This is a genomic window from Acinetobacter sp. GXMZU3951 (assembly GCF_054457875.1).
Genome location: NZ_JBTLFO010000002.1, coordinates 230687 through 346029, shown reverse-complemented (window position 1 = coordinate 346029; position 115343 = coordinate 230687). Strand labels below are relative to the sequence as shown.

General features: G+C 41.7%; 110 protein-coding genes and 1 pseudogene (2 of these 111 running past the window's edge). 56 read left to right on the top strand and 55 right to left on the bottom strand.

Going from position 1 to position 115343, the window contains the following annotated elements; genetic code table 11:
* The 4 genes from ACX17N_RS04750 to ACX17N_RS04735 all read left to right on the top strand — a co-directional run.
* A protein-coding gene (locus ACX17N_RS04750) for an alginate export family protein (RefSeq protein WP_458891412.1) crosses the window boundary here: on the top strand, positions 1 to 160 show its 3' end. Its footprint begins 1055 nt before the window's first position; 160 of the gene's 1215 nt are visible here — the last part of the coding sequence; the start codon falls outside the window, past its left edge; its stop codon occupies positions 158 to 160.
* Positions 161 to 298: 138 nt separating this feature from the next.
* The gene (locus ACX17N_RS04745; RefSeq protein WP_458891411.1) at positions 299 to 1510 is read left to right on the top strand and encodes an MFS transporter; all 1212 of its coding nucleotides are present in this window, start codon (positions 299 to 301) and stop codon (positions 1508 to 1510) included.
* Positions 1503 to 1640, top strand: a complete 138-nt coding sequence (locus tag ACX17N_RS04740) for a hypothetical protein (protein ID WP_458891410.1) — start codon at positions 1503 to 1505, stop codon at positions 1638 to 1640. Before ACX17N_RS04745 ends, ACX17N_RS04740 begins: the two co-directional genes overlap by 8 nt.
* Before the next feature lie 106 nt (positions 1641 to 1746).
* Entirely contained in the window at positions 1747 to 2706 is a 960-nt protein-coding gene (locus ACX17N_RS04735) for a TauD/TfdA dioxygenase family protein (RefSeq protein WP_458891408.1), read from the top strand.
* A 67-nt stretch (positions 2707 to 2773) separates the two neighbouring features.
* Here ACX17N_RS04735 and sthA read toward each other — a convergent pair whose 3' ends face one another.
* Positions 2774 to 4189: a Si-specific NAD(P)(+) transhydrogenase gene (sthA, locus tag ACX17N_RS04730; protein WP_458891407.1), complete on the bottom strand. Its 1416-nt coding sequence runs from the start codon at positions 4187 to 4189 to the stop codon at positions 2774 to 2776.
* 196 nt (positions 4190 to 4385) lie between these two features.
* On the opposite strand from sthA, the gene lipA reads away from it, so the two are divergent.
* A complete protein-coding gene (gene lipA, locus ACX17N_RS04725) occupies positions 4386 to 5399 on the top strand; it encodes a lipoyl synthase (RefSeq protein WP_458891406.1) in 1014 nt (337 codons plus the stop codon).
* An 80-nt stretch (positions 5400 to 5479) separates the two neighbouring features.
* On the opposite strand, the gene ACX17N_RS04720 is transcribed toward lipA, so the two are convergent.
* Positions 5480 to 5737 carry a hypothetical protein gene (locus ACX17N_RS04720; RefSeq protein ID WP_458891405.1) on the bottom strand — a complete coding sequence of 86 codons (258 nt, stop codon included), beginning with the start codon at positions 5735 to 5737 and terminating at the stop codon, positions 5480 to 5482.
* A 361-nt stretch (positions 5738 to 6098) separates the two neighbouring features.
* On the opposite strand from ACX17N_RS04720, the gene ACX17N_RS04715 reads away from it, so the two are divergent.
* Positions 6099 to 7331, top strand: a complete 1233-nt coding sequence (locus tag ACX17N_RS04715; protein WP_458891404.1) for an acetamidase/formamidase family protein — start codon at positions 6099 to 6101, stop codon at positions 7329 to 7331.
* An 870-nt stretch (positions 7332 to 8201) separates the two neighbouring features.
* Here ACX17N_RS04715 and ACX17N_RS04710 read toward each other — a convergent pair.
* Both ACX17N_RS04710 and ACX17N_RS04705 read right to left on the bottom strand, forming a co-directional pair.
* Complete coding sequence (locus ACX17N_RS04710; protein WP_458891403.1) at positions 8202 to 8987, bottom strand: 3-hydroxybutyrate dehydrogenase; 786 nt, start codon at positions 8985 to 8987, stop codon at positions 8202 to 8204.
* Positions 8988 to 9044: 57 nt separating this feature from the next.
* Complete coding sequence (locus ACX17N_RS04705; RefSeq protein WP_458891402.1) at positions 9045 to 10478, bottom strand: GntP family permease; 1434 nt, start codon at positions 10476 to 10478, stop codon at positions 9045 to 9047.
* A 499-nt stretch (positions 10479 to 10977) separates the two neighbouring features.
* On the opposite strand from ACX17N_RS04705, the gene ACX17N_RS04700 reads away from it, so the two are divergent.
* The 5 genes from ACX17N_RS04700 (at position 10978) to ACX17N_RS04680 (ending at position 15170) form a co-directional block, all read left to right on the top strand.
* Positions 10978 to 11871: a LysR family transcriptional regulator gene (locus tag ACX17N_RS04700; RefSeq protein ID WP_458891401.1), complete on the top strand. Its 894-nt coding sequence runs from the start codon at positions 10978 to 10980 to the stop codon at positions 11869 to 11871.
* A 201-nt stretch (positions 11872 to 12072) separates the two neighbouring features.
* The gene (locus tag ACX17N_RS04695) at positions 12073 to 12774 is read left to right on the top strand and encodes a CoA transferase subunit A (protein WP_458891400.1); all 702 of its coding nucleotides are present in this window, start codon (positions 12073 to 12075) and stop codon (positions 12772 to 12774) included.
* Between the two features lie 2 nt (positions 12775 to 12776).
* Positions 12777 to 13433, top strand: a complete 657-nt coding sequence (locus ACX17N_RS04690; RefSeq protein ID WP_458891399.1) for a CoA transferase subunit B — start codon at positions 12777 to 12779, stop codon at positions 13431 to 13433.
* A gap of 83 nt (positions 13434 to 13516) precedes the next feature.
* Entirely contained in the window at positions 13517 to 14698 is a 1182-nt protein-coding gene (locus ACX17N_RS04685; RefSeq protein WP_458891398.1) for a thiolase family protein, read from the top strand.
* Positions 14699 to 14783: 85 nt separating this feature from the next.
* Positions 14784 to 15170: a carboxymuconolactone decarboxylase family protein gene (locus ACX17N_RS04680; protein ID WP_458891397.1), complete on the top strand. Its 387-nt coding sequence runs from the start codon at positions 14784 to 14786 to the stop codon at positions 15168 to 15170.
* A gap of 52 nt (positions 15171 to 15222) precedes the next feature.
* Here the strand turns inward: ACX17N_RS04680 and ACX17N_RS04675 are convergent, their stop codons facing one another.
* Positions 15223 to 15348, bottom strand: coding sequence for a KGW motif small protein (locus ACX17N_RS04675; protein WP_458891396.1), 126 nt, complete (start codon positions 15346 to 15348; stop codon positions 15223 to 15225).
* Between the two features lie 202 nt (positions 15349 to 15550).
* Here ACX17N_RS04675 and ACX17N_RS04670 point away from each other — a divergent pair, with 202 nt between their 5' ends.
* On the top strand, positions 15551 to 16432 hold the full coding sequence (locus tag ACX17N_RS04670; RefSeq protein WP_458891395.1) for an alpha/beta hydrolase: 882 nt from the start codon (positions 15551 to 15553) through the stop codon (positions 16430 to 16432).
* A gap of 56 nt (positions 16433 to 16488) precedes the next feature.
* Here the strand turns inward: ACX17N_RS04670 and purL are convergent, their stop codons facing one another.
* On the bottom strand, positions 16489 to 20322 hold the full coding sequence (gene purL, locus ACX17N_RS04665) for a phosphoribosylformylglycinamidine synthase (protein WP_458891394.1): 3834 nt from the start codon (positions 20320 to 20322) through the stop codon (positions 16489 to 16491).
* Positions 20323 to 20736: 414 nt separating this feature from the next.
* Between purL and ACX17N_RS04660 the strand changes: the two genes are divergently transcribed.
* From ACX17N_RS04660 to ACX17N_RS04645, 4 genes are all read left to right on the top strand, one after another.
* Positions 20737 to 22074 carry a deoxyguanosinetriphosphate triphosphohydrolase gene (locus ACX17N_RS04660; RefSeq protein ID WP_458891393.1) on the top strand — a complete coding sequence of 446 codons (1338 nt, stop codon included), beginning with the start codon at positions 20737 to 20739 and terminating at the stop codon, positions 22072 to 22074.
* A 109-nt stretch (positions 22075 to 22183) separates the two neighbouring features.
* Positions 22184 to 22786, top strand: a complete 603-nt coding sequence (ruvA, locus tag ACX17N_RS04655) for a Holliday junction branch migration protein RuvA (protein WP_458891392.1) — start codon at positions 22184 to 22186, stop codon at positions 22784 to 22786.
* Between the two features lie 213 nt (positions 22787 to 22999).
* Positions 23000 to 24007 (top strand): Holliday junction branch migration DNA helicase RuvB, encoded by a 1008-nt coding sequence (ruvB, locus tag ACX17N_RS04650; protein WP_458891391.1) that lies wholly within the window; start codon positions 23000 to 23002, stop codon positions 24005 to 24007.
* Positions 24008 to 24215: 208 nt separating this feature from the next.
* Entirely contained in the window at positions 24216 to 25571 is a 1356-nt protein-coding gene (locus ACX17N_RS04645; RefSeq protein ID WP_458891390.1) for an amidohydrolase, read from the top strand.
* A gap of 107 nt (positions 25572 to 25678) precedes the next feature.
* On the opposite strand, the gene ACX17N_RS04640 is transcribed toward ACX17N_RS04645, so the two are convergent.
* A complete protein-coding gene (locus tag ACX17N_RS04640; protein ID WP_458891389.1) occupies positions 25679 to 26251 on the bottom strand; it encodes a hypothetical protein in 573 nt (190 codons plus the stop codon).
* Between the two features lie 228 nt (positions 26252 to 26479).
* Here ACX17N_RS04640 and ybgC point away from each other — a divergent pair, with 228 nt between their 5' ends.
* The 6 genes from ybgC to pal all read left to right on the top strand — a co-directional run bounded on the left by ybgC (position 26480) and on the right by pal (position 31298).
* Positions 26480 to 26887: a tol-pal system-associated acyl-CoA thioesterase gene (ybgC, locus tag ACX17N_RS04635; RefSeq protein WP_458891388.1), complete on the top strand. Its 408-nt coding sequence runs from the start codon at positions 26480 to 26482 to the stop codon at positions 26885 to 26887.
* 23 nt (positions 26888 to 26910) lie between these two features.
* Positions 26911 to 27609, top strand: a complete 699-nt coding sequence (gene tolQ, locus ACX17N_RS04630) for a protein TolQ (RefSeq protein WP_458891387.1) — start codon at positions 26911 to 26913, stop codon at positions 27607 to 27609.
* Positions 27609 to 28061, top strand: coding sequence for a protein TolR (gene tolR, locus ACX17N_RS04625; protein ID WP_458891386.1), 453 nt, complete (start codon positions 27609 to 27611; stop codon positions 28059 to 28061). Before tolQ ends, tolR begins: the two co-directional genes overlap by 1 nt.
* A 3-nt stretch (positions 28062 to 28064) precedes the next feature.
* Positions 28065 to 29249, top strand: a complete 1185-nt coding sequence (gene tolA / locus ACX17N_RS04620; protein WP_458891385.1) for a cell envelope integrity protein TolA — start codon at positions 28065 to 28067, stop codon at positions 29247 to 29249.
* Positions 29250 to 29409: 160 nt separating this feature from the next.
* Entirely contained in the window at positions 29410 to 30693 is a 1284-nt protein-coding gene (gene tolB, locus ACX17N_RS04615; protein ID WP_458891614.1) for a Tol-Pal system beta propeller repeat protein TolB, read from the top strand.
* 32 nt (positions 30694 to 30725) lie between these two features.
* A complete protein-coding gene (pal, locus tag ACX17N_RS04610; protein WP_458891384.1) occupies positions 30726 to 31298 on the top strand; it encodes a peptidoglycan-associated lipoprotein Pal in 573 nt (190 codons plus the stop codon).
* A gap of 60 nt (positions 31299 to 31358) precedes the next feature.
* On the opposite strand, the gene ACX17N_RS04605 is transcribed toward pal, so the two are convergent.
* Positions 31359 to 31556: an NF038105 family protein gene (locus tag ACX17N_RS04605; protein WP_458891383.1), complete on the bottom strand. Its 198-nt coding sequence runs from the start codon at positions 31554 to 31556 to the stop codon at positions 31359 to 31361.
* 181 nt (positions 31557 to 31737) lie between these two features.
* Between ACX17N_RS04605 and ACX17N_RS04600 the strand changes: the two genes are divergently transcribed.
* From ACX17N_RS04600 to ACX17N_RS04580, 5 genes are all read left to right on the top strand, one after another.
* On the top strand, positions 31738 to 32712 hold the full coding sequence (locus ACX17N_RS04600; RefSeq protein ID WP_458891382.1) for a class 1 fructose-bisphosphatase: 975 nt from the start codon (positions 31738 to 31740) through the stop codon (positions 32710 to 32712).
* Positions 32713 to 32763: 51 nt separating this feature from the next.
* The gene (locus tag ACX17N_RS04595; protein ID WP_458891381.1) at positions 32764 to 33540 is read left to right on the top strand and encodes a TrmH family RNA methyltransferase; all 777 of its coding nucleotides are present in this window, start codon (positions 32764 to 32766) and stop codon (positions 33538 to 33540) included.
* Between the two features lie 159 nt (positions 33541 to 33699).
* Complete coding sequence (locus ACX17N_RS04590) at positions 33700 to 34314, top strand: RNA polymerase sigma factor (RefSeq protein WP_458891613.1); 615 nt, start codon at positions 33700 to 33702, stop codon at positions 34312 to 34314.
* The gene (locus tag ACX17N_RS04585; RefSeq protein ID WP_458891380.1) at positions 34311 to 34631 is read left to right on the top strand and encodes a hypothetical protein; all 321 of its coding nucleotides are present in this window, start codon (positions 34311 to 34313) and stop codon (positions 34629 to 34631) included. The genes ACX17N_RS04590 and ACX17N_RS04585 overlap by 4 nt, the downstream gene beginning before the upstream one ends.
* The gene (locus ACX17N_RS04580; RefSeq protein WP_458891379.1) at positions 34621 to 35025 is read left to right on the top strand and encodes a DUF3106 domain-containing protein; all 405 of its coding nucleotides are present in this window, start codon (positions 34621 to 34623) and stop codon (positions 35023 to 35025) included. Before ACX17N_RS04585 ends, ACX17N_RS04580 begins: the two co-directional genes overlap by 11 nt.
* 113 nt (positions 35026 to 35138) lie before the next feature.
* On the opposite strand, the gene ACX17N_RS04575 is transcribed toward ACX17N_RS04580, so the two are convergent.
* The 4 genes from ACX17N_RS04575 to cxpE form a co-directional block, all read right to left on the bottom strand.
* Complete coding sequence (locus ACX17N_RS04575; protein WP_458891378.1) at positions 35139 to 37550, bottom strand: CSLREA domain-containing protein; 2412 nt, start codon at positions 37548 to 37550, stop codon at positions 35139 to 35141.
* A 15-nt stretch (positions 37551 to 37565) separates the two neighbouring features.
* Entirely contained in the window at positions 37566 to 39386 is a 1821-nt protein-coding gene (gene rbtA / locus ACX17N_RS04570) for a rhombotarget A (RefSeq protein WP_458891377.1), read from the bottom strand.
* A gap of 354 nt (positions 39387 to 39740) precedes the next feature.
* Positions 39741 to 40445 (bottom strand): DnaA regulatory inactivator Hda, encoded by a 705-nt coding sequence (hda, locus tag ACX17N_RS04565; protein WP_458891376.1) that lies wholly within the window; start codon positions 40443 to 40445, stop codon positions 39741 to 39743.
* A gap of 24 nt (positions 40446 to 40469) precedes the next feature.
* Positions 40470 to 41678 (bottom strand): chloramphenicol efflux transporter CxpE, encoded by a 1209-nt coding sequence (gene cxpE / locus ACX17N_RS04560; RefSeq protein WP_458891375.1) that lies wholly within the window; start codon positions 41676 to 41678, stop codon positions 40470 to 40472.
* 134 nt (positions 41679 to 41812) lie between these two features.
* Between cxpE and purM the strand changes: the two genes are divergently transcribed.
* Positions 41813 to 42883, top strand: a complete 1071-nt coding sequence (purM, locus tag ACX17N_RS04555) for a phosphoribosylformylglycinamidine cyclo-ligase (protein ID WP_458891374.1) — start codon at positions 41813 to 41815, stop codon at positions 42881 to 42883.
* Entirely contained in the window at positions 42880 to 43512 is a 633-nt protein-coding gene (purN, locus tag ACX17N_RS04550) for a phosphoribosylglycinamide formyltransferase (protein ID WP_458891612.1), read from the top strand. The genes purM and purN overlap by 4 nt, the downstream gene beginning before the upstream one ends.
* Before the next feature lie 55 nt (positions 43513 to 43567).
* Here purN and ACX17N_RS04545 read toward each other — a convergent pair whose 3' ends face one another.
* Both ACX17N_RS04545 and sppA read right to left on the bottom strand, forming a co-directional pair.
* Positions 43568 to 44368, bottom strand: coding sequence for an alpha/beta fold hydrolase (locus ACX17N_RS04545; protein ID WP_458891611.1), 801 nt, complete (start codon positions 44366 to 44368; stop codon positions 43568 to 43570).
* Positions 44359 to 45384 carry a signal peptide peptidase SppA gene (sppA, locus tag ACX17N_RS04540; protein WP_458891373.1) on the bottom strand — a complete coding sequence of 342 codons (1026 nt, stop codon included), beginning with the start codon at positions 45382 to 45384 and terminating at the stop codon, positions 44359 to 44361. The genes ACX17N_RS04545 and sppA overlap by 10 nt, the downstream gene beginning before the upstream one ends.
* Before the next feature lie 130 nt (positions 45385 to 45514).
* On the opposite strand from sppA, the gene ACX17N_RS04535 reads away from it, so the two are divergent.
* Positions 45515 to 46462 (top strand): lysophospholipid acyltransferase family protein, encoded by a 948-nt coding sequence (locus ACX17N_RS04535; protein ID WP_458891372.1) that lies wholly within the window; start codon positions 45515 to 45517, stop codon positions 46460 to 46462.
* Here ACX17N_RS04535 and ACX17N_RS04530 read toward each other — a convergent pair.
* The 3 genes from ACX17N_RS04530 to ACX17N_RS04520 all read right to left on the bottom strand — a co-directional run bounded on the left by ACX17N_RS04530 (position 46431) and on the right by ACX17N_RS04520 (position 50857).
* On the bottom strand, positions 46431 to 48857 hold the full coding sequence (locus tag ACX17N_RS04530) for a DNA internalization-related competence protein ComEC/Rec2 (RefSeq protein WP_458891371.1): 2427 nt from the start codon (positions 48855 to 48857) through the stop codon (positions 46431 to 46433). The two genes, ACX17N_RS04535 and ACX17N_RS04530, sit on opposite strands and share 32 nt — an antisense overlap.
* An 88-nt stretch (positions 48858 to 48945) precedes the next feature.
* Positions 48946 to 49629, bottom strand: a complete 684-nt coding sequence (gene lolD, locus ACX17N_RS04525) for a lipoprotein-releasing ABC transporter ATP-binding protein LolD (protein ID WP_458891370.1) — start codon at positions 49627 to 49629, stop codon at positions 48946 to 48948.
* Positions 49622 to 50857 (bottom strand): lipoprotein-releasing ABC transporter permease subunit, encoded by a 1236-nt coding sequence (locus ACX17N_RS04520; protein WP_458891369.1) that lies wholly within the window; start codon positions 50855 to 50857, stop codon positions 49622 to 49624. Before ACX17N_RS04520 ends, lolD begins: the two co-directional genes overlap by 8 nt.
* 25 nt (positions 50858 to 50882) lie before the next feature.
* Here ACX17N_RS04520 and ACX17N_RS04515 point away from each other — a divergent pair, with 25 nt between their 5' ends.
* Positions 50883 to 51452 carry a PilZ domain-containing protein gene (locus ACX17N_RS04515; protein WP_458891368.1) on the top strand — a complete coding sequence of 190 codons (570 nt, stop codon included), beginning with the start codon at positions 50883 to 50885 and terminating at the stop codon, positions 51450 to 51452.
* Here ACX17N_RS04515 and ACX17N_RS04510 read toward each other — a convergent pair.
* Together ACX17N_RS04510 and ACX17N_RS04505 are read right to left on the bottom strand one after the other, a co-directional pair.
* Positions 51449 to 52375, bottom strand: a complete 927-nt coding sequence (locus ACX17N_RS04510; RefSeq protein ID WP_458891367.1) for a DMT family transporter — start codon at positions 52373 to 52375, stop codon at positions 51449 to 51451. The genes ACX17N_RS04515 and ACX17N_RS04510 overlap by 4 nt on opposite strands.
* Before the next feature lie 12 nt (positions 52376 to 52387).
* The gene (locus tag ACX17N_RS04505) at positions 52388 to 52873 is read right to left on the bottom strand and encodes a YaiI/YqxD family protein (RefSeq protein ID WP_458891366.1); all 486 of its coding nucleotides are present in this window, start codon (positions 52871 to 52873) and stop codon (positions 52388 to 52390) included.
* A gap of 270 nt (positions 52874 to 53143) precedes the next feature.
* Between ACX17N_RS04505 and ACX17N_RS04500 the strand changes: the two genes are divergently transcribed.
* Positions 53144 to 54073 carry a hypothetical protein gene (locus ACX17N_RS04500; protein ID WP_458891365.1) on the top strand — a complete coding sequence of 310 codons (930 nt, stop codon included), beginning with the start codon at positions 53144 to 53146 and terminating at the stop codon, positions 54071 to 54073.
* 415 nt (positions 54074 to 54488) lie between these two features.
* Entirely contained in the window at positions 54489 to 54629 is a 141-nt protein-coding gene (locus ACX17N_RS04495; RefSeq protein WP_458891364.1) for a hypothetical protein, read from the top strand.
* Between the two features lie 58 nt (positions 54630 to 54687).
* Here the strand turns inward: ACX17N_RS04495 and serC are convergent, their stop codons facing one another.
* Both serC and ACX17N_RS04485 read right to left on the bottom strand, forming a co-directional pair.
* Positions 54688 to 55767, bottom strand: a complete 1080-nt coding sequence (serC, locus tag ACX17N_RS04490) for a 3-phosphoserine/phosphohydroxythreonine transaminase (RefSeq protein WP_458891363.1) — start codon at positions 55765 to 55767, stop codon at positions 54688 to 54690.
* A 120-nt stretch (positions 55768 to 55887) separates the two neighbouring features.
* Complete coding sequence (locus tag ACX17N_RS04485) at positions 55888 to 56562, bottom strand: hypothetical protein (protein ID WP_458891362.1); 675 nt, start codon at positions 56560 to 56562, stop codon at positions 55888 to 55890.
* A gap of 212 nt (positions 56563 to 56774) precedes the next feature.
* On the opposite strand from ACX17N_RS04485, the gene ACX17N_RS04480 reads away from it, so the two are divergent.
* The 4 genes from ACX17N_RS04480 to ACX17N_RS04465 all read left to right on the top strand — a co-directional run bounded on the left by ACX17N_RS04480 (position 56775) and on the right by ACX17N_RS04465 (position 61656).
* Positions 56775 to 58235 carry a TolC family protein gene (locus ACX17N_RS04480; RefSeq protein WP_458891610.1) on the top strand — a complete coding sequence of 487 codons (1461 nt, stop codon included), beginning with the start codon at positions 56775 to 56777 and terminating at the stop codon, positions 58233 to 58235.
* Positions 58236 to 58361: 126 nt separating this feature from the next.
* Positions 58362 to 59423, top strand: a complete 1062-nt coding sequence (locus ACX17N_RS04475; protein ID WP_458891609.1) for an HlyD family secretion protein — start codon at positions 58362 to 58364, stop codon at positions 59421 to 59423.
* Positions 59423 to 60553: an ABC transporter permease gene (locus ACX17N_RS04470; protein WP_458891361.1), complete on the top strand. Its 1131-nt coding sequence runs from the start codon at positions 59423 to 59425 to the stop codon at positions 60551 to 60553. Before ACX17N_RS04475 ends, ACX17N_RS04470 begins: the two co-directional genes overlap by 1 nt.
* Positions 60550 to 61656 carry an ABC transporter permease gene (locus tag ACX17N_RS04465; protein ID WP_458891360.1) on the top strand — a complete coding sequence of 369 codons (1107 nt, stop codon included), beginning with the start codon at positions 60550 to 60552 and terminating at the stop codon, positions 61654 to 61656. Before ACX17N_RS04470 ends, ACX17N_RS04465 begins: the two co-directional genes overlap by 4 nt.
* Before the next feature lie 79 nt (positions 61657 to 61735).
* Here ACX17N_RS04465 and ACX17N_RS04460 read toward each other — a convergent pair whose 3' ends face one another.
* From ACX17N_RS04460 to ACX17N_RS04440, 5 genes are all read right to left on the bottom strand, one after another.
* Positions 61736 to 62173, bottom strand: coding sequence for a DUF3887 domain-containing protein (locus ACX17N_RS04460; protein WP_458891359.1), 438 nt, complete (start codon positions 62171 to 62173; stop codon positions 61736 to 61738).
* 198 nt (positions 62174 to 62371) lie between these two features.
* Complete coding sequence (gene gyrA / locus ACX17N_RS04455; protein WP_458891358.1) at positions 62372 to 65347, bottom strand: DNA gyrase subunit A; 2976 nt, start codon at positions 65345 to 65347, stop codon at positions 62372 to 62374.
* Between the two features lie 453 nt (positions 65348 to 65800).
* Positions 65801 to 66736 (bottom strand): FAD-binding protein, encoded by a 936-nt coding sequence (locus ACX17N_RS04450; RefSeq protein ID WP_458891357.1) that lies wholly within the window; start codon positions 66734 to 66736, stop codon positions 65801 to 65803.
* Between the two features lie 17 nt (positions 66737 to 66753).
* A complete protein-coding gene (locus ACX17N_RS04445; RefSeq protein ID WP_458891356.1) occupies positions 66754 to 67506 on the bottom strand; it encodes an electron transfer flavoprotein subunit beta/FixA family protein in 753 nt (250 codons plus the stop codon).
* A 494-nt stretch (positions 67507 to 68000) separates the two neighbouring features.
* Entirely contained in the window at positions 68001 to 68606 is a 606-nt protein-coding gene (locus ACX17N_RS04440) for a LysE family translocator (protein ID WP_458891355.1), read from the bottom strand.
* 116 nt (positions 68607 to 68722) lie between these two features.
* On the opposite strand from ACX17N_RS04440, the gene ACX17N_RS04435 reads away from it, so the two are divergent.
* Both ACX17N_RS04435 and ACX17N_RS04430 read left to right on the top strand, forming a co-directional pair.
* Entirely contained in the window at positions 68723 to 69217 is a 495-nt protein-coding gene (locus ACX17N_RS04435; RefSeq protein ID WP_458891354.1) for an Lrp/AsnC family transcriptional regulator, read from the top strand.
* A 14-nt stretch (positions 69218 to 69231) separates the two neighbouring features.
* Positions 69232 to 69770 (top strand): annotated as a pseudogene (locus ACX17N_RS04430) (GNAT family N-acetyltransferase).
* Here ACX17N_RS04430 and ACX17N_RS04425 read toward each other — a convergent pair.
* From ACX17N_RS04425 to ACX17N_RS04390, 8 genes are all read right to left on the bottom strand, one after another.
* The gene (locus tag ACX17N_RS04425) at positions 69750 to 70118 is read right to left on the bottom strand and encodes a hypothetical protein (RefSeq protein ID WP_458891353.1); all 369 of its coding nucleotides are present in this window, start codon (positions 70116 to 70118) and stop codon (positions 69750 to 69752) included. The pseudogene ACX17N_RS04430 and the gene ACX17N_RS04425 sit on opposite strands and share 21 nt — an antisense overlap.
* Before the next feature lie 207 nt (positions 70119 to 70325).
* Positions 70326 to 71252, bottom strand: coding sequence for a site-specific tyrosine recombinase/integron integrase (gene xerA / locus ACX17N_RS04420; protein ID WP_458891352.1), 927 nt, complete (start codon positions 71250 to 71252; stop codon positions 70326 to 70328).
* 19 nt (positions 71253 to 71271) lie between these two features.
* Complete coding sequence (locus ACX17N_RS04415; protein ID WP_458891608.1) at positions 71272 to 71877, bottom strand: alpha/beta fold hydrolase; 606 nt, start codon at positions 71875 to 71877, stop codon at positions 71272 to 71274.
* A gap of 105 nt (positions 71878 to 71982) precedes the next feature.
* Entirely contained in the window at positions 71983 to 72828 is an 846-nt protein-coding gene (gene dapF, locus ACX17N_RS04410) for a diaminopimelate epimerase (protein ID WP_458891351.1), read from the bottom strand.
* Between the two features lie 11 nt (positions 72829 to 72839).
* Positions 72840 to 74084 (bottom strand): diaminopimelate decarboxylase, encoded by a 1245-nt coding sequence (gene lysA / locus ACX17N_RS04405; RefSeq protein WP_458891350.1) that lies wholly within the window; start codon positions 74082 to 74084, stop codon positions 72840 to 72842.
* A 23-nt stretch (positions 74085 to 74107) separates the two neighbouring features.
* Positions 74108 to 74332, bottom strand: coding sequence for an LPS translocon maturation chaperone LptM (gene lptM, locus ACX17N_RS04400; RefSeq protein ID WP_458891349.1), 225 nt, complete (start codon positions 74330 to 74332; stop codon positions 74108 to 74110).
* A 133-nt stretch (positions 74333 to 74465) separates the two neighbouring features.
* Entirely contained in the window at positions 74466 to 75869 is a 1404-nt protein-coding gene (locus ACX17N_RS04395; RefSeq protein WP_458891348.1) for an amino acid permease, read from the bottom strand.
* 307 nt (positions 75870 to 76176) lie between these two features.
* Complete coding sequence (locus tag ACX17N_RS04390; protein ID WP_458891347.1) at positions 76177 to 77676, bottom strand: alanine/glycine:cation symporter family protein; 1500 nt, start codon at positions 77674 to 77676, stop codon at positions 76177 to 76179.
* 352 nt (positions 77677 to 78028) lie between these two features.
* Between ACX17N_RS04390 and radA the strand changes: the two genes are divergently transcribed.
* From radA to tehB, 3 genes are all read left to right on the top strand, one after another.
* Positions 78029 to 79411, top strand: coding sequence for a DNA repair protein RadA (radA, locus tag ACX17N_RS04385; protein ID WP_458891346.1), 1383 nt, complete (start codon positions 78029 to 78031; stop codon positions 79409 to 79411).
* Positions 79412 to 79534: 123 nt separating this feature from the next.
* On the top strand, positions 79535 to 80509 hold the full coding sequence (locus ACX17N_RS04380; protein ID WP_458891345.1) for a Tim44 domain-containing protein: 975 nt from the start codon (positions 79535 to 79537) through the stop codon (positions 80507 to 80509).
* A 133-nt stretch (positions 80510 to 80642) separates the two neighbouring features.
* Positions 80643 to 81509 (top strand): SAM-dependent methyltransferase TehB, encoded by an 867-nt coding sequence (gene tehB, locus ACX17N_RS04375; protein ID WP_458891344.1) that lies wholly within the window; start codon positions 80643 to 80645, stop codon positions 81507 to 81509.
* A 60-nt stretch (positions 81510 to 81569) separates the two neighbouring features.
* Here tehB and cysN read toward each other — a convergent pair whose 3' ends face one another.
* The 8 genes from cysN to glnA form a co-directional block, all read right to left on the bottom strand.
* Complete coding sequence (cysN, locus tag ACX17N_RS04370; protein ID WP_458891343.1) at positions 81570 to 83180, bottom strand: sulfate adenylyltransferase subunit CysN; 1611 nt, start codon at positions 83178 to 83180, stop codon at positions 81570 to 81572.
* 45 nt (positions 83181 to 83225) lie between these two features.
* Entirely contained in the window at positions 83226 to 84134 is a 909-nt protein-coding gene (cysD, locus tag ACX17N_RS04365) for a sulfate adenylyltransferase subunit CysD (protein ID WP_026441297.1), read from the bottom strand.
* Between the two features lie 220 nt (positions 84135 to 84354).
* Positions 84355 to 84567: a hypothetical protein gene (locus tag ACX17N_RS04360; RefSeq protein WP_458891342.1), complete on the bottom strand. Its 213-nt coding sequence runs from the start codon at positions 84565 to 84567 to the stop codon at positions 84355 to 84357.
* Between the two features lie 103 nt (positions 84568 to 84670).
* The gene (locus tag ACX17N_RS04355; RefSeq protein WP_458891341.1) at positions 84671 to 86119 is read right to left on the bottom strand and encodes an alpha/beta hydrolase family protein; all 1449 of its coding nucleotides are present in this window, start codon (positions 86117 to 86119) and stop codon (positions 84671 to 84673) included.
* A 108-nt stretch (positions 86120 to 86227) separates the two neighbouring features.
* Positions 86228 to 87109 (bottom strand): 4-hydroxybenzoate octaprenyltransferase, encoded by an 882-nt coding sequence (gene ubiA, locus ACX17N_RS04350; protein ID WP_458891340.1) that lies wholly within the window; start codon positions 87107 to 87109, stop codon positions 86228 to 86230.
* Between the two features lie 18 nt (positions 87110 to 87127).
* A complete protein-coding gene (locus ACX17N_RS04345) occupies positions 87128 to 87595 on the bottom strand; it encodes a chorismate--pyruvate lyase family protein (RefSeq protein ID WP_458891339.1) in 468 nt (155 codons plus the stop codon).
* A gap of 68 nt (positions 87596 to 87663) precedes the next feature.
* Entirely contained in the window at positions 87664 to 87939 is a 276-nt protein-coding gene (locus ACX17N_RS04340) for a hypothetical protein (RefSeq protein ID WP_458891607.1), read from the bottom strand.
* Positions 87940 to 88029: 90 nt separating this feature from the next.
* A complete protein-coding gene (gene glnA / locus ACX17N_RS04335) occupies positions 88030 to 89445 on the bottom strand; it encodes a type I glutamate--ammonia ligase (protein WP_458891338.1) in 1416 nt (471 codons plus the stop codon).
* A gap of 818 nt (positions 89446 to 90263) precedes the next feature.
* Between glnA and ACX17N_RS04330 the strand changes: the two genes are divergently transcribed.
* Entirely contained in the window at positions 90264 to 91055 is a 792-nt protein-coding gene (locus ACX17N_RS04330; RefSeq protein ID WP_458891337.1) for a transporter, read from the top strand.
* 54 nt (positions 91056 to 91109) lie between these two features.
* Here the strand turns inward: ACX17N_RS04330 and yddG are convergent, their stop codons facing one another.
* Complete coding sequence (yddG, locus tag ACX17N_RS04325) at positions 91110 to 91997, bottom strand: aromatic amino acid DMT transporter YddG (RefSeq protein ID WP_458891336.1); 888 nt, start codon at positions 91995 to 91997, stop codon at positions 91110 to 91112.
* 246 nt (positions 91998 to 92243) lie between these two features.
* Here yddG and ACX17N_RS04320 point away from each other — a divergent pair, with 246 nt between their 5' ends.
* From ACX17N_RS04320 to ACX17N_RS04310, 3 genes are all read left to right on the top strand, one after another.
* The gene (locus ACX17N_RS04320; protein WP_458891335.1) at positions 92244 to 92828 is read left to right on the top strand and encodes an NAD(P)H-dependent oxidoreductase; all 585 of its coding nucleotides are present in this window, start codon (positions 92244 to 92246) and stop codon (positions 92826 to 92828) included.
* 11 nt (positions 92829 to 92839) lie between these two features.
* Positions 92840 to 93163 (top strand): putative quinol monooxygenase, encoded by a 324-nt coding sequence (locus ACX17N_RS04315; protein WP_458891334.1) that lies wholly within the window; start codon positions 92840 to 92842, stop codon positions 93161 to 93163.
* 273 nt (positions 93164 to 93436) lie between these two features.
* Entirely contained in the window at positions 93437 to 93991 is a 555-nt protein-coding gene (locus tag ACX17N_RS04310; protein ID WP_458891333.1) for a hypothetical protein, read from the top strand.
* Here ACX17N_RS04310 and ACX17N_RS04305 read toward each other — a convergent pair.
* A complete protein-coding gene (locus tag ACX17N_RS04305; RefSeq protein WP_458891332.1) occupies positions 93923 to 95407 on the bottom strand; it encodes an amidohydrolase in 1485 nt (494 codons plus the stop codon). The two genes, ACX17N_RS04310 and ACX17N_RS04305, sit on opposite strands and share 69 nt — an antisense overlap.
* 755 nt (positions 95408 to 96162) lie before the next feature.
* On the opposite strand from ACX17N_RS04305, the gene ACX17N_RS04300 reads away from it, so the two are divergent.
* The 5 genes from ACX17N_RS04300 (at position 96163) to folE (ending at position 100359) form a co-directional block, all read left to right on the top strand.
* Entirely contained in the window at positions 96163 to 96747 is a 585-nt protein-coding gene (locus ACX17N_RS04300; RefSeq protein ID WP_100241397.1) for an anthranilate synthase component II, read from the top strand.
* Entirely contained in the window at positions 96748 to 97794 is a 1047-nt protein-coding gene (trpD, locus tag ACX17N_RS04295) for an anthranilate phosphoribosyltransferase (protein WP_458891331.1), read from the top strand. It abuts the gene before it with no gap.
* A gap of 14 nt (positions 97795 to 97808) precedes the next feature.
* Entirely contained in the window at positions 97809 to 98615 is an 807-nt protein-coding gene (trpC, locus tag ACX17N_RS04290) for an indole-3-glycerol phosphate synthase TrpC (protein ID WP_458891329.1), read from the top strand.
* A gap of 415 nt (positions 98616 to 99030) precedes the next feature.
* A complete protein-coding gene (locus ACX17N_RS04285) occupies positions 99031 to 99717 on the top strand; it encodes a Smr/MutS family protein (protein ID WP_458891328.1) in 687 nt (228 codons plus the stop codon).
* A 93-nt stretch (positions 99718 to 99810) separates the two neighbouring features.
* Positions 99811 to 100359: a GTP cyclohydrolase I FolE gene (gene folE, locus ACX17N_RS04280; protein WP_171069590.1), complete on the top strand. Its 549-nt coding sequence runs from the start codon at positions 99811 to 99813 to the stop codon at positions 100357 to 100359.
* 57 nt (positions 100360 to 100416) lie between these two features.
* Here the strand turns inward: folE and arsH are convergent, their stop codons facing one another.
* The 3 genes from arsH to ACX17N_RS04265 all read right to left on the bottom strand — a co-directional run bounded on the left by arsH (position 100417) and on the right by ACX17N_RS04265 (position 102700).
* Complete coding sequence (arsH, locus tag ACX17N_RS04275) at positions 100417 to 101121, bottom strand: arsenical resistance protein ArsH (protein ID WP_458891327.1); 705 nt, start codon at positions 101119 to 101121, stop codon at positions 100417 to 100419.
* A complete protein-coding gene (gene arsB, locus ACX17N_RS04270) occupies positions 101118 to 102167 on the bottom strand; it encodes an ACR3 family arsenite efflux transporter (RefSeq protein WP_458891325.1) in 1050 nt (349 codons plus the stop codon). The genes arsH and arsB overlap by 4 nt, the downstream gene beginning before the upstream one ends.
* Positions 102168 to 102376: 209 nt before the next feature.
* A complete protein-coding gene (locus tag ACX17N_RS04265) occupies positions 102377 to 102700 on the bottom strand; it encodes an ArsR/SmtB family transcription factor (protein WP_458891324.1) in 324 nt (107 codons plus the stop codon).
* 88 nt (positions 102701 to 102788) lie between these two features.
* On the opposite strand from ACX17N_RS04265, the gene arsC reads away from it, so the two are divergent.
* Positions 102789 to 103211, top strand: a complete 423-nt coding sequence (gene arsC, locus ACX17N_RS04260) for an arsenate reductase (glutaredoxin) (RefSeq protein ID WP_458891323.1) — start codon at positions 102789 to 102791, stop codon at positions 103209 to 103211.
* A gap of 49 nt (positions 103212 to 103260) precedes the next feature.
* On the opposite strand, the gene ACX17N_RS04255 is transcribed toward arsC, so the two are convergent.
* The 4 genes from ACX17N_RS04255 to hemE form a co-directional block, all read right to left on the bottom strand.
* Positions 103261 to 105144 carry an Lnb N-terminal periplasmic domain-containing protein gene (locus ACX17N_RS04255; protein WP_458891322.1) on the bottom strand — a complete coding sequence of 628 codons (1884 nt, stop codon included), beginning with the start codon at positions 105142 to 105144 and terminating at the stop codon, positions 103261 to 103263.
* 62 nt (positions 105145 to 105206) lie between these two features.
* Entirely contained in the window at positions 105207 to 105647 is a 441-nt protein-coding gene (locus tag ACX17N_RS04250; RefSeq protein WP_458891321.1) for a DUF3015 family protein, read from the bottom strand.
* 164 nt (positions 105648 to 105811) lie between these two features.
* A complete protein-coding gene (locus tag ACX17N_RS04245) occupies positions 105812 to 106612 on the bottom strand; it encodes a DUF817 family protein (RefSeq protein ID WP_458891320.1) in 801 nt (266 codons plus the stop codon).
* Positions 106613 to 106632: 20 nt separating this feature from the next.
* Complete coding sequence (hemE, locus tag ACX17N_RS04240; RefSeq protein WP_458891319.1) at positions 106633 to 107703, bottom strand: uroporphyrinogen decarboxylase; 1071 nt, start codon at positions 107701 to 107703, stop codon at positions 106633 to 106635.
* 204 nt (positions 107704 to 107907) lie between these two features.
* Between hemE and ACX17N_RS04235 the strand changes: the two genes are divergently transcribed.
* The 3 genes from ACX17N_RS04235 (at position 107908) to ACX17N_RS04225 (ending at position 110712) form a co-directional block, all read left to right on the top strand.
* Complete coding sequence (locus tag ACX17N_RS04235) at positions 107908 to 109161, top strand: L,D-transpeptidase family protein (protein ID WP_458891318.1); 1254 nt, start codon at positions 107908 to 107910, stop codon at positions 109159 to 109161.
* A gap of 174 nt (positions 109162 to 109335) precedes the next feature.
* A complete protein-coding gene (locus ACX17N_RS04230) occupies positions 109336 to 110025 on the top strand; it encodes a pirin family protein (RefSeq protein WP_458891317.1) in 690 nt (229 codons plus the stop codon).
* Positions 110026 to 110382: 357 nt separating this feature from the next.
* Entirely contained in the window at positions 110383 to 110712 is a 330-nt protein-coding gene (locus ACX17N_RS04225) for a hypothetical protein (protein ID WP_458891316.1), read from the top strand.
* A gap of 39 nt (positions 110713 to 110751) precedes the next feature.
* On the opposite strand, the gene ACX17N_RS04220 is transcribed toward ACX17N_RS04225, so the two are convergent.
* The 3 genes from ACX17N_RS04220 to ACX17N_RS04210 form a co-directional block, all read right to left on the bottom strand.
* Complete coding sequence (locus tag ACX17N_RS04220) at positions 110752 to 112200, bottom strand: capsule assembly Wzi family protein (protein ID WP_458891315.1); 1449 nt, start codon at positions 112198 to 112200, stop codon at positions 110752 to 110754.
* 140 nt (positions 112201 to 112340) lie between these two features.
* On the bottom strand, positions 112341 to 113867 hold the full coding sequence (lysS, locus tag ACX17N_RS04215) for a lysine--tRNA ligase (RefSeq protein ID WP_458891314.1): 1527 nt from the start codon (positions 113865 to 113867) through the stop codon (positions 112341 to 112343).
* A 128-nt stretch (positions 113868 to 113995) separates the two neighbouring features.
* Positions 113996 to 114436, bottom strand: coding sequence for an SRPBCC family protein (locus ACX17N_RS04210; RefSeq protein ID WP_458891313.1), 441 nt, complete (start codon positions 114434 to 114436; stop codon positions 113996 to 113998).
* 300 nt (positions 114437 to 114736) lie between these two features.
* Between ACX17N_RS04210 and ACX17N_RS04205 the strand changes: the two genes are divergently transcribed.
* Positions 114737 to 115249, top strand: a complete 513-nt coding sequence (locus ACX17N_RS04205; protein WP_458891606.1) for a YqiA/YcfP family alpha/beta fold hydrolase — start codon at positions 114737 to 114739, stop codon at positions 115247 to 115249.
* 55 nt (positions 115250 to 115304) lie between these two features.
* Here the strand turns inward: ACX17N_RS04205 and ACX17N_RS04200 are convergent, their stop codons facing one another.
* A protein-coding gene (locus ACX17N_RS04200; RefSeq protein WP_458891312.1) for an adenine phosphoribosyltransferase crosses the window boundary here: on the bottom strand, positions 115305 to 115343 show its end. Its footprint extends 501 nt past the window's final position; 39 of the gene's 540 nt are visible here — the last part of the coding sequence; its start codon lies beyond the right edge, outside the window — the gene reads right to left on this strand; the stop codon is at positions 115305 to 115307.

Below are 115343 nucleotides of genomic sequence, written 5' to 3'. Positions count from 1 at the left end.
TGAACACAGTCTGGATTATGGGAAAGAATATGCGGTGTCATTTTCACATCCCTTACCGCTAAAAGGCTTAGCGGCACTGGCCAAATTCTCGAGCTATCAGGCTGAAGATTACGGAGTGAATACCGATAAATTCTGGTTGCAACTGGATTATAAATACTAAAGATTCTCTCGGTTAGGGAATGCAGCTCCCTAACCCCTCAATTATTTTACTTTTCAAATATTTTATTCTCATATCGAATTTACACGATCTATTGCGTACAATATCGAGTTGCCCCTATTCTTGTCGTGAAAATCTACCATGTCTGAAAGTCAATTTTCCAAACCATTGATTTATATGCTAATTGGAAGTGCTGCTATTTTGGCGCTATCGCTGGGTGTCAGGCATGCTTTTGGCTTGTATTTGGTCCCGATGAGTCATGAATTTGGCTGGGGACATAATGTATTTAGTTTAGCGATTGCCCTGCAAAACCTGATTTGGGGTGCCGTACAACCTGTCACAGGCGCGATTGCTGACAAATATGGCAGTAAAATTGTGGTGACGGTGGGGGGCGTGCTCTATGCCATCGGGCTGTTGTTGATGTCGATCAGTTCAACAGGCTGGATGCTGAATCTCAGTGTGGGGCTATTTTTAGGTTTGGCTTTATCCGCCACCTCTTTTCCGGTGTTACTTTCTGCGGTTGGACGTGCTGCACCACCAGAAAAACGTAGCCTTGCCATGGGGATTGCCAGTGCCACAGGCTCATTTGGTCAATTTATTATGCTGCCTTCGACTTTGTTATTGCTGCAAAGTATAGGTTGGTCCGCAGCCTTAATCGTCAGTGCGATCTTAATTGCCTTGATTGTACCGCTGGCATGGATGCTGAAAGCACCGATGTATGTGGCTCCAAATACAGCGACCACGGCTACTCCTGCACTAACGTTTAAACAAATTCTCAATATTGCCAAAGCCCACAAACCCTTTTGGTTCTTGGCTTTAGGTTTCTTGGTCTGTGGCTTTCAGGTGGTGTTTATTGGCATCCACCTGCCAGGATATTTGATTGATCACGGTTTTGATGCCTCGACAGGTACAGTATTCCTCGCCTTGGTAGGTTTGTTCAATATCTTTGGTACTTACGGTGCAGGTTGGTTAGGTGGTCGCTACTCCAAACCCAAACTGCTCATGGGCTTATATGCGTTGCGTGGAATCGCTATGATAGCCTTTTTAGTCTTGCCCTTAAGCACTTGGACCGTGTATAGCTTTGGCGTGATTATGGGACTATTATGGTTATCTACTGTACCGCTCACCAATGGTATTGTCGCCAATATGTTTGGTATTCGTTACCTATCTATGCTAAGCGGTATTGTATTTTTCACCCATCAGGTTGGTTCATTTTTTGGTGGCTGGCTCGGTGGTGTCAGCCATGATCTGACCGGAAATTATCAGGCAGTCTGGATGATCTCGATTGCACTCAGTGTATTGGGTGTCGTAGTGCATTTCTTTGTGACAGAAAAGGCGGTAGTGCATGAATAATTCATCTCTGTTTTGGCTTAAAACCTCAATTGCGCTGGTTGTACTGGGTTTATTGAGTGCTGCCATTTTATTATGGATTCAGACGCCGCAATTATTTGAATATTTTAATCAGGCATTCTGTCCGCATTAATCATTAAAGAAATAGTCTCTATTTTCATAAACTCAGCATTTATTGTTAGTTCAAAAAATGCTGGGGTTTTCTTAATTTAGAACAACAAGAAATTTAGAGAAAAATAATGAGCAGCCTGACCCAACTCTCTCAAGCCATTCATGATGCCCCGCAATGGCATGTACCAGATGCTTTTCAACACCCTGATGAAATTCAAATCACGCCTTTAGATCAACAGGCATTAGGTGCTGTGGTCACAGGTTTAGATGCACGTAAAGCGCAGTCAGGTGAAACCATTTTTCGACTGAAACAAGCATTGGCAGAACATTTAGTTCTGATTTTTAAACAGCAAAGTTTGGATGACTTACAGTTTCTCGCTTTTGCCAGTTATTTCGGATCGATTTTCCGTCCTAGTGCTGACAATCCTGTACTGGCGAGCCAAACAGACACAGGAATACCTCCAGATGTCGTGCCTGTTTCTAATGCAGTTGGTCAAGGTGACTACACGGGGCACGGTGAACTTAGCCCGCATGCCGATCATCAATGGACACCTCTACCATCTTTCGGTTCTTTACTTTATGCGATTGAACTGCCAAACACTGGCGGCCAAACCAGCTGGTATAACACCATTAAGGCCTATGATGCCTTAGCCCCTGATCTACAAGCCCATCTGGAGAAACTCCAATTAATAACCTATAACCCTTTTGTAAGAGCCAATAGCAATAAAGGATCAGACAACTATGCCAACAATAGCCCTTACTATCGCTTTAAGGATCAACCTATTTTAGGGCATGCCTATTCACACCCTTTGGTGCGAACACACCCCGAAACAGGACGCAAAGCATTGTGGTTAAATACACGTTCCGAAGTTGAACTGGTCAATTATGATGATATAGCAGGCAGTGAACTGATTGCACAACTGCGCCAACATATACTTAAGCCTGAGTTTCGCTATGATCACGCTTGGGAAACGGGCGACATCTTGTTTTGGGATAATCAAGTGACCTTGCATTCCAGAACGCCATTTCCTGCTGAGCAACGTCGCTTATTAAAACGGATTAGTCTGGCAGGATCGCGACCTTTTTAATCTCAAATATCTTCATAAAAAAAGCCCATCGCAATGGATGGGCTTTTCAGAGAGATGCTTACATATCTTAGAATAAACGGTTCATACCATTTAAGGTTGCAACGCGATACGCTTCTGCCATGGTCGGATAGTTAAATGTCGTTTCCACAAAATACTTGATGGTATTTTTAGGACTGTTCATCACCGCTTGACCAATGTGAATAATTTCCGCTGCGTTGTTACCAAAGCAATGCACACCTAAAATTTCCAAAGTGTCACGGTGGAACAGAATCTTTAATTCACCTACCGTATCCCCTGTAATTTGTGCACGTGCCAAATGACGGAAAGAGGCTTGACCCACTTCGTACGGGATCTTTTCTTCGGTTAGCTGCTGTTCGTTCTTACCAATTGAAGAAATTTCTGGAATGGTGTAAATCCCTGTTGGAATATCCACCACAGGTTGAATACCCTCTTCACCACTCATGTTTGCACCCGCGCAACGACCTTGGTCATAAGCCGCAGAAGCCAATGAAGGCCAACCAATCACATCACCCGCAGCGTAAATGTTTTCCACTTCGGTTTGGTATTGATCATTGACCATGATTTGGCCACGACTGTTTGGCGTAATGCCGACATTTTCCAGTCCAAGACCATCGGTATTACCTGAACGGCCGTTACACCACAAAATCGCATCAGCTTTAATTTTCTTGCCACTGAGCAAGTGCAATACAACATGGTCATCAAAAGTTTCGAGATGATCGATTTGTTCATTGTGGCGAATCAATACCCCCTGCTCGCGCAAGTGATAAGACAAGGCATCGGAAATTTCATCATCTAAATAGCTAAGCAATTTCATTTGGGTGTTGATGAGATCAACTTTATGATCCAGACCAATGAAGATCGATGCATATTCACAGCCAATTACACCCGCGCCATAAATGATGATTTTCTGAATCGAGAAATCCAAATCTAGAATCTTGTCTGAATCAAATACACGTGGGTGATTAAAATCAAGCATGGCAGGACGGTATGGACGACTACCTGTCGCAATCACCAATTGCTTGAACATGATGGTTTCTTTCACCCCTTCAGAGGTAAAAACCAAAACGGTATTTTGATCTTGGATATAAGCACGACCATGAAAAATATCAATTTTGTTACGGTCATAAAAACGTGAGTGGGTATCTACCTGCTGTTGAATCACCTTGTGGGCATTACGCAGCACTTGTTTCATGGTGAAATGTTTCCAATCCCCCACTTTTTGAAACATTGGATCACGTTGATAACGAATAATGCTTGAAACTGTTTGACGTAAAGCTTTACTTGGAATGGTTCCAACGTGGGTACAGTTCCCCCCCAATTGCTCACGCATATCAATAATTGCAACACGCTTGCCCGATTTAGCAAGTTTCATTGCCGCGCCTTCACCAGCAGGGCCCGAACCGAGAACAACCGCATCGTATTTTACGAAAGTTCCACTAACGACCTCTTTCTTACGTGGCATTCAACGCTCCTTTATCTATAAATCTGTGTCTATTTTCGCTCTATTATGACTGAAAATAGCTGACTTTGCTGTATTTCATAGTCATATATTGAGTGATAACGACATTTAGAAAATGAATAGTGTTTTCGCCCTATCAATGTGCAATTCCGTTATAATGTACCCATATCTCTCCGTCTAAACAGTGGAAAAGTTGAATATGTCTGAAAGCCGTAAACCTGAACAGGGTGTTAAACTTCGTGGTGCAGAAAAAGTTTCACGTATTCCTGTCAAAGTTGTACCTACGGTTGAAGTGCCTCGCAAGCCAGACTGGATTCGTGTCAAGATGACAGCGCCAGAGGAAGTTCAACGCATTAAGACAACTTTACGTGCGCAAAAATTACATACCGTATGTGAAGAAGCTGCCTGCCCAAATTTACCTGAATGTTTTGGTGGTGGTACTGCTACTTTTATGATTATGGGTGACATCTGTACACGTCGTTGCCCGTTCTGTGATGTAGCACATGGTCGTCCAAATGCGTTAGATCCTGATGAACCGCGCCATATGGCAGAGACGATTGCCAATTTAGGTTTGAAATATGCCGTAATTACCTCAGTAGACCGTGATGATCTATTGGATGGTGGTGCACAACACTTTGTAGATTGTATTAAAGAAGCACGTAGCTTAAGTCCAAAAACACTTTTGGAAATTTTGGTTCCTGACTTCCGTGGTCGTATGGATATTGCTTTACGCATTATGACCGAATGTCCACCCGATGTGTTTAACCACAACATTGAAACTGTGCCGCGTTTGTATAAAGCGATGCGTCCAGGTTCGGACTACCAGCACTCTTTAAATCTGCTCAAAATGTTTAAAGAATACTGCCCTGATGTGCCAACCAAATGTGGTTTGATGGTCGGTATTGGTGAAACTGAAGAAGAAGTCATTGCATTATTAGATGACCTTCGTGCTCATGATGTTGATTATGTAACCATTGGTCAATATTTACAGCCTTCTAAAGAACATGCGCCAATTGACCGTTTCGTGAGCCCAGAAGAGTTTGAACGCTATGCAGAACATGGTCGTAAACTTGGCTTTAGAAATATCTGGTCTGCGCCAATGGTACGTTCGAGTTATTTTGCTGATCGTCAATATTATGGCGAGCCAGTGCCTGCTGTACGTCGCAAAGCAGATCCAGCGAAAAAAATTGCAGTTCAAACCATTGAAGCTTAATTAGTTTTTTGATTTGCAAGACCCTTTAAATGTAAATATTTAAAGGGTTTTTTTCGTTTTTAAAAATAAATTGATGTGCTTTAAATCCAATACACATTAAAACTGTAAAAGAATTCATTCACTTCAAAGCGAACCTGATAGCCCAAATGGGTCAGCTCTGCTGAAAGCTCTCGAATTTCGACGAGCGGTAAGTGTTTGGGAAGTACCGCAAACACGGCAGTGTTGCCTTGTTGGGCACTTTCTTCAATGAGTTTGGCTAAACGTGCTTTATATAAATTAATATCAAGTTTAGCAGTGGCTGATAGTATTTTTGCCTGCTCGGCAGTAAGAAAACTCATCTCTGTTCTCGTTATATTGATGAAGTATGCTTTTCCATCTTAGCAAACAGAATAGAGATAAAGTTGAAAAATTGTACGTATTTTATCTTTAAATTTCTAACATGATCTATTTTCAAAAACTGGGATGATTAGGTAATTTTGTAAAAATATGACCCATTCAAAAGTTGCTCTAAAACTAAGCATATTTTACCTATGAGTAAATAACCATCTAATAAATTGCATCATCATAAGTCAAATTAACTAATTTAATTTTCACATAATTTATTAGAAGTATTGAATTACTAAAGAAAGTAAAACTGGCATAAGGATTGCTATATATCGAATACATAGATTGGAGATAGATTAAGTAAAGGTTAAACTTATGTTGAAAATTAAACTTATTTCATTGGCTGTATTAACGACATTGAGCTCAGCATTCACCTATGCCGATGATTTCAAAATTCTTAAACAAATATCTGAAAAACCAACCTTACTTAAAGAGGGCGCATATAAAGGCAACTACTATGTACCATCCACGCTAAATACGATTACTTGGGGCTATTTACCCAATCGAGAGGCAAAACCAGTTTTGACCGTAAATTCTGGAAGTATTGTCACATTCGATACAGTCTCACATGAAGGTTTGCTTGAAGATCAAGGCCGTGATGCAGACAAATATTTCCAATCCAAAGGGGTAAAGTCTGAATATATTCTAGATGAAGCCAAAAAAATTACCCAATCCAAACTAGCCCATGACTTCCATAAAGATGGTCCGCATATTGTCACAGGGCCAGTCGCTATTGCTGGTGCTGAGCCTGGGGATATTTTAAAAGTCGAAGTGATTAAGGTCGAACCACGAGTACCCTATGGTGTAATTTCGAATCGACACGGAAAAGGAGCATTGGTCGGAGAATTCCCAAAGACATCTCAACAAGATAATCCATCTGCTGAACATCCTGAACGTTTTGGCAATGTTTCCATTTTCACCCCAATTGAAAAAAATGCTCAAGGTGAATATGAAGGCGTATTAAAAACCGCATCAGGTAAAGCGATTCGTTTCCCGCTTTACCCTTTTATGGGCATTATGGGGGTAGCTGCAAATACTTCTGAACCTGTTCACTCTGTACCACCTGCCTTGTACGGTGGAAATATTGATATTAATGAGCTTGGTGCGGGTGCAACTGCCTATTATCCAGTACAAGTCAAAGGTGCACTTTTTTACACGGGTGATAGCCATTTTTCGCAAGGTGATGGTGAAGTCGCACTTACGGCATTGGAAGCATCAGCACGTGCAACCCTAAAATTTACGTTGTTAAAAGCAGGTAAGGACAAGATCCCAGGTCAAGAAATTAAACAACCTTTAGCAGAAAATGCAGAGTTTTGGATTACTCCTGGTTTAGATGCCGATCTAGATGAGGCAATGAAAAAATCTACTCGTGAAGCAATCCGTTTTTTACATCAGGAATACGGTATTGATGAAGCGACAGCATATGCGTACTTAAGTGCCGCAACAGATTTTGAAGTTTCACAAGTAGTTGATCGTACCAAAGGAATTCATGCCAAAATCCGCAAAGCCGATTTTAAAGAGTTTGAGCCAACAAATCCTAAAAAATAACTAATCATCAAACTGAAAAAGAAGGTGATTACACAATCACCTTCTTTTAATAAATAGTTTCAATATAATAAATAGAGGTGATTCTCACACCAATCACACCAGTATAAATTCACCATTGTTTACATCTCATCACCACATTTATACGTCAAGTAATTGATTAGAAAATCCGTGAAGTCATAGACTATTTATATAAGTTACAGGATAACAATAATGATAGGATTCAAACCATTCACGTACTTAACACGATGAGGATACCCAGATAATTTAAGCCAGTAACAACTTTAGATCTCACGTGAACCAGTACGAATTGATCTGTTTCGAGAAGCTCTATTGCACCTGAAACTTAAGGTCTTTTAAATACTCGACTCAAGTCTGATCTGAATATATCCGCTTAAAGTGTCATTCCAGTACTGTAAGTTTACTCATAAGAAGGATATATCGGAGGTTGATATGAATTTTCTGATAAATTTATTGGTCGCAAAACCTCTTTCCATTTTCGGGATTGCCTGCGTATTTTTTATCGCCTATTTAATCGTACGTAATTTTAGCCATCGGCGTAGTGCTAAATATTTAGGGCTTACAGCAATTTTATGGCTACTTTATGCATGCTGGGAATTTTGGGTCCAATTCAAAACACCAGATGCAAATATCCGAGTCGACTTATTCATCATTTGGCCAGTAATTTTTTGCCTTTCGCTATCTTCAATTATCTTGCTGTTTTTTAAGGCTGAAAAATAACTGGGGATTTAATCTTTCCCAAAAAAGAACCAGTCGTTACCGACTGGTCAAGGAAAACAATACGATTTCATCATAAGAAATATGCAATTTCTCAATGGCTGGATAAAATCGTATTTGATTGAAAATCAATATTTATTGTGCAGTATATCCACCATCCATCACCACCGCCTGACCCGTAATACCCGCCCCTTTGTCACTCGCCAAGAAAATGGCATAGTCAGCAATTTCTTCAACATTTAATAAACGTTTTTGCGGCACCATCGCCAGAATCACATCTTCAAGTGCAGAATCTAAACTGACATTTCGTGTTTTGGCCAAGTCTGCAATTTGTCCACGCACCAATGGCGTATCGACATAGCCTGGGCAAAGTGCATTCACGGTAATACCATCTCGAGCACATTCTAAGGCCGCCACTTTGGTGAGACCAATCACGCCATGTTTGGCACTGTTGTAGCCTGCTTTACCAGCAAAACCAATCAGACCATTAATCGATGCCATATTAATAATACGGCCTGATTTCTGTGCCTTCATGATGGGGAAAGCATGTTTAATTCCAATGAAGGAACCCGTCAACATCACCTGAATCAGCTTCTGATACACTGCCGTTGGAAACTCTTCAATTGGAGCAACGTGCTGGAAACCTGCATTGTTAATCAAAATATCTAAACGACCAAATGTACTTTGGGTCAATGCAATTGCAGCTTGATACTCCGCTTCATCAGTGACATCACAAGGTGCAGAAAGTGCTTGAAAACCTTGAGCTTTGAGCGCCTCAGCAGTTTCCTGACATTTTTCAGCATTCATGTCCGAAATCACCACTTTGGCCCCTTCTTGGGCAAATTTCTTGGCAATTTCCAGACCGATCCCACTTGCTGAACCCGTAATAAATGCAACTTTATTTTCTAACTGCAAACTCATTGCTTACTCCTTTTACATCTTGCCGTGGTGAACAGGCAAGATGCGCAAATAAGATGTTTAAACGATACCGAAAATTGTAAATGCGGCAATTACTACAAACACAGCTACGGTTTTAATGATCGTGACTGCAAAAATATCTTTATACGATTGCTTGTGGGTTAAGCCAGTTACCGCAAGTAAGGTAATTACAGCACCGTTGTGCGGTAATGTATCCATACCACCTGATGCCATAGATACCACACGGTGCATCACTTCAGGCGGAATACCAGCAGCTAAAATTGCAGCATTGTATTGATCTGCCATCGCACTTAAAGCAATACTCATACCGCCCGAAGCTGACCCTGTAATCCCTGCCAATACCGTCGTCGTCACTGCACCATTGACCAATGGATTGGTAAAAGTGGAACTCAAACCATGACTGATCAAAACAAAGCCTGGTAATGCCGCAATAATCGCACCAAAACCATATTCGGAAGCAGTGTTCATTACAGCCAGTAAAGCACCACTAATACTGGTGTTTACACCTTCTTTAAATTGCACAATAACTTTTTGGTAGTCATATAAAAATGCACTGATGATCCCGACAATTAAAGCCAAACCAACGGCCCAAATTGCACCTGTTTTTGCGACATCAACCGTATAATTTGCTAAACCAATGGCATTAAAATCAAAACCATTTGGATACCATTTTGGTATTGCCGTAGATAAAAACTTGTTCATCACCGCAACAAGAATTAAGGGTACAAATGCCAAAGCTTGACGTGCTTTGGAACCATTTGGTGTATCTAATAAATTCGATGTGGTTGTAGTCGCAGTTGATTCAGTTTGAACTTGTGCATTAGCAAATCCAGCATAGCCTTCACCTGCTTGAGCAGCAACACGACAGCGCCATTGCAGATAAAGCAAACCCATACACAAGACAAAAATTGCCCCAATGATCCCTAAGAACGGTGCTGCGTAAATATTGGTTCCGAAGAACGTCGTTGGAATTACGTTCTGAATTTGCGGTGTCCCTGGTAAAGCATCCATCGTGAATGTAAATGCACCTAAGGCAATTGTGCCAGGAATTAAACGCTTTGGAATATTGGCTTCTTGGAACAATTGGTTTGCAAATGGATACACTGCAAATACCACGACGAATAAGCTTACGCCGCTGTAGGTCAGAATGGCACCTAAAAGCACCACGGTTAAAATGGCACGTTTTGCGCCAATCAAACTCACAATGGTTTTGGCAATTGAAGATGCAATTCCAGACATTTCTACGACTTTGCCAAAAATTGCACCCAATAAAAACACCAAGAAGTAGTCTTTAATGAAGTTCACCATCTTCGGCATAAACACGCCCGAATAAAACGGTAAAACATGGTTAGGTGCAATTAAAAAAACTGCAAGTAAGGCACAGATAGGTGCCATTAGAATGACCGAAAATCCCTTATAGGCTGTATACATCAACAAGCCTAAAGACAGCAGGATGACAAACAACTCCCACATATTCTTTTCTCCCTGATAAAGAATATTGAAGATTTCACACATTGCGAAACACAGTGTGATCAACCTTTGTTTTTTGACCGAAATAAATGCTCAATTTTATTAAGAGTAATCCTAAACTCCATATAAAATATCAAGCTTAAATATTTTTAAAATAAAAAATCCTATTTAAAAAAATAACACCAAAAATTAAAAAAACAATAATTAAATATAAAAACAAATAAAAAATAAATTTATATCATTTAATAACAAGTACTTATAAAAATAGTTTAATAGGAAATATAATATATTTAAAAATATGATTAATTGTTTAAAAAAACTCATAAATAAAATATTAAAATAATTTAATCTCAATCCAATAATAAGATAAATCCAAATTAAATCCGGTTAAGATAAAAATAATCTACTGTTACTTAATTGTTTTTTTGCTTTTCACTCAAAAAAAGCTCAGAATCAATACAGTTGTCCTTCTTCGTCTAGACTTTGTGGTAAACATTCGCTTATGACTTTAAAACAATTAAAAGCTTTTCTAGCCCTTGCTCGCAGTTTGAACTATGCCAATGCATCCAGTGAACTGCATTTGAGTCAGTCAGCCTTGAGTCTCACCATCAAAACCTTAGAAGAAGAACTCGGAGGTAAGTTATTTAAACGCAATACTCGTCGTGTCGAACTGACTTTTGAGGGTAAGTCACTGATTCCTTATGCCAGAAAATTGCTAGCCAATTGGGAGGATATGGAAAAAGACGTTAAACAACGGTTTAAATTACAGCGTGGTACGCTCAGTATCGCCTCCATGCCTTTTGTCACACATGCCATCATGCCCAATTTGATTCAAAACTTTTTGACCTTGCATCCAAATATTAATTTTTCTATTCATGACATCACCAATGAAAAAATTATTGAAAATGTCTTAGATGGAATTTTTGAATTAGGTATTTGTTTTGAACCCCAACAGATTGATACGCTAGAATTTATTCCCCTCTTTAAAGAAGATTTTCTTGCTTTGTTACCTAAAGCACACCCTTTAGCCCATGCAGAGTCAGTCACCTGGAAAGAACTGTGTGCCAATCCGTTCGTCACTTTGCAACAACCCTCCATTGTGCGCCATTTAATTGAAGAAAATTGTATAAAAAACAATATTCAATTGGATTTAAAAGTGGAATGCCATCAAATCAGCTCTTTATCCAGTTTTGTGGCGCTCGGCATTGGTGTCAGTGTTATTCCGCGCCATTTTCAACAATTCATTGATACCGAAAAGAATGTTCTGGTTGAATTACAAGATCAGGACATCATCAAACCCGTTGGTATTATCTATAAAAAGAACTTTGAGATTTCAAACATTACGGCTCAGTTTATTGAAATTCTGAAACAGTATGACTATAGAAAACACATTTAAATCAATCTATTAAAACAAAATTTTTAATCCGACCTACCCAATTCAAAAGTATTCAGCCTGCGGATTCAGCTGAATTTTGCTGTTTTTTTGCTCCATTATTGAGTTTTTCTGATTAACTCTTTGAAATTTTCAACTTCATTCTGCTCCTACACAATGCTAATAATGAGTGTATAAAAACCTAAGGGATTTAGAGAAGTTGATATGAATAAGTTATATTCAAATGCAACACTTGCTTTGCAAGATGTCGTGAAAAATGGACAAACGATTGCTGTGGGTGGTTTTGGCTTATGTGGCATTCCAGAAGCACTGATTGAAGCTTTAAAAGAAACCGGTGTAAACGAGCTGACCTGTATTTCAAATAACGCAGGTGTCGATGATTTTGGTTTAGGCAAACTTTTACAAACCAAGCAAATTAAAAAAATGATTTCATCTTATGTCGGTGAAAACAAAGAATTTGAACGTCAGTATTTAAATGGTGAACTGGAAGTTGAACTGACCCCTCAAGGCACTTTGGCTGAAAAATTACGTGCCGGTGGTGCAGGTATTCCAGCATTCTTCACCCAAACAGGTGTCGGCACACTCATTGCTGAAGGCAAAGAACAACGTGAGTTTGATGGTAAACCTTATATTTTAGAAAACTCGTTGACCGCTGATGTTGCCTTGGTCAAAGCCTACAAAGCAGATAAAGCAGGTAATTTAATTTTCCGTAAAACTGCACGTAATTTTAATCCTGAATGTGCCATGGCAGGTAAATTTACCATCGTAGAAGTCGAACAGGTGGTGGAAATTGGTGAACTGGATCCGGATGACATCCATTTACCTGGCATCTATGTCAATCGCATTATTCTCAATACTGCACCTGAAAAACGCATTGAACAATTAACCATTAAGCAGGAGGCTTAATCATGGCTTGGACACGCAATGAAATGGCTGCACGTGCTGCCCTTGAACTTGAAGATGGATTTTATGTCAATCTGGGGATTGGCTTACCTACACTGGTTGCCAACTATATTCCAGAAAATATCAATGTCTGGTTACAGTCTGAAAATGGTTTATTGGGGATTGGTGAATTCCCGACGGCAGAAACGGTAGATGCCGATTTAATTAACGCGGGTAAACAAACCGTGACTGCCCGCAAAGGTGCTGCATTTTTTTCTAGCTCAGAATCATTTGCCATGATCCGTGGCGGACATGTCAATATTGCGATTTTAGGAGCTATGGAAGTTTCTGAAACTGGTGATCTTGCCAACTGGATGATTCCAGGCAAGAAGGTCAAAGGCATGGGCGGTGCCATGGACTTGGTCGCTGGTGTACAGAAAGTAGTGGTGCTCATGGAGCACTGTGCCAAAGATGGTAGTCCAAAAATTGTAAAGCAATGTGCCTTGCCCCTGACTGGTCAAGCTGTGGTGAATCGTATTATCAGTGACTTAGGTGTAATGGACATTACACCACAAGGTGTCAAACTCATCGAGTTAGCCAAAGATGTCACACTGGAACAAATTCAAGCGGTCACTGGCGTTGAATTGATTGTGGATGATGTCAAAGAAACTGCAAGCGCTTAATTGACTTTTTCAAAGCAGCTTCGGCTGCTTTAATTTTTTTATCAATAAAAATGGAACGCAAACATTCATACACGGAGATTCACATGAACAAAGACATCGTCATCGTTGCTGGTAGCCGTACCGCTATGGGAAGTTTTCAGGGTGCATTATCGAGCCTTTCAGCACCAGAACTTGGCGCGGCAGTGATTCAAGAGACTTTAGCCCGCGCACAAGTCCAAGGTGCAGAAGTTGATGAAGTCATTATGGGCTGTGTACTACCTGCGGGTTTAAAACAAGCTCCAGCCCGTCAAGCCATGCGTCTTGCTGGTGTGCCTGATCATGTGGGTGCAACCACCATCAATAAAATTTGTGGTTCTGGTATGAAAGCAGTCATGCAAGCCGCAGATGCCATTTGCGCAGGGAATGCGGAAATTGTACTGGCGGGTGGCATGGAATCGATGAGTAATGCGCCTTATTTATTACCGAAAGCACGTGCAGGTTACCGCATGGGACATGGTGAAATTAAAGACCATATGTTCCAAGAAGGTTTGGAAGATGCTGACACAGGTCTTTCCATGGGTGTGCTGGCACAAAAAATGGCCGATAAAAAAGGCTACACTCGTGAGCAACAAGACGAATTTGCCATTCGCTCACTGACGCGTGCACAAACTGCGATTCAAGAAGGTTATCTTAAAGCGGAAATTGCGCCAATTACCGTTTCGAGCCGTAAAGGTGACGTTGTGGTCGCTCAGGATGAAAATCCGTTTCATGCCAATATTGATAAAATTCCAAACCTACGCCCCGCCTTTGCAAAAGATGGCACCATCACTGCAGCCAACTCAAGTTCAATCTCGGACGGCGCATCAGCCATGTTGGTGATGTCGGCTGAACAAGCGGCCTCCCGTGGTTTAACTCCTTTGGCACATATTCGCGCTACAGCAACCAACTCGCAACATCCTTCAGAATTTACCATTGCACCTGTGACTGCCATTGAAAAAGTCTTGAAAAAAGCGGGTTGGTCAGTGGCAGATGTGGACTTATGGGAAATTAATGAAGCCTTTGCCATGGTCACAATGGCAGCAATTGATGCTTTTAACCTTGATCCTGAAAAAGTGAATATTCATGGTGGTGCTTGTGCACTCGGTCATCCACTAGGTTCTTCTGGTTCGCGTATTATTTTGACCTTGATTTACGCCCTGAAGCGCCTAGGCAAAAGCAAAGGGATTGCTACACTGTGTATTGGAGGTGGTGAAGCGACAGCAATTGCCGTTGAACTGGTTGACTAATCCTAAAGTTTAGAAAAAATGATACAGATCAAAGTGATAAAAGGTTAAACTTTTGTCACTTTTTTCATCAACAAGAGTGACACAGATGTCTCAGCAAGATTATGAAAATGGGTTAAAAGTACGTACTGAAGTGATGGGCGAAAGTTTTGTAAAACGCGCCCAAGACAATACTGTGCCTTTTACGCAGCCACTACAAGATTGGATTAATGAGCATGCATGGGGCTCGACTTGGCAACGTGACGGGGTATTGCCACGCAAATATCGCTCACTGATCACCATTGCATTCTTAACCGCACAAAAAAGTCCTACTGAACTCAAGGGACACGTGCGTGGTGCGCTGAATAATGGCGCAACTGTTGAAGAAATTCAGGAAGTGTTATTACACAGCCTGCCATATTGCGGCGCGCCCGCAACCCAAGAAGCTTTCCGTGCTGCACTCGAAGTGATTACCGAATATCAAAACAATCCGTAATACATTCGGGCATTGAAGGCATTTTCCGACCCTTCAATGCCCGAATGCTGGGCTAAACACTTTGCGTCATCGCATACAACAGCATAAAAGCCAGCTGTAGGGCGATTACCATAGCAAACCATTTCCAGCCTTTTTGTTTTAATACAGCCTTGTTGGAATATGTTGCAACTTTCATCATTCCACGACTCCTTTTTATTGTTTGCCATAAGGATTCATTTCCTTTGCATAGCCTGAGCAAAGATTAAGCAACTTTTACACCAACTTTGCTTATTGCATTGGTTTAATGCTTCAAGCCATTTCCTTATGTCAGATTTTGTTCATAATTTAAACACATTATTCATGTTAAAATAGAATCAATAAAATTTCCATGCTTCTTAATAATGAATTTTAAACAAGCTATTTATACTTATATTCTCGTCTGCTTCAGTTTTTATTCAGCGCATAGTTATGCTGATTTCTTCCAAAATTTGAATCTGTTACAACAAAAGAATACCACAAAGAATCTCCCTTACGGGACGCATGCTTTACAAAAACTAGATCTTTATCTGCCTACCAGTAGCACTCTAGGTGCAGCTCATCAAAAACTTGCGCCAGTGTTATTGATTGTACATGGGGGTGCTTGGCGTATCGGGGATAAGTCTCATAATCGTGTTGTTCAAAACAAGGCCGCCTATTGGAACACACAAGGTTGGCTGGTGATCTCGGTGAATTATCGTTTAGTTCCCGAAGTTTCGGTACAACAACAAACACAAGATATAGCCGATGCGCTGAGTTTTGTTCAAAGTCATGCTGCGAGTTGGCAAGCCGACCCTAATCATATTGTCATTATGGGGCATTCTGCAGGGGCACATTTAGTTACCCTGCTTTCTACACAGCCCGCATGGATGATTCGATATCCGCAACCGTGGAAAGCCACGATTGCCTTAGATAGTGCGGCCTATGACTTGGAGAAACTGATGTCGGGTCAGCATGCGACTATTTATGATCCTGTATTTGGCACTTCAGTCGATTCCTGGCATGCCGTTTCTCCTCAGCACCAAATCCGACAGGCACTCCCTGCTTTTCTTGCCGTGTGTTCGACCCTCCGCCCCGATCAGCCGTGTAACCAAGCTCACGCTTTTACTGAAAAAGCCAAAGCTTTAGGTACAACCACCCAACTATTACCGATTGCCTTAACTCATGCAGAGATCAATCAGGATTTAGGCTTGAACACCAATTACACCCAACAAGTCGATCAGTTTATACAACAACAGCTGCAATAACTTTAATTTTGAATACAAAAAAGCCACCCGAAGGTGGCTTTTCAATATGTTATGGCTTAACCAATAAACTTACGCGCATTACGGAACATACGTAACCATGCACCATCTTCAGTCCATTCTTCAGGTTTCCAAGAATGCTGAATTGCACGGAAATTACGTTCAGGATGCGGCATCATAATCGTTGCACGACCATCTTTAGAGGTTACCCCTGTAATCGCTTCTGGTGAACCATTCGGGTTCAATGGATAGTGCTGTGTTGGGTTACCGTGACTGTCAACATAACGCAAGATTACTTGATGACCTGCATTCAATGCCGCCAATTGATCCGCGCTCGCAACCACACGACCTTCACCATGTGCAACCGCAATCGGAAGAATCGAACCTTCCATACCTTCAAGCAATACCGAATTCGATTTTTCAATACGAACGTTCACTGCACGCGCTTCAAACACTTCTGAAGTATTGCGGTGGAAACGAGGCCATGCATCTGCACCCGGAATTAATGGTGCAAGTTGAGAAATCATTTGGCAACCATTACATACACCTAAAGTGAAGGTTTCTGAACGGTTAAAGAATTTTTCAAACTGGTCACGTAAGCGTGGGTTGAACAGCACAGATTTAGCCCAGCCACCGCCAGCGCCCAAAACGTCACCGTAAGAGAAACCACCACAAGCCACTAGGCCTTCGAAGTCATCTAAATCAATTCGACCCGCCAGCAAATCGCTCATGTGCACGTCAACGGTGTTAAAGCCAACTTTATCAAAGGCAGCTGCCATTTCAGTTTGGCCATTCACCCCCTGTTCACGCAAAATCACCATGCTTGGGCGGCGTAAATTAATAAACGGCGCTTCCACTGGCTCATTCAAGTCAAAGGTTGGTTGAGCAATCAAACCTTTGTGTGCATTGTCAGAAATTAAGGCAAATTCTTGGTCTGCATTTTCTACGTTGTCACGTAAACGTTGAATTTGATGCGAAACTTCAGCCCAAGCTTGTTGCAAGTCTACACGTGCCAAAGTCAAACCATTTACGCTTAATTGATCCGCGGTATTTACGCGACCAACCACAGTAATGGCGTCTTTCAAGCTTGATGCAGCAACTTCAGCTTGTAATGCATCCCAATCCGCTGTCTTGATTTGTACGACTGCACCAATTTCTTCAGCAAATAATGCAGCTGTTGACTGAGCTTCTAAGGCAACACCTAAACGTGAAGCAAACATCATTTCCGCAACAGTCGCCAATAAACCACCATCACCAATGTCATGGTAGGCTTGAATTAAGCCACGGTTGTTCCAGTCTTGTACCAAATCAAAGAAGGCTTTGAAGTCGTCAAAGCTGTCGACATCTGGAGTTACTGAACCAATCGCTTTGTACACTTGCGCAAGGATCGAACCGCCTAAACGGAATTGGCCTTTAGATAAATCAATACGTACCAACACCGAATCAGTATTTTTCAATTCAGGCGTTAAGGTTTTACGAACATCATTAACTGGTGCAAATGCGGTAATTACACCACTCATTGGCGAAGTGACAGATTTATCCTGACCATCTTCATTCCACGTGGTACGCATAGACAATGAGTCTTTACCAACAGGAATCGCAATGCCTAATGCAGGACACATTTCCATACCAATGGCTTTCACACCTTCAAACAAGGCTTGGTCTTCACCTTTTTGCCCTGCTGCAGCCATCCAGTTCGCAGACAATTTAATGTCGCTGATCTGTTCAATATTGGCACACATGATGTTAGAAATTGCTTCGGCAACAGCTAAACGTGCAGATGCTGCTGGGTTCAACAATGCTACAGGTGGACGTTCCCCCATCGCCATAGCTTCACCGGTATAACCCTGTAAGCTGGTTGTTGTTACTGCTGCGTCTGCAACAGGAACCTGCCATGGACCCACCATCTGATCACGTGCAACCATACCAGTAATCGAACGGTCACCAATCGTAATCAAGAATGACTTAGATGCCACCGTCGGGTTCTTTAACACACGGAAGATTGCATCTTTCAAGTCCACCTGAGCGGCATCAAAATCGTCGCCTTGACGTTCGATGGTTTCGTAAGAACGGCTCATACGTGGTGTGCCACCCAACATCACTTGCATTGGCATATCCACGGCTTTGTTTTCAAACAATGGATCGTTAACCGTCAACTGACGCGCTTCTGTTGCTTCACCCAAGACTGCAAACGGGCAGCGTTCACGCGCACAGATTGATTCAAATAATGCTAAAGATTCTGGTTTGATCGCGAGTACATAACGCTCTTGCGCTTCGTTTGACCAGATCTCCATTGGAGACATACCCGGTTCAAGCGAAGGAATTTTACGTAAATCTAAAATCGCACCTAATTCGTGATCATTGACCAATTCAGGCATGGCATTCGAGATACCGCCCGCACCGACGTCATGTACAGATACGATCGGGTTTTCATTTTCCATACGCCAGCAAGTATCAATCACTTCTTGGCAACGGCGTTCCATTTCTGGGTTTTCACGTTGCACTGAAGCAAAGTCTAAGCTTTCGCCCATCGTACCACTGTCTACTGATGATGCAGCACCACCACCCAAACCAATCAACATGGCTGGACCACCGAGCACGATCAATAAATCGCCCGGTTGGATTGGATCTTTTTCAACATGGTCAGGACGAATGTTCCCGTAACCACCCGCAATCATAATTGGCTTGTGGAAACCTTTGACTTCGCCATTCACGTTCTGTTCAAAGGTACGGAAATAACCATTTAAAGCAGGACGACCAAATTCGTTATTAAACGCTGCACCGCCCAATGGACCTTCAATCATAATTTGAAGTGGCGATGCCATACGTGATGGTTTACCGTAGTTTTCTTCCCATGGTTGTTCAAAACCAGGAATATTCAAGTTGGATACGGTAAAGCCAGTTAAGCCTGCTTTTGGCTTACCACCACGACCTGTTGCACCTTCGTCACGGATTTCACCGCCCGAACCAGTTGCTGCACCTGCAAATGGTGCAATCGCTGTTGGATGGTTATGGGTTTCCACTTTCATTAAGATATGAGCAGCTTGGCTCTTATACTTATAGGTGTAGTGACCTGTGTCTTCGTCTTTTTTCGGGTAGAAACGTTGTGTGTCATACCCCACGATTACTGATGCGTTATCTTTATAAGCAGACAAAACATCCGTTGGTGATTCTTTATAGGTATTCTTAATCATTTGGAACAATGATAATGGTTGAACTTCACCATCAATCGTCCATTCTGAACCAAAAATTTTGTGACGACAGTGTTCAGAGTTTGCTTGAGCAAACATCATGAGTTCGATGTCGTGCGGGTTACGCCCTAACTTGATAAATGCTTCAGTTAAATAGTCAATTTCTTCATCAGACAAAGCAAAACCAAATTCAGAATTCGCTTGAACTAATGCCTGTTTACCTTGACCCAAAATATCAATTGAATTTAAAGGTTTTGGTGCAGTCTCTTGGAAAAGTGCGACCGCATCATCAATGCTGTTAAATACACTCTCGGTCATGCGGTCATGCAAAGCCTGTTTAACTTCATTCGATACTTCAGAAATACCTTTTAAAGTAAACAAAACACCGCGTTCAAGGCGGTGTATCGGGGTATTACAGTTGGCAAAAATATCCGTCGCTTTAGATGACCACGGCGAAATCGTACCGACACGTGGCGTCACCAGAATTTGAACTTCATCCGTTGCAGCTTGGCGGATTTGAAAAGCTTCGCCATCATTTAACAATTGTAAAGCAGATTGTTGCTGTTGCTCGTTGAGCGCTTGGTCAAACAGATAGACCCATTGGCTTTCTATTGATTGAACAGAACTAATTGACGATAGACGTGATAATAGTTGAGTTTTCTTAAAAGAAGAATGTGCTGGTGCACCGGCCACGATAAACATGCTGATTTTGGCTCCACGGGCAAGTCTTTTGAACTTTACCGCAATGTGACTTTGAAGAGAGCACATATTCTACTGTGAAAAGGAGAAATCAGCTAGATAGATAATTCCAATTATGTAACCTAATCCTGCAATAAAATCATGCATAGGGTCTTGCTTTTATTTTTTTAGATAAAATCACATAAAAATAAACAACTAGCAATATGGAAAAATCCTCAAGCTCACGGCAAACACAGTCTTATCTCAAACCCTAAAAACAATCGTGATGCTCTGCAAAACTCAGGCGAAGTCTCCCAACGGACTTTATCCCGTAGCAGCCGATATTTACATTCCAACAGTCAAATCATGTCGCACTGCTCTAGTGCAACTTACGGTTTTTTGGCATGATTCAAACAACCCTTTAATGAAACATAATAAATGGAACAAATGCGTTGGTTAGAACTGCTCTCCACAGTTCGCATTGGTCGTAAAAAGCAAAGTACAGAACAAGCTCGAAGCCCTTTTCATAAAGATTATGATCGTATTATTTTTTCCCAAAGCTTTAGACAGCTAAACCGTAAAACCCAAGTTCACCCACTCACCCAGCATGATGGCATCCACACACGGCTCACGCACTCCTTAGAGGTGTCCTGTATTGGTCGTTCACTCGGCATGCTGGCCGCAGAAAAAATTAAAGATGAACTCCCAGTCTGGATTTCTCCGGCTGATGTTGGCGCCATCATTCAAGCCGCTTGTCTGGCGCATGATATTGGTAACCCACCCTTTGGGCATGCCGGTGAATATGCCATTCGAGAATGGTTTGACGATGCCTCACATGGTGATTTTCTTGCCAAACTGACCCCTGAAGAAGAAGCCGATGTCCGCCAGTTTGAAGGCAATGCGCAGGGTTTACGTTTATTGACCAAGATTGACTACCATCCCAATGATGGCGGTATGCGTCTGACTTATGCCACTTTGGGTGCATATTTAAAATATCCTTGGTTATCCAAAACCATTGCCGAACAAGGCAATACCCCTGCCAGCATGCGTGCCAAGTTTGGCTGTTATCAATCCGAAAAAGAAATTCTGACTCAAATTGCCGAACAACTCGGTTTAATTCAATTGGCACCAGATCGTTATTGCCGCCATCCATTGACCTATTTACTTGAAGCAGCGGATGACATCTGTTACGCACTGATTGATTTGGAAGATGGCATTATTCTGAACATGTTGAGCTATGAAGAAGTTGAACCGATCTTTCTAGATTTGATTGCAGATTATGGCAGACCTTCTGAACTTTCCATGGATACCACGTGGCAGCAAAAAATTGCGGCATTACGTGGTCGAGTCATGAAACGCTTGGTGGATGAAGTCACTACTGCCTTTGCCAAACATCATTATGAGATTCTAACAGGACAACTCAAAGGCAGTTTATTGCAATACTGTGCCGAAGATATTGAACTCGGCATTAACCGCGCCAAAGAACTGGCGCGCGATAAGATTTTTGAACATCCGCAAAAAGCCGGTTTGGAAATTATTGCCCATCAAAGTTTACAAAATATTTTAGATGCCTTTATTCCACTGACCACACCGCACAAAACCTTAAGTTTTAAAGAGCAGCGCTTGTTTACCATCTTACAGCGTTCAGGTGCGCGTTTTGGCAACAATCATTATGAAAATATTATGCAAGTACTGGATATTATTTCGAAGTTTTCAGATCATCAGGCCTATAATCTGTCGCAAGAACTACAAGGCAATAAATCTGGCTTGATGTAACATACCGCAGCAATCCAGAAATGCTTTTAACATGATTGATGCCTGATGTTAAATCAGCACAGCTTGAAGACGAATAACCGTATACACCTAAAATAGTGAAGTTTTAAAAATGATTGGATGTTTAATTGGCGAAGTGTTTGCCCTCGAAGCCCCAACCGTGCTGCTCAATGTGAATGGCGTTGGCTATGAGATTGACACCCCATTGTCGACATTTTGCCAATTACAAAAAGGACAAAAAGTCACGTTATGGACGCATTTAGCCGTACGAGAAGATGCTCAACTCCTGTATGGTTTTTTACATCAACAGGAAAAACTGATTTTCCGTACCCTGTTAAAAGTCAATGGAGTCGGTCCGAAAATGGCTTTGGGTATTCTTTCAACTTTAAGCGTAGACATGCTGATTCATACGGTGGAGCATGAAGATGTCAACACACTGGTTAAAGTGCCAGGGGTTGGTAAGAAAACCGCTGAACGCTTGATGATTGAACTGCGTGATCGCTTTAAAGCCATGTCTACAGGTACAGTCCCGAGCAACTCAACTGCTGAACAAATCCAATTTACAGGCAACTCAGCGGTTGCCGAAGCCGAGGCAGCTTTACAATCTTTGGGTTATAAACCTTTAGAAGCGCAAAAACTGGTGAATGCAGCCAAAGGAGATTTTACTGAAGCCAGCGACATCATCCGTGCTGCACTCAAGTCGATGAATAAATAAAAATGTCCAATAATTTTGGATACACGCAGGCGACATGGATGTCGCCGTTAAACTGTGCTACAAGGATGTAGCATCAGTTTAACAAATGGGTTTTGTCACTTTTGCCCAGTCAAAAGTGAAATTGCCTACACAAAGGCATATAAAACCTAAAAGATTTTTGAGGCTGTGAGTTAATCCACCTCAAATGACTGTAAAGAGATAGATTTAACACATATGCAAGACCGTCTCATCGGTGGTTCCGAAAAACCCGAAGATCATATTGATCGTGCCATTCGACCAACTTCACTAGATGATTATATTGGTCAGCCTGTCGTCCGTGAACAAATGGAAATCTTTATTGGTGCAGCCCGTGGACGTGCGGAAGCACTGGATCACACTCTGATTTTCGGCCCGCCCGGTTTGGGCAAAACCACCCTTGCCAATATTATTGCGCGTGAAATGGGTGGCAACTTAAAGTCGACTTCGGGTCCTGTGTTAGAGCGTGCAGGTGATTTGGCTGCCATGCTAACCAATCTAGAAGAAGGCGATGTACTGTTTATTGATGAAATCCATCGTCTTTCCCCAGTAATTGAAGAAATCCTCTACCCTGCGATGGAAGACTACCAACTCGATATCATGATTGGTGAAGGTCCAGCCGCCCGTTCAATTAAATTGGATTTACCGCCATTTACTCTGGTGGCTGCCACAACACGTGCGGGTCTGCTCACCTCACCACTACGTGACCGTTTTGGTATTGTGCAACGTCTTGAATTTTATTCGGTAAAAGACTTAACCCATATTGTCACCCGCTCTGCCAATTTGATGGATGTACCCATTACTCACGAAGGCTCGGCGGAAATTGCACGTCGTTCGCGCGGTACACCACGTATTGCCAACCGCCTACTACGTCGTGTGCGTGACTATGCACAAGTGAAAGGTACAGGTGAAGTGACGCAAGAGATGGCACAACGCGCCTTGAATATGCTGAATGTCGATAAGGATGGTTTAGACACCTTAGACCGTCGTTATTTATCCATGCTCCTTGAGCGTTTTGATGGTGGTCCTGCTGGTGTGGAAGCTTTAGCGGCAGCCATGGCCGAAGACTCAGGTACCTTGGAAGATGTGATTGAACCTTATTTGATTCAGCAAGGTTATGTGATGCGTACTGCACGTGGCCGTATTGCCACCAATATGGCGTATTTGCAATTTGGGATGACACCGCCCGAACCGAAAGAGAAGTAATTTCAAAGGGAGCCTCATGCTCCCTTTTTTATTTTCAGTCGGATGGATTTGAATTGCATGATTTGAACTACTGAAAATGAACGATGGCTTTTCTTGCTAACGATACCTTTAAATCAATTAAATATACCTATATGGTTTTTGCCTTCTTGATTTACGAATGGCATGTTTTACATGCTTAAAACTTATAATTCACAAGGCTGTGTATTTCATGAAACCATTTCTCTTATGCTGTTCCGTCGCTTCTCTTCTACTATCAAGTCCATTGAGTTTTGCCGATTGGATTAATACGGCTGTCGAAAAGAATGAAACTCAAACTATTCAACTACGCCAGCACATTCATCAGCATCCTGAACTGGGCAATATGGAATTCAATACAGCCAAACTGGTGCAAAAAGAACTTAAATCTTATGGCATAGAAGTGAAAACTGGCTTTGCCAAAACAGGGGTGATTGGAATCTTAAAAGGAGCAAAAACTGGTCCTGTCATGGCCCTACGTGCCGATATGGATGCCTTGCCCATCGAAGAAAAAACCAATCTAACATTTGCCAGCAAAACCAAGGCTATCTATCAAGGCAAAGAAGTTTCAGTCATGCATGCCTGCGGACATGATGCCCATACTGCGATGTTACTTGGTGCTGCCAAAGTATTGGCCGAAAACAAAGATCAACTTGCAGGAACCGTTGTTTTCATCTTCCAGCCAGCCGAAGAAGGCGGTGCAGATATTGATAACTTTAGCCAAGGTGCTGAAATTGGCTCACGAAAGATGATTGCCGACGGCGCGTTAAAAAATCCACAACCAGAAGTTATTTTTGGTTTGCATGTGATGGCGGGTATGCCAAGTAACCATCTATTCTATAAAGAAGGCGTAATACTGAATAGTGCGGATCATTTACGCATCCAAATCAACGGCAAGCAAGTGCATGGTTCTATGCCTTGGGATGGGCGTGATCCGATTTATGCCGCTTCGCAAATGATTAACAATTTACAAAGTTTGATTAGCCGTAGATCCAAACTGACCCAAGGTATGGGCGTAATTAGTATTGGCAGTATTCATGCTGGTACGACTGGGAATGTCATTCCCGAACAAGTCAATATGGTCGGTACCATCCGCTCTAACAATGAAGATATTCGCCAGAACTTGTTAAAAAATATCCCCATCATGTTAGAGCATAATGCCTTGGCCAATGATGTAGAGGCGAAAGTTGAAATTGCGACCTACGCACCAGTCACCTCAAACAATCCCACGCTAACCCAGCTGATGCAACCAACACTCAGCCAAGTCGCAGGTCAGGATAAACTCCATATCTTGGATCACAATGCCAGTGCCAGTGAAGACTTTTCTTATTATGGTCAACTGATGCCATCGCTCTTTGTATTTTTAGGAGCAACGCCGCCAACACAACAAATGGATCAGGCAGCACCCAATCATAGCCCGTATTTTATGGTGGATGACGCTACGCTCAAAACAGGTGTAGAACTGCATGTTCGCTTGATTCAAGACTATCCTAAGTTCGCGAATCAGATACAGAGCCAATGGAAAAAAACTATGAAAAACAGCAATTAAAAAAATATAAAAAGGTGCTCATCGAATGTCACCTTTTCATTCCATGTTGAAGTCTTGGGCGGTAATCAAACGACGCTCAATCGTGTTTTTATATTGGCAGTCATTGCTTAAAGTTCTCTGACTTCTTCAACTAACATTAACTCACACGCGCCATTGCCCGTATCTTCACGGCTTAATGAGCTGCGCCATGTCCAGCCATCCCCAGCTTTCACTTCAACCAAATGCCCTTTCAAATAAATCAGGTCATCCTGATCAATCTCTGCCAACTGTTTGGCAACGGCGGTATTGGCTGGAATTAAATGTGTATTGGCACTCTGCGTTTCAATGTCATGTCGAGGAATCGGTGGCTGATTTTCATAACGCCAATAATACCATCGATTACTTTGACGTATTGAAAGCTGCTTATAAACTGCAGGATCAGCCATCGCGCCCCAACCCAAAGCAAAATCAACAGGACTGATCTCAGCTTCACGTCCCGAACGGTAATTTTCACGGGATAAAACCCGAAATTGTCCCTCATAACCAGCCAAATTGGTCATGGTATAACCATTAAAGGTTTGAACATCTTGACTAACACGCTGATAATCCTTGGCACTTTCAAGACTAGGACTCGGTTTCCACCAATAGATGCTTCCCAAGACCATTAAAATTACCAAAATCAAATAAGACCGACGACTCATCTTTTCCCCAAAGTTTCAAACCCGAATAGGCATTTTTAATTCTTGATTGTATCCCCCATCAGTTTTCAGATTGAAAACTTGTGCCATTGGACGGTCATTTCAAACTGCTAAACTTCAAGGCATTAGCAACCCATCACTCAGACCAAGACTTACTGCAACACCTCCCTGCAGCTTTGGGTCATCATGGGTTTCGACACACAACATTAAATCTAGACATGGAATACTATCATGGCGAATAAATTCGAATTTCAGATTCGTGTATATATTGAAGACACTGACGCAGGCGGTATTGTCTATCATGCCAACCATATTCGCTTTATGGAACGTACCCGTACTGAGTGGTTACGTGCCTCTGGTGTAGACCATTACTGGCACCAAAAAGACTATAACTTTGTCGTACACAAAATTAATGTCAAATATCACCGTCCAATCCTCATGGATGACTTAATTACTGTTACAGCAAGTGTAGTTTCGTGTAAAGCTACGTCATTTGTATTGCAACAAAATATTTATCGTGGTGAAATCTTGTTGGCATCTGGCGAAGTTGAATTGGCATGTATTAGTGCAGAAATGAAACCGCGACGTTTGCCAAATGAAATTCACGATCTAATTCGTAAAGAGTTAGAACAAATCTAAAAAAACTCGGCTCCTGTGTAACTATGGCAAATCAATTAGACTCCACACTTCACGTTTCAGACCTCATTTTACAAGCAAGTCCTGTCGTACAACTGGTGATGCTTTTACTCCTTCTCGCATCACTCTATAGTTGGTTTCTAATTGCCAAGTTGCACCTGAGTTATAAAAAAGCCCAAGCAGATGATGAACATTTCCAGAAAATGTTCTGGTCAGGTGCAGAACTTAATACACTATATAACAATGCCCAACTCAACTCGAAACGTGTCGGGCTAGAAGATATTTTCTATCAAGGCCTAGGCGAATATCTCAAACTTAAAAAACGCCATGCACCTACTCAACAAACCATTGAAGGCACCGAGCGTATTCTTCGCGTAGGTTTAAGTCGTGATCAAGGTCACTTGGAACATGGCTTAGGCGCATTGGCCAGTATTGGCTCTGTCGCACCTTATGTCGGTTTATTCGGTACAGTCTGGGGCATCATGAATGCTTTTATTGGACTGGCAGATGTCGATCAAGTCACCTTAGCCACTGTTGCACCTGGTATTGCCGAAGCCTTAATTGCGACAGCAATTGGTCTTTTTGCAGCAATTCCAGCCGTGTTAGCATTTAACCATTTTACCGCCAAAGGAGAAACCGTTTATTCGGACCGCGCTTTGTTTGCGGAAGAAATGGTGGCGCTATTACAACGTCAATCAGTCGGTTCTGTTCAGGAAAATGACTGATGGCAATTCAACGTTCAGGACGCTTTGAGCGTATCAAAAAACCCTTAAAAAGCGACATGAATGTCGTGCCTTACATTGACGTGATGTTGGTGCTTCTGGTCATTTTCATGGTTACAGCCCCCATGATTACGACTGGGGTGAGCGTAGACCTCCCCAAAGCCAACAGCAACCCAATCGAATCGAAAGACGTTTCTGCAATTGTTTCCATAACCCAAGATGGGCAATTTTATTTGACTTATAAAGACAACAAGTCAAAGCAAGCGCTAAGCTTGGCCGAGCTACAAAACATTTTAAGTAGCGCTCAGCAAGATGCGGAACAAAATCAGCAGAAACTGACGGTTTTGATTAATGGGGATCAATCTCGTCCTTATGGGGATGTGATGTCGTTAATGTCGAGTTTACAAGATGCTGGTCTAACCCAAGTTGGTTTACTCACCGAACCGTTAAAGTAATGTATGAAAAATTTTCAAACACCGCCTTTTAAACAAAATGCCATCGCACTAGGTTTTACCTTTGGTGTGCATGTGCTTGCGGTTGTTGGCTTACTTTATTTAGGCATGAGTAAACCGCCAAAACAGCCTGAGCCCATCAAAACCATTTTGGTGAAACCCCAAGATTTACCCGAAACACTGCGTGAAGAAACTGAGTTTTCTGAAACTGCACATGAAAATATTGCACAGGAAATTACGCAAACGGCTGAACCGAGTGTCATGCCCGCCCCTGTCATTCCTGTTGCACCGCCAAAAACTAATGTTACCGAGCAACAAGCAGCTCGTTTAGCTCAGGAAAAAGCCAAAGCGCAAGCAGATGCTACTGCAAAAGCCAAAGCACAGACCGATGCTGCTGCCAAAGCTCAAGCTGATGCGGCTGCAAAAGCCAAAGCACAGGCCGATGCTGCTGCTAAAGCCAAAGCACAAGCAGATGCCGCTGCAAAAGCCAAAGCGCAAGCCGATGCTGCTGTAAAAGCCAAAGCGCAAGCCGATGCTGCCGCTAAAGCCAAAGCGCAAGCCGATGCGGCTGCAAAAGCCAAAGCGCAGGCCGATGCTGCTGCAAAAGCTAAAGCACAGGCTGCTGCTAAAGCTAAAGCGCAAGCCGACGCTGCTGCTAAAGCTAAAGCACAGGCTGATGCTGCCGCTAAAGCCAAAGCGCAAGCCGATGCTGCCGCAAAAGCTAAAGCGCAAGCCGATGCTGCCGCTAAAGCCAAAGCACAAGCCGATGCTGCCGCTAAAGCTAAAGCGCAAGCCGATGCTGCTGCAAAAGCCAAAGCTCAGGCTGATGCCGAAGCAAAAGAACGTGCTGAAGCAGAGGCCAAAACCTCAGCCGCAAAGAAAGCTGCTCAAGAAGCAGCGGAGAAAAAAGCCGAAGCTAAACGCATCGCCTCTACCGCGAAGCGCGACTTTGAAAATAAAGTGAAACGTGCTTGGAATCCACCTACCAGTGCATCAGGTCAAAAAGCCAGTGCACGTGTGACTTTAAGTGATAGTGGTGCCGTTTTATCGGTTGTAGTGAATGCGAGTGATCCTGACATGAAGGCCAGTGTCGAGGCTGCCGTTCGTTCCGCAGCACCGTATCCGATGCCATCAGACCCAGATGCGCGACGTGAAGCACGTATTTTCACCTCATCATTCACCGCTCAATAAAGCTTAATCGCCATCGCATTTGCATGGCGATTAACCATTTTCACAGTGTTATAACAGTTTCGCCATAATGTAATGCTTTTAATCATGAAAATTCATGCCATTATGTTAGGCAAATTTAGACAACCCACAAAAACTGACGTTCCAGAGTATACAGCGAATGATGGAAAATACGCGTAAACATCTACTAGGTTTGGCAATCTTCACGGCGCTTATGCCAGTTGTTGTACAAACTGCTCACGCACAATTGCATTTAGAAATTGCTAAAGCACCCGAACAAGCCCCTAAAATTGCCATTATTCCTTTTAGTAATGATCAAACCATCTATTCGATTGTCGAAAATGACTTGAATCGTTCAGGTAAATTCAGCAGTGCCTCGCAAAACCTTCCAGCAACAGCAAGTATGGACAATCCGAATGCGGCTGCGTGGCAATCTGCTGGTGTACCGTATGTGGTGACGGGAAATGTCAAACCGACTGCAACTGGCGATTTTGAAGTTCGTTATCAACTCTATGATATAGAGAAAAAACAATACTTATTAAATGAACTTTTAACTGTGCCTGCATCGCGTGTACGTCAAGCGGCACATATGATCAGTGATGCCATTTATCAAGCCATTACTGGGATTCAAGGTGACTTTAGCGGACGTATTGCTTATGTATTACGTAACCCGCAAACGCCTGAGCAGCGCTACACCTTGCAAATTGCCGACACCGATGGCGAACAACCTAAAACCATTTTGACCTCGCGTGATCCAATCCTGTCCCCGGCTTGGACACCTGATGCACAAAAAATTGCGTATGTGTCTTTCGAAAGCAAACGTCCGGCCATTTACCTACAAGATTTAGCCACAGGGCAACGTGAAAAACTGGCAAGCTTCCGTGGTTTGAACGGTGCACCAAGCTTCTCCCCCGATGGAAAATCGATGCTGTTCACCGCTTCGATGCATGGCAATCCAGAAATTTATCAAATGGATTTGAGCAGCCGCCAACTTCAGCGCATGACCAATGACAGTGCGATTGATACCGAAGCCCGTTATGCGCCTGATGGAAAATCTTTTATTTTTACCTCAGACCGTGGTGGTTCCCCACAAATTTACCGTTACAGCTTTGCTGACGGGAGCAGCAAACGCATTACCTTCCGTGGCGCATTTAACGCACGTGGTACTTTAAGTGCCGATGGCAAACAAGTGGCTTTAGTCCATCGTCCAAGTGGCAGCAGCTATAAAGTCGCGATTCAGGACATTAACACAGGCATTACCAATATTTTAACGCCGACCAGTCTGGATGAGTCGCCAAGCTTCTCACCAAATGGGCAAATGGTGGTTTATGCCACACGTGAAGGCAATCGTGGACTATTGTCCATCATGTCGGTCGATGGTCGTTTCCGTATGAATTTACCAAGTGAGCAAGGTGAAGTCCGCGAACCAGCTTGGGCACCTAAATAACTTCTAGAAAATCAATCTTTATGGAGATGAAGATGAACGCAATTAAACTGTTTGTGTTACCTGTACTGGCGACTGCTGTCATTATGACAGGATGTGCGAGCCGTAAACCTGCAGCAGAAATCCAAACAGGTCAAACCCCTAACTCAGCAGGTACAACAGTCAGTACCGATGGGTTAAGTGAAGATGCAGCGCTGAATGCACAAAATCTTGCAGGTGCTTCTTCTAAAGGTGTCACTGCTGCAAACAAAGCATTTTTAGCAAAACGCGTAGTACATTTTGACTACGACAGCAGCGACCTTTCCAATGAAGACTACCAGACCTTACAAGCTCATGCGCAATTTTTAGTAGCTAATGCCAATTCAAAAGTTGCACTGACAGGTCATACCGATGAGCGTGGTACGCGTGAATACAACATGGCACTCGGTGAACGACGTGCCAAAGCGGTAGAAAGCTTCTTAATTACCAATGGTGTAAACCCAACACAATTAGAAGCGGTCAGCTACGGCAAAGAAATGCCTATCAATGCTGGGCATGATGAAAATGCATGGAAAGAAAACCGTCGTGTAGAACTGAACTACGAAGCGGTGCCACCTTTATTAAAATAAGGATGGACAAATAATAAAAAAGCACTTTTAATCTAAAGTGCTTTTTTATTGCCTCAATGCCTAGGCTGGTTTTTGTTCCTCGTCCTCATCCTCATGCGTATGTTGCATGGATTCGATCAAATCGTGCTTGTTGAAGTCTTTATATTCAGGCTTGGCTTCATAATCTTTCCAAGCCGCTTTTACTGTTTCAGGACTAATGTCATCTAAACTAATGCCTTCATTTTCCGTTGGCATCGCATCAAACTTTTGCGTTGTCATGGTTATGTTCCTCAATTCTGCTCAATCCTTCACATCAACATAGCACTATCCCTAAAAGTTGCAAGGGCAAAATCAAGCCAAATAATCGAGTTTAATTTTTCTTTTGTCTCATTCTCATCTAAAATGACTGTCTAAATTTTTTTGCTCAATTTGATTGCTTTTCACTCGGAGTTTTCCTGCCATGGCATACCTCACCCTTTCCCAATTCTTAGAACAACAAACTGGGAATCTTACACCTGAACTTGCAAAAGTCATTGATACCATTGCAAATACGTGTAAAACCATTGATCAAGCTTTACAAAAAGGCGCGTTAGCTGGGGTATTGGGAAGTGCTGAACATGAAAATGTACAGGGCGAAACTCAAAAGAAACTCGATGTGATTTCTAATGACTATTTAATTGATGCATTAAAAGTTCATCCTCACGTCGGTGGTTTGGCTTCTGAAGAACTCGATGAATTCACACCTGCACAAGAAAATGGCGAATTTCTAGTTTTGTTCGATCCACTTGATGGTTCAAGTAACATCGACATCAATATGTGCGTAGGTACTATTTTCTCGATTCTTCCTGCAAAAAATGCAGTAACTCAATCGGAAGATTTCATGCAAGCGGGTATTCACCAAGTTGCTGCAGGTTATGTACTTTATGGTCCTTCCACCATGATGGCATTAACTGTAGGTGCAGGCGTAGTCTTCTTTACTTTCGACCCTGAATCTCAACAGTTCCTATTAACCACTGACAACATTCAAGTGGCAGCGGATACCAAAGAATATGCGATCAATGCATCAAATCAACGTCACTGGGAAGCGCCTGTAAAACGTTATATTGATGAACTTCTTGCTGGTAAAACGGGTCCACGTGAAAAAGACTTCAATATGCGCTGGGTGGCATGCATGGTAGGTGACATCCACCGCATTCTGTGCCGTAGCGGGATTTTCATGTACCCATACGACCTTAAAGATCCGAAAAAAGCAGGCCGCTTACGCTTAATGTACGAAGCCAACCCAATGAGTATGTTGATGGAACAAGCGGGCGGTGCTTCTACTACAGGTCGTGTACGCATTCTTGAAATTGAACCAACTGAGTTACACCAACGTGTTCCTGTAATTATTGGTTCTAAAAACGAAGTCAATTTAGTGACTGGCTACCACAACTAATTTTTTAAATGCGCATAACCATCTGCTGTGTTATGCGCATGAGTCTCCTCCATGTCCATTATTTTCCTTGAATCAAAAGACAACCCAAAAATTAAACATCTCCGTGGTTTAATAGAGCAAAGTAGCTACCGTAAAAAGCAAGGTCAAACTGTGCTTGAAGGGACACACTTAGGCTTAGCTTGGGTTGAAAAAAAGAAGAAACTTAATTCTATTTTCACCACTGAAAATGCACTCGAACACCCTGATATTTGCGATATTTTAGATGAATATGAAGGTGCTGTTTTTGTCATTGCTGAAAGCCTATATCGCGACTTAAGCACATTGGGAACCACTTTACCATTCTTGGCAGTTGTAGACTTACCAAGTTCAAGCCAAAGTGTAGACTTTAGTGTGGATACCCTAATTTTGGAAAATATTCAAGATCCAGGCAATGTTGGCACGCTACTCCGTTCTGCAGCAGCAGCGGGTATCAAGCAAGTGATTTGTACCAAAGGTTCTGCAGCACTCTGGTCACCACGTGTATTACGCGCAGGTATGGGTGCACACTTCTCACTCAACACCTATGAAAACGTTGCCATCGAAGATGTACTCGACCGCTTTGAAATTCCAGTGTATGTGACTAGCTCGCATCAGGCTGAAAGTTTATATCAAAAAGATTTAACACAAGCTTGTGTCTGGATCTTAGGTAATGAAGGCCAAGGGGTTTCTGACTTTGCTTTAGCACATGCTCAAGCACTAAGCATTCCTCAGCCAGGTGGTCAAGAATCTCTTAATGTCGCTATTGCGGGATCAATCTGCTTTTTTGAAATGGTGCGTCAACGCATCTAAAACGTTTTTTTATTTTAAATTACCTCGCCCAATTTTAAAAATAGATTACACTTGAAAAAATAATAACGGGTATTGTCAACCAAACCATTATTTCCAACGTTATTAAGGATATGTATTGGAAATAATGGTGATGATCCAATGACAGGGTTTTCCATCTCTATGGATTTAGCGCCGAAACAGTCTCAGTCGGAAAATTTAAGTGCTTTAAAAAGTACAGCTGAACAACGTCTGAAAAATTTTATGCAAGACGTAACTGGACGTGCCTTAGTCATGATGGAGAATGCAACACAGGGGCAACAAGGCATCGCGATGGATCTCGTTCAAGAGGCTTTCATCGCCCTGCATAAATCCTATTCGGACAAATCAACCGATGAATGGTATCCCCTGTTCTACACCATTTTAAATAACAAATTGCAAGATTGGCGTCGTAAAGAACTCCGTCGCTCACAGCCTTTTTCATTTTTCAAAAAGGTGAGCCTCGAAGAAGACGATCTAGAAATTCAAGATGTTATTGATGAAACAACGCCAAGCCCTTTGGAATTCCTCGATCAAGCGGTCACGATTGAGGAAATTCAAGCAGCGATACGCCAACTGCCTGTACGGCAGCAACAGGCTTTTATGCTGCGGGCATGGGAAGGATTTGACACGCAGACCACCGCACAAATCATGAGCTGCAGTGAAGGAAGTGTTAAAACACATTACCATCGCGCCATTCAGGGTTTACGAACTGCGTTATCACATTTAAATCCATATTCGGGAGGGTCATCTGAATGAAACAAGATGATTTCTTAAAACAAGTCACCGCCAAACTCGATGGACTGGCACAACAGCATAAAGACAAACCTTTAGTGATGAATCATGTTCTGGATCATATCCAGCAGCAAAAAACATCACGTTTTGGATATCTCAAAATGACTGGTTTTGCTTTGGCTGCAGCAATCGCAGGAATTGTGGTATTACCCAATTCTGTAGATTTGTCTGAAAAGCCACAAAATCAGGTGGTGGTCACTCCTAAACTTTCTCCGCAAATGGTGGAAGATTTAGAAATGTTGTTAGTTTTAGGTGAGGACAAAGTTCCACATGGCAGCTAGAAGGTTAGCTTTTGCTTTTTGTGCACTCGGCTTCTTGCAAACTAGTTTTGCAGGTTTTGAACGTTTTTGGTTTTTTTCCAAAGATGCCAATACCCAAGTTGCTGAAACCTGGGAAACACTTTCAGAACAAGAGCAACGAGCCCTGATTAAACGCTATCAATCTCTGAAGGAACTTCCAGAAGAACAGAGTGATAGTCTACAACAGCGTATGGACTGGTTTACCCAATTACCTGAACAAGAAAAGCAAAAAATGCGTGAAACTTGGCAACAAATGAGCAGCCAAGAGCGTAATGACTTACGCGTACGCATGCAAAAAGCAAGCCCTGAAGAACGTTTAACCATTCGCGAAGAGTATATGAATAAATACTTACATCGTACAACTGCTCAACCCTAATCGGTTCAGAACCAGACCCTCAACACTGCTGTTTTTATGAATACCGACATCCAGCTGTAAAAGTAAAAAACCCATCAGATTCCGATGGGTTTTTTTCTGCTAAGCAATAGCGATCATTTTTTTAATTTCCGCTTATAGCGATACCAGCCTGCACTCAACAATCCTAACAGACCAAACCAACTGATTGCACCACCACCGCCACTTGATGTCATCGTATTTTTAGCGGTGTTGTTTAAATAGATTTTTGCCCGATTGGAAGCCAAGCCCTCCGCATCAAAAACTGTATATTCAAGCACTTGATCAAAAGGACTATAATTACTTTTCACCTGTACCACCAAATCACTTGCATAACAGGTATCACGCATAGCACTGCCAGGGCAAGGTCCATGAGGTACAGAAGGATCAACCATCATTGCACTGGGCAAACTATCTAGGCGAATCGCCAATTCCTGCCCAGCTTCATTATGATAGAAATCAGACTTGTTGAGCCCTGAAATACTGGTTTTCGGTCCATCATCATCAAAATCATTGTCTAGTGGATGCAATGCTATTTTCTGGTTCGTACCATATTCCAAACGATAGGTGTCTTCTTTAGCAATTGGTGCGATGTTGGAAAAACTGGCACTCATCAAACCGATGGTCGTTTTAGATACATCGCTTTTTGAAGTAATGCTATAAGTACAAAATGCATTTTCACCAATCGTCGATAAATGATCATCTAAACGATAAAACATGATGCGTTTTAACTCAGGAACCCATTCACATTTTAACTTCGCATCTTGATCACCGATAAACTGAAAACTGCTCCCTTCACCAGAATAGCTCCCAACCCCTAAAACTTGGATCTGAATCGTATAATTCTCTACATTCAAAGCCTGAACTTGGGATTGATTGTTGACCCATATTTCATCTGGCAAGGCTAAAGCAAAAGGATCAATGTAAATCGCGCGGTACTTGGCATATTTCTCGGTATAGGTTTTTAAATCCTGAAAAGCTTGCAACTCTGCGGTGTACTGCGGTAAATATTTTGGATTGGTCGATGTAGCATTGATTCTGGCTTGATACAAATCAATCGCCTGCTGATAATCGTCAATCATCTGGGAATAAGATGTATTTTTTAAATTGATGATATCTGCAGCGGTTAAACGCATAAGCTCAACCGAGCCAATATCACAGGTATTTTTCAGATTTGGATTTAAAATTAAGGTTGCATCAGTAATGCGGCTAAATCCACGCTGGTCCAGCTCACTACAACCAATTGCACCCACATTCACCAAATCATTGGCGGTTTGATTATCTCTTGGATAATACAGCGGCAAAAATTCAGTGTTTGCATTGGCTTCGGTATAACTCGACAGTAAGCTACTGATTGAAATATTACTCACATCAATATTTGAATTGCTGCCCGAAGCATTATTTACATAAGCACTATTAGGTAAATTACACTGCCCTACGACGGCTCCCAATTGCAGTGCGTTATGCATGGCAACCACATTTAACTTGGCATCGGCAACATTGCCATTATTTAATGCATATCGACAGGATTGCCCTGAATTATAGGCCAGCACATTAAATGAAATATTTTTACTGCCCAGCTGATCATACAGCAAGGTGCTGGCTGCTTGGTTTTCGACAATAGTATTACTAAGTAAAATCAGGCTACTATTTTCACTTAAATTGGCTTGTGCCGCATTTGAAGAAATCGTTTTAATAATTGCGCCTGTACTGGCATTGGCTTGGTTCTGGGCTATGGTATTGGTTTGGAACTGGCTTGCGGCTGCACCACATAACTCAACAATACTTTGACTGCTTGTATTCCCATTTTTAACAAGACTACTGTTTTGCACTAGAATATTTGGTTTAGTAAACAAGAGGTTATTCTGGCAAGTCATGGCTAAGATACTACCTTTATTCGCCTGATTGCCCTGCATAAGACCATGGTCCATGGTGAGTGCGATATCCCCATCCAGATAAATTGCCCCGCCTTCGGCTGCTTTCGCGTTCACAATCGCCACATTAGATAAATTAATATCTGCACCCGCATAAATTGCACCACCCAATCCAGCCGAGACACCATTAGCCAAAGTCAAATTCTTAAATGTAGTTCCATATTTAGAAAAAGAGCTATTAAAAATTCGAGTTTGATTTTCACCACTAATGATAGTTTTAATGGCCGTGGTTGCAGGGTAAGTATGCGTTAATACATGTTTACTGGAATAATCTAAAGGTTCAGCCCCATAGATTTCGAGCACCGATTGCGGAACCAATTCACGCTTGAGTTTATAAGTGCCTTCTTTCAGCTGAATTCGATCTTTTTGTCCTAGGCGAGTATCTCCTGCATTACATCCTCCATAAGATTTATTCTCTGCAGCAGTTTTAATTGCTTCACGTAATGAGCACTGATTGAGGTTTTCACCATCCTCATCATCAAAAGTTGTCACATAAATAAAAGTATCTTCTGCTGCCATCAGCGACATCGCTGAAAGTACCATTAACGTCAGTAAACCTTTTTTATAATTTTTCACGGTCATTTCCCTTGCTTATTTCTTGCAGCGACGCAATCCAATCAGGCTCAAAAGCCCCAATAAACTCCACATCCCAAGACTGCCTCCAGACGTCTTGACTTTACTGCTCTCCATTTGTCCTGCGGGAGCTTGAGTGACCTGTACTTTAATTTCTAGATAGGGATTTTCAGAATCATTAAAGCGCGTTGTCGTTGTAACTAAACGGATTTTAAAAATATCTGCGCCATGCCAATTTCCATTTGGGGTGTACTGCAAATTACCTTCTTCATCGATGGCAAGTGTGCCTTTAGGCTGAGTAATGGTGGGCACGACTTGTAAACAGCCATCTTGCCACCCTTCCCCTGTCGAGTTCTTGCCAAGTAATGCTTCACATTGATCTTTCGGTAAAAGCTCGCCATCGCCAAGTAATTCAGCAACCGACATCTTCGCCACTTCACCATAGTTAATGTCTTCACCTACCAAGGAAATGGTCGTCGGAAACACCAATTCAACCGCACCTCGGTCACACAATACATTATTGGAGTCACGGACTTGACCACGCTGGTCACTCGACTCACATTCCACAAGGACCGTATCAGAACCTGTCGACTGTTTACCTTTATTGACAATGAGTGAATCACTCAGCTGTTGATAAGTGACCAATAAACGTGGCTTAAAATATCCTAAAAATAAATGAGTTCCCTGTGTAAATGGGCAGAATAGACTTTGCCGATCAGCATTGGCTGTTGCACACTTGCCCTCTAAGCTTGTCCCTGCAATTAAGGCATTCTGTGTCAAAATATCATTAGGATATTCTACCGAACCCTGCCCACAACCAGCGGACACAAGGTTATTTTGCAAAATACTCTGATCTTCGGCATCAAAACTACAATCTGCTTGGTGAGTTACTGGATAGGGGTTACCGACTAAAATACTGTTGGCTAGAAAAGCTTTGCCTTGTGGTGCCGAAAATTTAACGCCTTGTGCATTGCCCAGTAGGGTCAAGTTATTTAAGCCAATACCATCGCGTAAATTAATCAACATCCCTTTATTCTGTAAAAATGTACTATTTTTAATATAATTCGCCACGCTTAACACTGTACTGGGCAATTGGTTTATAGAAAAAGCCGTAGAAGAATAAATATTGGCTGAAGCGGCATTACTCGTTTCATTGTTCCGAATCACACTATTCAGTATTTTAAATGCTGGGCGATGGGTATAAAAAACAGCCCCTTCAGGCGCGGCATTGTTCTGTAATAGACTATTTTGGATGACCACCAGACTGTCACTGGTATTTTCCAAAGTCGCATTCCCAACATTATAAATAGCGCCGCCTTGTGCCGCATACCCTCCAGATAAAGCGGTATAACTCAGTTGCAGATACTCATTGTTATAAATCAGTCCACCTTGCTGTGCACACTGGATCTGATTACAGCCTTGTAAACTGACTTCATACAATACGACGCTCAAGAGCTTCTCTTGTAAACCGTCATCTATACGCAGGATGTTATCTTTCGCTTGCATTTGCAGCACAGCATTGTTGCTACCCAATACAGGCGTTTCATTAAAATCCACCTCATAATTGGTCTTGATGGTGAGTTCACGTTGAACTTTCAAATGTGAATTAAGTTTATAAATCTTCTGTTTTTCTAATAAAATAACAGGGCTAGCATCTTCCCCACCACAACCAAAGTAGCCAGCTTTAGGTAGATCTTGGTTAATATATTCGACTGCTTCACGAAGAGAACATTCTTGGTCATCTTTAACGATATCTTCTGTGGTCGTGACACTAATATTTGCACTATAAGCATGCCCTGCCAGACACAACATTCCCACACCAATGCTCTGCTTGAGCATACTTCTCTCCTTCATTTTTTTATCTTGTTTTTCTAAATTGCGTCATGCATATAGCAGTCGAAAAAATACGACTCTATCCTTGGTCCTTAAGACTAAAAGAAGCGAATAAAAATATAATTGACTAATCTGCCAGATTATCTCGGCATTAATGCGAATCAAAAGTATGACAAGTACTCTTGAGATCAAAGAAGAGAGCAACTTTTTGTTGGATACGACAATTCTTCATGCCATGAAATAGCATCATGTTCTCCCTAACTGGTCTTTGTATTATTTTTTTATGACCGCAAATCCATGCGATACAAATTTCTGAGTAATTTGTTACAGCTTTTTAAATTACTCAAGTACTTTTAATGTTTACTGATATTCGTCAATCAACGCATAAATTTGTCGCAAGGTGGCATGACTCAGTTTGGTCTTTTCACCTTTAAGCAATTGAATAAGCTGCTCTAATGTCTGTAATAAAATTGAAGCTTGATGAGGACCATGCGCCAATAGATAATCAATAATCTGTTGATCAATATGAATACCGCGTCGTGCCAGCACTGAACTGACTAAGATTTGACGGTCGGCATATAGACTGCCGTTTGGAACCTTGACACTGACTGCTTGGGTCAAACGGGACTGTAAGTCAGGCAATTCTAGTTTTAATTCTATCGGCGCCACTCTCGAAGAGAAAACCAGCTGCCCTCCCACTTCATTATTATAATTGATTAGATGAAATACGGCTTTTTGCCAATGTGGAACACCACAAATCGCTTCGATATCATCCAAAGCTACCAAATCATAACGTTCTAGTGACGTAATAGCTTCTGTGGGTGCATCGAGCAGTTCAAGCAAGGATACCTTAATTGCTGACTTACCGACATCCAGATACGAGTCACAGATGGCAGAGAGTAAATGACTTTTGCCAGTACCTGCACCGCCATAAACATAAAAACGATTCATCAATCCTGCATGAAGCTGGCGAATCGCATCAATGACATGCCCCCAACCCGGACCAGAAAAGTCACTGATTCGGGCATCGAGTTGAGGTTCAATATCTAATTGGAGTTGACGCATATTCGTGATTAAGCCTTATACGCTTTATGTTTTCGGTTCAATGTTACTCGAATTTTCAGCAACTTGCTGATCTTTCGAGGCTTGGTCTTTAATTTCAATATCTACATCAACCTGAGAGGTTTCTATACTAATAGAGTTAGTATCTGCAAAGGAAGTAATAACTGTTTGCGGACCATACAACTGACTCTGTTCGTACCATTCTCGTGCATGTTTTAACAGCACAACAATGACAGCAGCGACAGGTAACGCGATTAACATACCCAAGAAACCACCCAGTTGTGCACCTGCCAAAACAGCAAATACTACCGCAACAGGAGAAAGTCCAATCTTATCGCCCAGTAAAAATGGTTGCAGGATATACCCTTCTACGGCCTGCCCAATCATGAAAACCACACCGACTAAAGCCAACTGCATCCAGTCGATACCAAACTGGAATAAGGTTGCGATGACCGCAGCAATAATACCAACCGCAAAGCCCAAATAAGGAATAATACTGGCCAAACCTGCGACCATGCCAATAATTAGCCCCACTTCAAGCCCAATCAGCTGTAAACCCATGGCATAAACAATGCCCAGCAACAGCATAACCAAGAACTGCCCTTTGACAAATGCCCCCAATACACTGTGACATTCACCGACAATTTTGAGCGTCGATGCTTCATATCGTCGTGGAATTAAGCGACGCATACTGTCTAGCATACGATCCCAGTCGAGCAAGAAATAAAAGGCAATCACAGGGATTAAAACCACCGTACCACCAATTTGAATAAAGCTTAGGCCAGATTGCGCAATTTTAAGCGCCATGGCTTGAAGACTATCTGCACTATAATTGGTCTGGATATAATCCATAATTGAAGTCGATAACTGTTCTGTATCAATTTCCATTTGTACCAGATTAAATGTCTTCGACGTCCACGGTAAAAAGGTGTAATTTAGCCAGTGAATCCCTGCGGGAATACTGCTTTTGGCATACATTAACTGTTGCCAAACCAGAGGGGCTAAATAAGAAACGGCCAAGGTTAAAATAACACCAATGCCAATGAACACCACACTAATCGACAACCAACGCGGAAATCCGATTTTATGGAATTTTTCGACCAACGGATTAAATAAATAAGCGATTAAAAATGCGACAATAAATGGCAATACTACAGGTTTCAATAGATATAAAACCCAAAGAATAATGACAATACCCGTAAGAATAAAAATGCGACGCAAGGTTCGATCGACCATATAAACCCGCCTTTTTCAATTTAATCGTTATAAAAAGTAAAATATTTAAGTAAAGATAGCATTTTAGCGCATAAATAACATAAGAGTTTCGTATATTCGGGTTATAATCCCCGCGCAAATGCGGAGACTTCACTATGAGCAACTCAACTTCTACCCCAAACACTGGTTTAAGCTATAAAGATGCAGGTGTCGATATTGAAGCGGGCGACGCACTTGTCGATCGAATCAAATCTGTCGCTAAGCGCACAACTCGTCCTGAAGTGATGGGCGGATTAGGTGGCTTTGGCGCACTATGTAAAATTCCGAAAGGCTATGAAGAGCCTGTTCTTGTATCTGGCACAGATGGTGTTGGTACAAAATTACGTTTAGCCTTGAACTTAAACCGTCATGACACCATTGGTCAAGACTTAGTTGCAATGTGTGTAAACGACCTTCTGGTGTGTGGTGCAGAACCTTTATTCTTCCTTGATTACTATGCAACAGGTCACTTAAATGTTGATGTTGCTGCTGACGTTGTTACAGGTATTGGTAAAGGCTGTGAGCTTGCAGGTTGTGCATTAGTCGGCGGTGAAACTGCTGAAATGCCTGGCATGTATGAAGGCGAAGATTACGATCTTGCAGGTTTCTGCGTAGGTGTAGTTGAGCAAAGCAAAATCATTGATGGCTCTAAAGTGAAAGCGGGTGATGTCTTGATTGGTGTTGCATCAAGCGGCGCACATTCAAATGGTTACTCTTTACTTCGCAAAATCTTAGATGTGAAAAACGTAGATCTTACTCAAATCGTAGATGGTCGCCCACTTGCTGATACGGCAATGGAACCAACACGTATTTATGTAAAACCGATTCTTGAGCTTTGCAAACAAGTGGATGTCCATGCAATGGCACACATCACAGGTGGTGGTTTACCGGGTAATTTACCTCGTGTACTTCCAAACGGTGCGCAAGCAATTATTAATGAATCTTCTTGGGAATGGCCAGAATTGTTCAAACTTCTTCAAAAAGAAGGTGGTGTTGAACAGTTTGAAATGTACCGCACCTTTAACTGTGGCGTTGGTATGGTCATTGCCGTAGATCCAGCAGATGCAGAAAAAACCATTGTGCTTTTAACTGAACAAGGTGAAAAGGCATGGGCGATGGGTCATATCGTTGACAACGCAGAATCTGTTGAAGGCGCTGACGAGAAAATTCGCGTAATCTTTGCATAATGAAAATCGCTGTCCTTGTTTCAGGCAGTGGCAGTAACTTACAAGCCCTGATAGACGCCCGTCTATCAGGTGAAATTGTTGGAGTTATCTGCAATAAACCTGAAGCGTACGCACTCGAACGTGCCCGTCAAGCTGGCATTCAAACTGCTGTGATTGAGCACAAACAGTATCCGACACGCGAATTGTTTGATCAAGCAATGCATCAGCAACTGCTCGCATGGGATGTAGAGTTAGTGGTTTTAGCCGGTTTCATGCGTATTCTCAGTGCTCAGTTTGTACGTGCTTGGGAAGGTAAAATGTTAAACATTCATCCTTCTTTATTGCCACATTACAAAGGCATGCATACCCATCAACGTGTGCTAAATACGGGTGATGTCTATCACGGCTGTACCGTACATTATGTCACTGCCGAACTAGATGCAGGTCAATCACTGGTTCAAGGTGTATTAAAAGTTGGGCGCGATGAAAATGCCGACACTCTGGCGCAACGCGTACATGTCCTTGAGCATTTGATTTACCCTCAAGTCGTGGAATGGATTTGTACTGGTGTATTGCAATACCAAGATGCCAATACTGTGTTCTATCGGAATCAACCGTTACAGGCTCCGATCCAGTTTTGCCAACTGTGATCCACTAAATTCAGATATAAAAAATGCATCCTCGGATGCATTTTTTATTGTATTTTTATTGCTGAATCAGCTGCTTAATTAATTCTACCGTAGCTTCAGGACGTTCCAACGGGAACATATGTCCGCCCTCAGCTACACTAAATGGAATGCCCACTTTTTTCTTGGCAACTTGCGGAAAACCGTGTTTTAAGAACTCACTCTGATCGCCGACCAACAAGTGTATCGGGACTTTTGGTTTCGACATAGGCAACCACCACCAAGATGGCATATTGCGGAAAATAGCAACTTCGGCAGCTTTCGGAATGGTCAAGGTTACCCCACCGCGTTCTGCATCTTCAGTTAAGGCATGATCTAAATACGCTTGAAAACACTCGGGATCAAACTGCTGATACAGCCCTTTCGGTCTCAACATTTCACCAGCCTGTTGACGAGATTCCCAATGATCACGGCGACGTTTACTCAGACCTGCGGGGGTCATACGATCCACAAGTTTAGGGTGAAACATTTTCGCAGCATGAAACAGTAAAGAAGCTTTCCCCATAATTAAGGGTGGATCCAGCATAATCACTTGCTGGAATAATTCAGGACGTTTATAAGCTGTCATCATGGTCAAGACAGAGCCTAAGGAGTGCCCGAGTCCAATCACAGGTCGCCCGTGTGCTTGACGTACAATACTGTCGGTCACTTGATCCACCAAGCGTGGCCAATGATTGGTCACAGGATAGCGTTGGTCGGTTCCAATGACTGGAACATACACTATATCGTAATCATCCCGGAGTAAATGAAAGAGTTTTTCATAGACTTTGGATGGCACGCCATTGGCATGCGCAAAGTGGATTAATGGTTTCATTGTAATTGGGTCGTTTGCTCTGCTTGAACCTGTTCTTTCAGCGAAGTAGCAAAACCTTGTCCAATTGAGCTACCCATACGTCCTAAAACAGAATCCAATGGATTATATTGAATGGTATAGTCCACTGTTTTATCGAGTTTCAATTCACGTTTCAAGCTATTTAGGCTACCTGTACGGTCAGCAATTCCTAATTTTACAGCCTGCTCTCCTGTCCAGAACAAACCAGAGAAAATTGCAGGATCTTGTGATTTAAGTTTATTACCCCGACCTTGTTTCACAGCTTGAATAAAATGATCATGTACATTATCCAAAACAGCCTGAACATGTGCTTTTTGCTCGGCATCTACTGGTTGAGTCATGGACAAGATCGCTTTATTCTCACCTGACGTCATGGTGCGGTCTTCTACCCCTAGTTTTTGCATCAATCCGTTCACACCATAATTCGGCATAATGACCCCAATTGACCCCACCAAACTAGAAGGATTGACAATAATTTCATCGGCTGCCGAAGCAATGTAGTAAGCGCCTGAAGCCCCGGTGTCACCAATAATGGCATAGAGTTTTTTATCTTTATGTTGTTGCTTTAAATATTGAATTTCTTGCCAAATTTCATCTGATTGGACCGGTGAGCCGCCTGGTGAGTTAATATTCAACACGACTGCCTTACTGCTGTGATTCTCAAATGCTTTCTTTAACGACTTAATGGTGTCTTGACTGTTGACACTTTGTTTGTCCGCTGCAATTGTCCCAATAATATCAACCACGGCAATATGCGAGCCTGAGGTTGTACTGACATCTGTTGTTGTGGTACTACAGCCTTTCCCCAAAGCAACCAAAATAAATAAGATATAAGCAAAAGTGAGCAGTTTGAAAAAAATACTCCAACGACGTGCGCGGCGCTGTTCTTCTACAGAAGCTAATACTGCTTTTTCAAGAATTTGCCATTCTTTGCCAGTATGCTTTTCTAAGTTTTGTTGTGCAGGTTGACTTTCGTTTTGTGGTTTTGGTGGCCAATCGGACATATAGGAAGATCCAATAATGAATAAAATTACCCTCATTATATACATGGAATCGCAATAAACTGTTTAATCACCGTGTTTTCGCCTATAATAATCGCTGTTTTATATTTCTTATATCCACATCCATTAGGCAATGACTGATAAAACTTCTAAAACAACGACTGATCGCTTACTCCATTTTGCAAGTCGACAACCCATTCAAATTTCTCGGTTAATTGCCCGTTCACTGGCTGGATTAGTGAACCTATTAAAAATTTCTAAAACTTCACAAACAATCCGTCTAAATCTTGAAATTGCTTTACCTGAATTAAACGTTGCTCAACGGGAAAACATTACCCGCCAAGCCATTCGTAATGAACTGACCTCTTATTTTGAATTCTTTAGTATTTGGGGTTCAGAAAATCAAAAAAATATTTCGCGGATTCACACTATTACTGGCGAACAATATTTACATGATGCCCTCGCTGAGCAAAAAGGTGTGGTTCTGATTGTTCCGCATTTTGGGACTTGGGAAGTCATGAATGCCTGGGTGGCTCAGTTCACCCAGATGACCATTCTCTATAAACCAGTAAAAAACCCTGCGGCTGATAATTTTGTCCGTAGTGCACGTAGCCGTGAACAGGCTAACTTGGTTCCAACTGATGAATCCGGTGTTCGGCAAATTTTTAAAGCCCTCAAACAAGGGGGGACGACTGTTATTCTCCCTGACCATACGCCCAATGTCGGTGGTGAGTTGGTTCCCTTGTTTGGTTTACCCTTAGAATCCAGTAATCTCAGTGCGAAATTAATTCAAAAAACTAAAGCCAAAGCCCTATTTCTTTATGCCATTCGTAATGAACAGCATGGCTTTGATATGTATATCGAGCCAATGTCTGACGAAATTTATCAAGGGACAGCCAATGATGGCACTTTGGTGATTCACCATGCGATTGAAAAGCTGATTCAACGTTTTCCAGAGCATTATCACTGGAGCTATAAACGTTTTAAAGCCAATCCCGAATTGCGCGGTTTATATAGTCTTCCAGATGATCAAGCCATGCAGTTGGTTACTAAGATCCGTCAGCAGCAGGCACATGTCTGAGCCAACTCAACTGCTCTCGATACAAATGTAATTGCATGCGGCCATCTTTGGCTTGAATAAATTGTACGCTGCCATGATTGGCTGTTGAAAATAACGGGATGTTTAATGCTTTTAAACGACGTTGAGTGTATAGACTTGGATGCCCATAACGATTATTGAATCCTGCGGAAGCAATAGTGAGCTTAGGGTTCAGTCGCTTGAGGAAGTCATAAGCAGAGCCGTGTTTGCTACCATGATGTCCAAGAACCAAAACATCCACTTTTAAATTTGGATAATCCTTCAACAAGCGATATTCAGTTTCCCAACCCGCATCGCCCATAATTAAAAAATTGGCATAAGGATACGCATTGGCAACTTGAATGTAGACCACACAAGAATACTCATTCTGATTTGTCGCAACTTGGGATAATTGTGCTGGTCGTGGAGAAAGCACCTCAATTTTTCCCCCCTCCCATTGCCACACTTGTCCTGTATGACAATAATCAAACTGTGATCCAGACGGGACTTGCACCTGTTGATTGCTATAAATGGATTGAATGGGTAACAATGATTGCAAGGACATATAGCCACCGCTATGGTCCTGATCTAAATGAGTCAAGATCAGTTGATCTAAATGCTTAATTCCCTTTTGATTTAAAAATGGCAGAATTAATTGCCGACCTACACTGAATTTGTCTTCGTCATAATTTCCACCCATATCGATCATCATCTGCTGATCACCTTGCTGTACAAAAATGGCTTGCCCTTGTCCAACATCTAAGACCTGTAGTTCAAAAGGTTGCTGCGATTGATCCAACATAAAGATTGGTAAAAAGCACACAATCCCCCAAGTTTTAGGAATGACTCCGCGTGGTAGAAACAAGATGATTAATCCCACGATTAAACCCAAGACACCAATCCAGCTTATGGCCACATTTTGAACGCTAGAACCAAATAAAAGTTCTAACATCTGTAATAGACTTATTAAGCCAGACAGGCTGATATCATTCAGTTTGAACAGTAAAAGTCCAAATGCAGGACATAGCCATAGACACAAAGCCGCCAAGATACTTAAAGGTACCACCAAAATGCTCACCCACGGTAAGGCGATCAGATTACTCAATGGTGCAATCCAGACAATTTTCTGAAAAAAGATCAACATCAGTGGCGATAGAGCAAGAAAGATTTTCCATTGTGATTCAAAGAGCAATGCCAACTTTTGTTTGAACTGCCCATAACCTGATGGTATAGCTTGTACAGGGTGCTGCTGTAGAGTCTGGTAAATTCTGAACAAGATTAAACATGAGCCATAAGACAACCAAAACGCGGCCGATAAAATACTAAACGGATCGAAATACAGTAATAGTGCCGCACTCAGCAGCAAGACCTGCACAGGTCTTAAAGGCAACTGGAACAAAACAAATAACGCAATAAGGATACTGCTTAGCAATGTTCTTAGCGCCGGAATTTCAAATCCGACCAAAGCCGTATATAAGAACACCCCGAAACAGAAAGGAAGGATTAATAAATAAGGTTTAGGAACTCGCAAATACCATATTGGCATAAAACGGACGATGACGTGATGTAAAGCCCAACACAGCATCAAAGCAAAGATCAAGACATGTGGCCCAGAAATAGCCAATAAATGACTCAAGCCTAGACCTTGAAACAAATGCTCAACATCAGGGGTCAATAAACTTTCATCGCCGGTCAATAACGCCAATAGTAGCCCCGAATTTTGCAGCTTTGCTTGATGTAAAATATTGCGTAAATTTAATCTCTGCTGTTCAATCGCTAAAAAGAATTGGGCATACCATCGCTGTTGCGCTTTAACAAACGCCTGTTGCCCCAATAATTCCACTTGCTGCTTGGTCAACCGCTGTACCGCTTGCACTTGAAAAGCGGACATCAGGTTGCGTTGCAAGAACCATTTTTCTTGGTCAAAAACACCTTCCATCGCATAGCTATGTGCAGGCAGAATTTGCCCACGCAATCGATAATATTGCCCCAGTTCCAGTGGATGTTGGTCTTTAGAAGAAAGATAAGCTAACCATTGCACAGGTTGCTTTCGATTATTTAGTACGACGATCGGTTGTTGTATACGATGAGGCTGAATCTGATTCAAAGAGTGAACATAGACCACGACTTCAGTCTGTTTGGGCATCAACTCGCGCAGCGCCATTCTCTGATGTAGGGCATCATTGGCATGTAAATATGCCCAATTAAAGCTAAACAGGCTTAGAAATATAACCGAAGCAAAATGCGTAAACTGTGGTCGAAATCGAGAACATTTGTATTTAAAAGCATAGCAAAAGACCGTACATACTCCGAAGATCACACAACTCGAGTCCGTTAAAGCCCAGTCTTTTCCTATTGCTGCTGTACCTAAAATCCATGCGATCAGTGCAATATACATTTATTATTTTCATGATGTTTTTATATAAGGTGCACATGATAAAGCCCACCGTAGTGGGCTTCAAGTTAAAGACGATTATTCCAGTAAATCAAGCGTCAACCCAGATTCCATCTTGCATATGTAAGACTGAATCCGCAGCCCGAGCCAATTGCTCATCATGCGTCACAATCAGCATTGCCATATTGAATTCCTGTCGTAAATCACTCAACAATTCAAAAATTTTCACCGCCGTTTGACGATCTAAATTACCGGTTGGTTCATCGGCCATCATTAACGCAGGTTTAGCCACCAAAGCACGTGCAAGTGCAACCCGCTGACGCTCACCACCCGACAACTCACCCGGCTTATGGGTTAAACGATGAGACAGACCGACACGATTGAGTAGATATTCGGCTTGCTCTTTAACTTCTTTATAATTCGTGCCTGCACGCAACATCAAAGGCATAGCAACATTTTCCAATGCACTAAACTCAGGCAACAAATGATGAAACTGATAGACAAAACCTAAATACTGATTACGTAAATAACCGCGTTCAGCTTCACCCATATGATCGAAACGCTGACCATTCAGCCAAACCTGCCCTTCGGTCGGTCGGTCTAATCCGCCCAAGACATGCAGTAAGGTACTTTTACCTGAGCCACTTGAACCGACAATCGAAATAAACTCTCCTGCATGTACTTTCAGGGAAAGTCCTTTAATCACTTCGACCGTAGATTTTCCATCGGTAAAATGTTTCACGACATTTTTGGCTTCTAATACCACGTTATTCATAACGTAAAGCCTCCGCTGGTTGAATTTTTGCCGCACGTAAGGCTGGGTAAATGGTCGCCAGAAAACTCAAAATTAAAGACAAGCTGACAATAATCACCACATCTTGCCATCGCAGATATGACGGTAAATAGTTAATAAAATACGCATCAAATAAATGCAGACCTAATGCTGTATTGACCCAATCAATAAAGCCACTGATTCCAGTCGCAAAGATGATACCCAATACGGCACCCGCGAGCGTACCAACAACGCCAATGACTGTACCTTGCACCATAAAGATTTTGGTAATAGTGGCAGGTGAAGCACCCAAAGTCCGTAAAATTGCAATATCTGCTTTTTTATCCGTTACCACCATTACCAGTGAAGACACAATGTTGAATGCAGCCACTAAAACAATCAGGAAGAGCAACAGGCTCACCATGGCCTTTTCCATCTGAATGGCACTAAATAAATTACCGTGGGTATAGGTCCAATCTGAAGCGTAATAATTGCCCGGCAATTCACGCACAATATCATTGCTGACTTGTGGTGCCGCAAAAATATCATCCAATTTCAAGCGAATGCCCTGTGCACCATCCGGAAGGCGTAATAAGGTCGAAGCATCATTCAAGGCGATATAACCCATCATAGAATCAACTTCTGCCCCAATACTAAAGATGCCGACAATCTTAAACCGTTTAAAGCGTGGTACCACCCCCGCAGGCGATGGCGTTGCTTCTGGTAAAACCAAGGTCACACTATCATTCAAGCCCAAACCTAAGGCATCCGTTAATTGCTTACCTAAAACAATCCCGAATTCACCTTTTTTTAACTGGTCTATGTTACCTTCAACCATGTGGTCTTGAATAATCGAGACTTTTTTCTCGTATTCTGGCTCAATACCTGTCACCATAAGGCCAGAAACCTGACCATGCGCGGTGATCATGCCTTGTAATTGAGTAAACGGCGCAACACCTTTAACGTGTTCATGCTGCTCAACTTTTTTTGCAAGTTCAGGCCAATCTGTTAAAATTTGTGTTGATGAAACAGTGGCTTGAGGTATCATGCCCAGTACACGGTTTTTCAATTCGCGGTCAAAGCCATTCATTACAGATAAAACTGTAATCAGAACAGCCACACCTAAGGTGAGACCGATCATTGAGACCAGAGCAATAAAAGAAATAAAGTGGTTGCTACGCCGTGCGCGAGTATATCTTAACCCGATGTACAGCGAGATTGGTTTAAACATACCATCTAGTCCGAGGTAATACATTATGGAAAATTTACAGCATCAAAGCGCCTCAGCGGAACGTCGCGTAATGTCACGTATCGATGCTGCCTTGCGAATTAACTATCAGGTTATTTCTGATGATGTTGCTCTTAATGATCCTTACGATCCAAATTTTGTCTTGCCCCGCTATTTTCTACTACTCGCAGAATTAGATCAATTTGATCTGGCTTTAAACTACGAATTAGAACAATTAACTGAAAAAGATCAACAAATTGCTCGAATATTATCCTTATTCAACCAAAAATTAAACCTGATTACCGGTTCTTTATACGATGCAATTGTACAATCCATGTTACCTGTACCAGAACAGGTCAATTTTTCAGAAAGCGGATTAAGCTTTTATTGCGATCGCGAAATTCAAGAAGGCACTTATATTCATGTGACTTTAAGTCATCCTGAAAACTTCTTTCATATCGCGGCAACAGCGCAAGTGGTGTATAGCCGTGATGAAGGCAAAGGGAAATTCCGTACAGGCGCCTATTTTATTACCCTACATCCACAAGACCGGGTCAAACTAGCAGAATGTGTTAACCTCGAACAGGCTAAAGATTAAGGCTTGCCTGAATTTTTTTGTAATTTCAATTTAAGAGCGAGTTCTCGGCTCGCTTTTAAATCCCGATAAAAATAAATAAATAGTCCAAATAATAAAATAGCAGCACCTACAAAAACCATAAACGACAGCATTTCCTGATTGAGCAGTGCGCCAATTAACATTGCCAGAATCGGCGTCATGACCGTGGTTAATGAAATAGTTGTGGGTTGTAAGTTCTGCACCAGCTTAAAGTAACAGAACATCGCAACCAGTGATGCCATGATTACCGTATAAAACAAAGCCAAAAGTGATTTAAGCTGCGGAATATGCGTCGGTGCATATTGCCAAATAAAGGGAATAATACACACCGCTACCAGTGTAGAGATCACAATAGAACCTGAGGCTTGTGCAATTGGATTGAGTGGTGCATTGACTTTCTTCACCCAAAACATCGACAAAGCATAAATAAACACACTCAGCAGCATCAACAAAATACCGACTGGATGCACATGCTGTTGTCCACCCGTAAAGCAAATAATGGCCAGTCCAGTAACTGAGATCGTCATCCCTAACCATTGCAGACGATGCAAATGCTGGTGAAAAGCAAATCGCCCAATTAAGCCCGCCATAATCGGGGCCAAACCAAACATTAAAGCAATCATACCAGAGGACAAATATTGGGTCGCGAGATAGGTGAAAATTTGCGAACCAATAAAACTGCATGCCCCTGCCAGATAGCTATGTAAGCTGACACGATCGAAGGGAAATTTAACCTTTAGCGCATAAACCAGCAGCAGCGCCAATGGTAGCGCGATAAAAAATCGCAATACCAAGGCCCACAACAAATGTAAATCCGACACACTCCACACGATCGCCAAGGGTGTGGTCGCCCAAATAAATACCAATAAGGCATAGGTCGACATAAGATTGGCTTTGGAGGGCATATTGAAATCCAATTATTTGCTGGTTTTACGTTTTTGTTTCTGAATGGTTTGATCCAGACTACTAGAAAACTCACGCTTATCACGCTCAGAAATTGGCGGTGGTCCACCTGTTTGTACCCCTGCTCCACGCAAGGTGTCCATAAAATCACGTAAGTGCAGTCGAGCTTTAACATTGGCCGTCGTATAAATTTCACCGCGAGGATGAATTGCAATACCGCCTTTTTCAATGACTTGAGCTGCTAAAGGAATATCTTGCGTGATAACAATGTCATTCTCTTGCATGCGATCAACAATTTCTTGATCGGCCGCATCGGCACCACTCATGACTTGGATGGAATTAATCCGAACCGAAGGTGTAATACCGACATTTTGATTGGCAACAAAAGTAACTTCAAGTTGATAGCGATCCGAAGCACGTAGAATCACTTCACGTAAAATTTTTGGTAATGCATCCGCATCGACCCAAAGTTTAAATGGCAGCACACGCACCTTCATCATTCAAAATGGACAGCCCAGTGTAACAAAAACCGCAGCCTCACACGGAGCTAAATCAGAAATATACTTGAAAAGTATATTTTTATAGCGAAGAAACACAGCCACATAAAAGTCCAATTTTTTAACTCACTGACCTGAATTTCTCACGCTTCTGACTGAGCTTCAGTTTGATTCATTTACTTTTTATGCCTGTTTTCATTCAGATAGACTTGAAATATCAAAATAACCCTCGATTAAATAGAGTAAAGCCACTGAACATTCAAAATTGTGCTTATGAAAAATCAAAACAGACCTGAAATGATCACCATTGAAGATCAAAACTTCGGCAGCCATATCGAGCATTGGAATTTGCTCACAGAAAATCCAACCACTGAAGTTCCCAAATGGTTAGGTCTGGCACTCGATGCACCGATTATGCCAATGGGGCTTTGTCGTGACGAGTGCGATATGGATGACTCTGTATGGCTTATTCAAGGACCCAGCAAAGAGCAGGTGCAACTCTGCCAAGTAATTGCTGTAGAAAATAATAAACCGAAAGCAGTAAAAACCGCCTTTCCAAGTTTTGAGAGCCCGTATAAGGTTAAAGCCTCTATTGAACGCATCATTAGCTGCAAATCCAATACCCAAGCAGTGCTGCAATTAAACCTTGGGGAAAATAGTGTCGTGTATGCGTTTGATAGCTTATACAGTGTCAATCATGATCAATATCAAAAAGATCAGTCCTATTTAGTGCAACTGAATGCTTGGGCTTATGAGCTGGAAGCCGTATCTGAGCATGAGCAACTGGTGGTAGATGACCCTGCGTCAATTAAACACCATCGCGCTTTAAATGACATTTTGGCTGCCAATAATGGGATTGCACCAGCCAACCTCCAAGAACAGATTGATGCTTGGGAACCAAAATGTGAAGATGATAAAGCGCCTGTAACCGTTGATTTCTCGAAAATGGTGGCCTATTTGTATGGCGAGAAAATGGGACAAGAAGATGAAGCTTGGTTCCAAGGCAATATCGTCGGCAAAACCAGTCTGCAATTTATGGGACAAGAATATACGCTCTATGACGTCACGTTAATTCATGATGAAAATCAGGAAGCAACGCTAATTCGTATTGCCACGAAAGATGAACAATATAAACATTTTAATATTGGTCAATACATACGCGGCAACATTTGGGTGCAAGTGAGTATTCACACACAAAACTAGCTGGCGCTGTACCCAAGCACATGCAAACGGGATGAAGCTCACAAAGCTGTGACTTACATCCCATTTTTGTATTTTGAGGGTTTTAAAAATACGGTTTCAAATATTATTGCTTATATTTTATCCACAGTTTTTTATTTTAATTGTGTTTTTAAATTCAAATTATAATCGGTTATCCACAGTTTTAAATTTATTTAACCATCAATATCGATAGACAATAAAATATAAGTAAAAACAGTTTGTTATTATAATATTTATAAAAAATATCGTTTATCATTTATCACAACGAAGATTAAATTAAAAATCGGACTGATTTTTTCACTCATGACAATTAGTACTTTATTTAATCAATTTTTTATGCTTATAATATGAACAAGCCATAGGATTTAACGATAATATAGATCGGAACGAGATATCTATGAAAATCGTACAAGAAGAAAATTTACAGAGCGTTGAAACACAACTTGAACAACGCTACCAACTAGACACCATGTCATGCATTTTTTTTGTCTTCGGCATGATGACATCTGCTTATATTCTGCATCAGTTTATTCTTTAATTGCACAGTTAAAATAAAAAACCCATCTTATTCAGATGGGTTTTTTCACATATAGGGCTTAACCGTTGCGTTTGGCAAAGTCATCCATAAAGTTGACCAATGCCTGCACCCCTTCTAAAGGAACTGCATTATAAATACTTGCACGCATACCGCCCACTGAACGGTGACCTGCCAAATTCAATAAATGGTTTTCTTCCGCTTCTTTCAAGAATAATTTTTCCAAATCAGCATTGGCTAAAGTGAATGGCACATTCATGATTGAACGGTTAGCTTCTGCAATCGGGTTTGCATAAAAATCACTTGAATCGATATAGCCATACAGTAATTTTGCTTTTTGCAGATTCACTTGCTGCATGGCATCAACACCGCCATTTTCTAGCAACCATTCAAACACGAGACCAGACAAGTACCACGCATAAGTCGCTGGGGTATTCACCATCGAATCATTTTTCGCTTGAGCAGAATATTTTAGTAAACTTGGAATTTCAGGTTTCGCTTGATCGAGTAAATCATCACGAATAATCACCAAGGTTAAACCTGCTGGACCAATATTTTTCTGCGCACCCGCATAAATGAGACCAAACTTCGACACATCTAAAGGCGCAGATAAAATGCTTGATGAATAATCGCAAACTAAAGGCTTGTCGGTTTCTGGAATTGAAGCAAACTGTAAACCACCAATCGTTTCATTATCTGCATAATGAACATAAGCTGCATCAGCAGACAAATTCCATTCACTTTGCGCTGTAATAGCAAGCTTGCCATCAATTTTGGTACCGGCTTCAATGACATTAATATCGCCATAACGCTGTGCTTCTTGCAGCGCTTTTTCAGACCAGATGCCAGTATGGATATAGTCTGCTTTATTATTTTTACCCAATAAATTTAATGGAATGGCAGAAAACTGTAAGGATGCCCCACCCTGTAAAAACAACACTTTGTAGTTTTCAGGAATGTTCATAAGCTTGCGTAAATCCGCTTCTGCTTTTTCAGCAACCGCAACATAGTCCTTGCTACGGTGGCTCATTTCCATAATGGACAACCCTTTGCCATGCCAGTCCAACATTTCTTGTTGAGCTTTTTCTAAAACGGCAGTAGGTAATGCAGCAGGACCAGCACAGAAATTGTACGCGCGCATGATTTTTCCTTTCAGAGGTGAAACACAATAAAATGATGGCATTTAATCATATCTTGCTCAGGCTTGCAGTAAATTATCCTGAAAATATTTCAATGCTATCGGGTATTTAAAGTCAAAACATCAATAAAGATCGCTACGTCTTTTCGGCTGTATGGCTTTTATTAAAGATTCTCCAGCCACTAAGTAGCTGACTATACGTACAATTAACGCTGGAATAACCACCACGGCATGAATCAAAAAAGCCAGAAGTAAATAAATACAAAACTCCACGGTACGAATAAAGTGAGTTTTTTTCATGGAGGAATCTGCGAGATATTGGCTACGCAAATCGGTCAGCTGCGTATCGCCATGCACATCAATCCAGATACGCGTAGATGGCGCATATAAATTCCGGCTCCACACGCCCCGCTGAAAGGCCGACCACATTCGCTTCGGCTGCAAGAAAAAACCTGTGGAAAGCGCAATTAAATTCATCACCCCGAGTATGGGATGATTAAACATAGACCCCGTGCCCAACTCCCAGGCACTGACTTCGCTTTCACCTATTCGGCCCACACTATAGCCCGTTAAAATATGATGTAAGTCATGATATTTGAGATACCGATGCCTGACCCCAATATTTGGCAAAGGCACCAATAAACAGCCATTATAAACATGGACTGTACAGGGTTCTTGTTCGGGTAGTATCGGAGCAAAGCCATGATGCTGATAAAATAAATCTAATGCCTGATCAATGCTCATCTGTGCTGATGGCATTACAATATTGTATTGATGATTTGGAATATACTGAATCATTTGTATTTTTATCTAGGTCATTTTTTAAAAAGTATAAATTTGCCGTATTATAACTTTGCAGAATAACGAATCTAGCGTCCGTCAAAGTTAAAATGTAAACGCGGTCGTTTACCCCCATAAAATTAAGATCGGTATAATTGCTGATAACGATCATGCGAGTTTGATGAATGCCACAGCGTTTTCAATTAAAACCAAGAAAATTAACGCTTACCATGAAACCTGTTTTCCCGAGTTTTATCTGCCTGTGTACAGGTTTGTTATACCTGACTCCAAGTTATGCCCAACCACTCAGCTATACTGAAGCGGAACAGAGCATGCTGACGCAGTCCTATAACACACAAGCGGCTCAAGCCTTACAACAATCGGCACAATTGCAAGCTGAAGCAGTGAAAGGACTCGGCCTGCCACGTCTGGATTTGAATGTTCGTGCTTATGCCTTTCATAATGAAGTGGATGTGCCCCTAAATTCATTCAAAAACAATCTCGATCACACCCTGACTCAAGGGGTAAATAATCAAATTGATCAATGGCAAAATAATAGTGGAATCCCCAGTGGTGTTACGGACACATTAAAAGACGGGGTCGGTAGTGCCATAGATCGCGGGATTAGTTTAATTCCCAATGAAGCCACTATAAATTTAGATGATCAGGTGGTCCGTCCCACTGTATCCGTATTTATGCCGCTTTATACGGGTGGACTAACCTCAAGTGCCAAACAGATGGCAAAAATTCAGTCCGAACGGAGTGTCATCAATAATCAACAGCAACAAGACCTTCAGCGCTTCGAAATTATTCAGGCCTATTTTAATACCCAGCTACAACAGCAATTATTCAATGCAAGCCGTTTAAATTTTAAGGCGATGCAAACCCATTATCAAAATGCCCTGAAACTGGAACAACAAGGCTTCATCAGCAAAGGGCAACGCATGCAATTTGAAGTGGCAAAAAACAATGCTGATCGACTCATGCAAAATGCACAAGCCAATTTACGTACCAGCCTATTTCAGCTTAATAATTTATTACAACGTAGCCAAGTTACGGAACTTACGACCCCGCTGTTTGTGAATACAGTCAAAAATTATTCGATTGATCAATGGTTAGCAAGCTATCCCAAACAATCGTCACTGCTACAAAAACTACAAAAGGATACTGAGCTTGCAGGCGTCAAAGTCCAAGCGGAATCCGCAGCGAAAAAACCGACCCTGTTTGCCTTTGGTGAATATAGTTTAGATGAACATCAGAATTGGATTGTCGGGGTTGCGGCTCAATACAATTTATTTTCAGGAATTGATAAACAAAAAAATGTGCAAGCAGCTGAATTACAACGCTATGCCCTTGAGCTAAGCACTGCGCGGACCAAACAAGAAATCGAAAATATGATTTATCAATCATATAGTGAACTGGAATCTGCCCAGCACAGTCATCAACTCCTGCAACAGAATATGTTGGCTGCACAAGAAAATTTACGTATACAAATGCTGTCATTTAAAGAGGACATGGGCACTGCCACACAGGTGATTGATGCGCAAAATATGATTAGCGCATTAAAATCGGAAATGGCGTTGAATGCTTTCAAATATGTGATGTCATTGGCCACATTATTACAAAGCCACGGCTCAATTGCTGAGTTCCAAAGCTATGTCCATCAAAACAATACTCAATTTATTCGTTAACTTTAATGGGGAACCTACATGAATCAAGATCAATCAACACCTGATCAAGAAAGCAATGCCTCCTCATTAGAGCTGCCAACGCCACCACAGTCTGAACACGCTGAGCAGAGTAATCCCTCAGAAAATATGATGGAGCAACAACAGAGCAATACTGAAACACATGCCTCATCCACACCAAAGCCAGAACCTGCTCAAAACTCAAAATCGGCAAAAATTAAAATCGCGCTGAGTGTGGCAATCATCTTATTACTGGGTTTAATTGCCTTTGGCTTATGGCAAAGCTATCAACCGAAAATGGTTGAAATTCAGGGTCGTGTTGAAGCCGAAACACTACATATCAGTACCAAAATTCCGAGCCGCATTGAAGAAATTTACGTTCATGATGGGCAAAAAGTCGAGAAAAATCAGCCCTTAGTGCGTTTGTACAGTCCCGAAATTGATACGAAAAAACAACAGACACTGGCCAGCCTACAATCGGCTTTGGCCTTACAAGCCACAGCAGATCGTGGTTCACAACAGGAAAATATTGATACCCTGTATGCAAATTGGCAAGCCATGAAAGCCCAACAAAATTTAGCTGAAACAACGTATCAACGGGGTGCCAAACTGTATCAAGAAGGTGTCATCTCTCGCCAACGTCGTGACGAAATGCAGGCAGCAGCACAGTCAGCCAGTCAGCTGACTGAAGCAGCGTACCAGCAATATGCCCGTGCCAAACGTGGCAGTACCAGTGAACAAAAAACGACGGCTGATGCTCAAGTTGAAATTGCCAAAGCGGCAGTCGCAGAAGCCAACGCGCTGGAAGCAGAAACCCAATTATTTTCTCCAGTGAAAGGTACGGTTTCTAAAACCTACGGCAAAGTGTCTGAACTGGTCGCGATGGGTGTACCGGTCATGAGTATCATTCTGGATGATGAAAAATGGGTGAGTTTGAATGTTCGGGAAGATCAGTATGCCCAAGTCTATCAAGCCAAGACATTAGACGGTTACATTCCTGCTTTAAATAAAACTGCGCAGTTTAAAATCGAGAGTATTGATGCTGAAGGTGAATTTGCCACAATCAAAACCACCCGACAAACGAGTGGCTATGATATTCGGAGTTTCAAATTACACTTAACGCCGATCAGCCCGATTGCCGATCTTAGAGTCGGAATGAGTGTGATCTTTAAAGTCAAAGAGCAATCCTGATGTGGTCAGGTTTTTGGCGTGAACTGCGCTATTTAGCGACCCATAAGTGGGACTTGTGTTTAGTTACACTCGCCCCGCTGTTGGTGATTGTGTTATTTAGCTGCATGTTTGCGCAAGGCAAGCCTGAACATTTACCGATTGCCATTATTGATCAAGATCAAAGCAGTCTGAGTCGAAATATTGAAAAATATTTAACACACAATCAAAGCTTGTCCATTTATAGCATAAGCTCAGATACGCATCAGGTTGAGCAACTGCTCAATGAAACTAAAATTTGGGGTTATGTCCTGATTCCAGAAGGTGCTGAACAACGCCTAGTGAATGCCAAAGATGCCGAAATCGCGATTGCCTTCAATCAAAGTTATTTCAGTGTCGGCAATGCTATTTCATCAGCCATGCTCAGTAGTACTCTACAAGGCATGGCTAATTATATGGGGCAACATTATTTAGCCAATAGTCTCCCCTATATAGAACTTCCAACGCCGAATGTAAAAATTTCTCCGCTGTATAATCCTAGTTTAAGCTACGAATTCTATTTAGAACCGTTTGTCCTTCCTGCGGTTTTACATTTATTGCTTTGCTGTTGTGTTGCCTTTGCAATTGGACAAGAATTTCAATTTCAACCATCACGGCTCTGGTTAGATGTGCCTAATCTATGGACCGCTTTACTGAGTAAATTATTGACCTATGTCTTAATCTTTAGTTTCTGGACCTGGCTATGGATGTTCTGGTTAATCGAAATTCGTGGCTGGTTTATTGCAGGCAATTTAGCCCTATTGCTCCTTGCTCAGTTTCTCTTTTATTTTGCCTATGCCTGTATCAGCGCCACCGTGGTGCTTGCTACCAATAATCTATCAAAAACCTTTGGTTTTATTGCGGTTTATGGGGGATCATCCTTAAGCTTTGCTGGTGTAACACTACCATTAAACAATGCCCCTGTTTTTACCCAGTTTTGGGCCAATATTATTCCCTATACCCCTTATGCAAAATTACAAACAGAACAATGGGTGATTGGTAGTCCAGTACAACTTTCGCTATGGCCCTGTTTGATTTTGGCATTTTACTGCCTGTTTTATTATGCAGCCTCCCTCTTTTTACTCAAAAAGCGTCGTATTGAGGTGCAGGTATGAAGCACAGATTTAAACTATTTTTATCCTATTATCTGAAGACCTTTCGGGATATTGCCAAAAATAGTTCAATTTTAACTACGATGATTCTTTCGGTCTTTTTTTATAGCTTTTTTTATCCCACGGCGTATAAAGCACAACATGCCGAAGCTTTACCGATTGTCATTGTAGATGAAGAGCAAAGTGTACTGACTGCAAATATTATTAATGCGGCCAGTCATAGCCCCAATATTCAGGTACGTGCAGTAACAGGCAATTTTGCTGAAGCTGAAGCCATGATCAAACAGCAACACGCAGATGGTATTTTATTATTGCCTGACAATCTCTCCAATAGCCTACACCGCGGTGAAGTGGGCGGTGTAGGCTTATACCTGAGTGCCGCCTATTTTTTAAGAACCAAACAGATTGGCTTAGGACTCGCCACAGCAATTGAAAATACACTGGCTGAACACACGGAAAAGTTTGGGCAGATTTCGCATTTTCCCCCTGCCCTTTCGATTCACCAAATACCTTTGTTCAATACTCTGTCGGGTTATGGCAGTTACATTTTCCCAGCGATTGCACCATTAATCATTCATCAGACCATTGTTTTAGGTGTATGCATGTTGGTAGCGGGATATCGCAATAACGGTTGGAAAACTAAAAGCGTAGAGTTTTGGGGCTTATTTGCAGCCATCTTGACCATTGGCTGCCTCGGTTGTTTCTATTTATTTGGTTTTACCTTCTGGCTGTATGATTACCCTCGCGGTGGCAATTTCTTCGGCATGTTGCTTGCCGTACCCATCTACATGAGCTGTGTGATCGGGTTCAGCCTATTACTGGCCTCCTTTCTGGATATTCCTGAACGTGCTGGGCATGTGATTGTCTTTACCTCAATTCCTTTATTTTTGCTCTCAGGAGCAGCATGGCCACATGCAGCCATGCCGGAATGGATGAAACTGTTGGGTTTAAGCTTGCCTTCAACCCAAGCCATTCAAATGTTTATTCAACTCAATCAAATGGGAGTCCCAACGTCAATGGTGATCCCTAAACTGATTTATTTAGCCACATTTGCGGCAATTTGCTTACTCTTGAGCTATTGGCGGTTAAGCCGTAGCAAATGCTAAGCAAATCATGCGCCAGATCAACCAGCTAAGTCTATGGATCTATTAAAAGTACATACTTAGCAGCACAAAAATAAGCTGTTTAGTTGGTCGAAGCCCCAAAGACCTTCACATCAAATGCACGAATTTTAGTACTTCCGCCCGCTTGATCGAACCCGACATCATATTGCACTAGGTTTTTATTGCCATAAGCATACTCATAACTGACTTTATATAAACTGGGTTTATCTGTTTCCGTTTCAATTTTTTTGGAAACGATTTTTTGATTGGTTATGGCCTGCTGAGGAATCGTTTTGGCAAATTTACGCATATCATTTTCATGCTGCATAAAATCGGCTTTTAATTCAGGTTCAAAATAGCGATAAAGTTGGTCAAAATCAGCCTGCTTAAAAGCCTCGTAAGCTTGTTGTGCTGCTTTTTCTTGTTCAGGACTCGGATTCGGTATGGCATCTTGATTTTGTCCAAGTTCACATCCTGCCAGTGCCAACATGACGCTAAAACAGAGAAGCTTTGCTTTCATTTTCAACCTATGGGTTCAATTCACTGCGGCTAGTATATAAAAAGCAAAGTTCATACAGTTGTATAATTTTTATATCAAACTTGCTTTTGCTCATGAATTTCTCAATGACTCCATCATCATAAGCTCACAACATGAAGCTCTATTAGAATCTATGCACAAAAAAAGGACGCCGTAGCGTCCTTTTCTGAGAGATCAAACTTAGTCTTCTTCAGATTCATTCAAATCTGATTCATCCTGAGCTTCATCAAAAAGCGTTACATCATCCACTAAAGTTTCATTAGCAACTAACGATTCAACAGCTTCAATATCATCTTCTTCTACAGCATCAATTGCTTCAACACCCACCAATGTTTCATCCTCTCCTAAACGGATAAGACGAACACCTTGTGCATTACGACCTGTTTGTGCAACTTCAGAAGCGCGGGTACGGACTAGCGTACCACCATCCGAAATCAGCATCAGTTCTTTGGTTTCATCAATTGCCACTGCACCAACCAATTCACCATTACGTTCTGAGGTCTTAATGGCAATTACGCCTTTACCACCACGTTTCTTGGTTGGGAAGTCATCGACAGGTGTACGTTTGCCATAACCATTGGCTGAAGCACATAGCACTTCCCCTGTTTCAGGCACAACCACTAAAGAAACAATACGGCTAATAAAGCTGGCATCTATTGCATCATCTTCATCCGAATCCACTTCTTCAGCTTCTTCAGCCTGCGTTGAGCCTATCGTCACACGCATACCGCGCACGCCTTTGGCTGAACGCCCCATGGCACGAACATCCGTCTCAGCAAAACGAATGGCTTTACCTTCATTTGAGAACAACATAATTTGCTGTTCGCCATCGGTAATCGCCACACCAATCAAGGTATCTTCTTCGTTCAATTCAATTGCACGTAAGCCGTTTGAACGAACATTACTGAATTGTTCCAGCTCTACACGTTTGACTGTACCTGAAGCCGTTGCCATAAAGACAAAGAAGTTTTTACGCAGGTTTTCGACCAATTCCGCAAATTCGGCAACGATTTCATCATCTAAATCTGTTGCAGAAAGCTCTACGCCCAACTCTTTTAACTGCTTACGCAAGCCATCCGACAATTCATCAGCATCAGCGGCAAGCTCATCAAATGAGGCTTTTAAGGCTTCATAATGTGCTTCAATAACACTGTTTTCACGTAGTTTCACCACGTTGGCACGGACATAGGCTTTAAAGTCCGCTAAACGGTCTTTAAATTTCTTCGGTGCATCAATCACCGGTAAAATAGCGGTAATGGTTTCATCAGCTTCTAATGGTAACAAGTTCACCATTGGACGGCCTTTTGCCCCACGTGACGCCTGTGGAACTTCAAATACTTTCAAGCGATACACTTTACCGACATTGGTAAAGCACAACACTGTTGCATGGTTCGAAGTCACAATCAGATGTTGAATGTAATCATCTTCTTTCATCGAAGTTGCAGATTTACCACGTCCGCCGCGACGTTGTGCCGCATAGTCAGACAACGGCTGCGTTTTTGCATAACCAGTTTGTGAAACGGTTAATACCACTTGCTCTTCAGGAATCAAGTCTTCACGACAGAAGTCAACGCGTGATTCCACGATTTCAGTACGACGTGCATCGCCATATTGTTGCAGAATTAACGCCAATTCTTCTTTAATGACTGTCATCAGCAAGTTAAAGTCATTCAGAATGGCTGTATATTCAGCAATTTGTCCCAGAATCTCTGTGTATTCGGCATGCAGTTTGTCTTGCTCAAGACCCGTTAAACGATGTAAACGTAGCTCTAGAATCGCCCCCACCTGAGTTGGCGACAAACGATACACTTGACCATCTAAACCAAATGGACGATTTAGATCTTCACCTTCAATTTCGTCTGGACGGATAGAAATTGAACCTGCTTTTTCGAGCAAGGCCACCACACTACCCGCTGCCCACTCACCCGCTTGTAAACGCTCACGCGCTTCTGCAGGATTGGCAGAAGTTTTAATGGTTTCAATAATTTGATCGATATTGGCTAGCGCAACCGTCAAACCTTCTAAGATATGGCCACGTTCGCGTGCTTTACGCAATTCAAACATGGTACGGCGTGTCACCACTTCTTGGCGATGACGGATAAATGCCGCAATGATATCTTTAAGATTCATTAACTTTGGTTGCCCATTGTCTAGGCAGACCATGTTAATGCTGAAGGAATTTTCAAGTTGGGTATGCAAGAACAAGTTGTTCACCACAACTTCAGCATTTTCACCACGTTTTAAATCAATGGCGATACGCATCCCTTCTTTATCTGATTCGTCACGAAGCTCAGAGATACCTTCCAGTTTTTTCTCTTTCACCAATTCAGCAATACGCTCAATGGTTCTCGCCTTGTTCACCTGATAAGGAATTTCAGTAAAGACAATCGTGATGCGACCGGTTTTCTCATCTTCTTCAAAATGATACTTACCACGAATATGCAAACGCCCCTTACCAGTACGGTAAGCATCAACAATGCCTGATTTACCGTAGATAATGCCGCCTGTAGGGAAGTCTGGACCCGAAATATGCTGCATCAAACCTTCAATGCTAATATTGGGGTCATCAGCATACGCCAGACAAGCATTCACGACTTCGGTCATGTTATGTGGCGCCATATTGGTCGCCATACCTACCGCAATACCGGTTGCACCATTAATCAGCAAATTCGGGATGCGGGTTGGCATTACTTGAGGAATGCGCTCAGAACCGTCGTAGTTATCTTCCCAGTCAACGGTATCTTTTTCTAAATCCGCCAAAATCTCATGGGTCAATTTTTGCATACGTACTTCGGTATAACGCATCGCAGCAGCGCTATCGCCATCTACAGAACCGAAGTTACCTTGACCATCAACCAACATGTAACGCAAACTAAAGTCTTGCGCCATACGAACAATAGTTTCATAAACAGCAGAGTCACCATGTGGGTGATATTTACCGATTACGTCACCTACAACACGGGCAGACTTTTTGTACGCTTTGTTGTAGTCATTACCCAATTCGTGCATTGCATAAAGCACACGACGATGAACAGGTTTTAGACCATCTCGTACATCAGGTAAAGCGCGCGATACAATCACGCTCATTGCATAGTCCAAATACGAGTGCTTGAGTTCATCCTCAATGGCAATCGGTCTAATTTCCGATACGCTCATGCATACTCCTTGTTATACAAGCAGATGTTCTGCCCGCATTTATATATCTTAAATCTTGCAAAAATTTAACTCAGGAAATTGAGCTAAAAAACTAAAATACAGCCGTAAATTTTAGCATATTTTATCACTTTTAGGTGGTGAATTAGATGAGTTAATTTCGTTAGTTTTCCTTTATTTATCGTATTTTTTTTAAACAATAAGTGGCGTTAATTTAAGTGGAAAATTAAGCTAAAGTTTCATGCGGTGTGCCGCGTTGTGTAAAAAGATTTAAATGCTTGTTTTATATAAGTTATAAGAAGGAAAAATGAAGATTTCATGTTTGAAGCGGCTTGATTTATCACAGGTCGTAACTTTCAAGCTGGCAAAAAGCAGCACGAATACCATCACTACTGAGGCATCAATATAAAAAAACGCCCTGTAAAGGGCGTTTTTTAAACTACAGCAGTTCAGTTATTAGATTTTAGATACTAATTCTGGCACTACAGTGTTTAAGTCACCCACTAACCAGTAGTCAGCAACCGCGTTAATTGGCGCTTCTTCATCTTTGTTGATCGCAACGATCACTTTAGAGTCTTTCATACCCGCCAAGTGCTGAATCGCACCAGAGATACCGACAGCGATATACAAGTCAGGAGCAACGATTTTACCTGTTTGACCCACTTGCATGTCGTTAGGAACGAAGCCAGCGTCTACCGCAGCACGTGAAGCACCTTGAGCAGCACCAAGCTTGTCTGCTAATGGGTCAAGTACTTTGTGGTAGTTCTCGCCAGAACCCACACCACGACCACCAGAAACTACAATACGCGCAGCTGTTAATTCTGGACGTTCAGATTTTACGATCTCTTCAGCAACAAACTTAGAGATACCCGCATCTTTAACTTCACTTACAGCTTCAACCGCTGCAGCACCACCTTCAGCAGCAACAGCATCAAACGCTGTACCACGGATCGTACCAACAATGATCGCTTCGTCAGATTGAACAGTCGCAATCGCGTTACCCGCATAGATTGGACGCTTGAATGTATTTGCAGATTCAACAGCAATAATGTCTGTGATCATGCTGACGTCAAGAAGTGCAGCTACGCGTGGAAGAATGTTCTTGCCGGTGGTGGTAGAAGCCGCCAATACGTGTTTGAAACCACCTTTAGCAATGTCAGCCACTAAAGCAGCAACATTTTCAGCCAATTGGTTTGCATAAACAGCGTTGTCAGCAAGTAATACTTTGCTTACGCCTGCAACTTTTGCAGCAGCATCCGCAACAGCTTGTGCACCAGCACCAGCTACCAATACAGTGATATCACCACCAATTTTTTGTGCAGCAGCAACAACGTTTAAAGTTGCACCGTTAAGTGTCTTGTTGTCGTGCTCAGCGATAACTAAAATACTCATGATTTTATCCTTCTGTATTAGATCACTTTCGCTTCATTTTTCAATTTTTCAACAAGCTCATCTACAGATTTCACTTGTACGCCAGCTTTACGGTCAGCAGGTGGTTCAACTTTAACTGTTTTAAGTTTAGTTGTCGTTGTAACACCAAAATCAGCTGGAGACTTAGTATCAAGCGGTTTTTTACGCGCTTTCATGATGTTTGGAAGAGCAGCATAACGTGGCTCGTTCAAACGTAAGTCCGTAGTGATGATTGCTGGAAGTGATAATTCAACAGTTTGTAAACCGCCATCAACTTCACGAGTTACTTGTACTTTGTCGCCATCAACTTTAACTTCTGATGCGAACGTACCTTGACCTGCACCTAAAAGTGCGCCAAGCATTTGACCAACTTGGTTAGAGTCGTCATCAATCGCTTGTTTACCCAGAAGAATTAATTGTGGTTGTTCAGCTTCAACAACACCTTTCAGGATTTTAGCAACTTCTAGAGCACCAAGTTGGCTGTCATCAGCTTCAACTAGGATACCGCGGTCAGCGCCAAGTGCCATTGCAGAACGAATTTGTTCTTGAGCTTCTTTAGGACCAATAGAAACAACAACGATTTCTGAAACAGTTCCTTTTTCTTTTAAGCGAACCGCTTCTTCCACTGCGATTTCACAGAATGGGTTAATTGACATCTTAACGTTAGTAAGGTCTACCCCACTATTGTCCGGTTTAACGCGAACTTTAACGTTGGCATCAACCACACGTTTTACAGCAACAAGAGCCTTCATGTAATCCTCGGCTGTTTTAGCAAAAGTAAATGTTGAGAAAAGTTAAACTAACTCTTCACTTAAAATTTTTTAGGTGTCCTATCTTGCAATGCGTATGGCATTTCGGTCAAGTCACAATTGCCGAATCAAGAGTAAAAATGCGTAAAAATGGCTGAACGCAGCGTTCAAAGTTTTATTTGCATCCAATTTCATTTTAAAACCCAGCTGGGTTCGTACTATTTTTATGCATTGATTTTTATTATTTTTTTACTTTATTTAGCTCATAATTATTTCTGATCAATTCTGAAAATTCTTAAGTTGATTGGCGCTATATACGACATTCTCATGGGAGTTAAAACTGTATTGATCTTGTCATTTTTGACAGCAAAGTGATGTTTGAAAGATCCAGTTCAAATTTTTAAGCTTGCTGTTCAACAGCATGAATATCCGATCGGCATGACGCTAAGATTTTCTGCAAAACAAGCATGCTATGAATCACAGCATGCTTGTTCGACTTAATGCGCAATTAACCATGTTGCAGCCAGCATCAATAAACCGCCTGAACCTGCATCGACCCATTTTTGTTTTTTGGCATCTAATTGAGCATTTGCCGTAATTTTAGCAATCACAAAACTTAAAGCGGTATACACCACAAGGCATAAGCCTATGAAAATAAAAGATAAGATTAATCCTTGTGTCACGGTATTTTCTGCATTGCGCATAAACTGCGGCAAAATGGCAAAATAAATCAGCATGCCTTTCGGGTTCAGCAACGAAGTTAAAAATCCTTTAGCAATCGGACTCCCTGCTTGTGCTTTAGGCACATGCAAGGCTTTGCTGTTAAAGACTGCGCGAAACAAACTAAAAGCAAGATATAAAAGATAGGCAATCCCTAACCAGCGAATTGTTTCAAATAGCATCGGAAAAGAAACCAGAATTGCTGCAATCCCCAAGGCAACTAAGACCGAATGCACCATATATCCCATACACACGCCCCAAGTCGCCATAATGCCGGCCTTTAATCCTTTCGCCATGACTTGCGAAAAAATAAACAGCATGTCAGGTCCTGGGGTACACACTAGTGGTAAAACGGTCAACGCAAAGAGTAAATATACAGACATATCCTTTTCCCTTTCCCAGATAGACTGAAAGTGAAAATTAGTATCTGCGAATTTATATAAAATAGGATTGCAAATATTCTATAATTAGATTTATTTTTCGAATTTAATTCTACTTTATGAAACCATCTTCCAAGAATATTTTAATCAAGCTAGATCGCATTGATAAAAGTATCATTCAAGCATTGCAACAAAATGGTCGGATTCAAAATAATGATTTAGCTAAAGAAGTCGGACTTTCCCCATCTTCTTGTTTACGTCGAGTCAAACTGTTAGAAGAAGCAGGAGTGATCCAGAACTACACCACGGTAGTTGATCCACAAAAAATTGGTTTTCAACTGATTTTATTTTCACGCATTTGGCTGGTCGGTCAGGATGCTGAAACCATTGACTGTTTTATTGAAGCCATGAAGGAACTGCCTCAGGTCATGGAATGCTATATTATTTTAGGTGAATGTGATGCCATGCTGAAAGTGGTGGTGCCAGACCTAGAAAGCTATCGCAAATTTCAGTCGACTCATTTAACCAAGAAAAATGGCATTACCAGCGTTAAGACCGATTTACCAAGCCAAATTATTAAACAAAGCTTTCAGTTGCCTTTAGAAGATTTATAAGGGACTTGATGCAGATGCAACTTGAAAGTAGCCGCTTGATTTTACGGCCTTGGCAAGAATCGGATCGTTTGCCCTTTTATCAGCTCAATGCCGATCCAGCCGTGATGCGTTATTTCCCCAAATGTTTATCTCGGGCTGAAAGTGATCAACTCATTGATAAGTTACAAGCTTTAATTACAGCACAAGGCTGGGGTTTTTGGGCGGTAGAATTGAAATCGGCATGACAGGATTGCATTATCAGCCCGATCAATTTTGCTTTTCCCCGTGTACTGAAATGGGTTGGCGTTTCGCTCAAGAGTATTGGGGCTATGGCTATGCCACTGAAGCAGCACAACTTACACTGAATTTTGCATTTCAAACACTGCATCTTCATGAAGTTGTGGCTTTCACTGCATCAATAAACCATCCCTCTCAAGCTGTAATACAGCGTCTAGGTATGCAGTATCAACAGGAATTCTTACATCCTGCCCTGCCAGCAGACAGTAGCTTGCAAAAACATGTCCTTTATTCCATTCGGCGCAGTAGATTGCGCTCAAACATGGGCATGACCTAAAAAATCTCGATGAACATGACTGAGTTCAATCAACTCATAATTGGACAAAGTAAAAATTTCCCAGACCGATTGAAAATTTTGTGTCGTATCCATAATCGGTAGATGGCTGGCAGAAACATCCCATGTCGTGCCATTCCAGACATAGCACTTTTGCGTGTCTTGTTGCGTGGCTTGAACCATACCTGAGGTATTAATACCATCAATCACTGAGTTTTCAGGCAACAGCGGTTGAACTTCTGGTAAGCAATATTCAATAAAATGCTTAATTTGACGCAAACCATAGCCTGCAAAAATCTCCTTTTGCACTTCGTTCAGCTGCTCATATTTTTCTTGTATGTTGGCAATCATGGTCTGCAATCCTCTACCCTTTAAAATTAAACCAAGCCGTGTGCATCAATTTCTGTTATCACACGACACTTATACGTTATCTTCTGGTTTTTTATTATTCTACAATAGTACAAAAACCTCCCATGCGGCTCTAACTTGTATTTAGCAAGTTTTGTACCAAAGCCCTTGCAACATTGGAGAGGTTTTTTTCGATAGCATAGCTGCAAATTATGTCTGATTTTTGAATTGCGCTCGAGGATGAGCCTGATCATATACGTTAGCTAAACGGTCAAAATCGACATGAGTATAAATTTGCGTGGTACTTAAATTACTATGTCCCAACATTTCCTGTACTGCCCGCAAATCTCCACTATTCGACAACATATGACTGGCAAAACAGTGTCGCAACAAGTGTGGATGTAAATCGACATTTACGCCTGCCCGTTGAGCCTGAAATTTGACCCGATTTTCAATTTGTCGTGCACCTAGCGGATTACCTTTACGGGTAATAAACACCTGTGCATCCGGTACAAAATCACCCTGCCATTGGGGATACAAGGCCAACCAGTCCATGAGTGCTGTTTTCGCTTTAGAGCCAAACGGAACCACACGAGTTTTATTGCCTTTACCCGTAATGCGTAATAATTGACGATTAAAATCAATATCTTTAATTTTTATACTTTGAATCTCTGCCAAGCGTAAACCACTGGAATAAAGCAGCTCTAAAATGGCTCGATCACGTCGCCATAATTCCTTATCGGATTCCTTTTCAGGTTCAGCCTGATCTAAAATCTGTTGAATCGTTTCAATATCAATCATTCCGGGGAGTGGGCGTGGCTGACGTTTTAGCTGAAAATCATCGGAAGGGTTCATGGTCAGATATTGCCCTTCCTGCGCCCATTTCATAAATTGGCGTATAGCCGACAGCAGTCGTTGCAAGCTACTAGAACTCAACTGCTGATGCTCAACTTTCACCGCCAAATATTCGCGTAAATCTGCGGTTTCTACATCTTGCAGCATTAATTTCTTTTGCGCACAAAATTGTAAAAAGTCCCCCACATCTCGCTCATAAGCCAATAAGGTCAATTGAGATTGATTTTGGATTTCGCGCGCTTTCAACCACATGGCTAAAAGCTGCTGAGCGTCCTCAACCATGGCACTGCTCCTTATGATCTTAAGTCAAATTGAATAAGTAAGGCTTTAAATGTTCAGCAACCACGGCCGCATACTGTGCGGCAAAGGCATGATCACCCCCGTCAATAATATGCAGTTCTGCTTGCGGTAATTTTTGCTGCAAGGCTTGACCGACTGCCACGGAACTAATCAGGTCTTGATTGCCCCATAGCAACAGCGTGGGCAACTTAATTTTTTCAAATTGCGGAGATAAATCAATTTGGGTCGTGACAAACCAGTCTGGATAATTGACATACTGATGCTGATAGTCAGTTCGCCAGTCTTGCAACTGAAAACGTGATAAATCGATTCCGCCTGAGGTTGCCATGAGTACCAAGCCTTTAACCAAATCTGGACGGGCTAACGCGGCCTGTACGGCAAAAATCCCTCCCATGGATTGGGCAATCAAAATACATTCATCCTGAATCTGATTCAGAACAAAATCGGACAAACTGGCAAAGTCAAAAACCGACTGCTGGCTTGGCTCTTCAGCAAAACCCGGATACGCAATCACCTGTTTCGGATGCTGATTTTCAAGAGCTTGAATTAATGGCGTCCAAAAAGTTGTACTTCCAGATGCGCCGGGGAGAAAAATTAATTTTGGCATGCACTTATAGTCAAGAATAGATTGATCTTTTAACTCAGCATAGCCGATTTTCATCCATAAAAAAGCACCATCTTATTGATAGTGCTTTTTTCTTTCAAAATAAACTTAGCCTTGGAAATAGCGTAAATCGATACGGCCTTCATAGACATTTGCTGTTGGACCCGTCATCCAGACCACATCGCCATCGCGCCATTCAATTTGCAACTTGCCACCCGCCAGTTCAATTTCAACTTGATTCGCTAACAAACCACGGCGGATACCCGATACAGCAGCAGCACACGCTCCTGTACCACAGGCCAAAGTCTCACCCACACCCCGCTCAAACACGCGTAAACGTGCATGTTTTTCATCAATGATTTGCATGAAACCCGCATTTACACGCGCTGGAAAACGAGCATGTGACTCGACTTGTGGCCCCATCGTTGCCACATCAGCCGTAATGACGTCTGGCACAATGGTCACCGCATGTGGGTTACCCATATTGACCACGTCAATTGTAATCTGCTGCTGATTTGCCAATTCGAGATCATACAAGTTTTCAGCTTGATCGGCTAAAAATGGAATGTCCTGTGGCAAAAATTTCGGGTAACCCATGTTTACGCGCACCCAGCCATTCGGACCCAATTCCGGCTCGACGATGCCCGCTTTGGTTTGTACCTTAATTTTGGTTTTAGTGGTTAACTGGCGCTCATGCACAAAACGTGCAAAACAGCGTACCCCATTACCACATTGCTCAACTTCCGAACCATCGGCATTAAAAATACGATATTTGAAATCGGCCTCAGGTACATCGGGTGGTTCAACAATCAATAACTGATCAAAACCAATGCCAAAATGACGGTCAGCCAGACGTTGAATGGTAACGCTATCTAAATAAGCACGTTGACTAATTAAATCAATCACCATGAAGTCATTACCCAGACCATGCATTTTAGTAAATTCTAAAAACATTCCCTGACTCCTTAAGGCAACAAGTGTTCGTTTGCCCAAAGTGACTCAACTGTTTCACGCTCACGAATGAGATGTGACTCAGCAGCATCGACCATAACTTCAGCAGCACGACCACGGGTATTGTAGTTTGAACTCATCACAAATCCGTATGCACCAGCACCCAAGACCGCCAAAGTATCCTGTTCACGCAGGGCTAAATCACGCTCTTTCCCCAAGAAATCGCCGGTTTCACAAATGGCACCCACCACATCCCACTGTAGTGTTTCAACATCGCTACGCGGAGTCACAGGTTGAATATCCATCCATGCTTCATATAGCGCAGGACGGATCAAATCGTTCATCGCTGCATCAATAATGGCAAAGTTACGGTGATTGGTTGGTTTTAATAAATCCACCTTAGTCACCAATACACCTGCATTAGCAGAAATACTACGTCCCGGTTCCATATACACTTTTAGGCCCAATTTTTCTAAAGCGGGCTTCATTGCATTGGCATATTCAAAAACGGTAGGCGGCACTTCATCTTTATAGGTCACACCTAAACCACCACCAATGTCGATATGTTTGAGCTGAATTCCCAATTCTTTGAGTTTTTCAATCATCAACATGACGCGATCAAGGGCATCCACAAACGGTTTCGTTTCGGTTAATTGCGAACCGATATGGCAGTCAATCCCGATGATCTCTAAATTGGGTAAACTTGCCGCATATTGATAGGTTTCAAATACCGTATCAGATGGAATACCAAATTTGTTTTCTTTTAAACCTGTCGAAATATAAGGATGGGTTTTTGCATCCACGTCTGGATTGACACGCAATGAAATCGGGGCTTTTTTACCCAATGCCGCAGCCACTTTCTGAATTCGGTCTAATTCGGCATAAGACTCGACATTAAAGCAGGCAATGCCAACTTCTAATGACTTTTGAATATCCGCTTCAGTTTTACCTAAACCAGAAAATACCACTTTGGAGGCATCACCACCCGCAGCCAAAACACGCGCCAACTCACCGCCAGTCACAATATCAAAGCCACAGCCGAGTTTGGCCAATACATTCAGTACCGCAATGTTGGAGTTCGACTTTACCGCAAAACAAATTTGATGATCGATAAACTCAAAAGCACGATCCATGTCTAAGAAATGCTTTTCAAAAGCTGCTTTTGAATACACATACAGTGGCGTGCCGTATTGCTGTGCAAGCTGTTCAAGAGAACACTGCTCTGCATGCAATACCCCATTAATGCGGGTAAAACTCATGAAGATGTCCTTTCAGTGACAAGTTAAGGTGTAGATGATTGATTTTGTGTAGCAGGTTGCTGATCTGCTGGTTGGGTCGATTCAACTTGCTCAGTTTTTTGACCAGACTCTACATTTGGATATAACAAATATTTTGCACGTTTGTCATAATTTGAATCGCTTGGTAATTGCAATGCACCCGATTGACCACAACCGATTAATGAAGAGCCCAAGACCAATACACTTATGCAGCAAATGACGCGACGCATCTGACCACCTATCTCAAATTTTAACGAAGTATAACCCGATCAACGCATTGACCAAAGCATTAAACGCTAGAGATTATCGCCAGACATAAAAAAACGCCAGTTTTAAACTGACGTTTTTACAAACACAAATTGATTATTTATGTTTAGGTTTATAAAAACCAAAATAACCAATTGCGAGAATAACCAGCCAAATCGGACTGACCATCAGGGCTTTCATGGTGTCTGGTTCAAGTGATAACACGTAAATCATACCAATAAAAAATACGATTCCGATCCAGCAGGTCAATGGTCCACCCGGTAATTTAAAGGTCGACTTGGCATGTAAATCTGGACGTGTTTTGTAGTACACCAGATAGCTCCACAAAATCATTAACCACACCAAAATAAACAGAATGGTCGACAAGGTGGTGGCCAGCGTAAAGGCTTCAACAGTGTTCGGAACAAAATACTGTAATGCTGCGCCTGCCAACAAGCAGATTGCTGAGAAATACAAGGCATTGGCCGGAACAGCTCGCTTGTTCAAATGACCAAATGCTTCTGGTCCTTGTTTCTCACGAGATAAACCAAACAACATACGACTGGTGGAGAATACACCACTGTTCATCGATGACATCACCGAAGACAACACCACCAAGTTCATAATAATTGCTGCTGCCGCAATACCCGCTTGACTGAACAAGTTAACGAATGGGCTCACGTCTGGGTTGATCTTATTCCATGGCGTCACCGACATCACAATAATCAGTGCAAATACATAGAAAATAATAATACGAACGGGAATTGAGTTAACTGCTTTTGGCAAGTTGCGCTCTGGATCTTTGGTTTCTGCTGCTGTCGTTCCGACCAGTTCCACCCCGACAAAGGCAAAAATGGCAATTTGGAAACCAGCAAGGAAACCTTCCATACCTGTCGGGAACATCCCACCATTGGCCCATAAATGCGTAAATGACGCTACTTCGCCTGAAGTTGAAGTAAAGCCCGTGAAAATCATCCACAAACCAACAGCAATCAGTACCACAATCGCAATAATTTTGACCAAGGCAAACCAGAATTCAAGCTCACCAAACAGTTTTACCGTCATTAGGTTGAGCCCCATAATGAAGATAATCGCTGCGACGCTAATCATTGCCCCTTCAACTGGGCTAAAAGGCAGTCCATTATTGAAAAATTGCAAATAGTAGATAATCGCGGATAAGTCAGCGATACCAATCGTGATCCAGCACAGCCAGTAGGTCCAACCGACAAAATAGCCCGCCCAAGGACCGATAAGATCCGTGGAAAAATCAATGAATGACTTATATTTCAGATTTGATAATAGTAGTTCTCCTAATGCACGCATTACGAAAAACACCATTAAACCAATAATCGTGTAGATAAATAAGATCGAAGGACCCGCCAAACTAATGGTTTTTCCCGATCCCATGAACAAGCCTGTACCAATTGCCCCACCAATCGCAATCAGTTGTAGATGTCGATTCGACAAACTACGATGGAGTTCGCCTTGCGCAGCGGACTCATTCGAGTTTTGATTTAACATCGTGATAGAAACTCTCTAATAATCCTTTAAGATTTTTTAACCAAATTAATCCAAATTACACATTTGCACTATTTTTAAGCATGCCTTCGCTATGTAAGTTTTTGGGTCAATCTAAGCTAAACAACTATATCTGTATCGTTCAGCATTCACGCCTTATACAATTAGCGCCGATAATACGCACTAGATTGATGCAACACAATGCACTTTTTTGATACGTTAGTTCTAGATTTTCTACAATTGTTCGTAAAAAAAGCAGCCGATTCGGCTGCTTCTTTTAAGTTTTACTAAATGTTCGTGAGCTAACTTTCTATTGGTTGTTCTGTTTTTTCTTTAAACGTTCTTCCCAATAGGTTGCATTACGAATGCCGAGTTTGACTGGATCAAAAGTGAACTCTTTCACGCCTGCCTTTTGCTGCTGCTCGTAATCTTTCAACGCTTTCATGGTTGGTTTCCAGACAAAGTAAGTCAAGATAATCCCAATAATGTTAATCCATGCCATTAAACCTACACCAATATCACCAACGCCCCAGATATAACCTGTTGCACTGATTACACCATAAGCAACCGAAATCATGATGAAACACTTGGTGATGAATAATAGTGAAGGTGTTCTGGTGATGTAGCTTAAATAAGCAATGTTGGTTTCTGCAATATAGTAGTAGGCAACAATCGTAGTGAAAGCAAAGAAGAACACCGCTAAAGCCACAAAGATTTGACCAAAGCCACCGAATACTGTGCTCACTGCCATTTGGGTGAATGCTGGTGAACCAATTTCAACCGTTGCACCAATGTTTTGAACAATAAATTGACCCGCTTCTAAAGTACCTTGTACGTTATACATACCGGTAATTAAAATCATGAAGGCTGTAGCAGAACAAACAAATAAGGTATCGACATACACCGAAAATGCTTGTACAAAACCTTGCTGTGCAGGATGTTGCACTTCTGCTGCTGCCGCTGCGTGTGGACCTGTACCCTGACCTGCTTCGTTGGAATAAACACCACGCTTAACCCCCCAACCAATGGCTGCACCAATACCCGCCATTGGGGTGAACGCATCTGTAAAGATCAGTTTAATCACACCCGGAAGTTCGTGAATATTCATTCCGACAATGACAAGCGCCATTAAAATGTAGCCTGCCGCCATGAATGGCACAACAAACTCAGCAAAACGCGCAATACGTTTAATACCACCAAAAATGATGACCGCCAATAAAGTCAGAATCACCACCAAAGCAACGAGTTTAAATGTTCCGACATTACCAAAAACAATTGAACCTTCACCTGTAATTTGGGTAAAGGCATTGCCGACCGCATTGGCTTGAATCCCCGGTAGGAACAAACCACAAGATACAATCGCTGCAATGGCGAATAAAATACCTAACCAGCGTTGTCCTAGGCCTCTATCAAAATAAAATGCTGGGCCACCACGGTATTGACCTTGATATTCAACTTTATAAATTTGACCTAAGGTTGATTCCACATAGGCGGTACTCGCACCTAAAAATGCCACCACCCACATCCAAAACACAGCACCTGGACCACCAAAGCCAATTGCGGCAGCAACACCCGCAATGTTACCTACACCAACACGTCCCGAAAGTGAAACGGCAAGTGCCTGAAACGAGGAAATCCCTTGCTCGGAGGAAGAACCACTAAATAGTAATCTCGCCATCTCTTTCATCTGACGCACTTGTACAAAGCGCGTCAAAATAGAGAAGAATAAGCCTGCCCCTAAACATAAATAAATAAGAGCCTTGCTCCAAATAATACCATTTACCCAATCAACAATTTCTGCTGCACTCATAGACATCAACCTTTTTATATAATTTGAAAATAGAGCAACCGCTAAATTTTCATTTGTTTGAGCAGGAGCAATATCTATGCCATTCTAAAACTAAGTTATGACAATAAATAAGCAAACACCCAAACACCTTCCTTGGAAAAAGTGAACTCAACAAATATATTGACTCAAAAACACAGTGTTTCTTACTTGTAAAAGTCCTATATCATGTTATTTTTCTGAGCACTTCCCTTTAACCAGTGAATTACGAACCTTGTCTTTCCTTCTTAATCCTTAAGAAATACTACAGACGCTTTTAATTGTATTCGTAATAACTCTTTTTTATCTAATTTATACAAAATTTTCAATTTTATTTATGGCAAAAATTAAAACTGTTTACCGCTGCGAGCAATGCGGTGCCGACCATCCGAAGTGGGCAGGACAATGTTCTGAATGTGGCGAGTGGAATAGTCTGGTTGAAATAAAGGTTGAACCGGTTGTGACACATCGCGCTCAACCTAAAATTGGAGGCGGCTACGCAGGGCAAGCTGCCAGCATCACTACATTAAATCAAGTGTCTGTTTCGCATGAAACTCGTCTTGCCACAGGTATTGGTGAATTTGACCGCGTACTCGGTGGCGGCTTAGTCACAGGCTCCGTGGTTTTAATTGGTGGTGACCCGGGTATTGGTAAATCCACCATTCTTTTACAAACTGCAACTTATATGGCAGCAGCGAAAAGTTCTGCACTCTATGTCACAGGTGAAGAATCTTTATCCCAAGTCGCACTTCGTGCACAGCGTCTCGATTTGCCAACGGATCAACTTAAAGTCATGGCGGAAACCTGCGTCGAGCGCATCTGCGAGGTACTGGCACAGGAACGCCCCGCGGTTGCGATTCTGGATTCCATTCAAACCCTCTATACGGAAACCTTACAGTCTGCCCCGGGTGGTGTTTCGCAAATTCGCGAATCTGCGGCCTTGCTAACCCGTTTTGCTAAAAATAGTGGCACTGCACTATTTCTTGTAGGCCATGTTACCAAAGAGGGGGCTTTGGCAGGACCGCGTGTACTTGAGCATATGGTGGACTGTGTACTTTATTTTGAAGGTCAGTCTGACTCAAGATATCGCATGATTCGTGCCGTAAAAAACCGTTTTGGTGCAGTTAATGAGCTCGGTGTCTTTGGTATGACCGATAAAGGATTACGTGAAGTCGCCAATCCTTCAGCCATTTTCTTAAGCCGTTATGATGAAGCCATTCCGGGTTCTATTGTCATGATCAGCCGTGAAGGTACACGCCCCCTCTTGGTCGAAGTACAGGCTTTGGTCGATGATGCACATGGACAACCTCGTCGTGTAGCACTCGGACTAGAACAAAACCGTTTAAACATGTTATTGGCTGTGATGCATCGTCATGGTGGGGTACAAACCTCTGGGCAAGATGTTTATGTGAATGTCGTGGGCGGTTTAAAAATTACCGAAACAGGCTCAGACTTAGCGGTACTCTTGGCTTGTGCTTCCAGCCTCCGTGGCAAAGCTCTTCCACAGCAGCTGGCTGTATTTGGTGAAGTCGGACTGTCCGGTGAAATTCGCCCAGTACCGAATGGTCAGGAACGCCTAAAAGAAGCCATTAAACATGGGTTTAAATATATTATTGTGCCACGCGCTAATGCACCGCAAAAAGCCATTGCTGGGGTGCAGATCATTGCAGTTGCCCGATTACATGAAGCCTTGACTGAAGCCATGAATCTCGCAGAGTAAGTCTGCAGGTCATAAAAATTTAACTGTGCAAATTTAAACAAAAAAATTGTGTTTTCTTATTGAAAAATGCAACAAAAGCCTGCATAAATACAACGCTAATTTTTATTTTTATAGGAAAATTGAATGGAAGTTCGACAGCGTAGTTTAGTTGCAGGTATTTTAGCAGCGATGTTATTGGTTGCACCTTTAGCAGAAGCTAAACGTGCTGGTAGTGGTAAAAGTCATGGCATGAGCCGTTCTACAACCTCCAGCCAGTCTTATCAACAACCTCGTCAAGCCACTCCTGCACAACAACCTGTTGCCCCTGCAACTGCACCGCAAAAATCTGGTCCAGGTGTTGGTACTATGGTTGCTGCTGGTGTAGCGGGTGCTGCTGTTGGTGCTGTTGCTGCCAATGCGCTTGCAGATGATCGTTCAGCAAGTCAAGCTGAAGCCGCTCAAGAAGAGAAAGGCGGAATTCCTGGCTGGATCTGGATCTTACTTGCTGCTGCTGTTGCCTTCTTCATTTTCCGCAAGATGGGCGCAAAAAAAAAACTAAGCTCTACTAATCCGTATGCACCGAATAATGGCGGTCAACCTGCATCGCCATTTGGTCAAGCCAATGCCGCACCACGTACCGCAGCAGATAACACCAATATTTTTGGTCAATCCGTCGGTGGTGGTGCTGCAACTCAAGCACCTGTAAGCAATGCTCCGTTTGGCACAGCCTATACCAACAGTGGTAATCAGCTTCCAGATGGTACTGAACCTGCTGCTTTCTTACGTATTGCACGTCAACGCTTTAATCATATTCAATCGATGAATACCGCGAGCAATATTGAAGAAATTCGCCGTTATCTAACACCTGATCTTTATCAGTCGATGTATAACGACATTATGGCAAATCGTGATCAAGATGTAGCTGAGTTTTCTAACTTGAATGCTATGGTGACGGATTCTGCAACTGAAAATGGTCAACATGTGGTCAGCGTTCGCTTTACTGGTACTGTGAGCGAAGATCTTAATAGCTTGCCACAACCCTTTACCGAAATCTGGCACTTTGTTAAACCTGCGGGCTCAAGCCAAGACTGGTTGGTTGCAGGTATTCAACAAGCTTAATGATGTGAATAATTTAAAACAGCGACTTCGGTCGCTGTTTTTATTTTTAGCGGCATCACGCTAATATCAGATTGAGAACATCATTCAAAATAATTTTTTGCTGAGTTAAAGCTCGGAATATAAGGATGCCTATATGCAAGCACTGCTGTGTTATAAATCACTGCCTATTTGGAAGCACGACACCATTCCACCCGCTTTTCAGCAAGCTCACAACACCAAACCTGGCACATGGGCAAGACTCCATATTTTAAAAGGTGAACTCGATTTCGCTATACTCAGTGAGCAGGGTGATGTGATATCCAATCAACATTTTAGCGTAACTGAACAACCCCCTTTCATCGAACCCCAAGTCTGGCATCGCATTGTCTCATTTAGCCCCGATATTGAATGCCAACTCAGCTTTTATTGCCATGCAGATGAATTATTCACACAAAAATATCAGCTCGCCCCCACTCATTCAGAAATAATAGCAGCCCTCCCTGCTTTGCAAGGCGGTAAAGCCCTAGATGTCGGCTGCGGCTCGGGACGTAATGCCCTATTTTTAAGTCAGCATGGCTTTGAAGTGGATGCTTGGGATGTGAATCCGCAAAGTATGCAACATTTAGAGCAAATTATTCAGGCGGAGCAGATTCGTAATATTCATACTCAACTGCGGGATTTGAATCTAAATCAACAGATTCAAAAGCAATATGATTTTATTTATTGCACCGTGGTCATGATGTTTTTACAAGCCAAAACAATTCCACCTTTGATTGCTCAAATGCAGCAAGCCACAAAATCAGGCGGATATAACTTAATTGTCTGCGCCATGGACAGTGATGATTATCCGGTCCAGCCTGATTTCCCTTTTAGCTTCAAAGCGGGTGAATTGGAAGCACATTATCAAGATTGGACAATTCTAAAATACAATGAAAATGTTGGTGAACTGCATCGTACCGATGAACAGGGTCAACGCATTAAACAGCGCTTTGCCACACTCTTCGCTCAAAAAATTGATTAAATAAGCTGCAGTTCAGCACATAAAAAACCCGCCATTTGGCGGGTTTTTTAGCATTGGATCTTATAAACGAACCAATTTCACAATTTGCTCTGCCAGTTCTTCCGCTTGTTCAGCAGTAAAACTCACATCAGTTGTATCAGCGAGGTCAGTAATGATTACTACACCTGTTTCACGCAACAACGCCACTTGTTCAGCCGTTAAGCCTGCTTTGGCAATTGCAACCACACCTTGCTGAATCAGCAAGCTTTCCAAGACTTGAGCTTGCTCAAGCGCTTTTGCAGTTACAGTGACGGTCGCAGGTTTTTGACCCAAACGAGCTGCACGGTCTTCAGCAGACACAGGATTTGCATGTGCAGTCCATTCAACCGCTGCTTCCACCATACCTGCACCAACCGTGACATTGCTTAAACGGTCAATAAAGATAAATGAACCGGTATAACGGCTGTCTTGATAACGGTCAAACACCACTGGCGCATCAAATTCAACGGTTAAGTCTGCAATTGCATTCAGCTCTAACTGTTCCACTTGAGTATGTTCAAGCGTATTCACATTCACGCGATAGTTAATAGCGGTGACTTTGGCTGGAACTGTTTGCGTACCAATCTTAACGTTGTACAACTTACCTTTGACAAGCGGCTGGTCATTCATCCAAACCACTGTAGCACGTACGCTACGTGACAAAGATGGCTCTTCACCAGCTTTAACCAACACGTTACCACGCGAAATATCAATTTCATCGTTCAACGTTAAAGTCACTGCCTGACCCGCAATTGCATGCTCTAAGTTACCGTCATAAGTCACGATTTCTTTTACTGTAGACTTTTTACCTGAAGGTAACGCTACAATTTCATCGCCTACGTGTACTTCACCTAAAGCAATCGTTCCGCAGAAACCACGGAAATCGAGGTTCGGACGGTTCACATACTGCACAGGGAAACGGAATTCGCTCTTGCTTGAATCACGGGTAATTTCGACAGATTCCAAAATACTCATCAAGGTTTGACCTTGATACCATGGTGTATTTGCAGATGCATTCACCACGTTGTCGCCATTCAGAGCTGAAATTGGTACGAACAGAATATTGCTTGGTTTACGATCCAATTGCGCTACAAACTGTTGGTATTCTGCTTGAATTTCGCCAAAGCGCGTTTCAGAGAATTCCACTAAGTCCATTTTGTTAATCGCAACAACAATGTTCTTAATTCCCAACAAGCTCGCGATATAGGTATGACGACGCGTTTGCGTTTGTACGCCATAACGCGCATCAATCAAGATAATCGCCAGGTCAGCGGTGGACGCACCCGTAGCCATGTTACGTGTATATTGCTCATGCCCTGGGGTATCTGCAATGATAAACTTACGCTTTTCAGTAGAGAAATAACGATAAGCCACATCAATGGTAATACCCTGCTCACGCTCGGCTTGCAGACCATCGACCAATAAGGCAAGGTCAGGTGCATCACCGGTTGTGCCGACTTTTTTACTGTCGCGCGTAACCGCTTGTAATTGATCTTCATAGATCAATTTTGAATCATAAAGTAAACGTCCGATTAAAGTACTCTTACCATCATCGACGTTACCGCAGGTCAAAAAGCGCAATAAGTCTTTCTGTTCATGCTGTTTTAAGTAAGCCAAAATATCTTGGCTAATTAATTCTGATTGATGAGACATTGCTCAAACTCCACAAATGCTTTGAAACCGAATGCTGAGTAACGCTTAGAAATAGCCTTCTTGCTTTTTCTTTTCCATCGAGCCAGCTTCATCATGGTCAATCATACGACCTTGACGTTCTGAGCTTGTCGCGAGCAACATTTCTTGAATAATTTCAGGTAAGGTATTCGCTTCTGACTCAACTGCACCAGTCAATGGGTAACAGCCTAAAGTACGGAAACGTACCGATTTCATTTGTGGAACTTCGCCTTCGTGTAAACGCATACGTTCATCATCAACCATGATGAGTGTACCGCTACGCTCAACCACTGGACGTTCAGCAGCAAAATACAATGGAACAATTGGAATCTGCTCTAAATAGATGTATTGCCAGATGTCCAACTCGGTCCAGTTGGATAATGGGAACACACGAATACTTTCGCCCTTGTTCACTTTACCGTTATATAAGTTCCATAACTCTGGTCGTTGGTTTTTAGGATCCCAACGGTGTTTATTGTCACGGAAAGAATAGACACGCTCTTTGGCACGAGATTTCTCTTCGTCACGACGTGCGCCACCAAAAGCAGCATCGAAACCATACTTATCCAGTGCTTGTTTTAAGCCCTGAGTTTTCATGATATCCGTATATTTTGAGCTACCGTGGTCAAATGGGTTAATACCCGCATCACGACCTTCTTTGTTTTGATGTACGATCAAATCAAAGCCATGGGTTTTCGCCATGTTGTCACGGAATTGAATCATTTCCTTAAACTTCCAGCCGGTATCGACATGCAGAAGTGGAAACGGAAGTTTGGCAGGATAGAACGCTTTCAAGGCAAGATGCAGCATGACAGCTGAGTCTTTACCAATGGAATATAACATTACCGGATTTTCGAATTCGGCAGCTACTTCACGAATAATGTGAATACTCTCAGCTTCAAGCTGTTTAAGATGAGTAAGTCTTTCCTCATTTATTGACATCGACAACACCGATTTACTAATTCGTGCTAATTACACATTCAACAATTGATATTCATTATAGAGATTTACTATTCACAGTTATTGCTTGTTTTATTATATTGATATGCAAAATAATCATATAGAGCATAACTAATAATAAGTATAAGTTTTCAAGCTATAGTCAATCTCAACCCTTTTTTTAAAAACCTATTGCAAAAACTGAAAGGATTTATGCCTACTCGCTTTTTGCTTGTGAAGCAGCTTCTTGCTGCTGCCTTAACTCAACCCGCTTTTGAATTTCTGCACGTTCTAGATCATATTGCTTTTTATTCTCTGCATCGCTCTTTGCTGCTAAAAACGCCATTCCAATCACAAACATTGGAATGAGTAGACCCAATACCATTAATTTCCAAGGCAACGCTTTTTTAGTCACTTCAGGTTGGCTCATACAAGATTACTCAAATCTAAAATCTTTAAATGCGCAACAATATAACAAAAAAGAGCCTCAATGATGAGACTCTTTTTCAACTAAGCATTTATCTGAAAACAACTTAGAAATTCCCTGTACATTGCGGATTGGTACTGGCATCTTTCTGAGCATCAGTTAAGACAATTCCAGTAGCCGCAGGCATATTGCTCTGAATAAAATCTACAGCTGCGGCATTTCTACACACAATGGCTTGGGTATGCGTTGCATTAGGAACTATCGTCAGTTGATATCCATCTGCATAAGCATTTTGCGGGAAATACTTGGTCGCATTCGTTCTCATATTCGCAAACAAAGCTTGAGTCACGACAGGTAATACCGCCTGATCTTTCTCCCCTTGGATAATAAACACAGGAGTTTTTATGACTTTTTCAGCAGTTGCATTGGTTGCAGGCTGATTATCAAGCAAAAACTTCTGAACCACTGGATCCGTTTTAATTTTATTTAAATCAATACCATATTGCGCAATAAGATGTGTCGGATCTTGCAAGAAAGCCAGAACACCGACTTTAAATTGTTCTTGCAGGCCATTTGCACGATCAGGGTCTGCATAGCTTAAACATGCCCCATCTTCGCCTGTACGACCGTAGGCTTTTTCTGCAATATCAGCTGCACCAGCAGTAAAAATAGTTTTTAAATCATAATCTGGCTGATAAGCTTTAATCCCTGAGCTCGCCAATGCAGCATATGCTAATAGTTCCGCATAACCATCAGCAATTTGATCAATCATCGCTTGACCTTGTTCTGCTGTGATTACGCTATTTGCAACCGCATAACGGACTTGTTGCAATTTCTCATCTAAAATATTTAGACCACTGGCTTTAGGTTGACCATTTGCATCTAAATTAAATTGAGGATCAATATAAATTTGAATAATTTGACCTAAACTTGATGCTGGCGCAGCAGCTACAGCCCCTTTATAACTTGTATCAGTGTTGGCAAATTCAGCAGTCCCCAATGATGCATGACCACCCTGTGATTGACCAATTGACATCCATACACCATTTAATTGAGTGCCATAATGGTCTTTTGCTGCTTTCACCGCGGCTATTGCAGAATTCGCTTGGCTCGATAAATTCAAATAAGGATGCACACCAGGTGTTCCTAGGCCTTCATAATCTGGCGCAACCACCACATAACCTGCGGCTAATAAAGTATCCGCTAGAATCTTAAAGCGAGGATTCAGTAAATTTTTACTTGGTGCACAACCATCACCTCCCCCCACTGTACCGTGCTCCCATACCACAACACGATAACCATCTTTAGGTTGAATGGCTTTTGGAAACAATACCATGGCAGTGGCTGTTGCCGTTTTCCCTTGCAGATTCGTCATATTGTAAGTCATGACTTTAATCGATGAAGAATTATCTATGGTGTCTAATGAATAATTGCCTTCATATAAGTAAGTTTTTTGAGTGTCCTGCGCAGTATTATCATCATCGTCATGGCAAGCCGTTAAGAACAGACTCGAAAATGCAAATGTCAGTGCCAACGCTATTTTTGTGCGCTTCATAAAGTATCCTTTTCATCTTTGTTGTTGTCCGCATGAAACTACATGCAAATTGATTAAGGCATAAAAAAAGTGCCCTGTATAGGACACTCTTTTAACCACATAGTCATTTTAAACAGTTAATTCTAAAAAGATTCCTATAAAAATCAGCATTCCCACCCAGCGATTGTGACGGAATGCCCAAAAACAGATTTGTGGATTTCGATCTTTGGTTTTGACGGTTTGATATATAAAATCACCTGCAACCATCAGCAAAGCCAATAAACCAAATGGCATCAATAGCTGCTGTAAATACAGAGCACTACCGATTAAAACTAGACTCAAAACCTGCAACAACGCAATAATTTGAATATCATATCGCCCAAACAATATCGCGGTAGATTTAACCCCAATCTTTAAATCATACTCACGGTCAGTAATGGCATATTGCGTATCATACGCCACCGTCCAAGCCAGATTACCGAAATAAAGTAGCCAACAGGTTAAATCTGGCGTTACCCCGACTGCGGTATACGCCATTGGAATTGACCATGAAAATGCCGCACCCAAAAATACTTGCGGTAAGTGGGTATAACGTTTCATGAACGGATAAATAAAGGCAAGAAACAAAGCACCAAAAGACCAATAAAAGGTTTCTATGGGTAAAAACAACAACATACCTGCACTGGCCAAAACCAAGACTAGAAACACATATACCGCTTCTTTCGCACTAATGATGCCTGTTGCCAAAGGTCGTGTTTTGGTTCGTTCGACATGGGCATCCACTTTGCGATCTGCAAAATCATTAATTGCGCAGCCTGCTGCACGCATAAAAATAGTACCCAAAATCATGGGGATAAGGATACTTAAGCTTGGCATACCGCTATTGGCAATCCACAGTGCCCACATGGTTGGCCAAAAAACCAATTCAGTACCAATCGGCTTATCAAAACGACATAAATAATAATAAGCTTCTAAGCGTTCACGCCAAGTAATCTGTTGCACCGTAGCCATGAAAATCCTTCAAAAATTTCACAATTTGGTTTTGCGAAGATACTGCAGAAAAGCAGGTAAAAATGTCTCTTGCACAATAAATTTGCAACCGTGCCAAGTATAACAACTTTGTCGGGTCCAGCCTTCATCCAGCCAAATCACTCGGCGCTCACATTTCGGTTCAGTTCGATCAAACAAGAACCAACCAATCGGTTTTGTACCGATATGCTTAAAAATTCTGGCACGGCGCTGCAGACTTTGAATCGGGAAAATACTTTTGGCTTTGACCCACGGCTGCTGTTCACATCCATACAGATAGCTTTCACGCACCCACGAGGTGTGATGGAATGGCACTTGCATCCATGTCGCATCAATAAAATTCAAGCGCTGAAAATGCTCTTTTACCGGCTTAACACTGAACTGACCCTGCGCAACATCAGTTAATTGCTGAGTTAATGAACCAGAGGCTTGTAGCCATGTTTTTAGCTCAGCTGGAATTTGCTGCATAAATTTACCTACGCAATCACGCTGTGTAACTTGTAAAGATTAATCGAATTAAGTGAATACAGAATTATTTAACAATTATCGGTCTTGGCAATGATTTCAAACTGCCCATTAGGCAACTTTTGTAAAATAAAACCTTCCGTACTGATATAAAAACTTTGCGGATAGTCATAATCCAAAGCCATTTCAGGACTTTTTAAACCTACAAACTCTACCTGCTTATACCCCTCAGCTGTACGTGCGACCTCTATATACACGACGGGTGAAAAGTTTAATTTAAAACCTTTAGTGTGATCTTTGACATCGACCCAAGGATAAAAGCCGGTCTGTTTTTTCCGCTGTGCCATAAATTTGAAGACTAAATTTCTATGTGCAACCATGATACAAAAAAAACCCGCACGAGGCGGGTTTTTTTACAGTCATTCTTCTTAAAAGAATTACAAGCTGTAGTACATGTCGAATTCAACTGGGTGAGTTGTCGTGTTAAGACGACGTACATCTTCAGTTTTAAGTTCGATGTAAGCATCAAGCATTTCTTTAGTGAATACACCGCCTTTTAATAAGAAGTCGTGATCCGCTTGAAGTGCTTCAAGAGCCATATCTAGGCTATGCGCAACTGTAGGGATTTTTGCTTCTTCTTCAGGAGGAAGGTCATACAAGTTCTTGTCTGCAGCTTCACCTGGGTGAATCTTGTTTTGAATACCGTCGATACCCGCCATTAACAATGCCGCGAAACCTAAGTACGGGTTCATCATTGGATCTGGGAAACGAGCTTCAATACGCTTGCCTTTAGGGCTAGAAACGTAAGGAATACGGATAGAAGCAGAACGGTTACGTGCTGAGTAAGCAAGCATAATTGGTGCTTCAAAGTGTGGTACTAAACGCTTGTACGAGTTCGTAGAAGGGTTAGTAATGGCATTCAATGCACGAGCGTGCTTGATGATACCACCGATGAAGTAAAGCGCCATTTCAGAAAGACCAGCGTATTCATCACCTGCAAACAAGTTCTTGCCGTCTTTAGAGATCGACATATGAACGTGCATACCTGAACCGTTGTCACCAACCATTGGCTTAGGCATAAAAGTAGCTGTTTTAGCATATTGGTGCGCAACGTTCCAAACTGCGTATTTGAACTGTTGTACTTCGTCAGCTTTACGTACCATTGTGTTGAAGCTTACACCAATTTCTAATTGGCAAGATGCAACTTCGTGGTGATGTACTTCTACACGACCTGGCCCCATGATGTCTTCAATTTTTGCACACATGTCTGCACGCATATCGTGTGAAGAATCTACAGGAGGAACTGGGAAGTAACCACCTTTAACACGTGGACGGTGACCAGAGTTACCTGATTCATAGTCTTTACCCGTAGACCATGCTGCTTCTTCAGCGATCAATGTATGGCGAGCGCCAGACATGTCGATGTCCCACTTCACTTCGTCAAATACGAAGAATTCTGGTTCTGGACCAAAGAATGCAGTATCACCAATCCCTGTAGATTTTAGGTATTCTTCTGCACGACGTGCAATCGAGCGCGGGTCACGGTCATAACCTTGACCAGTTGATGGCTCAATAACGTCACAAGTAACAACTACTGTAGGCTCAGCAAAGAACGGGTCGAGGAAACAAGTTTCAGCATCTGGGCGTAAGATCATGTCTGACGCTTCAATACCCTTCCAACCAGCGATAGAAGAACCATCAAACATTTTACCATCTTCAAATGTATCTTCGTCGATAGTATCTGCTGGGTAAGTTACGTGTTGTTCCTTACCTTTAGTATCAGTAAAGCGGAAATCGACCCATTTTGCGCCACTTTCTTGGATGAGTTGTAGGACCTTGTTCGCCATGCTCATTTTGCTCCGATGATTTTTTGTTGCACCCGTGGAGTGCGTGTTAGTAGTTGGCAGTTATAAAGCAATTCTCATACCAACTTTCAAAAAGCAAAGCTAAAACATTGAATTATTTATCAGAATACAAAATTTTCAAACTTTGCTTTGACCCTATTATACTGTTAGAAAAATGAAATGCACCATATTCAAACATTTTCATTATTCGGTTTAAAACCATGACACAAAAAGAACCAAAATAGTGCAAATTAATGTGAATGACATAATGCGGTGCATTTTTAAGATTAAAATACAGACGATATTTTGATTTAATAATAATGCTCTCCGCTACTTATCATTTTTTCTGATATTTAATATTTAATTACATCGACCAAATGCATATTTCACTCAATTTTTTGGGCTGTGAAGCCCCAATCCACTATGCCTTCACTGTATCGGACCATCCTCTATCCCAATAATGCACCACTTTATGACAATTAAAACCGGACATGCAAAAAACAAGAATTGTCTCAATCAGCCCCATCTAGACTTGGCCAAAGAAAGCTTAACAACACTTAGGCTGTTGATAAAAATTCGCTGAAATTATAGACATGATTAGAAATTTGACCAATACTACAAAAATGGATGGCAACTACATCTCCTTATCATAACAAGACGTATATTCAAGGTAGGAAGCAAACATCTAGAGAAATAAATGTTGCTAATAAATAACTTCAGAACCTGTAAAACAGGAACATTAACAAAAATTGATACAGCTTAAAATTTACATCTAATCGTCATACTTGAAAACAATGTAATACCAGCTGATCACCCAGAGGTAGATTATGAAAAAAAGTATATGTTTTGGTATTTGTACTCTTCTTACCGCAACTAGTTATGCCGCAGATACGGCGGATCTGGCCAAACAATTATCCAATCCCGTCGCCAATATGGTAAGTGTGCCTTTTCAGTTTAACTATGATGAAAAAATCGGTGCAAATGAAGACATAGAACGCTATCAACTCAACATTCAGCCCGTTATTCCGATTAGTTTGAATGAAGACTGGAATTTGATTTCACGTACTGTGCTGCCTGTTGTGGTGCAAACGTATGGCGATAGTGCTAAAGATGATGATTGGGGAACGGGTGATACGGTACAAAGTTTATTCATTTCCCCTGCTGAACCCGGTCCTGGTGGCATTATTTGGGGGGTGGGTCCTGCCATGCTATTTCCGACTGCTTCCGAAAAGACCTTGGGCGCAGATCAATGGGGTCTTGGACCGACAGCCGTCGTGTTAAAACAAATAGAAGGCTGGACATTAGGCACACTTGTCAATCATATTTGGGCGGTTGAACATAAAGACAATGCCGAAGGGGTCAACAGTACTTTTATTCAACCTTTCGTCAGCTACACTTACCCAAGCAGTTTGACACTGACACTGAACACTGAAACCACTTACGATTGGAACAGTGAAGATGCAGTGGTCCCGATTAATATGACTGCAACTAAAATTGTGAATTTGAATGGACAATTGATCAGTATCGGTGGTGGTGTACGTTACTGGGCTGATGACACAACTGGTAGCGCTAAAGAATGGGGTGGTCGTTTAATTGCCTCCTTTATTTTCCCCAAATAACATCGTCCCTATTTCGGCATAATCAAAAAAAAGGAGATCAAGCATCTCCTTTTTCTATGTGCGAATTCGGGTCGCCCACCAACATAAAAATGAACCACAGCAGACCAAAACTGCCCCCTGCCAAAAAGACCAAGTCAGTTCTAAATTGAGTAAATGCATCGCAATCAGCGATGAAATAATCGGGGTAAAATAGGACGCAGCAGTCAGCAGCTGGATATTGCCATGCAAAATGCCTACATTCCAAGCGGCATAACCCAATCCGAATGCCGCAGCACTCAAAAATAAATATATTAGGGTATGCAATTGCACATCAGGAATTTCGAAATTCCCGATCCATATAAATTTAAGCCACAAAGCCACAGAGGTCAGGCAGAAAAACAAGGCTATGGCATTTTGACCGTTACCCAATTTCTTGGTGACTACACAATAGCTAGCCCAAATAAAAGCCCCGATAAAGGCCAGAACATAGCTGATAGGATTCGAGGCGATGTTGTATGTAAGCTGATGAAAACTAAACTCGCCATTCCCCACTTGGACTTGAATAATGCCAAATAAAGTCAGCACTATTCCCAATAGCACTAAAGGATGAAATTTTTGCTCGCGAGTCAAGATTAAAAGCAAGACCGTGAGGCTGGGCCATAAATAATTAATAATACTGACTTCAACAGCTTGCTGACTGTTTTGCGCAAAAGCCAAAGACAGTGACAAACATAACTCATAAGAAACAAACAAGCCTGAACCCAAAAGCAAATATTTTTTTGGAAATGCACTGAATTGAGGAGGTCTAAATAAAATCAATAAGATGATTGAACTCAAGGTATAGATTAAGCAAACCCCAAGTATTGCACCAAAGCCCTCAGTGACCTGTCTTAATAATCCTACAATAGAAGCCCAGAACAAAATGGCACATAAGCCAATCGCTGTGGCTAAACGCGGCGACATATAGCTCAACTTAGTCTTGGTAAAATTCAGCTGAATGTAACAATAGACAATGCTGCTTACAACTGTATTTAAAATTATTCAACTTTTTCAAAAATTTTACGCATCACCTTTATCGGACAGATACAGGGCTGATTGACATAATTGTTGATTTTTACTCAATAATGTTTTGCAGATTCATTACTTTTTCAAACTTAATCTCATTTTTATACTCACGCCTAAATTGCAACATAACACTTAGGTCTTTTCATGCAGAATATTTTGATTGTGAATGGCGCAAAACAATTTGCACATTCAAATGGTGAACTGAACAATACCCTGACTACGTTTGCTTTATCACATCTTGCACAACACGGTTATACGGTGAAAGTGACTCGTACAGATGCTGACTATGATATTCAGCAAGAAATTAGCAACTATGTTTGGGCAGATGTGATCATTTACCAAATGCCAGGCTGGTGGATGGGCGCTCCATGGACCATGAAAAAGTATATTGATGATGTTTTTACTTTAGGTCATGGCACTTTATATGCCAATGATGGTCGCTCCCGTAGTGATGTACACAAGAAATATGGTTCAGGCGGACTCATTCACAATAAAAAATATATGTTATCGCTCACTTGGAATGCCCCCCTTGAAGCCTTTCAAGATCAAGCACAATTCTTTGAAGGTGTGGGTGTGGATGGCGTCTATCTGCCTTTTCATAAGGCCAATCAATTTTTGGGCATGCAAGCTTTAGAAACCTTTATTGTCAATGACGTCATTAAAGCCCCGAACGTCCCGCAATATTTAGCCGCTTATCGCGCACATTTAGATAGACATTTTGCAGTATAAAGGACTTCATGATGCTGACCGTGATTGCAGAAATTCAAATTAAAGACCGTGCTGAACATTTTGACACTGTGCTAAATGCTTTTAGAAAAGTAACGCCATTGGTGTTAAAGGAGTCCGGCTGTTATGGATATGAGCTTTATAAGGATCTAGATAACAAAGCTCATTTTCAGTACACGCCTAGCAATTCGATTATTATGTTTGAAAAATGGCAGTCTTTAAGCCATTTGGAACAGCATATGCAAACCGCACATATGCAAGAATTTCAAGCGATGGTCAAAGATGCGATTCAGGACACCAAAATTAGAATCATGCAATGCGGTTTACCCCACATTTAACGCGATTCTCGTTTAGTCATGATGCAGAAATGTCCCCTACATCCTGTAAAAAACAAATAAACAGCCTGCACCTAGCAGGCTTTTCGATAATAAATATTTTGGGTCATGTCCTGTGCACAAGATCAGAAATTTTGAGAAAAAAAACTCAGCTTTAAAAATAGGATAATCAGCTCAAAAATAATGCAAGATTAAAAAAAAATATGATATAAAAAAAGTCTACCAGCGCTCTTAATAATTAATACACAACAATGCACCTAACACTGGAGTATAACTATGAAAATTAGAAATGAGAAACTTCTATTAGGACTACTAACAGCAACTTCTCTATTTGTCAGTGCAGACGCTTTTGCTGAAGGGACAGCATCAGCAGCAACAATAAAAGCCAATAAAGAGGTATTAAACTCCTTACCTTTTAACGACACCGAAGATTTTAAAAATGCAACCCGTGGTTTTATTGACAAACCAGCATCATTAGTTATTAAAGATACGAAGGGTAATATCGTTTGGGACATGGATAGTTACACCAAATTTATTAGTATAGATAAACCCGCCCCTGCTACAGTCAATCCCAGCCTATGGCGTAATGCACAATTAAACGTACAGTATGGCTTATTCAAAGTTACAGATAATATTTATCAAGTCCGTGGTTATGACCTTTCCAATATTACATTTATTAAAGGTAAAACTGGCTGGATTGTATTTGACACCGGCATTTCTGCTGAAACAGCAAAAGCTGCGTATGAATTAGTGACCAAAAATTTAGGAAAAAGACCTGTGGTAGGCGTGATAAGGGCTGACACGTTCTGCTGGTCCAATCACATCGCCTGAGCGACTAATGCGGTTGACCGTTGCATATAAAACCATCAGGCTATTGGGTAATGCAACGGGTGCATCATGGTGTTGTGTAAAGATCATGCCTTTATTTAAAGCTGTTTGCCCTGGAGAGATGCGATATGCGCGTTCTTTGCCAAAGGTAACATCACGATGCCAATCTCCCCAGTAATAGGTATGCATTGCAAAGAATGAAGGAATGATCTGCAATTGCTTCATACGATCTAACTGGTCAAACCGAGCCGTCTGGGCATGAATGGCAACGCTTCTTCTGTCGTTATTACCATATTTTCGAGCGGCTTTGTCCACGGCACTGAGATATTCATCTAAGGCTGCATCCCCATTGGTATGCGCTAAGATCTGCCAATTATTTTTATAGGCCGTTGCAACCAATTGATCAACTTTACTTTCATCTGGAATTGCAGGGTAACCTACATATGTTTTCGGCTGCCCTTCTGGCGGAATCAAATAGGGCTGAGTTAGCCATGCAGTTCGCCCTTGGGGTGAACCATCCAAAGAAAGTTTGGCGCCCGCGATCCGAAAATGCTTGCTATAAGATTTTTGTGTTCCATGGCTCTCTAAATAAGGCTGTTGCGCCTGAATATCCGGATAACAAGCGATATCTACCGTTAAACGATTTTGTTGCCCCAAATCCTTCCATGTTTCGCAAATATCGGCTGTGGCTCGTCCTTCTTGCAAGGTTGTATATCCAAAGCGGAGATAGGCATTAATACCGGCAAGGGCAATTTTTTCATTTGCATCTTTATCGTATTTCGCCATGATTGCGAATAAGGGCTGAAACATTGCCATTTCTTCTAGCACACCATTTGGCACATTCGAATTTTTCTCACGACGAATGACACCACCAGCTGGATCCTTCGTATCAGCCGTATAGCCTGCCAACTCTAGCGCTTTATGATTCATCGCCCCCAGATGCCCTGATTGATGAATAACTAAGACAGGATCCTCTTTCGAGACTTTATCCAATTCATCCGCAGTAGGATGACGCAGTTCTTTTAATTGCGCATCGTCATAACCAAATCCAATAATCCACTTATATTTACCGACAATGTTCTTTTTATCGGTTTTCCATTGCCTTAAGTTTTGAATAAGTGAATCAATGTTATTTACATTACCATCTGGTGGTGCAAGTAAATTAGCAGCGATCGCCTGAAATCCTGCATTATAAGCATGTCCATGCGCATCAATAAAACCTGGCAGCAGCGTTTTACCATCCAGATTAATTTCACGGCTTTGAGGTGCAATTTTCCGAGCATCGGCCACATCGCCAACAAAACTAATTTTACCTCCCTGAACAAGAATCGCTTGTACATATTGAGGTTGATCTCCCACCATCGTCACAATATCGCCATTAAAATAGAGTTGCGATTGTTGAACTGGTGGAGATGACATACACGCGACCAATGGGAAGATCAAAGGCATTGTTATTAATAATTTTTTCATTATTTTATAGTGTCTATTGTTGAATCAAAAATAGTTTATACCAGATTGCTAACGGAATATAGCGCCTATTTTTTACACACAAGATGTATATTTAACAAACGCCTTACCCTCCCCTAATCCGCCCAGCAGATTCAATTATCTTAGCCAACTTTAGCTAAGAACAACCCAGCCATCATCCCAATCAGCGAATATAGTACGCAGCCTTGATGATCTCTTCGGTTTCTGTCTATTGATAGTATTATATATCTGATTAAATTATATTTTTTCATGATAAACCAAGGAAAAACGAGCACAAGTAAGTGAAAGTTTGAGGTCGCTTACTTAGTTACTTTGGTTAATGTTGCTTTCGAAATTTTCGAGGGTCTATGAATACTATTAACCAGTACTCAACACACAGCGAAAGAACAAGATGGATTGAATACAAGGATTTTCCCCGATCCTGAATATCCCCCAAGAGCTCAATAGGTGAATGCATGCTGAACAATATTACAAACTATTTTAAGAAGGTTCAAAGCGTGACTGCCCACTTTCTTATGTTCAGTCAGTTGTCACAAACCCATCAGAATCTGCTACAGTAGCCGCTTAAGAAAGCGGCTTTATTTTGTTCATTAAATAAGGGAGCTTTCTTCATATTGAGTATTCAATTGAGTACCCAAATAGTAATTTTTAAATACTTGCATAAATTTCAAAAGGTTGCAGAAAAAATGCTTCTCATGATCGACAATTATGACTCTTTTACTTACAACATCGTCCAGTATTTTGGCGAGTTGAACCAAGAAGTGAAAGTTGTCCGTAATGATGCCGTGACCTTGGAGGACATTGAACGATGGCAACCGAAGTATTTGGTTATTGGTCCAGGCCCTTGCTCACCGAGTGAAGCAGGTATTTCTATTCCTGCCATTCAACATTTTGCAGGCAAAATTCCCTTGCTTGGAGTGTGTCTAGGCCATCAAAGTATTGGGCAAGCTTTTGGCGGCAAGATTGTTCGTGCCAAAACCGTTATGCATGGTCGTTTGTCGGACATGTATCACAGTGATAAAGGCATTTTTAGCAATCTACCTTCGCCATTTTCAGCAACACGCTATCACTCTTTGGTGATTGATCAAGCCAGCTTACCAGATTGCCTTGAAGTGACTTGCTGGACTCAAGAAGCCGATGGATCAATGGAAGAAATTATGGGGGTTAAACATAAGACGCTGCCTGTTGAAGGCGTGCAGTTCCACCCTGAATCGATCCTCAGCCAACACGGACACCAAATCTTCAAAAACTTTTTAGAGATTTATGCATAAATGAATATTCAACAAGCTTTAAATCATATTACCAAAAACATCCATCTGACCCAGCCACAAATGGAAGAAGTCATGCGTACCATCATGAGTGGCGAAGCCACAGATGCACAAATTGGTGCACTCATGATGGGATTGCGCTTAAAAGGCGAAAGCATTGATGAAATTACGGCCGCTGCGCGTGTGATGCGTGAGTTTGCCACAAAAATTGATGTCAGCGATGTCCCTAATCTAATTGATATTGTGGGCACAGGTGGTGATGGTCAAAACTTATTTAATGTCTCCACTGCTTCTGCTTTTGTGATTGCAGCAGCCGGGGCGACGATTGCCAAACACGGTAACCGCGGTGTTTCAACCAAATCTGGTTCTTCTGACTTATTAGAACAAGCAGGTATTAATCTTGATTTAAACATGCAACAAACTGAACGTTGCATCCGTGAAATTGGGGTTGGTTTCCTGTTTGCACCGAACCACCACAAAGCCATGAAATATGCAGTCGGTCCACGTAAAGAACTCGGTATTCGTAGCATCTTCAACTTACTCGGCCCGCTTACGAATCCGGCTGGAGTAAAGCGTTTGGTCATTGGCGTGTTCTCCAATGAACTGTGCCGCCCTATCGCAGAAGTGATGAAGCAACTCGGTGCAGAACACGTGATGGTGGTGCACTCGAAAGATGGGTTAGATGAAATTAGCCTTGCCTCTTCAACCTATGTGGCTGAACTAAAAGATGGCGAAGTGACTGAATGGGTGATTCATCCTGAAGAGGTCAATATTGAATCACAAACTTTAAATGGTTTGATCATTGAAGATTCTGCTGAAAGTTTAGCGCTGATTAAAGATGCCTTAGGTCGTAATAAATCTGATCGTGGTGCCAAAGCGGCGGACATGATTGCCTTGAATGCAGGTGCAGGCATCTATGTGTCTGGTTTAGCCAGAAGCTACAAACAAGGCGTGGCGTTGGCACATGACATCATTTATGGCGGACAGGCTTTAGAAAAAATGAGTGTACTGTCTGAATTCACAAAAACACTCAAACAATACGAAGCTTAAGGAAGATTGCCCTCATGGTGGATATCGCAAACACGATTTTAGGTAAAATTGTAGATCGTAAACATGAAGAACTGGCTGATCGCCTTAAGCAACGTAGCTTGCATGATGTTGAACAATGGGCACAAGCCGCTACGCCTGTGCGTGGTTTTGCTCAGGCCCTCATGCACAAACGCCCTGGCGTAATTGCAGAGATTAAAAAAGCCTCGCCATCTAAAGGGATTATTCGTGAAAACTTTAATCCTGCCGAAATTGCAGCGCAATATGAGCAAGCAGGTGCAGCATGTCTATCTGTATTGACCGATGTGGATTTTTTCCAAGGTGCAGATGAAAATATTCAAATTGCACGCACGCACTGTGCATTGCCTGCATTGCGTAAAGATTTTCTGGTTGACCCGTACAATGTCATAGAAGCACGTGCACTTCATGCCGACTGTATTTTGTTGATTGTGGCGTGTTTGTCTGATCAGCAACTCGAAGAAATGTCTAAAACAGCGTTCGAACACAATCTAGATGTCTTGGTTGAAGTGCATGACGAAGCAGAACTGGAACGCGCGCTGCAACTGTCTGATCGTTGCTTATTGGGCGTAAATAACCGCAACCTGAAAACCTTTGACGTAGACTTAGACACGTCTATTCGTTTGAAGAAGCTGCTTGATCCTTCGCGTCTACTGATCACTGAAAGCGGTATTGCCACCCCAGAAGATGTGCGTATGATGCAGGAACATGATATTCATAGCTTCCTCGTGGGTGAGAGCTTTATGAAGCAGCCTCGTCCAGATCAAGCTTTTACTGCTCTGTTTGGTCAACCTAAAGACATTTAAGACTGACATTAAAAAGGGTAAAACAGTGTTTTACCCTTTTTATAATTAAACTGATACTGGCAAACTTAGAAAAAAACTTTTCTTATAATCACTAAAATAAAATGCTTTATCTCATTTCAATCATTTTTCTGACCTGTATCATCTTGTACTATCGGCTTGATTGCACACGCTCAAGTTCTAGCGAATTTATTTTATATTGACTAATTATGGTTTTGTTGACCTTAATTACCAAAATATGGCGTACCTTATAAACGCCTCCAATCTCTATCGCTAGAATGCATTAAATTTAAAAATCATTCTCAAACTAAAGCGACAATCCCTCTCCCTCTTGGCATAAATGTAATTTAGTTCAATTCAGCGCAAATTCAGACTATAATTACTGCTTAAACCTTATCTTGCAGTTATTTCTGAAATTATGAGCAAACATGATTCATCGCTTTCTAAAGATCAGTACAACCTACTGAAAGCCTTTAAAAAGCAAATCAATCATCCCCATTCAACGTCGGTTGCCCAGCAGGCTGAAGCTAAAAAGCAAGCTGAAGCAACAGAGCCTGATGATGCCGAATTGTTTCTTAAATCCATGCAAGGCGTACAGAAAATTGATACGGGCAATACGGCACACATAACCAAAACTCCCAAAAAGAAATTGGATGCCCAAGTTCTAGCAAAACGTGCAGCTGCAGTTGGTCCCACAGAGTCAGAAATGACTGAACTGTCGGATACCCAAGCCATGCTCAACCCTGTGGCCAGTCAAGCAAACCTGAGCTACCGTATTGCTACTTTGCAACACAAAGTCTTTGAAGATTTAAAAGCCGGTAAATTGCGCTGGTTTGAAGCCGTAGACTTGCATGGTTGTACCATCGAACAGGCGCGTAGTGCGGTACTACAAATTATTCAAATGGCAAAAGATGAAAATCAGAATGTCATTAAAATTGTCCATGGCAAAGGACCTGAAGCCATTTTAAAAACCTATGTAAATGGCTGGTTACGTCAGCATCGTGATGTGCTCGCCTTTGTCAGTGCGCCCGATAATCAGGGTGGTACAGGTGCGGTTTTAGTTTTACTAAAACGTACAGAAAAAAATCCAAAGTACAAACAGTAATCGGATTTTAATATTAAACACGGCATTGTTTGGGTTTTCTGATACAATGCCGTCCTTGTTCAATATAAGAGTAAGTGAAAACGTCTTATGTCTATGCAGCAATCCTACGCAAACATTTTAACTGCCGTTGGTGAAGACCTGAATCGTCCAGGTTTGGTTGATACACCTGTGCGTGCTGCTAAAGCGTTTTCGTATTTAACGTCTGGTTATAGTAAGACGCTAGAAGAAGTCACCAATAAAGCGGTATTCCCGTCGGATAACCGTGAAATGGTTCTGGTGAAAAATATTGAATTTTATTCGCTTTGCGAACACCATCTCCTTCCTTTCTATGGTCGCGTACATATTGCCTATTTACCAGAAGGCCATGTCCTCGGCTTATCTAAATTTGCACGTATTACTGAAATGTTTGCCCGTCGTTTGCAAATTCAAGAAAATTTGACGCAGCAAATTGCAGAAGCAGTTGCTGAAGTGACTCAAGCACGCGGTGTCGCTGTAGTGATCGATTCAGCACATATGTGCATGATGATGCGCGGTGTAGGAAAACAAGAATCCACGACCCGTACTGTTTCATTTATCGGCGAGTTTAAAACCGATAAAGAATCACGTCGTGAATTTCTCAGTGCAGTGCCAGAAAGCTACTAATTGATTTCAATGCATGACCAAAAATAAACCCCGACAGATTCGGGGTTTATTTTTATCTTATTGCGAACGTTGATTCACACGCTTCGATAGCTGCTCTGCGCTTTCAACCCGTTCAGAATAACGATCGGTCAGATAGGCGGATTGTCCACGCGTCAGCAGCGTAAATTTGTATAACTCTTCCATCACATCCACAATGCGGGTGTAGAAAGATGAATCTTTCATTGAGCCATCTTCTTCAAATTCTAAGAATGCTTTTGGAATCGAAGACTGATTAGGGATGGTAATCATGCGCATCCAACGCCCCAAGATACGCATTTGATTAACGGCATTAAACGATTGCGAGCCACCGCAAACCTGCATCAATGCCAAGGTTTTACCCTGCGTGGCACGAATAGCACCTCCCGCCAGCGGAATCCAGTCAATTTGCGCTTTAAAAATCGAGCTCATGGAACCATGTCGTTCTGGTGAACACCACACCATTCCTTCTGACCATGCCAGCAACTCATGTAACTCTTTAACTTTGGCATGCTCGAGGTCGACATCTTCTGGCAAAGGCAGGCCTTTAGGATGGAAAATTCGGACTTCCGCACCAAAATATTCCAGAATTCGCCCTGCTTCTTGTACCGCCAAACGGCTATAAGAACGCTCTCGATTAGAACCGTACAACAGTAAAATTCGAGGCGGATGTTCGATGGATTTGGCTTGTACCTGTTCCATGGTTGGTTTAGGCAGTAAATCTAAATCAATATGGGCAAAACTCATCCCAACACCTCAGTTTTAAAATATTTTTTTCTTAACCACAACGACACGCTGACCAAAGCAATTAACACTGGAACTTCCACCAAGGGACCAATCACTGTGGTAAACGCAACTGGTGAAGCCAAACCGAAGGTTGCAATCGCTACAGCCAATGCCAGTTCAAAATTATTACCTGCTGCGGTAAAGGAAATCGCCGTGGTACGTGCATAGTTATTGCCCATCCATTTGCTCATAAAGAAGCTAATAAAGAACATCACCACAAAATAAATCGTCAATGGAATCGCGATACGCAACACATCCAGCGGTAAGCTCACCACTTCCCCACCTTTAAGGCTAAACATCGCCACAATGGTGAATAACAATGCCATCAGACTAAGAGGACCAATTTTAGGTAGGAAATGGGTTTGGTACCATGCCATGCCTTTTTGTTTGACTAAAATGAGTCGGGTTAAAAAACCTAACAAGAATGGAATGCCCAAATAGATTAAAACCGCTTGGGTAATCATCCAGAAACTGACCTGAATAACTTGCGCTTCCACTCCGAAATACGGGGGTAAAAAGCTCAAAAACAACCACGCATAGCTACTAAAAAACAAAATCTGGAAAATACTGTTAAAGGCAACTAAGGCGGCAACGTATTGGTTATCTCCGCAAGCCAGATCATTCCAAACCAAAACCATGGCAATACAACGGGCCAAACCAATTAAAATCAAGCCTGTCATATATTCTGGATAAGACTGTAAAAAAACAATTGCCAGTACAAACATCAAACAGGGTGCAATCAGCCAATTTTGTAGCAAGGACAAAGTCAGCGTGCGTTTATCTTTAAAGACTTCAGGCAAGGCGGCATAATCCACCTTGGCCAAAGGCGGATACATCATGACGATCAAACCAATCGCGATGGGAATGTTGACACTTCCAACATGCATTTGGTTTAAAGCCACCGAAGCTTGAGGAATAAAGACCCCAATGGCCACCCCAAGTGCCATAGCAATAAAAATCCACAACGTCAGGTTGCGGTCTAAAAAAGAAAGTCTGGAAGAAGCCATGAGATTACTCAATCTAGGAGATTTTATTCATTGTCCGAATGGGGCAATTTGCGCGGTCTTTTAATCCGCCTAAAACAAACTCAAACAGAGATTACGAATGATCACAAAATGAATCAGGCATATCGCATACCTGAACACTCATTTTCAATCAAAAATCAGCATGAAAATGCGTCGTCCCCGAGCAGCTCTTCATTTCTAATTTCAGCAGATCAATCGCAGTGAACGTTCAGCACTCCATCCATATAAGACGAGTGCATCTCGGTTTGTGCTGATTGTGCAATAATCAATAACACCGCCTTGGCCCATTCTGGTAAGTCTGGATTCACACGGTAATAGACCCATTGCCCCTGGCGCTGGTCTAATAAAACCGACAGATTTCTTAACAATGCCAAATGTCGTGAAATTTTCGGCTGACTTAACTGCAACAACTCAGTCAGTTCACAGACACAGACATTTTCTCGAGCCAGAACCCATTTGATAATCGCCAAACGAGTGGGGTCGGAGAGACATTTAAAAAAATCAGTTTGATCCATTGTGCAGCCCAAATTTAATGATTGCAAATATACGGATATCCATATATAAATGCAACAAAGTTTATTTTAACCAAATAAAGATGTCGAAATGATTAAGATCTATCATAATCCTGCTTGTGGTACGTCCAGAAATACCCTTGCACTGATACAAAACACTGGTCAAGAACCAGAAATTATTGAATATCTCGAAACCCCGCCTACTAAACAGGAATTGATCGATTTAATCAAGCATTCTGGTCTTTCTGTGCGTGAAGTCATACGAAAAAATGTGCCACCTTATACAGAACTTCAGCTTGAAAATTCAGTACATACTGATGATCAACTTATTGATTTTATGCTGCAATATCCAATTTTGATCAATCGTCCTTTCGTCGTAACTGAATTAGGCGTACGCTTGTGCCGTCCTTCTGAAGTGGTTTTAGAAATTTTATCCGCACCGCAACGTGGTAGTTTTTGCAAAGAAGATGGCGAACTATTAATCGATGAACACGGTCAATTAGTCAAAAAATAAATTCCATAAAAAAGGCACTTCCCAAAGTGCCTTTTTTATCTGCTCAAACTTAAAAGAACCTCACATAACCCAGGCTAAACTTATTCCAGTCCTGATGGTCTTGACTTTGATATTCCCAAGCAACTCGAACCGCATTTTGCGTATTAAATGCATATTGTAATTGTGAATTAAGCCGAAGCTGCCATGCGTGGGCATCTTCCCAATATGGTAACTCGACTTGCACAATAGAATTTATACGCTCAGTCCAAATATTCTGACAGCCTAGGGTTGGACCCAAGCCTATTCGCCAGCCCTTATCCAATGATTTTCCACCTTGTAGATAGGTTTGCATCTGTGCGTAACATAAATTTTCACGTTTGGCATCTGCATAGCTATACCCCATTTGAGTTTTTAAACTCACCACGCCATGCTGATCATCTGAGCTAAACTGACCTGATGATGTGAGGGCTTCTTGTTGCCACCCCAGATTAAATCCCCAAGTTAAAGGTGTTTTAAAAGCCGTAATCGGGTTGTACGAATTTACTGTAAGAAAATCAAAATGCTCTAATTTCAATTCATCATCACGGACTTGAACAGCACCATCCCAAAACAGTAATTGCGTGCCAACACGATAACCACCTTGGGGATCAATTAAGTCATGGTAAGCCTGACGATGGCTCAATTCTATAAAGTTATCGCCCTGAACCTGCCCCGCTTTAAGACTAAAATTGCGGGCATCATGCGACTGTGTTGGATCCATGCGCGGACGTTCAGGCGCTTGACGCTGTTTATCCAAATCAATCGCACTGCGCAGTGTTAACAGTTCACGTAAATTTGGCTGCGCAAAACTGACATCAACTTTTCGGGCAACAAATTGTAGATATAAATCGTCATAGGCCATTTCTAAAATTTTGGCACGATCAATTTCAGTATATGGCGCTAAAATTTCTGCTCTTTGCTTTTGCTCAGCAAATGCCACCTGATGAGCTGTTTTCGCCAAGGCTTGACCATGTTGTCGAGCTTGAGCCAATAATTGCGTTTCTAAGGCGGGACGATACACTGTTTCACTCACGATCCCCTGCTGATCAATAGCCTTAATGGTCTGCATCGGAATGGCTGCAACTTTAAATTGCTGCTTGAGATTGAGCTCTGGTCTGACCAAATCAATCAGCCCCAATAGACGGTATGCGCAATTATCACTGACAAAGTAGTAAGGAAAACTTACATGCTGCATTTCCCAAATATGCTGAACCAAAAACCGGGTTTCATCAGGATTTAAATTCAGCTCATATTCCCATAAATCACGGCTTTCTAGGTCGCCATATTCTTTTACTTTTCGATAATACGGCATTAATGAATATTCGCCAGGATATTGCCCAGTTAAGCCTTTCCACGCAAATGACCAACCATCAGCCCCAGCAACCGTGGCCGCATAATTGACTGCATAAGAAACCAAATTCAGTTGTTTTTGATCTTTAGGGTCGAGTCGCAATAAAGTGTGTCCAAACATTGAGCTTGGATTACCCATAAAGTCAGTGGCATAAATTAATGTGGCTTTATAGGGTTTGATTTCACCCAGCCATTTATCCAACTCTGGACACTCAACATTCGGCAGTGCCGTATTCGGAATATTTAACTGCTTGATCAGCCATTGACTGCGAGCAGGAAAACGACAACGAACGGATTGATTGGCTGCGGCGGGTTCAAATAAGGCAGCGACATTGGCATTTAATTCTGCCTGCAAATGCTTGCCACCCTCAGGAGTCAAGAAATAACCTGCGTAACTGACCTCACTTTGCCCCTTGGCGTCTGCATACATCAGCCGTTGCCAAGTCGTCTGCTGCGCCAATTGCTTTTGCTTTGCCAGTTGTATAGCGGAAATGGAAGATGTTGGCTCTACAGCATACGCTATGCTCGAACCTAAAATAGCCGTAAATAATGCAATCTTTTTCATTCAAATTTAATTTTTTTCATATAAAAAACCCTGCCGAATTGACAGGGTTTAGCAGCTATCGATTAAACGTAAGCTTTGAGTACGGTGTCTTTCGCCATGACAGCTTGTAAAGACGTTAAAACTTGATAAGAATCTTTATTCTCAGTTGAATAGATTTCAGCAAAGTTTTGTTTAGATACCGCGAAGAAATGTGCTTTATCTTCTGCTTTAATGTTGAGTAATTCCGCAAGTACATTCAAGCTTTCGCCTTGACCGACTGCCATATCACGCGCCAAAGATTCCGCATTTTCATTGGTAAAAGTTACAACTTGAGCAGTGACTGTACCTGAACCACTACAGCCGAGCGTACCAAATGTAATACCGAATAATTGGTTAGCGAAAAGACCATTTGTTGTTGCGGCAAGGAGTTTTGCCACTTTACCTGATTGACCAGCCCAAATCTCAGAACCGATACCACAACCTGCATCGTTATCTGCAAATGCTGCTGTAGAACCTATTGCCAATACTGCTTTTTTTTAACATTGCACTTCTCCAGAATTATTCTCTGAGTGTTCTAATTATTTACATGTAATGTTGGATTACACAAACTTAGATTATCCGTATATCTCTAATAACGCAAAACAATTTATACTAAAGTTATAAAATTTAATATAAGTTATTAAAATAACTAATTATTTAGCTTCCAATAACCATATAAATCACGTGTTCCAAGTATTTTCAGCACCAAGACTAAACTTAACAATAACAATAAGTACCATGAACCCAGTTTGCCCCAGCCGACCATGTGCCACGCATCCACCTGACTCGGATAAAGCCAAATTTTATAGAAGGTACTGACATTCTCCGCAATCCAGATAATAAAAGCTAAAACCCATAAAATAGGTAACATCGGCAGTTGAACGCTGTGATGTTGCAACTCAAAACTGATTTTGGTTTTCCAGAACATCCACACACTCCAAGCAAACAATACATAGCGGATATCTGGAACAAAGAATTTGCTAATAAAGTTGATATAGGACAAGACGGCCAAGGTCAACATATGGCCAAATTTCGGTAAAAACTCAAAAGATACATTATAAAGTCGTAAAGATCGGGCAAAGAAACTTCCTACGGCGGAATACATAAAGCCCGCGAATAATGGCACCGTCCAAATTTTAAACCAAGCAGGTTGCGGATATTGCCAAGACGCAATTGCTGGATGGGTCAGAAAAATTTCCATCGCCATGGCCATAATATGGAATAAAGCAATCACTTTGGCTTCTGCCCAAGATTCTAGCTTTAAATACAACAAACAAAATTGGATAACTAAGGCATAAAAGAGCAAATAATCGTAACGATAGAAGCCATAATGCTGTTCATAGCCCAGTGGTGCGGTCAGTACGAATGCGATTAACAATAAAATTCCAAATAAGGCAGCCGAAGCTGCCTTATAAGAAAATTCAACACAAGATTTTGCGACATTTAACACGTTAAGACTGCACCTTCTACTTAGAGGTACTTGGCGCTATATTCATGCACGGTATCAATAAATACCTTCGGATGATCGGGATTGACCCATTGGGTAATGCCGTGTCCTAAATTCGCCACATAGCCAGTTTTTTCACCATTTGCGTAGGCATCATCTAACATTGCATGTGTCGCTTTTTGAATTGCTTGCGCTGAACCATATAACGTTGCAGGATCTAGATTACCTTGCAATGCTGCCCGCCCATTCACCACTTGTCTTGCTACAGATAAGTGTGTGGTCCAATCCAGACCCAAGGCATCAGCACCTGTAGCCACCATCGGCTCTAACCATTGACCACCACCTTTAGTGAATAAAATCACTGGAATTTTACGTCCATCTTTTTCACGTTTTAAACCGCACACAATTTTCTGCATGTAGTTCAATGAAAATTCGATATATTCACGGTGTGCCAATGCCCCGCCCCAACTATCAAAGATTTGAACAGCTTGAGCACCTGCATCAATTTGTGCATTTAAATAGTCAATCACGGCAATCGCCAATCGATCCAGTAAAGCATGCAATACTTCAGGCTGGGCATACATCATATGCTTGGTATATCGGAAATCTTTACTTGAACCACCTTCAACCATATAGGTGGCAAGCGTCCACGGACTACCCGAAAAACCAATCAACGGGACTTGACCACCCAAAGCAGAGCGAATCGTGGATACGGCATTCATTACATAATCAAGATCGGATTTTGCATTAAATGTTGGCAAATTCATGACATCCTGTTCAGTGCGAACAGTTTTATGGAACTTAGGCCCTTCACCAGCTTCAAAATATAACCCTAAACCCAAAGCATCAGGCACGGTTAAAATATCGGAAAATAAAATAGCCGCATCCAAGTCATAACGACGCAATGGCTGCAAAGTTACTTCGCAAGCAAATTCAGTATTTTTACATAAAGAGAGGAAATCACCAGCCTTGGCACGTGTTTCACGGTACTCTGGTAGATAACGACCTGCCTGACGCATCATCCATACAGGCGTTGTATCAACAGGCTCACGTAATAAGGCACGCAGAAAACGATCATTTTTTAAGGTCGTCATTGACTTTCCTAGCTTCATTTAATCTATGCAGCATCATAACAAAAAGGACTAAATTTTAATAACTTCTCTCGCTATTAAAATTTATTTTCAGGTGACATAGAAACGCATATTTACACAAAACAAATACTGCATCTACCCAGTTTTTCTGCAATACTTGCGTAGTTTTGTCACTTAGTAAATGAATAATTCTTAAGGTTGAATTACATGTTCGTTCGCACAATACTCGCAATGAGTTTAAGTTGCATTTTTGCTGGCACTGCATTTGCCACAGCTACTACTGCTGAACAACCCTTAAATCCGAAGGTCATTGCGAATACTGCTATTGAAGATCCGATCAATCCTCTTGCAACTGGCTCAGCTTCAGCGGCACAAGATGTCAATGCTGATGCGCAAATTACGCCACAAGAACAACAGGACTTAAATAAAGCTTCGCAAACTTTGCAAAATCTCCAACAAACTGAAGATAATACTGCTGATATTGGTACAGCGCCTGCTAGTGCAGCAGTTGCTACCTCAACAACACCAGCAGCAGCGACTTCTCCAGCCGTTAAAGCATCTTGGACACTTGATGGCTTAAACAATGCCATGTGGTCTGACAATATTGGCAAAGGACAATTCCCTGTCTATGCTCGCACTCAAGTGATGTTGAATAATTCACATGCTTCACCAGGTGCGATTGATGGTACCAGCGGTAAAAATACCTTAAAAGCCCTAGCCACTTTTCAGCAAATGAATGGTTTAAAACCTACAGGCACGCTCACTCAAGAAACTTGGGATAAACTGGTTTCTCTGCAAGGCAACCGACCTGTTTTTGTGGAATACACCATTACTGATGCTGATCTTCAAGGTCCATATGCACCATCTATTCCACACGACTATGCATTACAAGCGAAAATGAAAGGCTTGTACTACACTCGTGTGACTGAAATGTTGGGTGAAAAATTCCATATGGATGAAGATTTCTTAAAGAAACTTAATCCGAAAGCAACATTTAAAAAAGCAGGCGAAAAAATCATTGTGACCAATATTCGCAATGAATTACCTGAAGATATTCATTTGATCGTTGCGCATAAAGGTGCAAAACAACTGTATCTATTTAACAGTCGCAACCAAATGATTGCATCTTTCCCTGCAACCATTGGTAGCTCTGACACACCTTCTCCGGAAGGCACTTACAAAGTAACGGGTGTCGCACCAAATCCATGGTATAGCTATTCACCAAGTAACTTTATTCAGGGTAAAAACTTAAAACCATTGTCTTTACCACCAGGTCCTAACGGTCCTGTAGGGAATATCTGGATTGGATTAAGTAAAAAATCTTTTGGTATTCACGGCACACCAAACCCTTCTGCGATTTCCAAAACAGCATCGCATGGCTGTATTCGTTTAACCAACTGGGATGCCAATGATTTAGGTAAAAAAGTCCGTTCTGGCGTGACCGTTAAATTCTTAGAATAATCTTAAATTCTATACAAATAGCCTGCTCATGCAGGCTATTTTTTTGCTAAAAAACAGGCTAAGTTTTCAGTTTTGTTGCATAAATAGGATGATCTGTCGCTTAAATTCAGTTTAATCAACACTATTACAACACTAAGATAAGCTCATGAAGTTATTAGAAATAGGCTGATGATCATGCAAAGTTTTGTCCATCATAGTGAAAACCGAGGTCACGTAAAAGCGGGATGGTTAGAATCCAAACATAGTTTTTCATTTGGTCAATGGTATAACCCTAAGTATATGGGGGTGAGCGTGTTACGCGTCATCAATGATGATGTGATTGCTGCGCATAATGGTTTTGGTACGCATCCCCATGACAATATGGAAATTTTAACCTGTGTCCTAGCAGGCACCATCTCGCATCGTGACAGTATAGGCAACGAACGTCACATCCGTGCTGGTGAATGGCAACTCATGAGTGCCGGTACTGGTGTGCAACATAGTGAGATCAATCAGGGAGATACCCCTGTGCATATGTTGCAAATTTGGATTCAGCCTAATGTGCGTAATGCTGAACCCGATTACCAGCAAATCACATGTGATCCAAAGTTACAGCCAAATCAATGGCATCTGATTGCTGGTGCAAATTCGAATGCCGCCATGCATATTCGACAACAAAGTGAAGTAAAAACGGCCTTTTTACAAGCGTCTCATACTTTAGTGGTAAAAGCGGTGCATCAAGTCAATTATGTACACGTGATTACAGGTGAAATAGAGATCGAGGGTCAGCATTTAAAAGCAGGTGATGCGATGGCATTCGTAGAAGAAGCCTCCCTCAAGGCTTTAAGCGATAGCCAGTTTATCTGGTTCGATTTACCAGCTTAAAGCGTAAGCCCACTCATTTTTGTGTGGGCTTTATTGATTCTGAGACACATTTAAGATTGATTGACTCTATCTTGAGATAATCTTTATCTCAATCTAGCATGTTTATTCCTTGATCCAAGATCTAAACTCATCTGATCTTTTGGCGAGTCTTGATCTATGTTTGATCTTCACAACATAAAATCTAAATTACAACAGCAGCAACTGGCCTGACATATTCATCAATACCAAGGCATTCTAGTCTTACAGGAACCCAGCTTAGAAGATGGTATACCATTAAATGTCTTCGCACAGCATGAGTTCAGTGATGATCAGGTCGGATTACAATTCGGTCTTCAAATAACAGAGAATCAGCTGAATATGTTGGTCGGACTCACTTATAGCAATCAAAATCCATTGAATGAAATAGGCATCCATCAACTTAAGGGCGAACTACGTGCCTTTAATCTGCTTTATAGTTTTTATAATTACCCCAAAGCACTATTTTTAATAGAGTTTCCCCTATGTTCTAGCTCATCTTTTATTTTAGCGCACTTGGAAACTGTACTGCTGCATACGCAACAATTAAGTTTTATTGAAACCGCACTGAAAATTAATCCGATGGGTGAACCCGTTCAATGGATTAAACAATTTATTTTTCAGCAAATTTTATCTATGAAAATTAGGATTCAACAGGCGCTTCAAGCATAAAAAAAAGCCTCACATCAGTGAGGCTTTATATAATCTTAATTAATATCCCCATACTTTCGGGTCTAATGGTAAATCCACAGCAATAGAAAGCCCTGTATCATTCCCATGTAAATCTGAATCACTCACCCAACCATTTAATTTCAAAGGAATATCAGGTCGCATATAATGCGTCCAAGTTAAGTCGAGTGCTTTAATTTCATCTTTTTCCGCAAAGGCTTGATTAATATCTGAATTCGACTGATTCACTTTAGCCATTAAGATGCGCCCTGAGACTCTGTTTTTAGCATCAAAACGTATATTTCCGCCCATCGAATACATTTCTCCATCACCGCCCATGGCATGACCTAATGGGAAACCGTGTTGGTAATAGCCATCTGTATAAACATAATGATTATAAGAGATACCTTTTACATCACCATTGGTTCGTGTATCTGCCCATTCTGTATAGAGTTGAAATGGCATATTTTTATAGCTGGAAGAAACATCCATCCCAGCTAAATACATTTTTTTGGATGGCAGTAGCCCTGCTTCATCCTCACCGATATATTGGCCGTACAAACTGAATGGTACATTTAACCATTGGTTTAAATTTAAACGGGCATCAAAGCCTGCAAGTTGGTTTGACTTATCTTCATCAGAGCTATAAAAATTGTCATTTCCTTTAATTGCATTCCAGAAAGAATCCCAACTTTCAGAACGACCTTCCCCTCCCCATTGAAGCGTACGCGAAGCACCCAGTTCCAAATAAGGCAACGGTTGCGCAGTTAAACGAAATCCCAGTAATTTTGCATCAGGAATTGCATCATAATCATCGAGTTGTCCAGCAAAGGCTTGATATTGCCATGGTCCAATCCAAGATAACCATTTGCTTTCAAAGGCACTTTGATCTGCACGCTGCATTGTAAAACCATACACAGGGCGACTAGCATCCCCGCGAATCAAGCTACCATCATGACCTGGCCCCCAATATGTTGGGATTTGACCCGCGATTAACCACTGATTCCAAAGTTTACCCGCTAGATAAGAACCTTCTACATTAATGTCACGATCCTGACCATTATCAATCATTGGGTCTTGTTCGACATTAATCTTTAATTTTGCATCCCAATTTTCACTACCAGCATTTAATTCTAATGCGCCTACATATTGAGCTTTATTACTTTCAGCATAGGCTTGGGGGAATTGCTTTTCATCTGTTGCTGCAAATATGCTCACTTTAGCCATGTGATTATCTGCACTTAAACTGGCTAAAACAGAATCAATTACTTTTTGTTGTGCTGGTGCACTAACCTTTGCTTGTGACAATGCACGTTGAATCTCATCCCCACTCATTGGCCATGTGGAAGTACTGATTTGAATAACACCCTGTTGATTTAACCAATTCAAATCCGAACGTAAATCTTCATTATTCACGACAATCCCTTGCGCAAAACCCGATGACGCTGACAAGAGTAACAACGCCGAAACTAAAGATTTTTTTAAAAACATTATCGTGACTTTCTCGTTAGTTAATTCTGCCGACTACCATATTTTCTTTGATTCAAGATTGCAACCTGAGTATTGATTTTTGTTGTAAATCTGCAATAAAAAACCCGCCGAAGCGGGTTTTTAAAATGACGAATTTTAGCTTAGTCTTTACGACGCATATGTGGAAATAGAATCACATCACGAATACTTGGCGCATCAGCAAACAACATCACCAAACGGTCAATACCAATCCCTTCACCTGCAGTTGGCGGTAAACCATATTCCAAGGCTTCAACAAACTCGGCATCATAATGCATGGCTTCATCATCACCCGCATCTTTCTCTGCAACCTGTGCTTGGAAGCGTTCTGCTTGGTCAATTGGATCATTCAACTCAGAGAAGCCATTGGCTAGCTCGCGACCACCAATAAAGAACTCAAAACGGTCTGTAATATGCGGATTATGGTCATTACGGCGTGCTAAAGGCGATGTTTCCGCTGGATATTCAGTAATGAAGGTTGGTTGACGTAATTTAGTTTCAACGGTTTCTTCAAACACGATAGTTTGTAACTTACCTAAACCAAAACCAGGTTTCACTTCTTCTTTTAACACGTCTTTAGTGAATTTGGCCAAGAATTCACGATCATTCACATTTTCAGGGGTGAAGTCCGGATTGTTTTCAAGAATGGCATCAAACATTGAAATTTTCTTGAAAGGACCTTTAAAACTAAACACTTCGCCTTGGTATGGTACATCAGTGCTACCCAAAATATCCAAAGCCAGTTTTTCTAGCATGTTTTCAGTCAACGCCATCAAGTCTTTATAATCTGCATAGGCTTGATAGAATTCAATCATGGTGAATTCAGGATTGTGACGCGTCGACACACCTTCATTACGGAAGTTACGGTTGATTTCGAAAACACGCTCAAAGCCACCCACAACCAAACGCTTTAAATAAAGCTCTGGTGCAATACGCAAGAATAAAGGCATGTCCAACGCATTATGATGTGTTTCAAATGGACGCGCAGATGCACCACCAGGAATCACATGCATCATTGGCGTTTCAACTTCCATGAAACGTTCATTGTTTAAAAATTCACGAATACCTGCAACTACTTTGGCACGAATTTCAAAGGTCTTACGTGTTTCTTCATTCACGATCAGATCAAGATAGCGCTTACGGTATTTCACTTCGGTGTCATTCAGACCATGGAATTTATCTGGAAGTGGGCGTAAAGATTTAGTCAACAACTCAAAATGTTGAATGTGAACGTACAAATCACCTTTACCAGAACGGCCAATATAACCTTCAACCGCGATAATATCGCCTAAGTCTAAACCTTTAATGGTTGCCAATGTTGCTTCGTCTAATTCTTTACGCGCAACATACAGCTGAATACGACCTGTCATATCCTGAATCACAATGAAGGATCCACGGTTCAACATCACACGACCTGCAACCTTTACATGGACAGGCTCAGCAGCTTCGATCTGTTCTTTGGACTGATCTTGAAATTGTTCTTGTAAATCTTGCGCATAATGTTCGCGCTTAAATGAGTTAGGCCATGGGCTAACGCCCGTTTGTTTGGCTTGATCTTCAATTTGCTTCAATTTGGCATGACGCTGTGCAATTAAATCGTTTTCGGAAATGGGTTGTTCAGAAGTCGATTGAGCGTTGTTTTGCGTCATCTCTGCCTCGTAAAATTTACTAAAAAATGAAGTGCTATAGCATAGCAGATTACTTCATGATTTCGTATGATTTATCACAAACAAAAATATGGCTCACATTTGAGCTTTTTACCGAGGGACTGCAACTGCTATTGTTCAGCCAACTCTTTTACCCTTTTTAATCCATGCTCGAATGCCTGATCCATCATGTCCTTATAGGCATCAATCGTTTCCAGCTCTACCGTAAGCTGAGTTTTTCCATCAACCTCTTCCAAGTTATATTGCTCTAATGCACCTTGCCATTGTTGTACCTCAGGACTACTTAAATCCTCTATACCACCTTGCAATAAACCTTGATATTGAAAAATTACCGAGCTATTCGGGATGTACACTAAAATCGTGGTGATGAGACCATCGCCCTGCGTATCCAAAAATAACGCCCTAGCCCCAACCTTCCATTCGGTCTGTATTTTCGATCCCTCTGCAAAATAAACCGTCCATTCTGTATAGGTGTCGGGTGACCAAAGAATATCCCAGACTTTTTCAGGGCTTGCATCAATACTGATGCTATAACGAAGATGCTCTACCATTTTATTGTTCTCATGCTTTGTTCTTCTCTCCAAGTTACTGAATATTTTTAATAGATAGTAAAATAAATCGTTAAAAAATATTAACCCGATCTAATCAAGGTGAAGAAAAACAACAATAAATAGAGAAATTTTAAATATGCTATTTACAAATATTCAACAGGCCTTCAATGCTGTTAGACCAAAAGCTAAGATCAAACCCGTTTAAAGATTCGTACAATCAACTGCGTTTAAAAAAGTTGAAAAGTGAATATTTTTACTCACTCCATCTTCGTGAAAAGAGTCCGTATGAATGCAATAACAATGAATATAGATCACTCCAAAATTCTTTTCTTTCATGGCTTAGACTCGTCCAAAGAGTCGACTATATTTCATGCCATTGATTCCAATAAAAAATATTGTGTGGATGTCAATTACCGAAATCTCAGTTATTTAACTGTAGAAGAGTTTTATCACAATGCCCTCTCTGCCATTAAACCCGATCTATTAATTGGACATAGTCTTGGAGGATATTGGGCACTTAAGATGTCGTTGCAACATCACATCCCGTGTATTGTTGCAAATCCTAGCCTTGCTCCAGATTTTCGTGAAGATTATCCAACCCTTTCGGAACAAGACCTGGAGCATGATATCCCACAGATTGCCTATATTGAACTTGGGGATGAAGTACTGGATATGTATGCCACCACCAATTTTCTTGAACCCTACATGCAAGTGGAAGCTATTGAAGGTGGGCATCATCGTTTAGCCGCACCAGAACGCCTGAATGCTTTAATTGCTTATATGGAGCAAACCTTTATATTGCAAAAGCCATAAAAAAAGCCAATCAATAGATGACTGGCTTATATGGAATATCTAGCAATCTTGAAGCTTAAGCAACTGCTAAAGGTTTTGAACTTTCTTCTAATAC

What these genes read in the sequence shown, in the direction of transcription:
- ACX17N_RS04745 (WP_458891411.1), top strand. Translation starts at nt 299, where the DNA reads ATGTCTGAAAGTCAATTTTCCAAACCATTGATTTATATGCTAATTGGA.
- ACX17N_RS04740 (WP_458891410.1), top strand. Translation starts at nt 1,503, where the DNA reads ATGAATAATTCATCTCTGTTTTGGCTTAAAACCTCAATTGCGCTGGTT.
- ACX17N_RS04735 (WP_458891408.1), top strand. Translation starts at nt 1,747, where the DNA reads ATGAGCAGCCTGACCCAACTCTCTCAAGCCATTCATGATGCCCCGCAA.
- sthA (WP_458891407.1), bottom strand. Translation starts at nt 4,189, where the DNA reads ATGCCACGTAAGAAAGAGGTCGTTAGTGGAACTTTCGTAAAATACGAT.
- lipA (WP_458891406.1), top strand. Translation starts at nt 4,386, where the DNA reads ATGTCTGAAAGCCGTAAACCTGAACAGGGTGTTAAACTTCGTGGTGCA.
- ACX17N_RS04720 (WP_458891405.1), bottom strand. Translation starts at nt 5,737, where the DNA reads ATGAGTTTTCTTACTGCCGAGCAGGCAAAAATACTATCAGCCACTGCT.
- ACX17N_RS04715 (WP_458891404.1), top strand. Translation starts at nt 6,099, where the DNA reads ATGTTGAAAATTAAACTTATTTCATTGGCTGTATTAACGACATTGAGC.
- ACX17N_RS04710 (WP_458891403.1), bottom strand. Translation starts at nt 8,987, where the DNA reads ATGAGTTTGCAGTTAGAAAATAAAGTTGCATTTATTACGGGTTCAGCA.
- ACX17N_RS04705 (WP_458891402.1), bottom strand. Translation starts at nt 10,478, where the DNA reads ATGTGGGAGTTGTTTGTCATCCTGCTGTCTTTAGGCTTGTTGATGTAT.
- ACX17N_RS04700 (WP_458891401.1), top strand. Translation starts at nt 10,978, where the DNA reads ATGACTTTAAAACAATTAAAAGCTTTTCTAGCCCTTGCTCGCAGTTTG.
- ACX17N_RS04695 (WP_458891400.1), top strand. Translation starts at nt 12,073, where the DNA reads ATGAATAAGTTATATTCAAATGCAACACTTGCTTTGCAAGATGTCGTG.
- ACX17N_RS04690 (WP_458891399.1), top strand. Translation starts at nt 12,777, where the DNA reads ATGGCTTGGACACGCAATGAAATGGCTGCACGTGCTGCCCTTGAACTT.
- ACX17N_RS04685 (WP_458891398.1), top strand. Translation starts at nt 13,517, where the DNA reads ATGAACAAAGACATCGTCATCGTTGCTGGTAGCCGTACCGCTATGGGA.
- ACX17N_RS04680 (WP_458891397.1), top strand. Translation starts at nt 14,784, where the DNA reads ATGTCTCAGCAAGATTATGAAAATGGGTTAAAAGTACGTACTGAAGTG.
- ACX17N_RS04675 (WP_458891396.1), bottom strand. Translation starts at nt 15,348, where the DNA reads ATGATGAAAGTTGCAACATATTCCAACAAGGCTGTATTAAAACAAAAA.
- ACX17N_RS04670 (WP_458891395.1), top strand. Translation starts at nt 15,551, where the DNA reads ATGAATTTTAAACAAGCTATTTATACTTATATTCTCGTCTGCTTCAGT.
- purL (WP_458891394.1), bottom strand. Translation starts at nt 20,322, where the DNA reads ATGTTTATCGTGGCCGGTGCACCAGCACATTCTTCTTTTAAGAAAACT.
- ACX17N_RS04660 (WP_458891393.1), top strand. Translation starts at nt 20,737, where the DNA reads ATGGAACAAATGCGTTGGTTAGAACTGCTCTCCACAGTTCGCATTGGT.
- ruvA (WP_458891392.1), top strand. Translation starts at nt 22,184, where the DNA reads ATGATTGGATGTTTAATTGGCGAAGTGTTTGCCCTCGAAGCCCCAACC.
- ruvB (WP_458891391.1), top strand. Translation starts at nt 23,000, where the DNA reads ATGCAAGACCGTCTCATCGGTGGTTCCGAAAAACCCGAAGATCATATT.
- ACX17N_RS04645 (WP_458891390.1), top strand. Translation starts at nt 24,216, where the DNA reads ATGAAACCATTTCTCTTATGCTGTTCCGTCGCTTCTCTTCTACTATCA.
- ACX17N_RS04640 (WP_458891389.1), bottom strand. Translation starts at nt 26,251, where the DNA reads ATGAGTCGTCGGTCTTATTTGATTTTGGTAATTTTAATGGTCTTGGGA.
- ybgC (WP_458891388.1), top strand. Translation starts at nt 26,480, where the DNA reads ATGGCGAATAAATTCGAATTTCAGATTCGTGTATATATTGAAGACACT.
- tolQ (WP_458891387.1), top strand. Translation starts at nt 26,911, where the DNA reads ATGGCAAATCAATTAGACTCCACACTTCACGTTTCAGACCTCATTTTA.
- tolR (WP_458891386.1), top strand. Translation starts at nt 27,609, where the DNA reads ATGGCAATTCAACGTTCAGGACGCTTTGAGCGTATCAAAAAACCCTTA.
- tolA (WP_458891385.1), top strand. Translation starts at nt 28,065, where the DNA reads ATGAAAAATTTTCAAACACCGCCTTTTAAACAAAATGCCATCGCACTA.
- tolB (WP_458891614.1), top strand. Translation starts at nt 29,410, where the DNA reads ATGGAAAATACGCGTAAACATCTACTAGGTTTGGCAATCTTCACGGCG.
- pal (WP_458891384.1), top strand. Translation starts at nt 30,726, where the DNA reads ATGAACGCAATTAAACTGTTTGTGTTACCTGTACTGGCGACTGCTGTC.
- ACX17N_RS04605 (WP_458891383.1), bottom strand. Translation starts at nt 31,556, where the DNA reads ATGACAACGCAAAAGTTTGATGCGATGCCAACGGAAAATGAAGGCATT.
- ACX17N_RS04600 (WP_458891382.1), top strand. Translation starts at nt 31,738, where the DNA reads ATGGCATACCTCACCCTTTCCCAATTCTTAGAACAACAAACTGGGAAT.
- ACX17N_RS04595 (WP_458891381.1), top strand. Translation starts at nt 32,764, where the DNA reads ATGTCCATTATTTTCCTTGAATCAAAAGACAACCCAAAAATTAAACAT.
- ACX17N_RS04590 (WP_458891613.1), top strand. Translation starts at nt 33,700, where the DNA reads ATGGATTTAGCGCCGAAACAGTCTCAGTCGGAAAATTTAAGTGCTTTA.
- ACX17N_RS04585 (WP_458891380.1), top strand. Translation starts at nt 34,311, where the DNA reads ATGAAACAAGATGATTTCTTAAAACAAGTCACCGCCAAACTCGATGGA.
- ACX17N_RS04580 (WP_458891379.1), top strand. Translation starts at nt 34,621, where the DNA reads ATGGCAGCTAGAAGGTTAGCTTTTGCTTTTTGTGCACTCGGCTTCTTG.
- rbtA (WP_458891377.1), bottom strand. Translation starts at nt 39,386, where the DNA reads ATGCTCAAGCAGAGCATTGGTGTGGGAATGTTGTGTCTGGCAGGGCAT.
- hda (WP_458891376.1), bottom strand. Translation starts at nt 40,445, where the DNA reads ATGCGTCAACTCCAATTAGATATTGAACCTCAACTCGATGCCCGAATC.
- cxpE (WP_458891375.1), bottom strand. Translation starts at nt 41,678, where the DNA reads ATGGTCGATCGAACCTTGCGTCGCATTTTTATTCTTACGGGTATTGTC.
- purM (WP_458891374.1), top strand. Translation starts at nt 41,813, where the DNA reads ATGAGCAACTCAACTTCTACCCCAAACACTGGTTTAAGCTATAAAGAT.
- sppA (WP_458891373.1), bottom strand. Translation starts at nt 45,384, where the DNA reads ATGTCCGATTGGCCACCAAAACCACAAAACGAAAGTCAACCTGCACAA.
- ACX17N_RS04535 (WP_458891372.1), top strand. Translation starts at nt 45,515, where the DNA reads ATGACTGATAAAACTTCTAAAACAACGACTGATCGCTTACTCCATTTT.
- ACX17N_RS04530 (WP_458891371.1), bottom strand. Translation starts at nt 48,857, where the DNA reads ATGTATATTGCACTGATCGCATGGATTTTAGGTACAGCAGCAATAGGA.
- lolD (WP_458891370.1), bottom strand. Translation starts at nt 49,629, where the DNA reads ATGAATAACGTGGTATTAGAAGCCAAAAATGTCGTGAAACATTTTACC.
- ACX17N_RS04520 (WP_458891369.1), bottom strand. Translation starts at nt 50,857, where the DNA reads ATGTTTAAACCAATCTCGCTGTACATCGGGTTAAGATATACTCGCGCA.
- ACX17N_RS04515 (WP_458891368.1), top strand. Translation starts at nt 50,883, where the DNA reads ATGGAAAATTTACAGCATCAAAGCGCCTCAGCGGAACGTCGCGTAATG.
- ACX17N_RS04510 (WP_458891367.1), bottom strand. Translation starts at nt 52,375, where the DNA reads ATGCCCTCCAAAGCCAATCTTATGTCGACCTATGCCTTATTGGTATTT.
- ACX17N_RS04505 (WP_458891366.1), bottom strand. Translation starts at nt 52,873, where the DNA reads ATGATGAAGGTGCGTGTGCTGCCATTTAAACTTTGGGTCGATGCGGAT.
- ACX17N_RS04500 (WP_458891365.1), top strand. Translation starts at nt 53,144, where the DNA reads ATGAAAAATCAAAACAGACCTGAAATGATCACCATTGAAGATCAAAAC.
- ACX17N_RS04495 (WP_458891364.1), top strand. Translation starts at nt 54,489, where the DNA reads ATGAAAATCGTACAAGAAGAAAATTTACAGAGCGTTGAAACACAACTT.
- serC (WP_458891363.1), bottom strand. Translation starts at nt 55,767, where the DNA reads ATGCGCGCGTACAATTTCTGTGCTGGTCCTGCTGCATTACCTACTGCC.
- ACX17N_RS04485 (WP_458891362.1), bottom strand. Translation starts at nt 56,562, where the DNA reads ATGATTCAGTATATTCCAAATCATCAATACAATATTGTAATGCCATCA.
- ACX17N_RS04480 (WP_458891610.1), top strand. Translation starts at nt 56,775, where the DNA reads ATGAAACCTGTTTTCCCGAGTTTTATCTGCCTGTGTACAGGTTTGTTA.
- ACX17N_RS04475 (WP_458891609.1), top strand. Translation starts at nt 58,362, where the DNA reads ATGATGGAGCAACAACAGAGCAATACTGAAACACATGCCTCATCCACA.
- ACX17N_RS04470 (WP_458891361.1), top strand. Translation starts at nt 59,423, where the DNA reads ATGTGGTCAGGTTTTTGGCGTGAACTGCGCTATTTAGCGACCCATAAG.
- ACX17N_RS04465 (WP_458891360.1), top strand. Translation starts at nt 60,550, where the DNA reads ATGAAGCACAGATTTAAACTATTTTTATCCTATTATCTGAAGACCTTT.
- ACX17N_RS04460 (WP_458891359.1), bottom strand. Translation starts at nt 62,173, where the DNA reads ATGAAAGCAAAGCTTCTCTGTTTTAGCGTCATGTTGGCACTGGCAGGA.
- gyrA (WP_458891358.1), bottom strand. Translation starts at nt 65,347, where the DNA reads ATGAGCGTATCGGAAATTAGACCGATTGCCATTGAGGATGAACTCAAG.
- ACX17N_RS04450 (WP_458891357.1), bottom strand. Translation starts at nt 66,736, where the DNA reads ATGAGTATTTTAGTTATCGCTGAGCACGACAACAAGACACTTAACGGT.
- ACX17N_RS04445 (WP_458891356.1), bottom strand. Translation starts at nt 67,506, where the DNA reads ATGAAGGCTCTTGTTGCTGTAAAACGTGTGGTTGATGCCAACGTTAAA.
- ACX17N_RS04440 (WP_458891355.1), bottom strand. Translation starts at nt 68,606, where the DNA reads ATGTCTGTATATTTACTCTTTGCGTTGACCGTTTTACCACTAGTGTGT.
- ACX17N_RS04435 (WP_458891354.1), top strand. Translation starts at nt 68,723, where the DNA reads ATGAAACCATCTTCCAAGAATATTTTAATCAAGCTAGATCGCATTGAT.
- ACX17N_RS04425 (WP_458891353.1), bottom strand. Translation starts at nt 70,118, where the DNA reads ATGATTGCCAACATACAAGAAAAATATGAGCAGCTGAACGAAGTGCAA.
- xerA (WP_458891352.1), bottom strand. Translation starts at nt 71,252, where the DNA reads ATGGTTGAGGACGCTCAGCAGCTTTTAGCCATGTGGTTGAAAGCGCGC.
- ACX17N_RS04415 (WP_458891608.1), bottom strand. Translation starts at nt 71,877, where the DNA reads ATGCCAAAATTAATTTTTCTCCCCGGCGCATCTGGAAGTACAACTTTT.
- dapF (WP_458891351.1), bottom strand. Translation starts at nt 72,828, where the DNA reads ATGTTTTTAGAATTTACTAAAATGCATGGTCTGGGTAATGACTTCATG.
- lysA (WP_458891350.1), bottom strand. Translation starts at nt 74,084, where the DNA reads ATGAGTTTTACCCGCATTAATGGGGTATTGCATGCAGAGCAGTGTTCT.
- lptM (WP_458891349.1), bottom strand. Translation starts at nt 74,332, where the DNA reads ATGCGTCGCGTCATTTGCTGCATAAGTGTATTGGTCTTGGGCTCTTCA.
- ACX17N_RS04395 (WP_458891348.1), bottom strand. Translation starts at nt 75,869, where the DNA reads ATGTTAAATCAAAACTCGAATGAGTCCGCTGCGCAAGGCGAACTCCAT.
- ACX17N_RS04390 (WP_458891347.1), bottom strand. Translation starts at nt 77,676, where the DNA reads ATGAGTGCAGCAGAAATTGTTGATTGGGTAAATGGTATTATTTGGAGC.
- radA (WP_458891346.1), top strand. Translation starts at nt 78,029, where the DNA reads ATGGCAAAAATTAAAACTGTTTACCGCTGCGAGCAATGCGGTGCCGAC.
- ACX17N_RS04380 (WP_458891345.1), top strand. Translation starts at nt 79,535, where the DNA reads ATGGAAGTTCGACAGCGTAGTTTAGTTGCAGGTATTTTAGCAGCGATG.
- tehB (WP_458891344.1), top strand. Translation starts at nt 80,643, where the DNA reads ATGCAAGCACTGCTGTGTTATAAATCACTGCCTATTTGGAAGCACGAC.
- cysN (WP_458891343.1), bottom strand. Translation starts at nt 83,180, where the DNA reads ATGTCTCATCAATCAGAATTAATTAGCCAAGATATTTTGGCTTACTTA.
- ACX17N_RS04360 (WP_458891342.1), bottom strand. Translation starts at nt 84,567, where the DNA reads ATGAGCCAACCTGAAGTGACTAAAAAAGCGTTGCCTTGGAAATTAATG.
- ACX17N_RS04355 (WP_458891341.1), bottom strand. Translation starts at nt 86,119, where the DNA reads ATGAAGCGCACAAAAATAGCGTTGGCACTGACATTTGCATTTTCGAGT.
- ubiA (WP_458891340.1), bottom strand. Translation starts at nt 87,109, where the DNA reads ATGGCTACGGTGCAACAGATTACTTGGCGTGAACGCTTAGAAGCTTAT.
- ACX17N_RS04345 (WP_458891339.1), bottom strand. Translation starts at nt 87,595, where the DNA reads ATGCAGCAAATTCCAGCTGAGCTAAAAACATGGCTACAAGCCTCTGGT.
- ACX17N_RS04340 (WP_458891607.1), bottom strand. Translation starts at nt 87,939, where the DNA reads ATGGCACAGCGGAAAAAACAGACCGGCTTTTATCCTTGGGTCGATGTC.
- glnA (WP_458891338.1), bottom strand. Translation starts at nt 89,445, where the DNA reads ATGAGCATGGCGAACAAGGTCCTACAACTCATCCAAGAAAGTGGCGCA.
- ACX17N_RS04330 (WP_458891337.1), top strand. Translation starts at nt 90,264, where the DNA reads ATGAAAAAAAGTATATGTTTTGGTATTTGTACTCTTCTTACCGCAACT.
- yddG (WP_458891336.1), bottom strand. Translation starts at nt 91,997, where the DNA reads ATGTCGCCGCGTTTAGCCACAGCGATTGGCTTATGTGCCATTTTGTTC.
- ACX17N_RS04320 (WP_458891335.1), top strand. Translation starts at nt 92,244, where the DNA reads ATGCAGAATATTTTGATTGTGAATGGCGCAAAACAATTTGCACATTCA.
- ACX17N_RS04315 (WP_458891334.1), top strand. Translation starts at nt 92,840, where the DNA reads ATGCTGACCGTGATTGCAGAAATTCAAATTAAAGACCGTGCTGAACAT.
- ACX17N_RS04310 (WP_458891333.1), top strand. Translation starts at nt 93,437, where the DNA reads ATGAAAATTAGAAATGAGAAACTTCTATTAGGACTACTAACAGCAACT.
- ACX17N_RS04305 (WP_458891332.1), bottom strand. Translation starts at nt 95,407, where the DNA reads ATGTCATCTCCACCAGTTCAACAATCGCAACTCTATTTTAATGGCGAT.
- ACX17N_RS04300 (WP_100241397.1), top strand. Translation starts at nt 96,163, where the DNA reads ATGCTTCTCATGATCGACAATTATGACTCTTTTACTTACAACATCGTC.
- trpD (WP_458891331.1), top strand. Translation starts at nt 96,748, where the DNA reads ATGAATATTCAACAAGCTTTAAATCATATTACCAAAAACATCCATCTG.
- trpC (WP_458891329.1), top strand. Translation starts at nt 97,809, where the DNA reads ATGGTGGATATCGCAAACACGATTTTAGGTAAAATTGTAGATCGTAAA.
- ACX17N_RS04285 (WP_458891328.1), top strand. Translation starts at nt 99,031, where the DNA reads ATGAGCAAACATGATTCATCGCTTTCTAAAGATCAGTACAACCTACTG.
- folE (WP_171069590.1), top strand. Translation starts at nt 99,811, where the DNA reads ATGCAGCAATCCTACGCAAACATTTTAACTGCCGTTGGTGAAGACCTG.
- arsH (WP_458891327.1), bottom strand. Translation starts at nt 101,121, where the DNA reads ATGAGTTTTGCCCATATTGATTTAGATTTACTGCCTAAACCAACCATG.
- arsB (WP_458891325.1), bottom strand. Translation starts at nt 102,167, where the DNA reads ATGGCTTCTTCCAGACTTTCTTTTTTAGACCGCAACCTGACGTTGTGG.
- ACX17N_RS04265 (WP_458891324.1), bottom strand. Translation starts at nt 102,700, where the DNA reads ATGGATCAAACTGATTTTTTTAAATGTCTCTCCGACCCCACTCGTTTG.
- arsC (WP_458891323.1), top strand. Translation starts at nt 102,789, where the DNA reads ATGATTAAGATCTATCATAATCCTGCTTGTGGTACGTCCAGAAATACC.
- ACX17N_RS04255 (WP_458891322.1), bottom strand. Translation starts at nt 105,144, where the DNA reads ATGAAAAAGATTGCATTATTTACGGCTATTTTAGGTTCGAGCATAGCG.
- hemE (WP_458891319.1), bottom strand. Translation starts at nt 107,703, where the DNA reads ATGACGACCTTAAAAAATGATCGTTTTCTGCGTGCCTTATTACGTGAG.
- ACX17N_RS04235 (WP_458891318.1), top strand. Translation starts at nt 107,908, where the DNA reads ATGTTCGTTCGCACAATACTCGCAATGAGTTTAAGTTGCATTTTTGCT.
- ACX17N_RS04230 (WP_458891317.1), top strand. Translation starts at nt 109,336, where the DNA reads ATGCAAAGTTTTGTCCATCATAGTGAAAACCGAGGTCACGTAAAAGCG.
- ACX17N_RS04225 (WP_458891316.1), top strand. Translation starts at nt 110,383, where the DNA reads ATGTTGGTCGGACTCACTTATAGCAATCAAAATCCATTGAATGAAATA.
- ACX17N_RS04220 (WP_458891315.1), bottom strand. Translation starts at nt 112,200, where the DNA reads ATGTTTTTAAAAAAATCTTTAGTTTCGGCGTTGTTACTCTTGTCAGCG.
- lysS (WP_458891314.1), bottom strand. Translation starts at nt 113,867, where the DNA reads ATGACGCAAAACAACGCTCAATCGACTTCTGAACAACCCATTTCCGAA.
- ACX17N_RS04210 (WP_458891313.1), bottom strand. Translation starts at nt 114,436, where the DNA reads ATGGTAGAGCATCTTCGTTATAGCATCAGTATTGATGCAAGCCCTGAA.
- ACX17N_RS04205 (WP_458891606.1), top strand. Translation starts at nt 114,737, where the DNA reads ATGAATATAGATCACTCCAAAATTCTTTTCTTTCATGGCTTAGACTCG.